We start from the raw sequence: 113,919 nt of genomic DNA, 5'->3' as shown, positions 1-113,919 counted from the left end.
GCCACCGCTCCGCGCTCCAGTCCGCCGGCGCCGTCCCCCGGACGAACTCCTCGACAAGCCCCACGAACCGCGCCGGATCGGCGTGAAAGGGAAAGTGCCCGGCCCCGCCGAAGATCTCCAGGCGGCTCCCCGGCATCGCCTGATGCGCGGTGAACGCGTGGTCGACCGGCAGCACGCTGTCCCGGTCGCCCCACACGAGCAGCGTCGGCATCCCCTCGGCCAGGTAGCAGCGATCCAGCATCGTCACCACCTGCCCCCGCCAGTCGACGACCGACCGCAGCGTGCGGATGAACGCGGTCCGCGCCCAGACGTCCGGCAACGCCTCGACCAGGCCCATCAGTTCGGGCGCGTCCTGCCCGAGCCCGGTGTCGAGGAGCCGGAGCAGCCCCACGACCGCCCGCACCGGCAGATCGGCGCCGGGCAGTTCGAGCAGGGAGAGGAGCAGCGCGGCGCCGGGCAGCGAGACCCCCCGCAGCACGGGGCTGACCTGCGGCCCCACGCCTCCCGTACTGACCAGGACGAGCCGCTCGACCCGCTCGGGAAACTGGTAGGCGAACTGCATCGCGACGCCACCGCCGAACGAGTGCCCGACGAGCGTGACCCGCTCGATGCCGAGTACGCCGAGCAGATCACGGACCCCGTTGGCGTACGCCGCCACGGAGTAGTCGGCGCGCGGCTTCTCGGACGCACCGTGACCGAGCAGGTCCGGGGCGATGACCGTGTGCGTACGGGCCAGTGGTGCGATCAGCGGCGCCCAGGTCACCGACGACGCGCCGATGCCGTGGATCAGCAGGATCGCGGGCCCCTCACCGGCGATGCGGTACGCGCGCCGGTAGCCGTGCACCGTACGGAACCGCAGCGTGCCCCCGCCCTCGTCGTCGGTGGGAAGCCGCAGGGACTGGAAGGGCAGGATCCGCGCCATGGGCCGGAGTGTAGACAGGCGGGGCGTTGGGGTGGTTTCGGATGGGTTTCGGGTGGCGTAACTCGGGCGCTAATCGGCGCCGTAGCACCCCAGGAACATGTCGACGCCGGCGACGATCAGGCGCTCCGTCAGATCGTCGCTGATGTCGGTGCCGTACGAGCCGAAGACCAGGTGCGGGAAGACGAGCAGGGAGTACAGCTGGATGACCGCGGCCTCCATGTCCGGGACGACGAGGCGGCCCTGGTCGGCCAGTTCGCGCAACGCGCCCGCGATCGCGGGGTGATGCCCCTCCGGGCCGTGGTGCTCCCATGCCGTGCCCAGTGAGGGGAAGCGGTGGATCTCCCTGGCGACCAGCTGGCGCAGCGCCTTCATCTCCTGGTCGTCGCGGACCGCGTCGACCCAGATCCGGGCGGCGTTCAGGAACGCCCCGCGCAGGTCGTCCGCCGCGGTGAGGCCGTCAAGGGCGGCCACCGATGAGGACGCGGCGAGGGGTTCGTCGAGCGCGCCCGCGATGACCGCGGTGAACAGCGCTTCCTTGTTGCCGAAGTGGTTGTAGACGGTCACCTTGGACACGCCCGCATCGGCGGCGATGGCGTCCATGCCGACGCCGAACCCGTCACGGAGGAACAGCGAGCGGGCGGCGCGGACGATGGCCTCGCGCTTGCGTTCCGCGCGCAGCCCCGAAGGCCCCTCGCCCCGACCCGTGCTTCTTCCCTCGCTTCTCACGTTCCCTCGCTTCTCATGCGTCGCACCCTATCAGCCAACTGAACTGAACAGTTGAGTTCACATGAACTAGACCGTACAGTTCAGTCGCGTCAAGCCACGCCCGGTCGACTGACGCCCGGTCAAGCCACGCCTACAGGTCAGGACTTGCCATGACGCATCCCCACCCGCCCCCGGCCGCCGCGCACCACACGGCACCGCTGCCGCCGATGGGCCGACGCCCCTGGACGGCGCTCACACTCCTCTGTCTGGCCCAGTTCATGCTGGTGCTCGACGTCACCGTCGTGAATGTCGCGCTGCCGAGCATGGCCGCCGACCTCGACCTCGGCCGGACCGCCCTGACCTGGGTCGTCACGACGTACACCCTGTGTTTCGGCGGCCTGATGCTGCTCGGCGGGCGGCTCGCCGACGTCCTCGGGGCGCGCCGCACCCTGCTCACCGGGCTCGCCCTCTTCACGGTCGCCTCGCTCGTCACCGGGCTCGCGTCGGACGCGACGACGCTCCTTGCGGGACGCACCGCGCAGGGCATCGGCGCCGCGCTGCTCTCCCCGGCCGCCCTCGCGATCGTCACCACCTCCTTCCACGGCAGCGACCGCCATCGCGCGCTCGGAGTCTGGGCGGCGATCGGCGGCGCGGGCGCGGCGTTCGGCGTCCTGCTCGGCGGGGTCCTGACCGACGGCCCGGGCTGGGAGTGGATCTTCTACGTCAACGTGCCCATAGGGGCTGCCCTGTTGCTTGCCCTGCCCGCCGTCGTCCCCGCCCGTGCACCCCGGCCCGCCCGTCTGGACGTGCCGGGTGCGCTCCTGGTCACCGCCGGTACGGGTGCGCTGATCTACGGCCTGGTCGCGGCGGGCGACACGGGCTGGTCGCATCCCCGGACACTGATTCCGGTGGCCGTCGCGGCGGCGCTCTACGGGGTGTTCGTCGCCGTCGAGCGCGTCCAGCGCACGCCGCTGATCGACCTGGCGGTGCTCCGGCGCCGGCCGGTCGTCGTGGGCTCGTATCTGATGCTGGTCGCCACCGCGCTGCTGATCTCGCTGTTCTTCCTGGGGTCCGTGTTTCTTCAGGAGGTACGCGGCCACAGCGCCCTCAGGACCGGGGTGCTGTTCCTTCCGGTCGCCGTCGCCACGGCGGTCGGCGCGCACCTGGGCGGGCAGTTCGTGGGCCGGGTGGGGGCGCGGGCCACGGCGGCGGTGGGGCTCGCGCTCGCGGCGGCCGGCACCGGCCTGCTCACCGGTGTCGGGCCTGACGGCAGCACGTGGGCGGTCGTGGCGCCGGGCATGTCCGTGGCGGCACTGGGACTCGGCTCGGTGTTCGTCGCGGCCACGACCACCGCACTGGGGTTCATCGACCCCGAGGAGGCGGGCGTCGCGTCCGGCGTGGTGAACACCTTCCACGAAGTGGGCGGCTCGGTGGGCGTCGCCGTCGTCTCCACGGTGGCCGCGTCCGGCATCGAGGGCGGGACGAGCGGCGGATTCGCGAACGCGTTCCTGGTGTGCGCCATCGTCGCCGCGGTCAGCACGGCCACCACCTTCGTGTTCGTACCGCGCGGGAAGCCGCAGATGACGGGCGGACCGCACGCCCACTGAACGACGCCGGGCACGGCCCCAGGGCCGTGCCCGGCGCAAATGCGCCACGTACGCACGATCGAGGGGTGACTATCGCCTCATGTCACCACCAGGTCACCCGGGTGACACATACGCAGGTTAAGTTGCTTGGAGACGACGCGAGTTACGCAGCAACGTGAGGACTTTGCCACTGTGACGGAAGCCGGGATACGCCGAGGGGCGCTGCCCGCGGCGCTGATCGCCGTGGTCATGGTGATCGTCCAGTTCTTCGCGCACGGGATCAACGAACCCGCGTCCGGCACGGAGTCCCGCACGGCAGCGGCCACCGCGCCCTACGCGCACTGCGGCGACGAAACAGACCCCGAAGAGACCTCCGAGCACTTCCGGGCCCGCGGCCGCCCCAACTGCCGCGACCTCACCCCCGACTCCGTCGTGCGCGCCGACACCGGGGCCATCACGTCCCCGGACGCCGCCACGCGCGCGTACCGCCCGGTCGTCTCCGCCTACGCCGAGTCAAGACCCGCGGGTCGCGAACTACCGGCGCTCCTCCAGGTCTTCCGCTGCTGATCGGCCTCACCGGCACGACGACGTCCACGCGCGTGGCCCATCCGGGCGCCACGCGCGCGTGAACCGACCGCACGCACTCGCCGGAACCGACACGTCCACGTCACACCGATGCGCCCCCCACGGCGCTCAGGAGTCATCGACATGCAGCAATCCCCTGCCTCTCCACTCGATCGCGCCCGCTCTCTCTTCCGGTCCCCGGGCGACGCGCGGCACGATTTCGCCGCCTCCGTAGTCGTCTTCCTCGTCGCACTTCCCCTGTGTGTCGGCGTGGCCGTCGCCTCCGGGGTACCCGCCGAACTCGGCCTGATCACCGGCATCGTCGGCGGCATCGTCACCGGCCTCCTTCCCGGCAGCAGCCTCCAGGTGAGCGGCCCCGCCGCCGGACTCACCGTCCTCGTCTACGAAGCCGTCCAGGAGTTCGGCATCGCGGCGCTCGGCGCCCTCGTGTTCGCCGCCGGGATCCTGCAGCTCGCCATGGGCGCGCTGCGGCTCGGCCGCTTCTTCCGGGCCATCTCCGTGGCCGTCGTCGAGGGCATGCTCGCCGGCATCGGACTCGTCCTGATCGCCGGGCAGTTGTACGCCATGGCGGACCTCGAAGCTCCCGCGAGCGGGCTCGGCAAGATCGCCGGTCTTCCCGGGCTGCTCGCCGACATCGTCGGCTCGGGGCGCGCGCTGACCGCCTTCGGGCTCGGCGCGGGCTCCGTCGCCGTCCTCGTGCTGTGGCGCAGGCTCCCCGCGAAGGTCCGCGTGGTGCCGGCCCCGCTCGCCGCCGTCGCGCTCGCCACGGGTGCCTCGCTGCTCTTCTCGCTGCCCGTGGCCACGGTCGAGGTGCAGGGGCTCGTCGAGGCGGTCCAGCTGCCGGACGCCACCGCCTTCGGCGAACTGGCCGGAGTCGGCGCCATCGGCACCGTGCTCGCCTTCGCCCTGATCGCCTCCGCGGAGAGCCTGTTCAGCGCGGCCGCGGTGGACCGGCTGCACGACGGTCCGCGTACGTCGTACGACAAGGAACTGATGGCCCAGGGCGCGGGCAACACCGTGTGCGGGCTGCTCGGCGCGCTGCCGATGACAGCCGTCATCGTCCGCAGCGCGGCCAACGTGCAGGCCGGCGCGCGGACCAAGGCGTCCCGCGTCCTGCACGGCGTGTGGCTGCTGCTCTTCGCCGCGCTGCTGCCCGCCGCGCTCGGTCTCATCCCGGTCGCCGCGCTCGCCGGTGTCCTCGTGCACGCGGGTTGCAAGCTGGTTCCCGCACGGCAGTTGGCGCAGCTGTGGCGTGAGCACCGTGGTGAGGCGGTCGTGCTGGCCGTGACGGCCGTGGCGATCGTCTCGGTGAGCATGTTCGAGGGCGTCCTCATCGGCCTCGCCCTCGCCGTCATCAAGACGGCGTGGGAGACGTCCCATGTGCACGTGGAGGTCGTCGACAAGGGCGCCGGACCGATCCGGGCGCACCTGTCCGGCAATGCCACGTTCCTGCGGCTGCCGAAGCTGCTCGACGCGCTGGAGGCGCTGCCCCAGGACCGGCCGATCGAGCTGGACCTCACGGGGCTGCGGCATCTGGATCACGCGTGCCGGACGTCGCTGGAGAACTGGGCTGCGCGGCACAGTGCGGAAGGGACCGAGCCGGTGCGGGTCGCCTCGGGCGGGTAGCCGCACCCGGCGGTCGTACCTGCGGCCTCAAACGCCGGCCGGGCTGAAACTGATCAGCCCGTCCGGCGTTTGAGGACGAACTCGGCGGAGCCGGTGATCTACCTCGCCCCATACACCGGCTGAGGCACCTCCGCCCGCGAGAGCAACTTCAGCGTCGCCTCCCCCGCCTCCGCCGGACTCCACCGCGCCCCCTTGTCCGCGCTGGGGCCCGGCCGCCACCCCTCCATCACGGTGATGCGCCCCGCCTCGGCCTCGAACACCCGCCCCGTGACACCGTCCGACGCCTCGGAGCCGAGCCAGACCACGAGCGGTGACACGTTCTCCGGGGCCATCGCGTCGAAGCCGCCGCCCTCGGGCGCGGCCATGGTCTCGGCGAAGGTCGACTCCGTCATCCGCGTCCGCGCGGCCGGCGCGATCGCGTTCACCCGTACTCCGTAGGAGCCGAATTCGGCGGCGGCCACCATCGTGAGGCCCAGTATCCCGGCCTTGGCCGCGCTGTAGTTCCCCTGGCCGACGCTGCCCAGAAGGCCCGCCCCGGAGCTGGTGTTGACCACGCACGCGTGCCGCGCACGCCCGGCCTTCGCCTCGGCGCGCCAGTACGCCGCCGCATGCTTCAGCGGCAGGAAGTGGCCCTTCAGGTGGACGCGCATGACGGCGTCCCAGTCGTCCTCCTCCAGGTTCACCAGCATCCGGTCACGCAGGAACCCCGCGTTGTTCACCAGGGCGTCAAGGCCCCCGTACATGTCGACGGCGGCCGCGACCAGGGACGCCGCCCCCTCGGACGTGGCGATGTCACCGCCGTGCGCGACGGCCTCGCCGCCCGCCGCGCGGATCTCCGCGACGACGTCGTGCGCGGGCCCGCCGGACGCCCCGGAGCCGTCTGGCCCCACGCCGAGGTCGTTCACGACGACCTTCGCACCCTCGGCGGCATACGCGCGTGCGTGCGCCCGCCCAAGGCCGCGCCCCGCGCCCGTGACGATCACGACACGGCCCTCGCAGATTCCGTTCCTGGCAGTCATGCGGGATCCCTTTCCCTTGCCGGTGGCTACTTGCTGATGGCTACTTGTTCGCGGACGCCGCGTCGAGGAACGCCGGGCGCTCACCGCCGCCGTGCAGACGCAGCGCCGCGCCGCTGATGTAGCGCGCGCCCTCGGAGGCGAGGAAGACGCACGCGTCCCCGGCGTCCGACGGGTCGGCGAGCCGTCCCAGCGGGACCGTGCGGGCGACCTCCGCGATGCCGGCCTCGTCGCCGTAGTGCAGATGGGCGCTCTCGGTCCGGGCGAGGCCGAGGACGACGGTGTTCACCCGCACCGTGGGGGCCCATTCGACGGCCATGGTGCTTGCCAGGTTCTCCAGGCCCGCCTTGGCCGCTCCGTAGGCGCCGGTGCCGGGCGAAGGCCGCGTGCCGCTCACGCTCCCGATCATCGTGATGCTGCCGCCCGCGGGACGCTGCGCCCGCATCACCTCGTACGCCGCGAGAGACGCGTACAGCGGTGCCAGCAGGTTGAGTTCGACGATCTTGGCCTGGCGGGTCGGTGACGCATCGGCGAGCAGCCCGAAGGGCGAACCGCCCGCGTTGTTCACCAGCACGTCCAACCGGCCGTGATCGGCGGCCACATCGGCGAAGAAGGTGCGCGCGGCCTCCGGGTCGCGCAGATCGAGGGGGCGGAACTCGGCCGCCGCACCACCCACTTCGACCGGGCTGTCCGGCGGCCTGCGGGCGCAGACGACGACATGCGCGCCGGCGGCGAGGAAGCTGCGCGCGATGCCGGCGCCGACGCCCCGGGTGCCGCCGGTGACGACGACCACCTGCCCCGCGCCGTGCCGCCCGACCGGTGGCACACCCTGTCGCGTGTCAGTCATCGCTGCTACCTTTCCAACTAACAAATGTTTGGTTGAAAGCGCCTGGTTGAAAGGTAGCGGATCCTCTGATGTCTGTCTCCACCTCGAGCCCGGACAAGGGCGTGGCCGTCGTCACCGTCGACTTCCCACCCGTCAACGCGCTGCCTGTGCACGGTTGGTACGACCTGGCGTCCGCCGTGCGCGAGGCGGGCCGGGATTCCGGGACGCGCTGTGTGGTCCTTGCCGCGGAGGGCCGCGGTTTCAACGCGGGCGTGGACATCAAGGAGATGCAGCGCGACAGCGGGCACAGCGCACTGATAGGTGCCAACCGCGGGTGCTACGAAGCGTTTTCCGCGGTGTACGAGTGCGAGGTACCGGTCGTCGCGGCGGTGCACGGCTTCTGCCTGGGCGGCGGCATCGGGCTCGTGGGCAACGCGGACGCGATCGTGGCGAGCGACGACGCCACCTTCGGCCTGCCCGAGCTGGACCGCGGCGCGCTCGGCGCCGCCACGCACCTCGCCCGCCTGGTGCCGCAGCACCTGATGCGCGCCCTGTACTACACCTCGCGCACGGCGACCGCCGCCGAACTGCACGCGCACGGCTCCGTGTGGCGGGTGGTCCCGCGCGCGGAACTGCGCGATGCGGCCCTGGAGTTGGCGCGGGAGATCGCCCAGAAGGACGGGACGCTGCTGCGCTTCGCCAAGGCCGCGATCAACGGCATCGACCCCGTCGACGTGCACCGGAGCTACCGCTTCGAGCAGGGCTTCACCTTCGAGGCGAACTTGAGCGGCCTGGCCGACCGCGTCCGCGACGGCTTCGGGACCAGGGACGAGACGGGCGAGACGGGCGAGACGGGCGAGACGGGCGACAGGAACCAGACGAACGAGACGGATGAGAAGGGCACGGCATGACGGACAAAACCATGACGCCCGACGAGATCGTGGGGCGGCTGCGGAGCGGGATGACGCTCGGCATCGGCGGCTGGGGTTCGCGCCGCAAGCCGATGGCGATGGTACGGGCGCTGTTGCGGTCCGAGGTCACGGACCTCACCGTCGTGGCGTACGGCGGTCCGGACATCGGCCTGCTCGCCGCGGCCGGACGGATCCGCAAGCTGGTGACGGCGTTCACGACGCTCGACTCGATCCCGCTGGAGCCGCACTTCCGGGCGGCACGCGAGCGTGGCGCCTTCGAACTCGTCGAACTGGACGAGGCGATGTTCATGCAGGGCCTGACGGCGGGCGCCCAGCGGCTGCCCTTCCTGCCGATCCGCGCGGGCCTCGGCTCGGACGTGCTGCGGGTCAACCCCCAGCTGCGTACGGTCACTTCGCCGTACGAGGACGGAGAGGAGCTGGTGGCGGTGCCCGCCCTGCGGATGGACGCGGCGCTGGTGCACATGAACCGCGCGGACCGCCTGGGCAACGCCCAGTATCTGGGCCCCGATCCGTACTTCGACGACCTGTTCTGCGAGGCGGCCGACACCGCGTATGTGTCGTGCGAGCGGATCGTCGAGTCGAGCGCGCTCACCGAGCACGCGGCGCCGCAGACGATGCTGATCTCGCGGCACGCGGTGACGGGGGTGACCGAGACGCCGAAAGGGGCGCACTTCACATCGTGCGTTCCGGACTACGGCCGGGACGAGCCCTTCCAGAAGGCGTACGCCACCGCGGCGGGCAACCCGGACGCCTGGCAGGCGTTCCAGGACCGCTTCCTCTCCGGAACCGAGCAGGACTACCAGACGGCCGTCCAGACCTGGCACAAGGAGCAGCGATGACGCAGACCGAATCGGCGACGCCCGCCGCGACCGCCGTCACCCGCGCCGAGTACTGCGTGATCGCCTGCGCCGAGGCCTGGCGGGACGCGGGCGAGGTCCTCGCATCCCCGATGGGCACGGTGCCGTCGATCGGGGCGCGCCTTGCGAAGCTGACGTTCTCGCCGGATCTGCTGCTCACGGACGGGGAGGCGCTGCTGATCGGCGACGTTCCCGCCGTGGGGGCGCCGTCCACGGTGACGGAGGGCTGGTTGCCGTACCGCAAGCACCTGACGATGGTGATGGGCGGCCGGCGTCACGTCATGATGGGCGCGAGCCAGATCGACCGATTCGGCAATCAGAACATCTCCTGCATCGGCGACTGGGACCGGCCCAAGCGCCAGCTGCTCGGGGTGCGCGGCGCGCCGGTCAACACCCTCAACAATCCGGTGAGTTACTGGATCCCGCGGCACTCGACGCGCGTCTTCGTCGAGAAGGTCGACATGATCAGCGGGGTGGGCTTCGACAGCGCGGCGGCGGCAGGACCCTCCGCGACGCGCTACCACGATCTGCGCCGGGTCGTGTCGGACCTCGGCGTCTTCGACTTCTCGACACCGGACCACGCGATGCGCATCCTCTCGCTGCACCCGGGGGTGACGGTCGATCAGGTGCGGGAGGCGACGGGCTTCGCCCTGCATGTTCCGGACGACGTCCCGTCCACGCGCGAGCCGTCGGCGGAGGAGCTGCGGCTGATCCGGGACGTGGTGGACCCGCGCGGCCTGCGGGACCGAGAGGTGCGCGCATGACGTCAGGACCGGCGACCATGGAGACGGCGCTGACCAGGCTGGTCGGCGTCCGCCACCCGATCGTGCAGACCGGCATGGGGTGGGTGGCAGGCCCCCGTCTGGTCTCCGCGACGGCGAACGCGGGCGCCCTGGGCATCCTGGCCTCCGCCACGATGACCGTCGACCAGCTGGGCTCCGCCGTCCGGGAGGTCAAGTCCCGTACGGACGAGCCGTTCGGGGTCAACCTGCGCGCCGACGCGGCCGACGCACGGGACCGCGTACGCATCATCGTCGAGGAAGGGGTACGGGTCGCGTCCTTCGCCCTGGCCCCATCGAAGGAACTGATCGCCGAGCTGAAGGACGCCGGGGTCGTCGTCATCCCGTCCATCGGCGCGCGGCGGCACGCGGAGAAGGTCGCCGCGTGGGGCGCGGACGCGGTCGTGGTGCAGGGCGGCGAGGGCGGCGGGCACACCGGGGAAGTGGCGTCCACGGTGCTGCTGCCGCAGGTCGTGGACGCGGTGGACATCCCGGTGATCGCCGCGGGCGGCTTCTACGACGGACGGGGGCTCGTCGCCGCGCTCGCGTACGGCGCGGCGGGCGTCGCGATGGGCACGCGCTTCCTGCTGACCTCGGACTCGACGGTCCCGGACGCGGTGAAGGCGCGCTACTTGGCGGCATCGGTCAAGGACGTCACGGTGACGACCCGGGTGGACGGCCTCCCCCATCGCATGCTGCGCACGGACCTGGTGGCCGCCCTCGAGAAGTCCGGCCGTCTGTCGTCCCTCACGCGGGCGGTGCGCCATGCGGCGGCGTTCCGCAAGCTGTCCGGGATGGGCTGGCGGGAGATGGCCCGGGACGGCCTGACGATGCGGCACGGCAAGGATCTGACGTGGAGCCAGATCCTGTTGGCGGCGAATACGCCGATGATGCTGAAGACAGCCATGGTGGACGGCCGCCCGGAGGCGGGCGTCATGGCCTCCGGCCAGGTGGCAGGGCTCATCGAAGACCTGCCCTCGTGCAAGGAGTTGATCGCACGCATCATGGAGGAGGCAGCGGAGGTGACAGGACACCTGGGACGTCTCAGCCCGTCCGGCGTCTGAGCACGAGCCCGGCGGAGCCGGTGATCAACGGCCGTCCGTAGCCACCGGCCCACTCACACCCCGGCCACCGCCGGACGCCTCAGCCCCTCCAGCCTCTGAAGACGAGCCCAGCGGAGCCGATGATCTACGGCCATCCGTAGCCATCGGCCCACTCACACCCCGGGCCACCGCCGGACGCCTCAGCCCGTCCAGCATCTGAAGACGAGCCCGGCGGAGCCGGTGATCTACGGCCATCCGTAGCCACCGGCCCGCTCACACCCCGGCCACCGCCGGACGCCTCAGCCCCTCCAGCCTCTGAAGACGAGCCCAGCGGAGCCGATGATCTACGGCCATCCGTAGCCACCGACCCGCTCACACCCCGGCCACCGCCGGACGCCTCAGCCCCTCCAGCCTCTGAAGACGAGCCCAGCGGAGCCGATGATCTACGGCCATCCGTAGCCACCGGCCCGCTCACACCCCGGCCACCGCCAACGACGCCCGTGCCCGGGCGACCAGACCGTCCGCGCCGCACGCGTCGGCCAGGGCAAGCCCCCGCGCCAACTCGCCGGCGGCTCCCGCCGCGATCCCGTACTCGACCCGGGCCACCGCATGTTCGTACGCGCACGGCGAAGCCTCCAGGCAGGCGACCGCTCGCGCGTACAGGTCGACCGCCCGCTGCCCGCTCTCCAGGGACGCCGCGCACCGCAGCGCCTCCCCGATCGCCGTCTCCGTGCCGAAAAGCTCCGCCTGGACCCGCGCGTCCGCGGCCAGTTCGGCGGCCCGCCGCGGATCGTCCGAGGCCAGCGCGCGGGCCAGATCGTGCGCCCAGGGCGCGACGATCGTGTTGTAGCGGCCGCGTGCGTTCGACGCCTTCGCGGCGACCTCCAGTTCGTTGACGCCTTCGGTCCGCTGCCCCACGGCGATCAGCAGACGGCCGCGTACGGAGTGGATGTCGGGCACGAAGATCGTGGACGGGTAGGGCGGCGCGATGCCGTAGCGTTCGGCGACTTCCTGTGCCTCGTCGACCTTGCCGCGCGCGAGCAGCGTGTCGATGAGCATGCACGCGGCGTCCCAGTGCATCGGCAGACCGCTGCCGACCCGGTCGGCAAGGCGCAGGCTGTCCCGCAGCGAGGCCTCCGCCTCCTTGAGGCGTCCGCGCCTGCGGTGCACCAGGCCGACCCAGGCCTTGGCGAGCGCCAGGTGGCCGCCGCTCCAGCCCGCGGTCTCATAGGCGCGGACCGCCTCCGCGAAGAGGCTCTCGGCGCGGTCGAGCCGGTCGGTGAAGATGTAGGCGCTGCCCAGCATCATCAGGAGCTCGAAGCCCCACTCGGTGTCGGTCCAGCCGAGGCCGGGTGCGAGCCGGCCGTTGACCAGGGCGCGGTCGCAGAGTTCGACGATCTCCTCCGCGTTCTCCCCACGGGTCATGGCGTCGAAGGCGCGCAGGATCAGCAGGGCGCGCTCGGAGTTGTCGCGTCCGGGCAGCGGTCCGGCGAGCGCGGCAAGGCGGCGTGAGCGGCCCGTCGCGTCCTCCTCGCCGGCGTGGATGCCCTCCCACATGTAGTGGACGCCCTGCAGCCGCATCCGGTCGGGGCCCGGTTCGAGGCGCGCGGCCTCGGCGTCGACGACGCGCAGGGCCTCCTCCAACTGGTCGTTGTGCACCAGGGCTTGGGACAGCCGGCAGACCGCGTCCACTCTCAGCGTGCGGTCGAGCCCCGGCGTGTGGAGCGCCTCGCGGAGATGACGGATGGTGGTGGCGGGCGAGGTGAGCAGGGTGGCGCAGCCCAGTTCGTAGAGCACGCGCGCGTGGTTCTCGGGCAGCGGCGGTTCCCGCAGGGCCCGCTCAAGACAGCGGCGGGCGGCGTCCGGCGCGCCGACCGCGAGATGTTCGGCCGCCGCGTGGCGCAACTGCTCGACCAGTTCGGGGTCGTCGTCCGGGTGGACTTCGAGGAGGTGCCGGGATGCGGCCGCCGCGCCACGCCCCGACAGCGTGACGGCCCAGGCGGCCTGGCCGTGCATCGCGGTGCGCGTCGCGGGCGGGATCGAGCGGTAGACGGTGCTGGCGATCAGCGGGTGGACGAACTCCATGCCCTGGTCGTCGCCGAGCAGGATGCGGGCCGTGCGCAGTCGCTCCGCGCACCGCTGGGCCGACTCGCGCGTCATCCCGGCGAGCGAGGCGGCGAGGTCGAGAGGGATCGCCGCGCCGAGGATCGCGGCCGCCCACGCGAACCGTGTGACGTCCGTGCCGAGGCCTTCGAGGCGGGCGACGAGGCCACGGCCGCGCGCCGATCGGTTCAGGGCGCGCAGTTCGTCCGCGGAGCCCTCGACCGGTTCGAGCTCGCTGTCGTGCACCTTGGCGAGCAGTTCCACGGACTCGTACGGATTGCCGCCGGTGACCGCCCAGACCTCGCGGCAGAACGGGGCGTCGGCGTGCTCGCCGAGGGTGGCGCGGGTGAGTCCGGCCGCGGCCTCGGGGGTGAGCGCCTGCAGCACCGTCGAGGGACCGGACGCCGCGCCGACCGCCGCGAGGTGGCGTGCGCTGTCGCCCCTGGCCTCGTCCGGCCGGTGGGCGACCACGACCAGGACCGGCAGTTCGGCGAGGCGCTGGGAGAACGCGGCCAGCCAGTGCAGGGTCTCCTGGTCGGCCCAGTGCGCGTCGTCGATGATCAGGACGAGCGGCCAGTGCAGTCCCGCCAGGCGTGCGACCGCCTCGACCAGGCCGTCGCACACGCCCTGCGGGTCGGCCTGGACGCCGCCCGGCTCGGCTATGCCGAGCGCGGGGCCCGCGATCTCGTACCAGTCACCGAGGTACTCCCGGGCCTCGTCGGGCGTGAGGGAGACAAGCGCCGGCTGCAGCAGTTGTCGTACGACGTTGAAGGGGACGGAGGTGACGGTCTCGCCGCCGCGTGCGGTCCAGACCGTGGCCCGTCCCTCCGCGATCCGGCGCACCTCGGTCAGCAGTGCCGTCTTGCCGATGCCCGCCTCGCCGCGGAAGACGAGCAGTCCGCCGGCCGTCATGGAGTCGGAGCACAGCTCGTCCACTGCCCGTGCGGCCGCCGCGAGTTCCGCGTCGCGCTCCCACAGCGGGGCCCAGTTGGCTCCTCCGGGCCGTCCCTGCGTCATCGCGCTACCTCCTGAGGTCGCTCAATCGACGTACAGACCTCGAGACTAGCGGGGTAGTGGGTCTCTCGGTGCGGGGTCCGGGCAGCAACCGCCGCAAGGGGTGAGAGTCGGGCCGGGGCTGGACGCCGTCAGAGCCGTTCGATGATCGTCACGTTCGCCTGGCCGCCGCCTTCGCACATGGTCTGGAGGCCGAACCGGCCGCCGGTTCGCTCCAGTTCATGCAGAAGTGTCGTCATCAGTTTGACGCCGGTCGCGCCGAGGGGGTGGCCGAGGGCTATCGCACCGCCGTTGACATTGACCTTGTCCGGGTCGGCCCCGGTCTCCTTCAACCAGGCGAGGACGACCGGCGCGAACGCTTCGTTGATCTCGACGAGGTCGATGTCGTCGATGCTCATGCCGGTCTTCTTGAGCGCGTACGCCGTGGCGGGGATCGGCGCGGACAGCATGCGGATGGGGTCCTCGCCGCGCACCGAGAGGTGGTGGATACGGGCCCTGGGCGTCAACCCGTGTTCCCGCACGGCCCGTTCGCTCGCGATGAGCATCGCGGCCGCGCCGTCCGAGACCTGCGAGGAGCAGGCGGCGGTGATGGTGCCGTCGTCAAGCACGGGCTTGAGGCCCGCCATCTTCTCCAGGGTCGTGTCACGGCGCGGGCCCTCGTCGGTGGTGACCTCTCCATGGGCGACGAGTTCGCGGTCGAAGCGGCCCTCGTCGATCGCGCGGATCGCCCGCTGGTGCGAGCGGAGCGCGAACTCCTCCATGTCACGGCGGGATATGCCCCACTTCTCGGCGATCAGCTGGGCGCCGTGGAACTGGTTGACGGGCCGGTCGCCGTAGCGGGCGCGCCATCCCTCGCTGCCCGCGTAGGGGCCTTCGGTGAGGCCGAGCGGCTCGGCGGCCTGCCGGGACGCGAAGGCGATGGGGATCATCGACATGTTCTGCGTGCCGCCGGCGACGACGAGGTCCTGAGTGCCGGACAGGACGCCCTGTGCCGCGAAGTGCACGGCCTGCTGCGAGGAGCCGCACTGCCGGTCGATCGTCACGCCGGGCACCTCTTCGGGCAGTCCGGCCGCGAGCCAGCTGGTGCGGGCGATGTCGCCCGCCTGCGGGCCGACCGTGTCCAGGCAGCCGAAGACGACGTCCTCGACGGCGGCCGGGTCGATGCCCGTGCGCTCGACGAGTGCCTTCAGGGCATGGGCTCCCAGGTCGGCGGGGTGGACGGCCGAGAGGCCTCCCTTGCGCCTGCCGACGGGGGTGCGGACCGCTTCGACGATGTAGGCCTCGGCCATGACTGCGTACTCCTCGTGCTCCTCGGTCGGTGCGGTCGTCGGTCGACGACGCGCGCTCTACGTACGTACGGAGATGCCGTCCAGGACCATCGAGAGGTACTGGCGGGCGATCTCCTCTGGGCTGTGGCCTCCGCCGGGGCGGTACCAGGACGCGGCGACCCAGACGGTGTCGCGCACGAAGCGGTAGGCGAGCCGGACGTCCAGGTCGTCGCGGAAGACGTGCTCCGCGACGCCCCGCTCAAGCGTCGTCAGCCAGGCCTTCTCGAAGCGCTGCTGCGAGTCGGCCAGGTACTGGAAGCGTTCCTGCGCGACCAGCTGCTTGGACTCCTTCTGGTAGATGGCGACGGCGGCGCGGTGCCGGTCGATCTCCCGGAAGGACTCGGTGACGAGCGCCTCGAGCGTCTCGCGGGGGCCGAGCTGCGACTGGAGCACGGTGTCGTACCCGTCCCACAGCTCGGTGAGGAAGGTGGAGAGGATCTCTTCGAGCATCGACTCCTTGGAGTCGAAGTGGTAGTAGAGGCTGCCGGCGAGCATGCCGGCGGCGTCCGCGATCTTGCGGACCGTGGTCGCGTTGTACCCCTGTTCGGCGAAGACGTCGGCGGCGATGGCGAGGAGCTCGCCTCGGCGCTCGGGCGAGGGGCTCACCGGGGCCTTCTTCTTGGTGGTGCTGCTCTGCTTCTTTGTAGTGCTGCTCTGCTTCGGTTTCGACACACGGTCATTCTCCGCCTAGGCGTGCTGGTTGCTGACCGAGACCGTCTCCCCCGTCATGTACGAGGAGTACGCACTGGCCAGGAAGACGATGACGTTGGCTATCTCCCAGGGCTCGGCATACCGCCCGAACGCCTCGCGCGCGGTGAGCTCTTCGAGCAGTTCGGGGGAGGTGACCTTCGCGAGGTGCGGGTGCATGGCGAGGCTGGGCGAGACGGCGTTGATCCGTATCCCGTGGGGAGCGGCCTCGATGGCGGCGCAGCGGGTGAGCGCCATGACGCCGGCCTTCGCCGCGGCGTAGTGCGCCTGGCCCGCCTGGGCGCGCCAGCCGAGCACCGACGCGTTGTTCACGATCACGCCGCCCCGGTCGGCGGCCCGCATCCGGCGCAGGGCGGCCCGGGTGGAGCGGAAGGTGCCGTTCAACGTCACGTCGATGACCTTGTCCCACTGTTCGTCGGTCATCTCGGTCAGCTCGGCGGTGCCCCCAAGGCCCGCGTTGTTCACGACGATGTCCAGACCGCCATGGCGCTGCTCGGCCAGGTCGTAGAGGGCCTGCACCTGGGCCTCGTCCGTGACGTCGCAGGGCACGCCGTCGACGCGGTCGGCGCCGAACTCCCCGGCGAGCGCCGCCACCGCCTCCTTCGTGCGGCGCGGATGGGCGTCGCCGATGACGATGCACGCGCCCTCCTCCAGGAAACGGCGCGCGGTGGCTCCGCCGATGCCCGCTCCTGCCGCGGCGGTGATGACGGCCGTGCGGCCCGCGAGCAGACCGTGTCCCGGCACATACTCGGGCGCGTCCATGCGCGGCCCCCTTCTTTGCTCTCGACGGTTCACTCTCGACGGCTGACTCCCTTCAAGGTAATCTACCAAACACTTGTTAGGGAAGAGTGCCGGGAAAGATCCGACCGAAGAACCGAAGAGGAACTGAAGAGGTGGGCCACTGATGGACCTCGACTTCACCGCCGGAGAAGGGGATTTCAGGCAGCGGGCACGCGCCTGGCTCGACGCGCACGTACCGGCCGAGCCACTGCCGTCGCTGGAGACGGCGGAGGGCTTCGCCGCGCACCGCGCCTGGGAGCACGAGCTCGCGGCCGACCGCTGGTCGGTGGTCTCCTGGCCCGAGGAGTACGGCGGGCAGGGCGTCGACATCGTCAAGTGGCTGATCTTCGAGGAGGAGTACTTCGCGGCGGGCGGCCCCGGCCGGGTCTCGCAGAACGGCATCAACCTCCTCGCGCCGACCCTCTTCGACTTCGGCACGGCCGAGCAGCGCGCGCGGATCCTGCCGCCGATGGCGAGCGGCGAGGTGATCTGGGCACAGGCCTGGTCGGAGCCCGAGTCCGGCTCGGACCTCGCGTCACTGCGCTCCACCGCCCGCCGCACGGACGGCGGTTGGCTGATCAGCGGGCAGAAGACCTGGTCGTCGCGGGCCGCGTTCGCCGACCGCGCGTTCGGCCTGTTCCGCAGCGATCCGTCCGGGACCGAAGAGGGCAAGCCGCACCGGGGCCTGACCTATCTGATGTTCCCGCTCGACGCGGACGGCGTGACCGTCCGCCCCATCGGCCGCCTCGACGGCAAGCCCGCGTTCGCCGAGCTCTTCCTCGACGACGTCTTCGTACCGGACGAGGATGTGATCGGTGAGCCGGGCCAGGGCTGGCGCATCGCCATGTCGACGACGGGCAACGAACGGGGTCTGACACTGCGCTCCCCCGGCCGCTTCGTCGCATCGGCCGAGCGCCTGGTGCGGGAGTGGCGCGCGCACGGCGACCCGGCGGACACGGCACTGCGCGACCGGGTGGCCGACGCCGTGATCGGCGCCCGCGCCTACCAGCTCTTCACGTGGGCCAATGCCTCGCGCTTCGCGGCGGGCGAGACGATCGGCGCCGAGTCGAGCCTGAACAAGGTCTTCTGGTCCGAGTACGACATCGCGCTGCACGAGACGGCGCTCGATCTCCTGGGCGCGGAGGGCGAGTTGACGGAGGGCGAGGCTGCCGACGGCGGCGAGTGGGCCGAGGGATACGTCTTCTCGCTCGCCGGGCCGATCTACGCGGGCACGAACGAGATCCAGCGCGACATCATCGCCGAGCGGCTACTCGGCCTGCCGAAGGGACGCCGCTGATGAGGTTCCTCCTCGACGCCGAGCAGCGCGAGTTCGCGCGCTCGCTGGACGCGATGCTGACGGCGGCCGGCACACCGGCGGCCGCCCGGGCCTGGGCCGCCGGGGACCACGCGCCGGGGCGCGCCGTGTGGGGGCGGCTCGCGGACGCGGGCGTGTTCGCGCTCGCCGCCCCCGAGGAGTACGAGGGGGTGGGCCCGCTCCCGGTGGAAGTGGCCGTGGCGTTCGTCGAGTTGGGCCGTCATGCCGTGCCCGGACCGGTGGTCGAGACGGTGGCGGCCGCCGCGCTCCTCGCCCGTCTCGCCGACCTCGGCGACGCGCAGCCCGCCAAGCGGCTGCTTCCGCCCCTGGCGTCGGGAGACGCCGTGGCGACGCTCACGCTCCCCGAGGGCGGTCCTTTCGCTCTGGACGCGGACGCGGCGACGCTGCCGCTGATCGTCACGGAGGGAGAACTGCGCCTCGCGTCCGGGCACGCGCGCGTGGGCCGCTCCTTGGACCCGGCACGCCGCCTCGCCCGCCTCCACCCCACCGGCGAACTCCTCGCATCGGGCCCCTCGGTGACCGCCGCCGCCCTCCACGCGGCGAACTGGGCCTCGCTCGCCACGGCCGCACAGGCGCTCGGCGTTGGGCTGGCGCTGCTCGACAAGACCGTCGCGTACGTCAAGCAGCGCACCCAGTTCGGCACACCGATCGGCGGCTTCCAGGCCGTCAAGCACCGCCTCGCCGACGTCCTGACGGGCCTCGAATTCGCCCGCCCGCTGCTGTACGGGGCGGCGCTGACGATGGACACCGCCGATGTGGCCGCCGCGAAGGTCGCGACGGGCGAAGCCGCGTACGCCGCCGCCCGCGCGGCACTCCAACTCCACGGAGCGATCGGCTACACGGCGGAGTACGACCTCTCCCTGTGGCTGACCAAGGCCCGTGCGCTGCGCACCGCGTGGGGCGATCCCGCCACGTGCCGAGCACGGGTGCTGGCATCGGACGGGTGAGATCCGGCCGCCGACATGGGATTACAGGTCAGGTTCGCGCACCGCTGCCCCCGTGCGCGGATCGCCGCATCCTCGGCGGACAGGGCAAGGCGCCACGCCCGGTCCGCCGAACTGGATCGTACGTACGAGTGCGCACACTGCGTCACGCTGCGATGATCAATCGCACTGGTGAAACGCACTGGTGAGGAGAGCGAGAGGGGCAGCACGTGCGCGTAATCGGGCTGATGTCGGGGACTTCGTACGACGCCATCGACGCCGCTGCGGCCGACCTGACGATCGAAGGCGACCGTCTGGTGCTCACCCCGCTGGGGCTCATCACGCGCGGCTATGACGAAGCGCTGCGGGCGGCGCTCGCCGCGGCGCTGCCGCCCGCAGCGACCACGCTGGCGGAGGTCTGCCGCCTGGACACCGGCATCGGCCGGGCGTTCGCCGCAGCCGCGGCCGAGGCGGACCGCGAACTGTGCGACGGACAGGCCGAGTTGGTCGCATCGCACGGCCAGACCGTCTACCACTGGGTCGAGGACGGCCGGGTGCACGGCACGCTGCAGATCGGGCAGCCCGCCTGGATCGCCGAGGCCACCGGGCTCCCCGTGGTCGCCGACTTCCGCCCCCGCGACATCGCCGCGGGCGGCCAGGGCGCACCCCTGGTCAGCCTCGTCGACCAGATGTGGCTGCGCGGCCGGCCGGGCGCCCCCACCGCGCTGAACCTGGGCGGCATCGCCAACATCACCGCCCCGGACGGCACCGCGTTCGACACGGGCCCCGGCAACGCCCTCATCGACGCGGCGGTGCGCGACCTCACGCGGGAGCGGCTCGGCTGCGACCTCGACGGCGAGATGGCCGCGCGCGGAACGGTCGACGAGAAGCTCCTGGCCGAGCTGCTCGCCGAGCCCTACTACGCCAGGCCCGCCCCGAAGACCACCGGCAAGGAGCTCTTCCATCTGCCCTATCTGCGGGCGGCGCTCTCCGGGTACGAGGCGCTCACCCCCGAGGACGTCGTCGCGACCCTCACCCTGCTGACCGCCCGCACGGTCGCCGACGCCGTGCGTTCGGCCGGCGCCTCCGAGGTCATCGCCTCCGGCGGCGGCACACGCAATCCGACGCTGATGACGTTCCTGCGGGCCGAGTTGGGCGAGATCCCCGTGCGCACCTCCGACGAGCTCGGACTGCCGTCCGTGGCGAAGGAGGCGTACGCCTTCGCCGTGCTTGGCTTCCTGACCGCGCACGGGCTCGCCGGGACGGTTCCGCGGAGCACGGGAGCGCGGCACGCGAGCGTACTGGGTTCGATCACTCCGGGGCGGCGCGGCCTGCACCTTCCCGAGGCGGTGTCCGTGGGGCCGGTGCGACTGGTGGTGGACGGGGCAACTCGCTGAGGGACAGGGGCACTTGTGGACACGCGCCGTCACCGCGTCCTGGCTCCCGCGCGCCCCAAACGGCAGTACTTTAGGCACATGCCGCAGACACCACCCACCGTGGCCGTGCTCACCGCGCTCCCGCTGGAGTACGCCGCCGTGCGGAGCCATCTCCCCCAGGTCGAGAAGCTCGTCCACCCGCGCTTCGGCACCCGTGCGGTACGCGGGCCGCTGCCCGGAAGCCCTTGGCACATCGCCCTGCTGGAGATCGGCGAGGGGACGCTGACCGCGGCCGCGCTCACCGAGCGTGTGGCCACGTGGCTGGAGCCGCGTGCGGTGCTCTTCGTGGGCGTGGCGGGCGGCCTGAAGGACGACATCGAGATCGGGGACGTCGTCGTCGCGACCAAGGTGTACGGCATCCACGGCGGCAAGCAGACACCCGAGGGGTTCCTCGTGCGCCCCGAGGCGTGGCGGGCGCCGCACGGCCTTGAGCAGACGGCACGGGAAGCGCTGCGGGGTCGGGCGCGCTTCAAGCCGATCGCCGTGGGGGACGTGGTCCTCGCCGACGCGTCATCGGCGATCGCCGAGCATCTGCGGACCCACTACAACGACGCCGTCGCCATCGAGATGGAGGGCAGCGGCGTCGCTCACGCGGCGCATCTCACCGGGGAGTTGGGGGCACTGATCATCCGCGGGATCAGCGACAAGGCCGATCCCGACAAATCCGCGTGTGATGCCTCGGGGAGCCAGGGGCTGGCCGCGGGCAACGCGGCGGCGGCCGCCGTCGCGGTCGTACGGGAGATGCCGGCCCCGGAGGCCCCGGGCCGCACGACCGGCGAGGCCTCGCCCCCTCGGCAGTACGGCGGTGACCACATCGACTTCAGCCACGGCACCTTTCACGGGCCCGTGACCGGGAAGACCGTGAACGGCCCGGGGGCGTGATCCCATGACCACTGCGTACAGCGGCGATCACGCCGACTTCGGGGGCGGAACCTTCAACGACAGCGTCATAGGCAAGGTCGAGGGCGGCCTGCACCAGCACAACCACCACCACGGGCCGGTTCCGATCGCCACTGCCTCGCTGCCCGCGCCGCCCGCCGGATTCACGGGCAGGGACGGCGACTTGGAGCGGCTGCTTCCGGTGCTCGACCCGGCCGGTGTGGACACGGGTCTTCCCGTCGTCATCTGCGCGGTCTCCGGCCTCGGCGGCATCGGGAAGACGTCGCTCGCCCTGTACGCGGCCCAACTGGCGGACGCCGAAGGGTGGTTCCCCGGCGGCACGCTCTTCGTCGACCTTCGCGGGTACGACGACAATCCGGTCACCGCGGACCAGGCGGTCCTCGCGCTCCTCGACGCGCTGGGCGTGCGCGGCGCCCGGCTTCCCCAGACCACGGCAGCGCAGTACGCCCTGTACCGGACGCTCCTGGCCAGGGAGCGGCAGCCGATGCTGATCCTGCTGGACAACGCGTCCGACCCCGCGCAGATCACCGCGCTGCTGCCGGGCGTCGGCGCGGGGCAGCACCGCGTCCTTGTCACCTCCCGTGACCGGCTGACGGACCTTCCCGCCCGGCTGATCGGCCTGGACACGCTCGCGCCGGACGCGGCCGCCGATCTGCTCACGCTCGCGCTGCGCCTGAGCGACGACCGGGACGACCGTCCGACCCGCGAGCCCGACGCGCTGCGTGAACTCGCCGCGGTGTGCGGGCATCATCCCCTCGCGCTGCAGATCGCCGCGTCGATGCTGCGCAAGCGGCGGTACCGCGGCATCGCTTCGCTGGTCGAGGAGATCCGGGACGCCGCCGATCCGACCGACGTGCTCGCACTGCGTCCGGTCTTCGACGTGTCATACGGACGGCTGCCGGACCCGCAGGCGCGGTTGCTTCGGCTGCTCGCGGTGGCCCCGACCGCGGACGTCGACGTCGACGCGGCCGCGGCGTTGGCGGATCTGCCGTCCGACGTGGTTCAGGCCCTGCTGGATGAACTGGCCTCCGCGCACTTCGTCACCCCTGCGCCAGGAGCGGGTTCACGCTCCTGGCGGTGCAGGTTGCATGACTTGGTGCGGGCGTACGGAGCGCGGCTTGCGACCGGCGACACAGAGTTGGCCGAGGAGGCCGAAGCTGCTCGGGGGCGCCTGCTGAGCTTCTACGCACGGCACTTGCGTGCCGCCGATGAACGCCTGAGCTGGCCGCCTCGGGACCCGGATCCAGAATTGTTCGCAAGCCGCGCCGCAGCGCTCGCCTGGCTGGACGCGGAGCGGGCAGGTCTGGTGGCCGCCGCTCAGTGGGCCGAGAGCGATCTGCATGCGGAGGCCGCCGTCGGGCTCGCCCTGAGGTTGTGGCGCTACCTGGACTGGCGGCGGTACTTCGAGGACTTGATCACGGTCAGCCGATGCGCACAGGAGGCCACCGAGGTCTCCGGCCCCCGCACCGATGAGGCCATGGCGTGGAACAGCCTCTGCTTCTCCCTCCGAGAGCTGGGGCGAGTTCAGGAAGCGATCGACGCCGGCATCCGTGCTCGTGATCTGTACCAGGCGCTCGGCGACCGCCAAGGCGAGGCTTCGGCCTGGGACAACTTGGGCAACGGCCTGCGGGTGGACGGCCGACACGATGAAGCCATCCACGCGCACACCCGCGCCCGCGAGCTGTGCCGGGCCGAGGGCGACGGCAGCGGCGAGGCCTCCGCGTGGGACCACCTGGGCATCGCGCTGTCGGACGCCGGTCGGCACAAGGAGGCAACAGCCGCCCACACCAAGGCTCTGGATCTCTACCGAGCAGCCGACGACCGTGACGGCGAAGGCAGGGCGTGGCACAACCTGGGCGTCGAGTGGTGCCAGACGGGCCGGACGGCCGAAGCCATCCAGGCCTTCGAGAAGGCTCTCGAGGTCTGTCGGGAACTCGAGGACTGGTACGGCACGGCCCAGAGCCTCAGCGAACTCGCGCGCGCCCACAGAGACGGCAGTGATCCCGCCCGGGCCCGTGCCCTCTGGCTCCAGGCCGCCGTGGCCTACGAGCGCGCCGACGCCCCGGCCAAGGCCTCCGAGTCCCGCCACAAGGCCGACCAATAACCCCCCTACAGGCCCCCTCTCATCCACCTCTAACCAACCCCTCATACCCTGACGCCCATGACCCAGGTAACCCCTCCCGGCTGGTACCCCGACCCCGGACAGTCAGCTGACGGTCCCCGCACCGAGCGTTGGTGGGACGGAAACGTATGGACGGACCAGGTACGGGCGGTGGGTGCCGCCGGGTTCGGTGGTGCGCCGCCCACGGCGCCGCCCGCCTACGCGCCCGGCGCCCCGGGCACGTACCCCAACTACCCGGCCTATCCGGGGCAGACCACCCCCCGCCGCGGCTTCCGCACGGCGATAGCCATAGGCATCGCCGTCGTCGTTCTCGCGGGCATCGGCGGCGGCGTGTACTTCCTCACCTCCGACGACGAGGGTGGCGGGGGCAGTGAAAGCGTCGCCAAGTCGCCCTCCCCGGCGGCCCCTTCGGAACCCGGCACACCCCAGGAGCCGCAGGCCCCGGAGTCGTCGGAGCCCCCGGGCGGGCCGTCCGCCGCGCCGCCCACCGAGGAGGAGGGGTACGCCACCGACATGATCAGCGGCATCAGCCTTCCCGTGCCCGACAACTGGACCGGCGCGTCCGGGGGCGGCGGCGCCTCGGTGACGACGGACCCCTATCCCTGCCCCAGGGAGCCCTCCAAGACCTGCACCCGGGGCGGCGCGTACTCCGGGCCCGCCGAGCGGTTCAAGGTCGAGGCCAAGACGGCGGAGGCAGCCGCCAAGGCCGACATCGCCGTGAACGCCAAGGAGTCGTACGGCGGAAAGACCTACGGAAAGGTCACCTCGCACAAGGAGCTGGCCTCGAAGGCCGTCACCGTCGCGGGCCAGAAGGGCTATCTCGTCCGCTGGAAGGCGGTCACCGAAAAGAGCGACGACGGGTACGTCCAGTCGCTCGCGTTCCCCTCGCCCGCCGACAAGACCACGATCGTCATCGTGCGCTTCGGCATCGACGTCAACGAGAAGTCCCCGAAGCTGACCGTGATGGACGAGATCACCAGGGGGATCAAGGCCGCGCCCGGCGGCGGAGGCGGCAGCGGCCAGGAAGTGTGACGCGCGGGGCGCCGCCCCGGGGAGTCTTGGCCGGGGCGGGCCGGAACCACGCATGGTTGCGGCCCGCCCCGGCGGGGGCCACGCCACCCCCGTCCCCACGGTGTGGCGCGGCGCAGGCAGATCGGGGCCCGTCATCCATCGGGCCCCGGTCCACGATCAGTCGGGGTCGGTGAGACCCAGGGCGGGGAGCACGCACGCCTCCACGAAGCGCGCCAGATACTCCTCGTCCGCGTACTTGCCCTCCAGGACCGGGCGGGCCCGGACCACGCCGATGAGCTGGGCCGTGATGAATCTCGTCGCCGGGTGGTCCGCGGCGATCTCACCCCGTGCCACCCCGCGGGCGACCAGCTCTTCCAGGGCCTGTGTCTCGGGCTCGACCAGCGCCTCCCGCAGCGCGTCGCGCAGGTCCTCGTCCTGCAGGATCGCGTGGCTGAGCGCCTGCACCAGCATCGAGTCGCGGCTCGACCACTCCCCCGCGGCCCGCGCCGCCTCGCGCAGATCACCCGCGAGCGTGCCGGTGTCGATGCCCGCGAAACGGACGCAGCGGTTGGCGCGAAGGGCGGCGGCCACGAACTGGGGCTTGGTCTTCCACTGGCGGTAGAGCGTGGACTTGCTGCAGCGGGTGCTCGCGGCCACGCCCTCCATGGTCACGGCGTCGTAGCCGCACTCACGGAGCTGGTCGAGGACGGCGTCGTAGAACTCCTGCTCACGCTCGGGCGTGATCTTGGAGCGGCGCGGCGAGCCCCCGGGGTCCGCTGTCGCTGTGTCTGCTGCCTGGTCCCGCGACGTCATGACTCTTCTCCTCGATGCGGCGTCTTCACCGGCCTGCGGCTTCGTCGACCCTATCGATACGCCAGTGTACCGGTACGGGGTCGTATCGGTACACTCCCGTATCGGTACACTGGCGTATCGATGTGTGGGGCGATCCCTCACTCACTACCCGCACCACCCAGTCGTCACGTAAAGGGGCCGGGGGATGGAATCCCGAACCGAGCCTGCCGAAAGGGAACCGGACATAGCCGTCCGGGAGCCGGACACATCTGCCCGACCGCCCCTCGTCCGCGAGCTCCTCCTCGTCGTAGGACTCTTTCTCGTCTACAAATTCGGCAGGCAGCTGGCCAACGGTCACACCGGTGAGGCCTTCCGCAACGCCCATCACGTCTGGGACGCCGAGCGCACCCTGCGGCTGCCCGGTGAGGGCGCCGTCCAGGACGTGCTGCTCGGCAGCGACACCCTGGTGCACATCGCGAACACCTACTACGCGACCGTGCACTTCCCGGCGACCGCGCTGTTCCTCGTCTGGCTCTATCTCCGGCGGCCCCGGCACTACGTATGGACCCGGCGGGTGCTCGCCGCGCTGACCGCGGCCGCGCTCGTGCTGCACCTCACCTTCCCGCTCGCGCCGCCCCGGATGCTGGATGCGGCGGGGCTCGTGGACACCGGGCAGGTGTACGGGCCGACGGTGTACGGCGCGGCCCCGCAGACGGACTCGATGGCCAACCAGTTCGCGGCGATGCCGTCCCTGCACTTCGGGTGGGCGCTGATGCTCGCCGTCGGTCTGATCGCCGCGACGTCGTCACGGTGGCGGTGGCTGTGGCTGCTGCATCCGCTGATCACCCTGCTCGTGGTCGTCGGGACCGCCAATCACTACTGGCTCGACGCCATCGCGGCGACCGCGCTCCTCGGGATCGCGCTCGCCGTGCTCAGGCTGCCGGTTCCCGGGCGCTCGCTGGTCGTACGACGGCACGCACCCACGCGTGAGCCGGCCGCCTCGGGGGCCGGACGGTGAACGCCACGCTCATCGCCGTCGCGCTCTCGCTCATCTCCGCCGCCGCGTACGCCACCGCCGCCGTGGCCCAGGAGCGCCTGGCCTCCCGCATCGCGGACAGCGGCAACGGCGGCCTGCGCCTGCTGGCAAGCGGCCCCTGGTGGTCGTCGGTCGGGCTCAACGCGTCCGCGGCACTCCTGCACGTGGCGGCCCTGAAGTACGGGCCGCTCACCCTGGTGCAGCCGCTCGGCGCGCTCACGCTGGTCGCGGCCGTGCCGCTGGGCGCGCGGCTCGCGGGGCGGCGGGTCACCCGCCTGGAGTGGCGCGGCACGGGGCTCACGCTCATCGGGCTCGGCGCGCTGCTCCTGACCGCGTCCGGGCCCGCCCCCGACGACACCCTGAAGATGCCGGAGGCGCTGGCCGTCGCGGGCGTGACGATGGCGGTCATCGGCGTGCTCTCCCGTCCTGGTACGCGACCGGGGCTGCGGCACGCGACCGCTTCCGGTTTCGCGTCGGGCGTCGCATCAGCGCTCACCCAGACCGTGACGGTCGCCGCGACGGACCGCTCGGGGCCACTGTTCAGCCCGCAGGTGATCGTCGTGGCGCTGCTCGTCGCCGCGTTCGCCGTGGGCGGCCTCTTCCTCTCCCAGACCGCCTACCGCGGGGGCCTCGGCGCACCGCTCGCCGTCGTCACCCTGGCCAACCCACTGGCCGCCGCAGCCATCGGCCTCACCCTCCTCGGCGAACGCCTCCAGGGCGGCGTGGCGGGACTGTTCCTGGCGGCGGGGGGTGCGGCGCTGGCGGCGTACGGAGTGGTCGTACTCACCCGCTCACCACGGGACGAGGCGCCTTCAGAGGACTTCCTGCCATCGATCCCGAGCCAGGCCGTAGCCCCGTAAGGGGCGCGGGGAACTGCGCGACAAGCCACGAAGCCCCCGCAGACACAACACAAGAAACGGCGTCGGCGTCCTGGATCCAGGACGCCGACGCCGTTTCCGAGAGGAACAACCTCACCCAAAGCCCCGCGAGTCCTGCTTCAGAGCAGTGTCAACAGTGAGGGCCGTCGCAACGACGAGGCTGAGCAGCGGCTCGGGCAGCTGGTAGTGGATCTGCAGGACGTAGTTGTCCGCAGTCGTGAACATCGTCTTGGCGAGGCCTTCCCAGGTCTTGGTGATCCGGGCGACCTCGTTGTCGGCGTGGTCGACGATCGAGAAGTTCCAGGCGCGCCAGTTCTCGGCCTTGATCGCGCCGGCCTGCTGACCGTTGACCATGATCGCGAAGTTGATCTTCCCGATCATGTTCTGCTGGACGATCTCGCCGATCGGCTGGCCGTCCGGGCGCTCGACGATGACCCGCGACTTCATGAACTTGCGGGGGCGGGTCAGCTGGAGCACCGGCTGGCCGTAGGCGTCGCGGATCTCGAGCTTGTGCGTCATGAACTGGTCGACGCTCGCGACGAAGCGCGCGACCTTCTTCAGCGTGCTCTGCCCGACCTGGACGACCGAGCCGAGCGCGTTGCCCGACTGGTCCATCACGCTGTACTCGTTCGTCAGCTCGATGAGCTTGGCCTTCTGGTTCACCACGAGGACCGGCTCGGTGAAGAGCGTGCCGCCGCCCTGCGCGCTGGGCGCGACCCCCGCCTGCTGCTGGACCTGGCGCTGCACCTTGGCCGGGTCGGCCTGCGGGGCCGCCTGCTGGGGGTGACCGTACTGGCCCTGCTGAGGGGCCTGCTGCTGGCCGAACTGCCCTTGCGGCTGGCCGTACTGCGCCTGCTGCTGGGCCATCTGCGGCTGAACCGGCTGGGCCTGCTGCGGGACCTGCTGGGCCTGCGGCTGGCCCGCCGCCTGCTGGTCCGGGTTGGTGTGCTGGGTCCACTGGGAACCGTCCCACCAGCGCAGCAGCTGGGGTGCGCCCTGGGGGTCCGGATACCAGCCTGCAGGAGTGTTCGAATGCGTTGTCACCGGGGCACAGTACCCCGATGGACGGGGCGGTCCGCCAGCCCTTCGCAGGGGCTGTGACGTCGGACTCACCGCCCCGCCGCACGGGGACCAGGCTTACGTCAGGCCGAGACGATCGCGGGGTCGCTGACGCCCGCCTCACCGTTCTCGACATGTCCCGCGAGGCGCCGCAGGAACGTGGCGTCCGCGTCGGACTTCACCGTCACGTCGTACCAGCGCTTGCTCGCCCGCAGGTCGACGGTGTGCTCGACGGTGCCGCCCGCCTTCACCTTGAACGTCTCGGCCGCGCCGCCGTAGGCGTTGGTGAGCGTCAGGTTCACATCGGCGCCGCCCGCGTTCTTCAGGGTCAGCTTGAGGTTGCCGCTCGCCTTGTCGTGACGGGCGGTCACCTCCGGGCCCGCCGTCTTGCCGGGGCCCTTGAAGACCCGCAGGAAACCGTTCGGGCCGAACACCGACAGGTCGTACGCGCCCTTCGAGTACGCGGTGTTCCAGGTGTCGGAGATCTTCTTGCCGGCCTCCGTCGTGTACGTCCAGGGGCCGTCCGTGCGGTTCTGCGACCGGACGTGGAAGCACGCGCCCGCAGCGTCACCGCCGCTGAAGGTCAGCGTGAACTTGCCGTCCGCGGGCGCGCCCGCGCCGTCCACCAGCGGGGCGTACGGCAGTGGGCGTGCGGGCCGGGAGCCGGACTCCTGCTTGGGCAGCTCACCCTTCGCAGGCGCCTTGGGCACGTAGTCGGGGTGCCGCTCGTGGTCCGGCGGCTCGTAGGCGCCGGTGTCGGGCAGCTTCGCCGGGTCGGTGTCCTTGCCGGCGAAGTCGAAGGCGGAGGTGAGGTCACCGCAGATCGCGCGCCGCCACGGCGAGATGTTGGGCTCCTGAACGCCGAACCGCTTCTCCATGAACTGGAGGATCGAGGTGTGGTCGAGCACCTGTGAGTTCACGAAGCCGCCGGTGCTCCACGGCGAGACGACGATCATCGGCACGCGCTGGCCGAGACCGTAGTGCCCGGCCGCGTAGGAGGCGTTGCCCGGGAAGTAGTCGAGCGCCGTGTCGACGGTGGACAGGCCCTGCGAGGCGGACGACGGGACGTACGGCGGGACGATGTGGTCGAAGTAGCCGTCGTTCTCGTCGTACGTGATGAACAGGGCGGTCTTGGCCCACACCTCGGGGTTGGAGGTGAGCGCGTCGAGGACCTGCGCGATGTACCAGGCGCCGTAGTTGACGGGCCAGTTGGGGTGCTCGGTGAAGGCTTCGGGGGCGGCTATCCAGGAGATCTTCGGAAGCTTGTCGGCCTTCACGTCGGCCTTGAGGATGTCGAAGTAGCCGTCGCCCGCCTTGACGTTCGTGCCGGTGCGGGCCTTGTCGTAGAGCGGGTCGCCGGGCTTGGCGTTGCGGTACTTGTTGAAGTAGAGCAGCGAGTTGTCGCCGTAGTTGCCGCGGTAGGCGTCGTCGATCCAGCCCCACTTGCCGGCCGCGTCCAGACCGTCGCCGATGTCCTGGTAGACCTTCCAGGAGACCCCGGCCTGCTCGAGGCGCTCGGCGTACGTCGTCCAGTCGTAGCCCAGTTCCTGGTTGCCGAGGACCGGGCCGCCGCCCTTGCCGTCGTTGCCGACGTGGCCGGAGAGCATGTAGTAGCGGTTGGGGTCGGTGGCCCCGATGAACGAACAGTGGTAGTCGTCGCAGACGGTGAAGGCGTCGGCGAGCGCGTAGTGGAACGGGATGTCGTCGCGGGTCAGATACGCCATCGAGCGCTCGGACTTGGCGGCGATCCAGTTGTCGTACTTGCCGTTGCCGAAGGCGCTGTGGCCGCCGGCCCAGTCGTGGTCGAGTCCGGCGATGAACTGCATGCCGAGGTCCTCGGCGTCCGGGTGGAAGGGCAGTGTCTCCTTGCCGCCGCCGGACTGGTTCCACACCGGTTTGCCGCTGGGCAGCGTCACCGGGCGCGGGTCGCCGAAGCCGCGTACGCCCTTCATGGTGCCGAAGTAGTGGTCGAAGGATCGGTTCTCCTGCATCAGCACGACGATGTGCTCGACGTCCTCGATGGAGCCGGAGCGGCGCTGGGCGGGCAGCGCGGCGGCGCGGGCGATGCTCTGCGAGAGAGTCGCGAAGGCCGCTGTGCCGCCGGCGAATTGCATGAAGCGGCGCCGATTGATTTCAGGCATGGGTGTGTTCGACCTCGTGTGTGGTGTGGGGGACGCGGGCGGGTGAAGTGTGTCAAGGGGAGCAAGTGCGGGGGAAGGGCCTGTGACCTGTATGTGAAGAGAAATCCAACCTCTGGTGCGCGGGACACAAATGCGGTCCCGTGGCCGGTGATCGCACCGCCCCTGTCCCAGCACTAGGTGCCAGGGGCAACCATGCGCGAGGATGTCACGGGTCGGCGGGACACAGCGACCGAGGAGAGTCATGACCGTGCGCGTCCATGGCATCTGCGCCCCCGGATTCGAGGGCGTACGCGAGGAGTTCGAGCGCAATTTCGCCGAGCGCGGCGAGCTGGGGGCGGCCGTCGCCGCGACGGTCGACGGGGAGTTCGTCGTCGACCTGTGGGGCGGCGACGCGAGGAAACCGGACAAGGCGGGCACGCACGCGTGGCGGCGCGATTCGCTGGTGAACGTGTACTCCACGACCAAGGGGATGACCGCGCTGTGCGCGCATCTTCTGGTCGACCGGGGCGAGCTCGACCTGGACGCGCCGGTCGCCCGCTACTGGCCGGAGTTCGCACAAGAGGGCAAGGCGGACATCCCGGTGCGCTGGCTGCTCAGCCACCGCTCGGGGGTGGTCGCGCCGCGCGAGCCGATGGCGCCGGACGACCTCTACGACTGGGAGAAGGTGTGCGGTGCCCTTGCCGCGACGCCTCCGTGGTGGAAGCCGGGCACGGCGCAGGGGTACCACGCCGTGAGCTTCGGCTACCTGGTGGGCGAGATGGTGCGCCGGATCACCGGGGTCTCGCTCGGCACGTTCTTGCGCAGTGAGGTGACGGAGCGGCTCGGCGCCGATGTCTTCGTCGGCACCCCGGTGAGCGAGCACGGCCGGTGCGCGGACATGGCGAGGCCGGTCGCCGCGTCCGGCACCCAGAGCGGCTTCAAGACCCCGCCCGAGCCGCCGGTGCGCTCGCTCGACGACCACCCGCTGGCCGCCGTCACCCTGTCCCTGCAGTATCTCCCGGTCGCCAACGTGAACGGCGCGGCCTATCGCAGCGCGGAGATCCCCGCGGCCAACGGTCACGCCTCCGCGCGGGGTCTCGCGACGGTGTACGCGGCACTGGGCGCCGGCGACCTCGTCGGCTCGGCAACGCTGGAGCAACTGCGCACCCGCCAAGGGGAGCCCGACGAAGGGGACCTGGTCCTCGCGGCGGGCACGGCCTGGGGCGAGAGGTGGGAGTGGGGCCTCGGCTACATGCTGAACATGTACGGCCAGGCGGGGCCCAACCCGCGAGCCTTCGGCCACGGGGGCATGGGCGGCTCCTACGCGTTCGCCGATCCGGAGAACGGGGTGGCGTACGCGTACGTGATGAACCGGATGGGGTCGGGGACGTCCGGGGACGATTTGAGGAGCGTGCATCTGGTGGGGGCGCTGTACCGCGGGCTGGGCGTTCCGCGGGAAGTGCGGTGATGAACCTGCGGGACGGTGGGGGCTGGTCGCTCCCCCAAGTTCTCGGCTCGCTCGAACAGGGGGACCCCCTCCGCGGCGGAGCCGCACATGTCACAGCCCCGCGCCCCTTACGGGGCGCGGTACCGCACCGGACTTCATCGGGGCCGCTCATCCGCGAGGCGGCTAATCTCTCCCGATGGAGCAGCACAGCCCCCGTCATCGCCCCACCGGGCAGTACGCCGCCGCGGACGCCCGCCGGGCGGGCATCATCGACGCCGCGCTCGTTCTCTTCGCGGAGTCCGGCTATCTGAACTCCTCCCTGGCGAAGATCGCCGCCGAGGCCGACACGTCCGCCACCGTCATCGCCCATCACTTCGGCTCGAAGCAGCGCCTCCTGATGGCGGTCCTCGAAGCCCGCGAGGAGCGCACCGTGCGGACCTTCGGGCGGCTGCACCCGGACTCTGGCGGCGACGACGTCCGGGCGCTCTTCCGTGAGGTGCTCGCCCTCGCGGAGTACAACCTCACCCAGCCCGGCCTCATCCAGCTCTACACCCGGCTCTCCGCGGAGGCCGGCGATCCCGCGCACCCGGCGCACGCGTACTTCCAGGAGCGGTACGAACGCGTCGTCGGCTCGCTCGCTTCCGTGCTCCAACGTGCCGTGGACAAGGGCCAGTTGAGGACCGGCATCGACCCCGATGGCGTCGCCCGCGAGATTCTCGCCGTGTCGGACGGGCTCCAGGTGCAGTGGGCGATCGCCGAAGGTCGCGTCGAGTTCGTGGAGCTGTACCGCGCGCACCTGGACCGGCTCACCCGTGCCCTCACCGTGGACGGCGCGGGTCTTGACGATCGGACGGGCGCGGGTAGGGACCCGGCCTGAAGCGCTCGTAGCGCGCGGCCGTCGTCGGATCGGAGTGCCGAGCCTCCGCGTTGAGCGCGGCCGGTGACGTGTCGCCCCAGCGGCCGGTCGTGACGCGGCGTTCCGTCGTGTGGACGGCGGCTAGCTGCTCGGCGGGGCTGAACGTGCAGTGGCCCGCGTTGTCGACGTACGCCTGACGCAGGAGAGGCGCGCGGCCCGCCGCGGTGACCGTGTCGCGGTAGGCGCTCTCGGCGCGGACCGGGATGAGGGCGTCGCCCGTGGTGTGGATGTTCAGCTGGGGCTTGGTGAGACGGCCGGTGAAGGCGACGTTGCGCATCATGTAGCGGACGGCGGGCGGGTCGGCCTTGATGCGGGGCGCGGCGGCCAGCGCGTTCAGGTCGGCGCGCAGGGAGCGGCCCGCGGACTTGTAGAGGGCCTTGACCTCCTTGAACTGGGAGGAGCGCGCGAGCATCGCCGTGTAGTCGACGCCCGTGTTCCAGGACATGCTGCCGCCCGCGCGCCGTTCGGCCTCCTGGCGCCAGGAGAAGGCGGGCGACTGGATCAGGCCGGTCAACGCGGCGTACTGGTTGGCCTGTTGGGCGGCGTGGTCGCCGGGGGCCGGGCGCGGCTGCTTCGGGTCGTTCCAGCCGGGCACGGCGTGCAGGGCCGCGGCGAGGGCGATGCGGGCGCGGCCCGAAGGAGTCGACTGGGCCCGGGTGAGGGCCCCGCCGAGGCGGTCCGCCGAGTCCTTCGCCTCCAACTGCCCGGTGAATCCGGTCAGTTGGATGCCGGAGTCCGGGGCAAGCAGGGTGCGCAGGGCGAAGACGGGGTCGAGGGTGGAGTTCCAGTTGGCGACGCCGCCCTGGACGAGGCCGCACATCGAGAGGGAGCCGTCGATGCGGTCCGCGTGGCGTTCGGCGATCGTGGTGGTGACGAGGCCGCCGTACGACTCGCCCCAGGCGAGGGTGCGGCGGGCCGTGCCGACCTTGGCGGTGAAGGTGTCCAGGGCGGCGAGTTGGTCGGGCACGGCCTGCTCGACGGCCCAGCCGGTGGTGGCGTAGGAGGAGCCGACGAGCGCGTAGCCCTCGCCGAGGAGTTCCTTCTTGACCTGGTCGTCCGGGGCGTTCGATGCCGGGTTCGGGGATCCTGCGGGCCGGTAGCCGTGGCTGAACAGGAGGACGGTGCCGTTCCACTGCTCGGGGGTGTCGATGACGTACGCGGCACCGGAGGGCAGGGTGCCTTCGATGTGGCCGACCGGACTGCCTGGCACAGCAGTTGACGGTGAGGCGGCGGCGACGAGGACGAGGGCGGCGAGGCCCGTCGCGGTCCTCGTCAGCGGGACCAGCGGGAGTACGGGCATCAGGAGGGGACGCCTTCCTTGGGTCGGACCTGGGCGGGTTCTTCCGTGGCGAGCGTGGTGCCGCTCGTTTCCCGGATCCGCCAGACGGCGAGCGCCGTGATGGCGGCACCGGCGGTGAGCAGGAGGGCGACGGGGGCGCTTGTGTCGTACGAGGCGAGCAGGCCGCTCGCGATGAGCGGGGAGAAGCCGGCGCCGAGGAGCGTCGCGGTCTGGTAGCCGAGGGACGCGCCGGTGTAGCGCACGCGGGTGCCGAACATCTCGGTGAGCAGGGCGCCGAGCGGTCCGTACATCGTGGACTGGGCGATGCCGTGGCCGATGACGCACGCCAGGATCAGCAGCCCTGGCCGGCCGGAGTCGGCGAGGGCGAAGACGGGGAAGGCCGTGGCCGCCGAGAGCAGCGCGCCGGTGAGCACCACGGGGCGTCGGCCGACCCGGTCGGAGAGGATGCTGGCCAGCGGCATCACGACCAGGGCGGTGCAGGACGCCACGGTGACTCCGGTGAGGACCTGCGAGCGCGAGTATCCGGAGTCAACGGCGTACGAGATCATGAAGCTGGTCATCAGGGACTGGGCGGTGAACGGGCCGATGCCGACGCACGCCGCGAGCAGCACGGAGCGCGGCTTGCGCAGCACGTCGAGCAGCGGCATCCGCGCCGTCGTCTTCTCGCGCCGGGCGGCGGTGAACAGCGGGCTCTCCTCCACCTTCAGGCGGATGTAGAGCCCGGCGCCCAGGAGGACGAGGCTGAGCAGGAACGGCACGCGCCAGCCCCACGCCCGGAACTGGTCGTCGGGCAGCGTGCCGACCAGGGTGACGACGGCCGTCGAGAGCACGGTGCCGAGCGGCGCGCCCAGCTGAGTGAAGCTGGTCCACAGGCCGCGCGGCCGCTCCCCCGCGTGCTCGGCGACCATCAGCGTGGCGCCGCCCCATTCGCCGCCGATCGCGATGCCCTGCACGACGCGCAGCAGGACGAGAAGGACGGGCGCCCACACGCCGATGGTGTCGTACGTCGGCAGACAGCCGATGAGGAAGCTGCCCGCGCCCATCAGGACCATGGTCAGGAGCATCATCGACTTGCGTCCGAGCCGGTCGCCGAAGTGGCCGAAGACGATGCCGCCGAGCGGCCGTGCGACATATCCGGCGGCGAAGGTGCCGAACGCCGCGATGGTGCCGACGGACGAGTCGGCCTCGGGGAAGAACAGGTCGCCGAAGACGAGGGCGGCGACGGTTCCGTACACCAGGAAGTCGTAGAACTCCACCGCCGTGCCGAGCAGGCCGGAGAGTGCGACTCTGCGCAACTGGCTTGTGCCGTGCGCTGGTTGGGCGTCAGGCATGGTGGGCCCCTCGTGGTCAGACGTAGAAGCGGGACAGGCTGCGCAGGACGCAGGCGGGCTTGGCGGCGCCCTCGATCTCGACGGTGCCGTCCACGGCGATCTGCACGCCGCCGCTCACCTCGTCGACGGAGGCCAGGCGGGCGACCAGGCGGATGCGCGATCCGGCGGGCACGGGAGCGGGGAAACGCACCTTGTCCAGGCCGTAGTTGACCTTCGTGGTGACGCCCTGGACGTCGAGGAGCTCGGTGAAGAAGGGGATGAAGAGGGAGAGCGTGAGGTAGCCGTGGGCGATCGGGGCGCCGAAGGGGCCCTGCGCCGCGCGCTCGGGGTCGGTGTGGATCCACTGGTGGTCGTCGGTGGCGTCGGCGAAGGTGTTGATCCGCTCCTGGGTGATCTCGATCCAGGAGCTGGCACCGAGGTCGCTTCCGGCGAGCTTCTTGAGCTCGTCGAGGCCGTTGACGGTGGTCGTGGTGGGGGTACTGCTGCTCATATGGCCTTCTCCTGTGGCGAGTTGGTGGGAGTGGCGGGTGTGCTGCCGTAGCGGCGGCGCAGCTCGGGCTTGAGGAGCTTCCCGGAGGCGGTGCGCGGCAGTTCGGCTGCGACGACCAGGGATTTCGGGATCTTGTACTTGGCGAGCCGACCGGTGAGCGAGGCGAGCAGCGTGTCCGGATCGGGTGCGGCGCCCTCGCGTGCGACGACCACGGCGCGCGGCACCTCGCCCCACTTCGGGTCGGGCACGCCGATGACGGCGCACTCCACGACATCGGGGTGGGCGAGCAGGGCGCTCTCGACCTCGGCCGGGTAGATGTTCTCGCCGCCGGAGATGATCATGTCTTTGAGGCGGTCGGCGATGGTGACGTAGCCGTCGGGGTCGCGGCGCGCTGCGTCGCCGGTGCGCAGCCAGCCGTCGGCGAAGGCCGCCGCGCTCTCCTGCGGCAGTCCCCAGTAGCCAGGCATGACATGGGGTCCGCGCACCAGGACCTCGCCCGCTTCACCGGCGTCGGTCTCCGTGAGGTCGGGGCGGACCACGCGTACGTCGGTGAAGAAGTGCGGTACGCCGGCCGAGCCCGCCTTGCTGACGGCGTGCTCGGCGTCCAGATAGAGCACTCCGGGGGAAGCCTCGGTCATGCCGTAGCCCTGCTGGAAGGCGAGTCCGCGCTCGGCGTACGCGGCGATGAGCGGGGCCGGGACGGGGGCTCCGCCGCACATCAGGACACGCAGCGAGGTGAGATCGGCGGTGTGCCAGCGCGGGCGGCGCGCCATCTGCTCGTACATCGTCGGTACGCCGAACATCGCGGTGACGCCGTGCCGTTCGACGAGGCCGAGTGTCGCGTCCGCGTCGAAGGACTCCACGAGGACGCAGGTGCCGCCCTTGAGGAGGACCGGCAGGGTCAGCATGTTGAGTCCTGCCGTGTGGAACAGCGGGGCGGTGACGAGCGCGGTGGTGCCGGAGGTGAGATCGGCGTCGACGAGGACGTTGACGGCGTTCCAGGTGAGGTTGGCGTGGGTGAGCATGGCGCCCTTGGGGCGGCCCGTCGTCCCCGAGGTGTACATGATGATGCTGACGTCGTCGCCGGACACCGGCTCGTCGAGTGGTTCGGCGCCCGCCGTGGCCGTGGAGAGCAACTCCTCGTAAACAGGGCCTACTTCGACGTACGTACGGATCGTCGGTACGAGGTCGCGCAGCTCGACGGCGGCCTCGGTGAACGCCGGGGCGTGGACGAGGGTTCCCGCGCCCGAGTCGGTGAGCTGGTGGGCGAGTTCGGTGACGGCGAGGCGGGTGTTGAGCGGCACGAAGACCGCGCCGAGCACGCCCGCCGCGAAGAGCGTCTCCAGGAAGGCGGGGTGGTTGGCGCCGAGGTAGGCGATCCGGTCGCCGCGCCGCACCCCGGACTCCCGCAGGGCGCGGGCGAGTTGAGTGGTGCGGGTGTGGAGCTCGGCGTACGAGGTGGTGGTGTCCTCGTACCGGAAGGCGGTGCGGTGCGGGGTCTTGCGGGCCCTGCGGGCGGGCCAGGAGCCGATTCCCTCGTTGCGCATGGGTGATGACCCCTTTCGGTGTTCGGTGTCGGTCGGCGTCCGGTCGTCCGGTCAGCCGAGGCCGAGGAGGCGGGCCGCGTTCCCCTTGAGGATCTTGGGGCGGACCTCGTCCTTGATCTGCAGCTTCTCGAAGTCGGCCAGCCAGCGGTCGGGCGTGAGGACCGGGTGGTCGGAGCCGAAGAGGACCTTGTCCTTGAGCAGCGTGTTGGCGTACTGGACGAGCTGCGGCGGGAAGTACTTCGGGGACCAGCCGGAGAGGTCGATGTGCACGCCCGGCTTGTGCGTGGCCACGGCCAGGGCCTCGTCCTGCCAGGGGAAGGACGGATGGGCGAGGATGATCTTCAGCTGGGGGAAGTCGGCGGCTACGTCGTCCACGCACATCGGGTTCGAGTACTTCAGGCGGATGCCGCCGCCCCCGGGGACGCCCGCGCCGATGCCGGTCTGGCCTGTGTGGAAGAGGGCGATGGCGCCGGTCTCCTCGATCACCTCGTACAACTCATAGGCGAGCGCACGGTCGTTGGGGAAAAACCCCTGGATGCTCGGGTGGAACTTGAAGCCCCGCACGCCGTACTCCTCGACGAGCCGCCGCGCCCGGCGCACGCCTGCCCGGCCGCGGAACGGGTCGATGGAGGCGAACGGGATGAGGACGTCGGGGTGTTCGGCGGCGGCCTCGGCGATCTCCTCGTTGGGAACGGGTGCCGTGCCGGTGGCCGACTCGGCGTCGACCGTGAAGACGACGGCGGCCATCCGCCGTTCGCGGTAGTACGCGGCGATCTCGGGCAGGGTGGGCTTCCGGTCGCCCTCGACCTTGAAGTACGAGGCGGACGCGGTGTCGAGTTCGGCGGAGAGGGAGGCCGCGCCCTTGGCGGAGACCTCGGCGTGGGTGTGGACGTCGATGGCGACGAGGTCTGCGACGTCCATGGCGGCGGCGGTCACGCGACCGGCGCCTTCGATGCCTTCGCCGCCTCCGGTGTCTTCGGCGCGGGGATGCCGACGGACTGCGGGGCGCTGCCCACGGAGGTGTGCCAGGCGGCGGCGATCGTCTCCGGGCTCCAACCCCCGTCCACGTACGCCGTGTTGACCTCCTGCGGGTGTGACCACAGGGTGAGGCGGTCGCCGCCGATGCCGACGCACTGCCCCGTGACGTCGCGGGCCGCGTCCGATGCGAGGAAGGGGACGAGGGCGGCGCAGTCCTCGGGGGTGCCGAAGCCCTCGCCCTTGCGCAGGAAGCCGGGCAGCGGCTCGCCCCGCTCCCGCAGCGCCTCAATGTAGGGCGCGAAGGCGGGGATGGTCTCGGTCATGGCGGTGGCGGCGACCGGCACGATCGCGTTGACGGTGATGCGGGCCTTGGCCAGCTCCATCGACCAGGTACGGGCCATCGCGGCGATGCCCGCCTTGGCGGCGGCGTAGTTGGTCTGCCCGAAGTTGCCGCGCTGGCCGGCGGGCGAGCCCACCAGGATCAGACTGCCGCCCTCGCCCTGCTCCCGCATACGGACGGCAGCGGCGCGAGCGCAGGTGAACGTACCCCGGAGATGGGTGCTGACGACGGCATCGAAATCCTCGTCGGTCATCTTCCACAGCACGCGGTCGCGCAGGATGCCCGCGTTGGTGACGAGCACGTCGAGCCGGCCGAACTCGTCGACGGCGCGGGCCACCAGGCGGTCTGCGGCCTCGGAGGTGCCGACGGCGACGGGCTCGGCGACGGCGCGTGCGCCCGCATCCCGCAGGGACTTGGCGGCCCGCTCGGCGGCTTCGGGATCGATGTCGTTGACGACGACGGCGGCGCCGGCCGCGGCGAGGGTGGTGGCGTACGCGAGTCCGAGGCCCTGCCCGGAGCCGGTGACGACGGCGACCTTGCTGCTGAGATCGAGGGCATCGGGAGCGGAGGAGTCCAGCACGAAGAGTTTCCCTTCAACAGGCAACGGTGAACGGCGAGTTCACCGGCACGCCCCCGGCGACACGACGGCCGGGGCGATCTGAGAAAGGAAGCTAAGACAAATCATTGTTGCCGTCAATGATTGCGGTCGTAATCGAGAATGCGGCATGCTGGACCCATGACCGCTCCCAGGACCCCCGACGCCACCACGTCCGCCCGGCCCGTCGACGCGGACGAGCCATGGATGCGCGAGCTGCACGCCGACACCGGCTACCTCCTCTACCGGCTCGGTCTGCGCTCGGGACAGATGTTCAACTCCGCACTCCAGGAGTCGGGCCTCCGGCTGCGCCACTACGCACTGCTGCGCTACCTGGCCACCGTCGAGGGCGCCCTGCAGCGGGAGTTGAGCACGGCGCTCGGCTATGACCCGAGCGCCATCGTCGGCCTGGTCGACGACCTCCAGGGGCTCAGTCTCGTCGAACGCCGCCCGGCCCCCGGCGACCGCCGCAGCCGCATCGTCGTGCTCACCGACAAGGGCCGCGCCTACCTGCGCGACAGCGACGCGACAAGCCGGGTGACCGACGAGCTGACCGCGCCGCTGTCGCGGGAGGAACGGGCGACCCTGCACGCGCTGCTGCTGCGGGTCGCCCGGCCCCAGTGAGCTGAGCCCGTCAGGTCAGTTCGTTGCACGCCACGGTGTCGTGGACCCACCGGTGGGAGCTGAACTGGTTGTTGGCCGTCTGCCCGTTGGACAGCTTGTTGTCGCGGAGGTCGTCGGCGAACTTCTCGCCCCGCTTCAGGCAGGCCTCGCCGCCCGATTGGTTCGCGCCGTCGTAGAAGACGACCGTGTCATACCTCCCGGTGCCCTTGTTGAGCACCGATGTCGCCTTGTTGTTGCTCCTGTTGGAGTACTTGTCGTCGTCACCCTTGGACTTGCCCACGTAACCCTTGCAGTCGGTGCGGTCGTACGCGTAGACGTACCCCCTGTTGGCCTGCGGCCAGACCTTGTTGCAGTGCGTCACCTTGGTGTCCACGTCACCCGAGGGGGCGGCGGTCTTGGCGAGCGCCGAGGGCGCGAAGGCCCCGAGGCTCAGGAATCCGGCCGTGACGACGGCCGCGATGGACTTGCGCATGGTTGTACCTCTCCTTGTTGAATTGCCGGATACGGCTGGGTCAGCCGCGGTCTGCGAGCACCGTGTCGGCCGTGGTCAGCGCCCGGTGCTGGAGTCGCAGATAGGTGTCGACGTCGGCCCGGTACCGCGTACCGATGGCCTTGTCGCGATATTTCCGCTCCAACTCGCGGGCGGTGCGCCCGAGTTCGCTGGAGCGTGCGCACTGCGCCTCGGCCACGGCGAGCCGTACCTCCGCGGCGTGTGCGCGATCCGGAGACAGTCGTTCGTTGAGCTCCGGAAGCCGGTCACGGATCTTTTCGGGAGTGGCGTAGTCGTGCCCTGCGCCGCGCATGCAGCGCGACCACTTGTGCACCGCGTCCCTGAACCGTCGGTCCCGTTTGAGGTCATCGGCGTAGAGGCCGGTGAGGTTCTCGGCGACCTTGCTGACGCGGAACCACCGCGGCAGACCGCCGTACAGGATGTCCTGCCCCTGCGCGAGGCAGCCGTCGAGCGAAGTGCCGACGCGACCCCCGGTCGGCACCCGCGCGCTGACGCTGCGGCTGTCCTCGTCGCCGAAGAAGGCCCGGTCCCATCGCTGCTGTTCACGCTCGGAAAGTCCCCGCTGGTAGGCGGAGTTGGGGTCCTTCTTCCGTTCCTGCTGCGTCCGCCGGTGGAGCGCGCCGCCGTAGCCGTACTTGCGCGCCCAGCGGGTGTCGTCGAGGACGAGGCGGACGTTCTTCCGCTCGTCCGGCGTGCGCAGGCGGTCGGGCCAGTACGTCAGGTCCTGGCGCTTCATGCAGCGCTGGATGAGCAGTTCCTCGGCCCGGTCGAGCTTGGCCTCCTGGGTGGCGGTGAGCCGTTCGAGGCGGCCGGCGGGCGCGCTGCCGTGTTGTGATCCCTGTGATCCTTGTGGTCCGCCGCAGGCGGCGAGTACGACCAGGGCGGCGGGCACCGCCCCGAGCCGCGCGACTGTTCTGCGCATCAGGTCTTCCCCCGTACTTCGTGACCTCTTACGAGCCAGAAAGTTACGGAAGCCGGGCGATGCGCCCCAGGGGTTTCGACCGAGCCCGAAACAGCCGAGCCCGCCAGGACCTGGCTAGAGCCTGTTGCCGCTACCGCTCCCCCGCCAGGCCCGGCCCGTGAGCGCGAACAGCACCACCGGAATCACGACCGCCGTCGTCAACGCGGCAAGCACCGGCCCGCGTTGGCCGGGCGTGAGGTGGTGCAGCAGCTGAATGTGGATGACCAGGTGCGCCGCAGCGAAGACGAGGTACACCGCGAGGGCGGTGCGGACCATGGTCTGCCGCATGGTGACGGCGCCGACGCCGAGGAGCACCGAGATGGCCAGGTTCATGGCGCCGAAGTCCATCATCAGATGGGCGTTGTACGACATCCGCATGCCCACCCAGGGGATGTCGAAGAACGAGCGGGGGAAGAACAACGCCCAGCATCCGACGATGAACTGTGCCGCGCCCAGGAAGACAAGACCGGCGCGGAGCGTTCCGCGGCTGCCGCCGAGTCTGTCGTCGGCGCCCGTCACCAGGATCGGGTTCGTCACGGGTGGCAACCTCCGAAGGGAGTGCGGGCCCGGCGATGCCGGGTCCCGCATGGCTGTCAGGTTCACCCGCTCAGACCGGACAGCACTCCCGAATGTGACAGCCGGTCCTCAAGCGCCGGCTTGCCGAGGGGCGGGACTGAGGGCTCGGCCGCGCTCCCGGGTGCTCCAGCCGATCACCGCGGCGAGGCAGAGGACCGCCGGTATCAGCAGCAGCGCGCCCCTGCTTCCCTCCGCGACCGCGATGTGCGCGAACACGGCCGCCCCGATCGCGCCGCCCGCCATGTCGACGCTGCTGAGCCAGGACATCGTCTCCGCGGCCTGCCCCTCGGGCGCGAGGTCGCCGCCGACCGTGCGCAGGGCCGCGAAGGCGGAGCCGATCGCCAGGCCCGCGAGCGGGCAGATCAGCAGGACGGCCAGTGGGGAGAACCGGGTGGCCAGCGCCAGGGCACCGGAACCCGCGGCGAACACGCCGAGCAGTGCGGAGATCACACGCCCCCGGGACAGCAGGTTCGGTACGGCTCCCAGGGCGAAGCTGCCCAGGATGCTCCCGATGGACAGGACCGCCAGGTACAGGCCGGTGAAACCCGCCGCGTGGTGCTCCTGCGCGTAGATGGGCAGCACCACGTCCACGGCGGTGACCGCCGCGACGAAGAGGCCGTTCGCGGCCAGCAGACGTCGAAGGGGCGCGGACACCAGCGGCCCGAGCCGGCGCCTGGGTCCAGCCGAACTCGGTTGCTCGTACGGGGAGTTGAGCAGCAGGCCGACCGCAACGGCCGTCATGAGCGCGATGACGGCGAAGGCCGCGACGGGCGAGACCGACAGACTCAGCCAACTGGCGAGCACCGGACCGCCGATCAGCGCGGCACCCATCATGGACGAGTCGAGGGACATCGCCGTGGCCGTCGTCCGGGTGCCCGTGGAGCAGCGCCAGGCCGAGCGCATCATGACGGCCACGGGAGGGGCACTCGCCCCCATGGCTCCGGCGAGCGCGACGACGGTGGCGACGGATCCGCGGCCGCGCACCGCCAGGAGCAGCAGGACGGTGGCCGTCAGGTATCCGGCGAGACAGGTGAGCAGGACAGGGCGGGGTGAATGGCGGTCGACCAGCCGTCCGCGAAGGGGCGCGGTCAGGCCCTGACCGATCGCCGAGCCACTGACCGCGAGACCTGCGGTCGTGTACGAGTAGTCGCGGCCGATCAGAAGCAGCAGGCTCAGGCCGGCCATGGCGGGCGGGATCTTCGACACCATGCCGACGGTGGCGAGCCGCCAGAAGCCGGGAACCCGTATCAGTTCCCGGTAGCCGGCGTTCAGCCGTCGCGGCCCGGCCTCGGTCAGCTCCGTGGGTGCCATCAAGGCAACCGGACACGCAGCGCCTGCACGATCCAGGCGAGCGGCGGCGCCAGACTCTCCGGGGCGGGCCATCCGTTGATCACGGCGAGCAGTTGCAGATAGCGGTCCCTGCGGGGGTCGCCCATGCTCTCCAGGCGAGCCGCCAACCGCCGCTGGAGGGCGGGGTCGTCGGGCAGCCCGACGATGTGGGCATAGTGCGCCGTGAGCGCCGACACGATCGGATCGGCCTCGGGGGATGCCGGGTCGATGCCGACCGTCAGAGCCGGGGTGACCTGCGCACGGACGGCATCAGCGAGGATGCGGGGCAGGCCCGTGGCGTCGTCGAGGGCCCGGTCGGTCGCCAGGTCGCGGGCCATTCCCCGCATGGTGGAGCGGAAATCCGTGTCCTGGAACAGTTCGGCGAGCTCCACCCACGCCTCGACCTGTTCGGCTTCGGGGCTCTCGGGCAGCTCGGGGGTCATCGAGCGGACGACCGCCGCGAAGGCGGGGTGGTCACGCAGTCCGTCGAAGACAGACCCGAGGAAGTCGTCGACCAGGCGTCGACGTTCGGCCTCGGAGAGCTTGGCCAACTGGTGCATGAGGTCCAACTCCTCTGGGGTGGAGCCCCTCTTGGCCACCGCTGTGAGCACCGCACGCCGCAGACGCAGCACGCGGATCTGCACGTCGAGGGCGTCGGCGTGCGCCGCGGCGACCTCGGGCAGCGAGACCTCCCGGTCCACGACCTTCCTGATCGAGGCGAGATCGACGCCCAGTTCACGCAGGGTGCGTACGAGGCCGAGGCGGGCGACGGCGTCGGTGCCGTACAGGCGGTAGCCGGACGGGCTGCGGCCGGCGGGCGGCACGATCCCCTCGTCGGAGTAGAACCTGACCGTCTTGACCGTCAGACCGGTCCGCCGGGCCAGATCACCGATCGAGTAGAGCGTGTCGCCGTCCATGTCCCCCACCTTGATGTCTCCCCCCACTGGAGACTCAAGCACTCCCCGCCACCTGCGGATGGGCAAGGCCCGCGCGGTGCGCCGCCGGGCAGTGTTCCAACTCGGCGCTATTCCTTGGTCTGACAGACGCGTTCAGTGACCAACCCGGTGATGCTGTGATGAAATGCCCCCGTCGCCATCACGATGAGTAGCGCGAGATCTACTTCTGGTGACACGGGGGTGGGCTGTGACAGAGCGACTGCTGGTGGACCTGGGAGCGGACGGCCGGGCGCAGGTGTCGTCGTGGCCCGCTGCGGAGCAGTACCCCCGCCCTGCCGGAGATCCCACGGAATGCGTGTGGCCGCTGGACGAGCAGGAAATGGCGGACCTTCGCTGGTATCTGGAGCAGTACCTTCGGATGCCGTTCGGCGTGTATGAGCAGCGCGGGCCGCAGGTTGCGGCGAAGTTGCCGGAGTGGGGCGCCCGGATCTTCGCTGCGCTCTTCGCCACGGAGGAAGCGAAGGCGGCGTACGTGGCGGCCCGGGCGAGGAGCGGGCCCGTCGAGATCGTGCTGCGGTCGGGGTCTGCCGAACGGCTGGGCCTGCCATGGGAGTTGATGACTGATCCGGGGCGCACGGTCCCGATCGGGCTCGATCAGGTGGCGATCTCCCGGAGCTTGCAGACCGGCGACATGCAGCAGGTGTTCACCGTCCCCGGTTCGCGGCTGCGCGTGTTGATGGTGATCTCCCGTCCGGCCGGCGAGGCGGACGTCGGGTATCAGATGATCGCCCGGCCACTGCTGCGCCGCCTGGAGGCGGTACGCGGGAGTGTGGACCTGGTGGTGCTGCGGCCCCCGACCCTGGAGCGACTGGGGCAAGTCCTGGCGCAGGCGCGGGAAGCCGGTGAGCCGTTCCAGGTCGTGCACTTCGACGGCCACGGAGTCTTCGGCCAGGCGACGGTGGCCGGCGCCTGGGGTCCGCTGATGTTCCAACACCCAGGCCCCCAGGGCATGCTGGTGTTCGAGAAGCCGAGCGGGGGCAGCGACCTGGTGCCCGCGGGGCGGGTGGCACAGGTGCTGGCCGGGGCGCAGGTGCCGGTGGTCGTCCTCAACGCCTGCCAGTCGGCCGAAGTCGGCTCGCAGGTCGAGGCGGCGGTGGCGACCCGGTTGCTGCAGGAGGGTGTGGCCTCGGTGGTGGCGATGGCGTACAGCGTGTACGCGGTGGCCGCGTCGGAGTTCATGGCCGCCTTCTACGAGCGACTGTTCGCCGGCGACCGCATGGCCGAGGCGGTCTCGGCGGGGCGGCGTCGACTCGCTCTGCGCGATGAGCGGCCCTCGCTGAAGGGGAAGCTGGCGCTTTCGGACTGGATGGTCCCGGTCCTGTACACCCGCAGCGAGGTGCGGTTCCCCGGCTTGCGTACCGAGCGCGAGGCAGGGGATTCACTGGACGGCATCCTCGACCAGCTGCGCGAAGAGCCCGAGACCGGGCAGAGGGCACGTCAGGGCCAGGAGCTGGTGGCAGAAGGCGAGTTCGTCGGCCGCGACAAGCTGCTCTACAAGCTGGAGGTCGCCGCCCGGTTGCAGCGTGTCGTGATCCTGCACGGTCCCGGTGGAACGGGGAAGACGGAACTGGCCAAAGAGTTCGGCCGGTGGTATCGCGACACGGGCGCGCTCGGCCGGCCGGAGTGGGTGATCTGGCACTCCTTCGAGCCTGGTGTGGCCTCATTCGGGCTCGAAGGTGTCATCAACACCGTCGGGCGTTGTGTCTTCGGGGATCAGGTCGACTCCCCGTTTCTCCGTCAGGATGCCGCACAACGCCAAGCCACAGTGGAGAAGTTACTCAAGAGCCGTCGGCTGCTGCTGGTGTGGGACAACTTCGAATCAGTGCACGAAATGCCCGATCCGGGGCAAGCCACGCCACCCCTCTCCAAGCAGGAACAGGAATCCATGCAGGAATTCCTCACCCTCGTGGCCCGTGACGGCAAGAGCACCATCATCATCACCAGCCGCTCCGCAGAGCCCTGGCTGGGCACGGGCTTCCGCCGTGTCCGAGTCGGAGGCCTGGAGATCGAGGAAGCCGCCCAGTACGCAGAAGACCTTCTCGCCCCGTATCCGGACACCCGCAAGAGCCGGGAATCGCGGGCGTTCGGCGAGGTCATGCAATGGCTGGACGGCCATCCACTCAGCATGCGGCTCGTGCTGCCCCATCTGGACACCACCGCTGCGCGCGATCTCCTGGAAGGCCTTCAGGGCGTCAAGGCATTGCCGGGGGAAGACGATGGAGGGCGCACCACGTCGTTACCGGCCAGCATCGCGTACTCCTTCGATCACCTGCCCGGCGACGACCAGCGGGCGATGAACGTACTCAGCCTGCTGCACGGCGTCGCCGATGCCGACGTGCTGCGGGCTTTCTCCGCGGTGCCGGAGCTTCCCGAGCAGTTTCGCGACCGCACCGCAGACGAATGGGAGCAACTGCTGGAGCGGGCAGCCGCTGTGGGCCTGCTCGTACCGCTGAGGTCGAGGATGTATCGGATACATCCAGCGCTGCCTGCCTGCCTGGCCGCCCGATGGAAATCCGAAGCCGGCGCCGCCTACGGGGACCAGCGAACTGCCGCTGTTCTTGGGCTCCTCAGCGCCCATTCATCCTTCAGCACCTGGCTCAGCGATCAACTGGGCAGCGGAGATGCCCAGTTGGCCATGGCACTCCTCACGCTGCATCACAGGATGCTGGGAAACATGCTCGGATACTCCCTCGACCACCATCTTTGGGAGCACGCGCACGCTCTGGTCCAGGCGTTGGATGAACACTGGAAGATGCGGGGGCTGGATGAGGAGGCACGTGGATGGCTCGACCGCGTGAGGCTTGCCGTAGAGGCACCGGACGGCACCCCGCCTGACCTGAGCACAGTCGCAGGTACTCTCTGGGGGTTTGCGGTTGGCTCCCAAGCCAACCGAGCACTTCGGGCTGGACAACTCGACGATGCCGAAAGCGCATATCGTGCAATTCTCCGAGCCCTGGAAGACGGTCACGGGTCCCCTGCACAGCGCAGAGAAATTGCTGCCACCTACCACCAGCTGGGCGCCGTTGCCCAGGACCGCGGGCGACTGGAGGAGGCAGAGGAGTGGTACCGCAAATCCCTCACCATTGAGGAGGAACTCCGCAACCGCCCCGGCATGGCCACCAGCTACCACCAGCTAGGCCGGGTCGCCCAGGACCGCGGGCGACTGGAGGAGGCCGAGGAGTGGTACCGCAAATCCCTCACCATCAAGGAGGAACTCCACAACCGCCCCGCTATGGCCTCCACCTACCATCAACTGGGCAGCGTCGCCCAGGACCGCGGGCAACTGGACGAGGCAGAGGAGTGGTACCGCAAATCCCTCACCATCAAGGAGGAACTCCACAACCGCCCCGGCAAGGCCACCAGCTACCACCAGCTAGGCCGGGTCGCCCAGGACCGCGGACGACTGGACGAGGCAGAGGAGTGGTACCGCAAATCCCTCACCATCAAGGAGGAACTCCACAACCGCCCCGCCATGGCCTCCACCTACCACCAACTGGGCGTAGTCACCCAGGACCGCGGACAGCTGGACGAGGCCGAGGAGTGGTACCGCAAATCCCTCACCATCAAGGAGGAACTCCACAACCGCCCCGGCATGGCCGCCAGCTACCACCAACTGGGCCTGGTCGCCCAGGACCGCGGACGACTAGACGAGGCAGAGGAGTGGTACCGCAAATCCCTCACCATTGAGGAGGAACTCCACAACCGCCCCGGCATGGCCGCCAGTTATGGGCAGTTAGGCCACCTTGCCGAAGCTCGGGGGCAGCATTCTGCAGCCTTGGAATGGACTGTCCAGTGCGTGGCGCTGTTCGAGGAGTTCCCGCACCCTGCGACCGGCCCCGGACCACATCACCTCAGTCGTTTGTCCCAGGAGTTAGGTATCGAGGCCCTGGAGCGAGCCTGGCAGAGCATTACAGGTAAGCCCCTGCCCCTTCAAGTGCGTCAATACATCCTCGCTTCTCCGCCCTCTGCCGACTGATACGTCTAAGGAAGGTTGCTCGCTCACATGGCCGTCCCGATTGAGTTCATCGCCCGCGCCTCCGCTCAACGCCTTACCACTTCCGCCCGGCCCGCCCTCGCCGACGACGTCGAAGTCGCCCTTCACACGCGCGGAGCCACCAGGCACCCCGACCAGTACGCGGACCTCGATTCGCTGGGTGCCCTGATCGTGAGCGTTGCCACGCTGGCGTGGACCGTCTACAGCGATCTGCGGAGCAGGGTTTCCGTACCCCAGCGCGAGGTCATCGTCCGGCATGTCCGGGACCGGCTTGCCGGGGACGACGTGCTGCCGTCATCACTCGGCACTGCCGAACGCGACCAGATCATCGTCATCGCTGTCGACGAGACATTCAACGCAGCAGCGCAGCACGACGATCCGGGCCAGCCGCAGTAGTTGCCTTCCAGCCCTTTCGCACTCCCGAACCGGCCGCAAGCGACCGACCTCATCCAGCGCGATCTGCGCCCCACCTCACCCTGACCCGACGGCCACTTCGGCCCAGACGGTCTTCGCCGGGCCTCGGCCCGCACCTCCCGAACCGCCCGAACCCCGCTCCACACCCCACCTCTCCGCGAGGGCCGCAACCAGAAGCAGCCCCCGCCCGCCCTCACCATCAGCGGTCACGTCGGCCACCACAGGCAGCCGTTCGCCGCGTTGGTCCGTCACCTCTACGCGTACGGTCCGATCCCCCGCCTCGAAGAGGCGGATCCGGAAGTCCCGCCCCGGCACCCGCCCGTGCCGCACAGCGTTGGCGGCGAGTTCGGCGGCGATGAGCGTCACGGTCTCGTTGGCCTCGGACGCGTACGGGTAGCCCCACGCGTCCAGCCTGTGCGCCACGAGGTGTCGGGCGAGGCGGGCGCCTCGGGGTGTAGAGCTCAGGCGCTGCGTGAACATACGTACGGTGACCGGGACTTGGGGGGTGGCATTCGTCGGCATGACTCAACGGTGGCGTTCCCCACCCCCGTTCTCCACGCACACCACTCGTACGCTGCGTCAGCGTACGAGCACAAAGGGTGGACAGTACCGGTGACCGACCGTGACCATGGGTGGCTTGGCGGGGTTGACCTCACACCCACCGGGGGTACCGGACATGACCGACTGCAACAACTCAAGTGAACCCGAACCGAACGACAGCCTCCAGACATTCGGCGCGGTCCTTCAAGGCTTTCGCGAACACGCGGGCCTCACCCAGCAGGAGTTGGCCCCACTCGTCGGCTACTCGGCGCACTTCGTGGCCTCCGTGGAGCAGGGCAGACGACTACCTCCGGAGGATTTCGTGGAGCGCGCCGAGGTGGCACTGAACGCACACGGAATCCTGCGCAAGGCGGCCAGGAAGGTGGGGCGGCAGCCAGGTCTCGCTGCCTGGTTCCGCAAGTGGGCGGGGCTCGAAGAGCTGGCGATCAGCCTGTACACGTACGAATGCCGGGTCGTCCCAGGCCTGTTGCAGACGGCGGCCTACGCGCGGACGCTCTTCGACAACCGCGTGCCCCTGCTCACGGACGACCAGATCGAGACCCAACTGACCGCCCGCCAGGAGCGACAGCGCATGCTGCGCGAGCGACAGAACACCGCCTTCTGCTTCATCCTCGACGAGCACGTGCTGCTGCGCCGCACGGGAGGCACGGAGGTCGCCGATGAACTCACCGCCCACCTACTGGACTTGACCGCCCTGCGGAACGTCGAGATTCAGGTCATGCCGCTGTCGCGAGGCGTGCATGCCGGGATGAACGGCCCCATGCGGCTCCTTGAGGTCCCGGAGAATCAGTGGTTCGGCTACATCGAGGGACAGGAGACCGGCCAGCTCATCTCCGAGCCGAAAACGATCAGTGTGCTCCAGATGCGGTATGCGAAACTGCGCTCGCAGGCCCTCACCCCCGAGGACTCCGTGAGCCTGCTGAAGCAACCGCGAGGAGCGCTATGAGCACCTACGAACTGGCCTGGTTCAAGAGCAGCTACAGCGGAGACTCCGGCGACGACTGCGTCGAAGTCGCCCTCGATTGGCACAAGTCGAGCTACAGCAGCGGATCCAGCGGCGACTGCGTCGAGGTCGCCGCCTGCCCCGCCACCATCCACGTACGCGACTCCAAGAACACGCAGGGCCCCCAGCTGGCCCTCTCCCCCACCTCCTGGGCCCAGTTCGTGGGGTTCGCCGCGCGCGGCTGAGAGCACAGCTGGGAGTACATACGCCACTGCCCGGCTCCCGCAGAGCGGGCCGGGCAGTGGATCGGAGCGTCGCGTCAGGCCTTCAACTCGCCGCCCCCGTCAGCCTGATGTCCCGCGACGACGACCCCACGTACACCGCGCGGCGGCCCTCGGGACGCACCCACCGGCCACCTTCCGTGTCCCAGTACGACAGTTGGCGCTCGTCCACTCGCAGCGTGACCCGGCGCGACTGCCCCGGCCGTAGCTCCACGCGGTCGAAGGCCGCCAGCGTCTTCACCGCCATCTCGACGTCCGTGCCGCGCGGCGCGCCCACGTACACCTGCGGCACCTCCGCGCCCTTGCGGCGGCCCCGGTTGGTCACCGTGAACGACACCTCGTAGCCCGCGCCCTCGCGGCGCACGGAGAGGCGGCTGTAGCCGAACTCCGTGTAGGACAGGCCGTGCCCGAAGGGGAACAGGGGCTCGATGGCCGCCTTGTCGAAGCCTCGGTAGCCGGTGAAGATGCCTTCGCTGTACGTGACCACTCCGTCGACGCCGTAGTAGCGCTCGGGGTGTGCGGGGTCCAGGGTGGGGTGGTCCGTGTCCTTCTTCGGCCAGGTCACCGTGGCCTTGCCGCCCGGGTTCGCGCGGCCGGTGAGCAGGTCGGCGGTGGACCAGCCGCCCTCCTGGCCGACGTACCCGGTGTGCAGGATCGTGCCGACCTGGCGGCGCCACGGCATCGTCGCGGGGCAGCCGGTCGTGAGGACGACGACCGTACGCGGGTTGGCCTTGGCGACCGCCGTGATCAGCTCGTCCTGGTGGGCGGGGAGCGTGAGGGTGCTGAAGTCGCCGCCACCGCCCACCGAGCCGCCCGAGCCGTTGAACGCGAAGACGACCGGGGTGTGCACGCGCCGGGCTAGGCGAGCCGCCGCGGTGATGGACGCGGTGCGCTGCTCAGGCGTCACCCAGGCGAACCGCACCTGGACCCGGCCGCGTTCGGCGATGGTCGCCGCCCAGCCGGTCGCCTTGACCACGACCTTGTACGACCTGCCGCAGGTGAGCTCCACGGGCTCGGCCTGGCCGTTGTCGAGACCGTCCGTGGTCGGGACGATCGAGGACCACTTGCGCGCGAAGCTGTCACGGGCGCCCGCCGCGGTCGTCAGTTCCTTGCCGTCCAGGCTCAGCGAGACCGCCGCGCCCCAGCCCTGGATCTTGAGCGCGTACTCGCCCGTTGTGGGCGGCACGAAGGTGCCGGTCCACTCGGCCGTCGTGCCGACCGGAAGCGCTTCGGAGCCGACAAAGTCGACCCTCTTGTCCGTGCCGCCACCGCCCTTGCGGGCCAGGCCCTCGGGGAACGCGGATGCGGGGACAGCCGTGCCCGTGAGGTCGACCCCGACCTCGTACGCGATCTTCCGCCCTGTCGTGCGGCGCAGTGCGGCGAGCGGGCTGACCAGGCGCTCCTCGAAGCCGTACGCACGCTCGCCCGAGACCGATGTCGCGACCTGGCCCGCGGTCGGGCCGATGAGCGCGAGGTCGCGCAAGGCGGTGGGCGACAGCGGGAGTCCGCCGTCGTTGGCCAGCAACACCGCGCCTTGGACCGCGACTTCGCGGGCCACGCGTGCGCCGGCCTCGACGTCGATCCGCTTTCGGGCGGGGACCCGGCTGCCGTCGAGCATGCCGAAGGCGTCGTACCGGCCCAGGATGCGGGAGACCGCGGTGTCCAGGGCGGCCTCGGGGATGGAGCCGTCCTTGATCGCCTTCTTCAGGGGCTCTCCGTAGAACGAGCCGTCCCACATCTGCATGTCCTGGCCGGCTTCGAGCGCGGCCGTGGAGTGGGTGGCGCCCCAGTCGGATGTGACGAAGCCCTTGAAGCCGAGTTCGCCGCGGAGGATGTCGGTGAGGGTGGTGCTCTGTTCGGAATTCCACTTGCCGTTGAGGTGGTTGTACGCCGACATCACGGAGGAGACGCCGGCGCGGACGACGGCCTCGAACGCGGGCAGGTACAGCTCGTGCAGGGTGCGGTCGTCGACGATGAAGTCGTACGAATTCTCCGGCTTCTCGCGGTCGAACTCGTGCAGGCGCTGGTTGTTGGCGAGGAAGTGCTTGGCCTGGGCGAGCATGCCCTGCGCCTGCACGCCCTCGACCTGGGCGGCGCCGATCAGGCCGTTGAGGTACGGGTCCTCGCCTGATTGGTCCTTGTTGCGGCTGAAGAAGGGCGTTCGGGAGAGCTCGATCTGCGGGGCCAGCAGGACGTCCATCTCCAGGGTGCGGCCCTCGCGGCCCATCACCGCCCCGTACTCGCGGGCGAGTTCGAGGTTGAAGGAGGAGCCGAGTGTCGAGACGGGCGGGAGGCCGGTCGCGGACTTGGTGACGTTCACGCCCGCCGGGCCGTCGGACAGGCGCAGCTCCGGTATGCCGAGGCGCTCGATGCCCGGCAGGTAGCCCGCCTGCCCGACTCTGCGGGGGTCGGTGGCGCCGTGGACCAGGCTGATCTTCTCGTCAAGGGTCAGGCGGGCGACGATCCCCCGGACGCGGCGCATGGCGGCGGCCGCGCCCGGGGAGCCTGCGCCTTCTGCGGTCGCGGATGCGGGCCCAGATGCGGTCCCGGATGCGGGCACGGCCGCGGCGGCCGACCCTGCGGCGGCCACGAAGGCGAACGTGGCGGCGGTGCCACCCAATTGCTTCAGAAGTTCACGGCGGGTCCTTGCAGGCATGGCGAAATGGCCTCCTGAACGCGGCTCATGGCACGCCGAACTGGCCGGCGGCGCCAAGACCTGAACGCGCCATCCGCTCCAGTGCGGGTCTGTGGGGCCAGAGTCTTGATTGGTTGAACGGTGAAGGTCAAGGGTCGGGGAAGCAAAACTTGGTGAGGTGTTCAGCTTTTGACCGGTCGGCTCCGCGGAGGCCCTGCCCGCCCCTCATTGCGACCTCATGAACGCTCCCCCGCACCGGGAATAGCGGGGCGATCATGGCGGTCGTCCAAGGTGGGCACTCACACGGCCTGCGTCGATTCAGACCTCAGACCTCAGAGCTCAGAGCGAGGGAGCACATGTCCAAGGCGTACGTATTCACCCGGCACGGCGGTCCTGAAGTGGAGGCCTTCGTCGAGCAGGCGCCCCCGGAGCCCGGCCCCGGTCAACTCCTCGTCGCGGTACGGGCGGCCGGGGTCAACCCCGTCGACTGGAAGCTGCGGGCGGGCAAGCGTCGGCCGGGCTCGCCGCCCGCCGCGTTCCCCGAGGTCCTGGGCAGCGAGGTCGCCGGTGTGGTCGAGCGGGTGGGCGAAGGCGTCGAGGGATTCGCCGTCGGTGACGCGGTGTTCGGCAACCCGGTCACGGGCGGGTACACCGAGCACACGCTCCTCCCCGTGTCGATCGCCACGCACAAGCCGGAGGGCCTGACGTTCACGGAGGCCGCCGCGCTGCCGGTCGCGGCGGCGACGGCGTACGACGGTGTGCGTCAGCTCGGCCTGCCCGCCGGGGCGACGCTCCTGATCACCGGGGTCGGCGGCGGGGTCGGGGTGGCCGCGGCGCAGTTGGCGCGGCACTTCGGCATCCGGGTCGTCGGCACGGCGAGCGCGGGCAAGAAGGATTTCGTCGAGTCCCTGGGCGCGATCCACGTGACGCCGGGTCCCGATCTGGCGGAACGGGTGCGGGCCGCGGCACCGGGCGGGCAGGTGGACGCGGTCTTCGACCTGGTCGGCGGCGCGGACGTGGTGGCCGTCGCACCACTCCTGACCGACCGCGCGAAGCTGATCACGGCGGCGGCCAAGGAGACGATCGCAGAACTGGGCGGGGCGCCGGTCGCACGGGCCCGGACCAGCGAGGTCCTTGACGCGGTTGCGCGGCTCGCCGTCGACGGCGTACTGCGGACCGAGGTGTCGGCGACGTACCCGCTCGACCGCGCCGACGAGGCGCTGCGGGCCGTGGAGAGCGGCCACGCCCGCGGGAAGATCGTGATCGAGGTGAGCGCGTGACCACCGTCCGGCCCGGCCTCGCGAGCCCCGAACGCCCGCCGGAAGCGGTCGCCCACCCGTTGGACAACCCGGCCTACGGAGCGCTCGCCGGACCGCACGCCCGTTTCGCCGAGCGCCGCGGCCGGGTCCTGCGGTACCAGCTCGACGTGTCTCCGTGGCTGGCCCTGCCCGACGATCCCGGCCCCGACGACTGGGCCGACCTGGCGCGCCTCGCCGGACCGGGCGCCGAGGTGCCGCTGCCCGGTGTCCGGGCGCCGCTGCCGGAAGGGTGGGAGGTCACGTTCGACATGGAGGGCGTCCAGCTGGTCGACGAGTCGGTGGCCCCCGCGCCGGATCCGGAAGCGGTCCGCCTCGGCCCCGCCGACGTACCGGAGATGCTGGACCTGGTGGAACGCACCCAGCCGGGCCCGTTCCTGCCCCGAACCGTGGAACTCGGCACCTACCTGGGCATACGCCGGGGCGGCGCCCTCATCGCCATGGCCGGGGAGCGGCTGCATCCGCCGGGCTGGACGGAGATCAGCGCGGTGTGCACCGACCCGGCCCACCGCGGCGAGGGCCTGGCCTCCCGCCTCGTCCTCGCGGTGGCCGCCGGCATCCGGGCTCGCGACGAGATCCCGTTCCTCCACACGTCGGCGCGCAATACCGACGCCATCCGGTTGTACGAGTCGCTGGGCTTCCGGCTGCGGCGCAGGACGCGGTTTGTGGCGGCGCGGGTTCCGGGGGCCGGGCTCTGACGCTGTGCAATCGGTGGCCACGCGCCGCTGGGCCTCGGCGACCTGCTCCCGCAGGAGTGTGATCGCGTCCGCGAGGTCCAACTCGTCATCCCCCACGAAAAGGAGAAGACGCCGACAGCCGCCCGTTGATAACTTCCGGATCATGGAACCCATCGGCGAGAAAGAGATCCGCGCGTCCTTCGTCAACTGCTCCAAGGGCGAGGCCCGCCGGCTCACACTCCCCGCCGGCTTCACCGAGACGCCCTGGTCAGACCTTGACTTCCTCGGCTGGCGCGACCCCAAGGCCCCGGACCGGGGCTATGTCGTGACGGAGCGGGACGGGGCGTACGTGGGCATCGCGCTGCGGGCGTCGACCGGCGCGCGCAAGAGCATGCTCAAGTCCAGCATCTGCTCGGTCTGCGTGACCCCGCAGTCCGGCTCGGGCATCACCCTGCTGGTCGCTCCGCTGTCCGGTCCCGCGGGCCGGCAGGGCAACTCGGTCGGCATCTACATCTGCGCGGACCTGGCCTGCTCGCTCTACGTACGCGGCAAGAAGACGACGGCATTGGCCCGCCGCTTCGAGGAAAGCCTCACCCTCGAGGAGCAGAACGCCCGCACGGTGGCGAATCTGCACGGCTTCCTGGACAAGGTCCTCGAGAGTTCCCCGACGGCGGCCTGATCAACTCGCCCCTGTAGGCGGCCTGATCAGGCCTTCCCGGGCTCGACCAGCTGCAGCTCCAGGGTGGCCGACGGCTGAGCGAACCCGGGCCCGCCGGCCTCGGCCCAGGCGATTATCTCGTCGAGCGATTCGTCGTCGACGGCGAAGCCGACCCATGCGGCTCGGCCGCCTTTGCGGCGTCCTGCCGCGGACGGCTGTACGACGATGATGTTCGCCTGTCCGCAGGGCCCGAGGCACTCACTCGTCCGTACGGCGAACCGGCCCGCCGACTCTGCGGCGGCGGCCCGCAGCCGCGCCAGTTGCCATTCGTGGTCGATGCCGGGGTTCTTGCGGGCGTTTCCGCAGCAGCAGCCTCGGCAGACGACGAGCGTGCAGGGCCTTGCGGCGGCGGATCCGATGGCGATGACGGGGCTCATCCGGTGATCATCTCAGAGCGTGTCCGCGCGCTTGCGCTCGACCGAATGCGCCCCCGCCGCGATGAGTTCCCGCCGGGTCGCGAGTCTGTATCTGGTGAACAGTCTTTAGCTGGTGACCGTCACAGACGCCATCTGGTGATGGTCGCAGACGCCGCCCGGCACGAGACACCACGGAGGACACACCATGACCACCGCACCGGACGACCCGACCACCGCGCTGACCGGCCGGCCGCCCATCGTCGACCTGGACACCTGGCAGACCGAACGCGACAAGCTTCTGGTCCGCGAGAAGGCCCACACCCACGAGGGCGACGCGATCGCCGCGGCCCGCCGCCGGCTGCCGATGGTGGAGTTCGACGGGACGGTCGAGGTCGTCGGACCCGACGGCCCGGTCCCGTTCCTGGAACTGTTCCAGGGGCGCGACGAGCTCGTGGTCTACAAGCACATGTGGCACGACGGAGAGCCGCACCAGGGGCAGTGCGCGGGCTGCACCACAACGGCCTGGCACGCGAAGGACGCCGTCTATCTCAACGCCCGCGGCGTCTCGTTCGCCATCGTGACCACCGGCCGTTGGGACGAGGTGGCCCCGTACGTCGAGTTCATGGGCTACACCCAGCCCTGGTACTCGGTGCGCGGCGTAGAGGAGCCGGTCGGCGGTGAAATGGGCTACCTCACCTGCTATCTGCGCGACGGCGACCGCGTGTTCCTCACCTACTCCACGACGGGCCGCGGCAACGAGCCGGTCAACGGCTCCTTCGGCCTGCTCGACATGACGCCCTACGGCCGCGGCGAGGCCTGGGAGGACAAGCCCGAAGGCTGGCCCGAGGGGCACGAGTCGTGCTGGTTCTGGAGCGCGGACGCGGACGGGAACGCCACCTGGGGCCCGACCGGCCGCCCCGTACCGCAGTGGACCCGCCCCGGCGCGACCCCGGTGGAACCCGGCGGCCGGCACGGCGATCAGGACTGAAACGCGCGTCCGTGTCACAGGGCGTCGGGCTACCTCGTCTCAGGGGGTGTAGCCACTGACGATCACGGATGGAGCACACCATGGACGCGCGACTGAACTGCCTCGCAAGCCCGACCGCCGGCAAGGCCCTCAAGTACTTCATGTCGGCGGGCAAGGCGCTCAAGGAGTCGTCGCTGCCGGCCGCGACGCAGGAGTTGGTGGCGCTGCGCGTGAGCCAGATCAACGGCTGCGCCGCCTGCATCGACATGCACACCAAGGAGGCCGCCGCGGCCGGGGAGACCGCGGTGCGGCTGAACCTGCTGGTGGCGTGGCGGGAGGCCACCGTCTTCACCGAGGCCGAGCGGGCCGCGCTGGAGCTCGCGGAGCAGGGGACCCGCGTCGCGGACGCGGGCACCGGGGTCAGCGACGAGGTGTGGGCGCGGGCCGCCAAGCACTACGACGAGGAGCAGCTCACCGCCCTGGTGATCCTGGTGTCCTTCATGAACACGGTGAACCGGCTCAACATCATCACCCAGTACCCGGCCGGGGACTACAAGGTCGGTCAGTTGCACTGAGCCGAGAAAGACACACCAGAAAGACACACAGAAAGACGCCCGCGCCGAACGGGCCCGCCGCAAAGGAGAGTCGACGTGAGCAAGGTCGAGGAGTTCGAGGAGCTGCGCCCGCTGCTGTTCTCGATCGCGTACCGGATTCTGGGCAGCGTGGGCGAGGCCGAGGACGCGGTGCAGGAGACCTGGCTGCGCTTCGACGGCTCGGCGACCCGGCCCACGTCGACCAAGGCGTTCCTGTCCGCCGCGGTGACGCGGATCTCGATCGACGTACTGCGCTCCGCACGGGTGAGGCGGGAGGAGTACGTCGGTCCTTGGTTCCCGGAGCCGCTGCTCACCGACCCCTATCAGGACCCGGCACGCTCGGCGGAGCTGGCCGACTCGGTGTCGATGGCGGCGCTGCTGCTTCTGGAGCGGCTCAGCCCGCTGGAGCGCTCGGTGTTCGTGCTGCGGGAGGTGTTCGGCTTCGGCTTCGACGAGGTCGCCGCGGCGGTGGGGCGGTCGGAGGCGGCGTGCCGGCAGCTCCTCGTACGGGCGCGGCGGCACATGCGGGACGGACGGCCTCGGTTCGCAGCGGATCGCCAGGAGCGGCAGGAGCTGGCGACGCGGTTCCTCGACGCCCTCCGGGAAGGCGATGTGGTCGGCCTGCAGGGTCTGCTCGCCGCCGACGTGTCGATGGTCGGGGACGGCGGCGGCAAGGCCCCGCAGCTGGCCAGGGCCGTCATGGGCGCCGAGAACGTGGCCCGGCTGCTCGCCTCCGTCTACCCCCTGCTGACCCGGATCGACGTGACGTTCGAGCCGCACGAGGTCAACGGCCAGCCCGGGGCGGTCTTCCGCGACCGGGACGGCAAGGTGCTCCACACCTTGGCCCTCGATGTGCTCGACGGCCAGATCCAGACCATCCGCTCGGTGATCAACCCCGACAAGCTCAGCCACCTCGGGCCGGTCGCCGACGCCTGGGCCATCGACCGCGAGGTGCGGGAGGCACGCCGGCGGACGAAGTGACCTGCCTGCTGTGCCCCGGCCCTGCCCTGCCGCCCTGCTTCATCGGAGCCCCGCAGCCAGGGCTGTGCCCACCCGTTCCGCCCTGCGGAACGCCTGCCCACAGCCGGGGCGGCCAGAAGCGCAGAGGGCCCCAGGCCGACTACGCCCCGTTCAGATAAGCCAGCCCCGGATGCACCCCCCGGTACCCCTCCACCAACCGCCGCGCCACCGCCACCGAATCCACCAGCGGATGCAGCGCGAACGCCTTCACCGCGGTGGCGCGTGAGCCGCTGGACGCCGCCGCGAGGACCTCCCGCTCGACCGCCTTGACCGCGCACACCAGACCCGTCGCGTGCAAGGGCAGCGGATCCACCGCCATGGGGTGGGCGCCGTTCGCGTCCACGGAGCACGGCACCTCGATCACCGCGTCACCGTCCAGCGCCGAAAGCGTCGTGCGATTACGGACGTTGAGGATCAGCGTGGCCCGCTCGTCACGCGCGATGGCCCGCATCAGAGCAAGGGCGACCTTCTCGTATCCCCCGCTCTCGAGATCTTCCTCCGCCCGCTCTCCCACCCCCGCGGCCTCCCGGTTCTCCGCCATGTACGTGGCCTCGCGCTCCGCCCGCGTCGCGTCCCAGGCCTTCCAGGCCGAGGACGAGGAGGAGGAAGCAGAAACCTCTCCCCGTCCCAACTCGTCGTAGAACCGCGCCTGTTGGTCCCGCAGAAACGCCCCCCGCGTCTGCTCCGCCTCCTGGTACGCCCGCACCGCCTCGCGGTTGAAGTAGTAGTAGTGCAAGTACTCGTTCGGCACGGCCCCCAATGACCGCAGCCACTCCGCCCCGAAGAGCCGCCCTTCCTCGAACGAGCCGAGCAGCGCGTCGTCGCCGAGCAGCCGCGGCAATTCGTCCCGCCCGTCGATCCGCAGGCCGCGCAGCCAGCCGAGGTGGTTGAGGCCCACGTAGTCGATGAACGCCGAGTCCGGGTCACCGCCGAGGATGCGCGCCACCCGCCGCCCCAGGCCCACCGGAGAGTCGCAGATGCCGATGACGCGATCGCCGAGCTCCCGGGACATCGCCTCGGTGACGAGCCCCGCCGGGTTGGTGAAGTTGATCACCCAGGCGTCGGGGGCGAGTTCACGCACCCGCCGGGCGATGTCGACGGCGACCGGCACGGTGCGGAGCCCGTACGCGATGCCGCCCGCGCCCACCGTCTCCTGCCCGAGGACCCCCTCGGCCAGCGCGACCCGCTCGTCGGCCGCACGCCCTTCGAGGCCCCCCACCCGGATCGCGGAGAACACGAAGTCCGCGCCGCGCAAGGCCTCGTCGAGATCGGTCGTGGCCGTGACGGCGGGCGCGTCCGGTACCCCCACGGCCTGGTCGGCAAGCACGCGGGTGACCGCCCCGAGCCGCGCCGCGTCCAGGTCGTGCAGCACGACTTCGGTGACCCGGCCCTCGGCGTGATCGCCGAGCAGCGCCCCGTACACGAGCGGGACGCGGAATCCGCCACCACCGAGAATGACCAGCCTCACGTCTCAACCACCTTCTGTCGCACCATCTGACGGCCACCTCACGCACATCTGTCGACGTGTCAGAACCCACCGGTCGACAGAGGTCACGTTACGTACGATTGCCCGGCAGCGATCGACCCCCCACGGAGGCAGCGCACCCAATGACACGTTTGAAGGCACCCGAAGCACGCAAGACATCCGCGGCCCTGCTCACCGCGCTCACCCTGACCACGGCGATGGCCACCGGCGGCACCGCATCCGCCGACACCGCACCCCGCTCCCCCGGCGGCTGGCAGGAGTCGGGCAGCTCGACCGTCAACTCCCTCACCGGCAGCCAGGGCCTGGCAAGCCGCGCCGACGGCAGCCTCCTCTACCGGGGCCTCGGCTCGATACCGCTCGATCTGCGGACCAAGGGCTGGTCCCACGTGGGCGACCCGGACATCGCCGACGGCCACACCGTGGACGCCTATCAGGGCGGCGACGACGCGAAGTCGAAGATGTTCGCCGTCACGACGCCCGACGGCAAGCGCCACCTCTACGAGCACCAGCTCGACGCGGGCGAGAAACTGAACAACTCCTTCGCCGCCGTCTCACCGGACAAGCAGTGGCTGGTGTCCGGCGAATGGGGCGACCAGCCGCGGCTCCAGGTCTTCCCCGCCCCGCTCCTCAACTCCTCGACCCCGCCCACCGGCGGAGCACTCCCCCGGGCCGGACAGATCACGCTCGACAAGCCGGTGCGCGACATCCAGGGCTGCGACTTCGTGTCGGACACCCGTCTGGTGTGCGCTTCGAACGACGCGTCCAAGGAGCTGTTCCCCGAGGACCGCCCGATCCTCCAGGTGGACCTGGCGCACGCGCTCGACGGGAAGCCCGTCACGGGCAAGGTGACCAGCCTGTTCGCCGCGCCACAACGGAGCATCTGCCGCGGCACGTTCGAGACGGAAGGCGTGGACTACGACTCCGCGCGCCGCACTCTGCGCGTCGAAGTGGTGCCGCCGGTGCCCTGCCTGGTGGTGACCTCCGTGTACGCGTACCGGCCGACGACGGGGTGACAGCAAGGGGTCGGCCAGGCGTCCTTTGAGGTCGGTTCAGGCCTCCTTCGGGTACCAGCGCAGCTCCACGGTGTTGCCGTCCGGGTCCTGCACGTACAGGGAGATCGCGGTGCCCCGGGCGCCGAAGCGCTTGCCTGGACCGTCCACCACCGTGAACACGCCGGATTCGATGACCTCTTGCCACTCGAGCGGTTCGACCACCAGGCAGATGTGGTCGACGTTGCTGCCCACCGGCTCTCCGGCGGGCGCCGTGACGAGGTCGATGATGGTGGTGGGGCTCACCCGCACCGAAGGGAAGGGGACCTTGTCGGCCCGCCATTCGTCCACCCGTACCGGTTCCAGTCCCAGCGGGCCGGTGTAGAAGGCGAGTGAGCGCTCGATGTCGGCGACGTTCAGGACGAGGTGGTCGAAGGCGATCACGCGCATGGGGTGTCTCCGCGGGGTCGGGGCGCCGGGGGCGCCGAGGCGTTGATGTCGGTGACTTCAGCATCGCCCGCCATGAACCCATCGGTCCAACACATGCTTGTCATCTGATCCATCGTGTTTCACGATGGATCAGATGGAGCTCCAGCAGATGCGCTACGTCCTCGCGGTGGCGGAGACCGCGAACTTCACCCGTGCCGCCGAGCGGTGCCATGTCGTCCAGTCCGCGCTGAGCCATCAAGTGTCCCGGCTCGAGAAGGAATTGGGTGCCCGGCTGTTTGAGCGGACCAGCCGCAGGGTCCGGCTGACCGCCGCGGGGGAGGCGTTCCTGCCGGCCGCCCGCCAGGCGCTCGAAGCGGCCGAGCGGGCTCGGGCCGAGGTGGCGGCGGCCACCGGCGAGATACGGGGCACGCTGGTCATCGGCTCGATCCCCACCGTGACGGCCGTCGATCTCGCGGCGGTGCTGCGGGACTACCGCCTGCGCTACCCCCAGGTGCGGATCAGCCTGCGGACCGGCGCCAGCGAGCGGCTCGTCGAGCAGGTGCGCGACGGCGGGCTCGACGCGGCGTTCCTCGGCGTGCAGCCCGGGTTCCGGACACAGGGCGTCCACGACCTGGAACTCGCCCATGGGCAGCACGTCGCCGTGGTTGCCCCTGACCACCCGCTGGCCGCGGAGCGCGAGGTGGACCTGAGCCGCATCGTCGACGAGGTGTTCGTGGACTTCGCCGCGGGCAGCGCCGCCCGTGCCCAGTCGGACGAGGCGTTCGCGGCGGCCGGGCTGCGCCGCGAGGTCGCCTTCGAGGTGTCCGGCGTCGAACTGCTGGCCAGGATGGTCCGCCACGGCCTCGGCATCGCCCTGCTGCCCGCCGCGTTCGCCGCCGAACTGCCGGGCATGCGCGGTGTCCCGGTCACCAACGGTCCGGTGCGGGTGGAGCGCCTCGTCTGGAGCCGTTTCACCCCGTCTCCCGCGGCGGCCGCCTTCCTCGCCCTGCTGGGCGTCGGCACACCGCTGGCCGCGTGACCGCCCTCAGCCGCCGACCGTGGCGATGGAGCGGCCCGCCCATTCCGGGGCCGGTTCCGCGAGGCCGGTGAGGCGTTCGCGGATCTCGTCCGGGAAGGGCGTGGTGCGGCCCGCGTTCTGGTCGACGTGGAGGGCGAGCAGCTCCGTCGTCGCCACGGGGGTGGCGTCCGGGGCGGGTTCGGCCGCCCCTTCCCCGGTGGACTCGACGACGTACATCTCGTGCGTGAAGCGCGCCTTCTTCGCGTCCGCGCCCAACATGCGGGTACGGACGACGAGTTGAGAGCCCTCCGCGACGTCGCTCAGATAGCGGATGTGCGCCTCGACCGTGTAGAGGGAGCAGCCGGTGGACTCGCGGTAGCCCGCGTGCAGGCCCGTCTCGATCATCATGGCGTCGGTGGCATAGCCGAAGACGAGGACGTAGAAGGCCTCGCTCATGTGGCCGTTGTAGTCGATCCACTCGGGCCGGACGGTACGGCGCAGAAGCGGCAACTGGGCGGTGGTGTCGGTCACTTGGCTTCCTTCCGCTGCTGCGGCAGACGGCCCGTCGCCCGCAGTACGTCGATGACTCCCTGGTCGCGTTCGGCGACCAGGTCGGCGATGGTCCTGCCGTCCGCCGCGTCGTCGCAGCCCGCGACCACGGCGTCGTACAGCTTCTTGTCGAGCTCGGGTGCTTCGAGGCGCGTCCACGGCGACTTCAGGGACGGACCGAAGTGGTCGAGCATGTGGGCCATGCCGCCCTCGCCGCCCGCGAGCGCGAAGGTGAGCATCGGGCCCATGAACGCCCAGCGCAGGCCCGGCCCTTCGGTGATCGAGTCGTCGATCTCCTGGACGGTGGCCTCTCCGTTGGCGACCATGTGCAGGGCCTCGCGCCACAGGGCCTCCTGGAGGCGGTTGGCGATGAAGCCGGGGACTTCGTCCTTCATGGTGATGACGGACTTCCCCGCGACCTCGTAGAAGCGGGATGCCCAGGTCACGGCCTCGGCGTCGGTGCGCTCCCCGCCGACGACCTCGACGAGCGGGATCAGGTACGGCGGGTTGAAGGGATGCCCGACGACCAGGCGGCCGGGAGTGGCCGCTTCGGTCTGCATGTCGGTCATCGGGTAGCCGGAGGTGGAGGAGGCTATGACGACTCCGGCGGGCGCGGCGGCGTCCAGCTTGGCGAGCAGGTCGCGCTTGAGCTCCAGCTTCTCGGGGGCGCTCTCCTGCACGAACTGGGCGTCGGCGACGGCCTCTTCGAGGGTGGCGGTCACGGTGAGCCGGTCCTGCGAGGCGCCTTCGGCGAGGCCGAGCTGGGTCAGTGCGGGCCAGGCGGCGTCGACGAGGCGGCGCAGCCGCTGCTCGGCGTCGGGGGCCGGGTCCCAGGCGGTGACGTCATAGCCACGGGCCAGGAAGTGCGCGACCCATCCGCCGCCGATGACACCGGCGCCTACGCAGGCGACGCGGCGTACTTCTTCGGGGGTGGTCGTGGTGGTCATGAGGGGGGTCCTTTCTTGCTGCGCGGGGCGCGGGGAGGCGCCCCGAAGGGGCGCGGGGAACGGCGCGACCAGCCACAGCGACACCGCAGACGAATGGCCGCACAATCCAGCGAAGCGCTACCGCTTGAGGCCCAGCTTCTGGCGGGCCTCATCGGGAGTCGCGACACGCGAGCCGAGGTTCTCGGTGATCTGCACGGCACGCTCAACAAGCTGGGCGTTCGTCACCTTGTTCCCCTTGCCGAGGTACAGGTTGTCCTCGAGGCCGACGCGGACCTGACCGCCGAGCAGGATGGACTGGGCGACCCACGGCATCTGCATCCGGCCGAGCGCGAAGCTGGCCCACTGGGCGCCTTCGGGCAGCATGTTGACCATGGACTGGAGGACGCCCGGGTCGGCGGGGGCGCCCCACGGGATGCCCATGCAGAGCTGGAAGACGGTGGGGTTGTCGAGCAGTCCCTCGGCGATGAGCTGCTTGGCGAACCACAGCTGACCGGTGTCGAAGATCTCCAACTCGGGCCGCACACCCAGCTCTTGGATGCGCTTGGCGCCCTGGCGGAGCATGTCGGGGGTGGAGATGTAGAGGTTGTCGCCGAAGTTGAGGGAGCCGCAGTCGAGGGTGCAGATGTCGGGGAGCAGGTCCTCGACGTGCGGGAGGCGGTCGAGGCCGCCGACGAGATCGGTGCCGGGCAGCTCGCCGAGCTCCTTCAGCGGCTGGACCGGGTCGATGACCAGGTCGCCGCCCATGCCCGCCGTCAGATTGATGACGACGTCGGTGCCGGTCTCCTTGATCCGCTCGACGACCTCGCGGTACAGGCGGGGGTCGCGCGATGGATCACCGGTCTCGGGGTCGCGGACGTGGATGTGCACGACGGCGGCGCCCGCGTCGGCGGCCTCGACCGCCGACTTGGCTATCTGCTCGGGCGTGACGGGGACGTGCGGACTCTTACGGACGGTGTCGCCGGCGCCGGTGAGGGCGGCGGTGATGATGACGTCTTGGTTCACGGGCATGGTGAACTCTCCCTGGAGTAGGGGCCTTTGGTGTTGGTTGATGCGTACGTTGGTGAAGCGGCGCGCGGTCAGTTCCGCGGGCGGGGCACGGTGAGCGTCGACTCGACGTACCCGAGAAGCGCCTCGTGCATGTCGTCGGGGGACGTGCCGTCGTCGCCGGGAGTCGAGGCGAGGACTTGTGTCGCCAGGCCGTCGATCAGGGCGGTGAGTCTGAGCGCCGCCGAGTGCGGGTCGGCGAGGCGGAACACGCCCTGGTCGACGCCGCGCCGGATGACATCGGCGACGGTGGCGCGCCACTGCCGGTAGTAGTCGGCGTGCAGCCGGCCGACGGCGGTCGAGCGGGCGGCCTCGGCCCACAGGTCGAGCCAGACGCTCCACTGCCAGCGCTGCTGCGGGGTGCGGGGGATCTGCAGTTCGATCAGCTGGCGCAGTTCGTCGGCGGCGTCGGCGGCGTCCGCGACGCGGGCCGCTCGGCGGGCGGTGTCCTCGTCCATGCACCAGCGGACGGCGGCTTCGAGGAGGTCGTCGCGGCCGGGGAAGTGGTAGTGGATGGCGGCAGTGCTGGTGGCGCAGGCCTCGGCGATGTCGGCCACGCGGACGGCGTGGAATCCCCGCTCGGCGACGAGCCGCACCGTCTCCCGGACGATCTGGAGGGGGCGGCCGCCTTCCGGGACGGCGGTGCGTTCGCGCTTCGCGGGGGGCGTGGTCGTCTGGGTGCCCAGGAGCCAGCCCGCGTCGACGCCGCCGGTGTCCGCGATGCGGGCGAGTTCGGCGGCGGTGAAGCGGCGGGTGCCGCCGAGGGAGCGGGAGAGCTTGGAGGGGTCCATCACGATGCGGCGGGCGAATTCGCGCTGGGTCGTGCCGGCGTCGGCGATGACTTTGCGGACGCGGTCCGCCACCTCGGGGTCTTGCTGCATGCCGGGCACGGTACCTTCGCGTTGCGCTGACCGCAATCTCGGTGGGCCTGCGGTCGGATATACCCTGCGATTGCGCCTCTGACTGACGTATCAGTCACTGCAACGTCACGCCTCTGCCCCGAGCCCGACGCCCCGTCCATCGGCACCCGGCAGCTGGCGTTGTGCCCACCCTTCCCCAAGCTCTCGGCTTCGCTCGAGCAGGGGAGACCCCACTCGCCGTGCGGAACGCCTGCCCACAACGGGGGCAGCGGGGACGGACGGAGCCGCCCACCCACCCCTCCCGCGCTGCGGGATTCGCCCCGTGCTGCGGGGTAATCGGGTGGGTGGGCGGGAAAGATCCGCCGCGGAGCGGCGGGGCAGGGAAGCCCCCACCGGCCCGCGGCGGACCACAGAGCCAGAGCTAGACCCTCTCCCGCACCCCCTCCACGAACTCACCCAGGAACGGATCCGCAATCTTCACCGGCCCGTGCTGATGATGCTCCGCCGGGTCCACCTGGATCGAGGAGGCCCGCCCGGCGGCCTCCTCCATCGCGGCGAGCGACTTCGCCGCGGCGTCCGCGTCGCCCGACTGCTCCGCGGTCAGCGCCGCGAGCCCATGCCTCAGGGCGGCGCCCCACAGCTCCGTGGCGTCCAGCCACTGCTTCGCATCGTGGAGGAACAGCGGGTCCGGCAGACCGTCCCGCAGCACCGCGGGGACCCGCTCGATCTCCCGAGCCGTGGGGCGCAGTTCCCGTACCGCCCCGGAGGGGTCACTCTCGTACCGCTTCCAGAAGGCGTCCAGCTTCGGCCCGAGCACCGGCGACTGCGGCTGCCAGTTCGACTCACCGAACGTCGGCGCCGCATGGTTGAGATCCACGAACGTCTGCACCGCGTCGGCGATCCGCTCATCGCCCCCGGCGAGATACAGCGCAGCCTGCCGCGCCGACCGCGCCCGCTCGTATCCCCGGTCGTTCCAGGAGAAGTCGTTCATCGTGAAGACGGCGAGCTTGCTCGCCGCCTCCTGGTTCATCGGGTTGGAGACGATGCCGCTCAGATGCCCCGAAAGACCCGCCTCCCGCTTGTCGTAAGGAGCAAGGAGCAGCCGCCCCGCCGTGCGCGCGAAGTCATTGACGGGGTAGTTGTCCCAGACGAACACCTTCCGCCCGAACAGCTCGGCGGCCTTCTCCGCCTGCGCGTTGGTGATCTCCGGCGGGACGACGTCCGTCCCGGTCCACATCACCTCCACCGCGCCATCCAGCTCGGCCCGCATCGTCTGCTTGTACGCGGTGTCCGTCAGGTCGCCGTACTCGGTGGGCACCATCTGCAGCGGATTGGCGCCCTCCTTCTGCGCGATGAAGTCCCGCTGGATGGTGTTGAGGAGACCCACCTGCGCCTTGGCCGCGGAGCCACGGCCCGGCTCACCGAACTTCGCCTTGTCGCCCTCGCAGTTCCACTTGGTGTAGCTGATGTCGTCCAGCGGGACCGAGAAGGACCGCACGCCCAGGTCGTACAGCGCCTGGAGCTTCGCGGTCAGCGCCTTGACGTCCGCCGGGTCCGAGTAGCAGATGGACCCGCCGGGCGACACCGCGAAGGTGAAGCGGACGTGGTTGGCGGTCGCGCGGTCGACGAGCTTGCCCAGCTCGGCGAGTTTGTCCGCCGGGTAGGGCTCGCGCCACTTCTCGCGGTGGTAGGGGTCGTCCTTGGGCGCGTACACATAGGTGTTGGCCTTGGTGTCGCCCAGGAAGTCCATCTGGTCGAGGCGTTCGGCCTCGGTCCAGGGCGGGCCGTAGAACCCTTCGATGCTGCCGCGCAGCGCCATGGAGGGGAAGTCGGAGACCTCGGCTCCCGCGATGCGGCCGCGCGCTATGAGCTGGCCCAGGGTCTGGGCGGCGTAGAACTGCCCGGTCGCGTCCGTGCCGCCGAGCGCGACGGTGCGGTGCCCGGCCCGCAGCGCGTAGCCCTCGTCCTGCTCAGGCACCTTGGTCGCGCCGAGCGCCTTCGCGATGTCGGGACGGGTGGCCGGGCCGAGCAGCACCGTCAGCGGGGCGCCGCCCGACGTCTTCGCCCGTACGTCGATGTCGCGCACTCCGTGGGCGCGCAGGATCTCGGTGACGCGTTCCTTGGCCGCCGGGTCGGTGCCTTCCCCGACGACGAGTTCGGCTTCGCGGGCGAGCGGGACGTCGTCGCCCGCGCGGGCCATGTGCTGCGGGGTCGGCGAAACGACGGGGAGCCGGCCGGACACGGCTTCCTCCTCAGCGACTTGGGTGGACGGCGGCGCGGCGGCCGCCGACGGGGCGAGGGGAACGGCGAGGACGGCGAGCGCGAGCAGCGCCGTCCGCGGTCTGAGAGAGCGTGTGGTGCGGGGCATAAGGCCTCCGAACTTCGGGATGGGGGTGCGGGTGGGGTCAGGGGGGCGCGCCGGGGGGGGCGCCCCGTAGGGGCGCGGGGCTGTGACATATGCGGCTCCGCCGCGCGGGCGCGACCAGCCCCCACCGGCCCGCAGTGAAGCGCTCAGTCGCGCGTATGCGCTCGGTACAAGTCCAGTTCGCCGTCGAGTTCGAGTGCGAGCACGGTGCAGAGGGGGTCGAGCTGGTCGTCGCTCACATGGACGTACTCCCAGCCGGGTACGTCGCCGAGGCCGCCGACCCGCTCGTGGCGCGCCTCGACTCCCTTGCCCAGTACGCGTGCGGACGTCACCACGTTGCGTACGCCGCGCAGGACCACGTACTCGTTGGGCCGGTCGAAGAGGAACAGATACAGGGTGCGGCGGTCGGCCGAGAGCGTCGAGGGACCATAGAAGTGGCCGTGCGGAAGGCCCCGCACCGTGCCGTAGACGGCGTCGGTGTGCCGGGACGTCCACTCCCCCAGCGCTTCGAGGCGCTCGGTCTGCTCGGAGAGGAGCGTGCCGTCCTCTTTCGGGCCGACGTCGAGGAGGAGGTTGCCGCCGCCCCCGATGGCCTCCACGAAGATGCGGACCAGCTGTCGGGGTGACTTGTGGTGGTCGTCCTGCGGCTGGTAGCCCCAGGAGTCGTTGACGGTGAGGCACAACTCCCATGGCTGGGACGGCGGTTCGATGGGCACGCCCTGCTCGGGCGTCGCGTAGTCGCCGTGCCCGGTGAGGCGGCCGTTGACGACCGTGTGCGGGGACAGCGCGCGGATCTCCTCGGCGAGTTCCGCCATCCGCCACTGTTCGGGGCTGCGTTCCCACTCCCCGTCGAACCAGAGCAGGTCGGGCTCGAACCGTTCGAGCAGTTCCCGTACCTGTGCGCGGTGGAAGGCGAGGAAGTCCGCCCACCGCGGCTCGGACTCCTCGCCGACGGCGGGCATCGAGTAACGGTTGCCGCGCTCGGCGGGGTCCTGGCCATCGGGGCGCACGGTGGCGTAGTCGGGGTGTGACCAGTCCAAGTGCGAGTAGTACAGGCCGACTTTGATGCCGCGGGCGCGCAGGGCATCGACGTATGGAGAGATCAGGTCGCGGCCCGCCGGGGTGCGTTTGACGACGGAGAGGTCGTTGGCGGCCGTGTCCCAGAGGGCGACGCCGTCGTGGTGCTTGGCGGTGAGGACGGCGTATCGGGCGCCGGCGCGGACGAACAGGTCCGCCCAGGAGTCGGGGTCGTACGCGGAGGCGGTGAAGCCCTCGAGCTGCGCCATGTACTGGTCGTAGGGCACCTGGTCGTGGAAGAAGGACCAGGACTCGGCGACTCCGTCCACGCTGTAGATGCCCCAGTGGAGGAAGATGCCGAGCTTGGCGTCCGTGAACCACGGCTGTATCACTGGTACTTCTCCTCGTCGTAGCTCCAGCAGTGCACCCACTGCCCGTCGTCGAAGTGGGTGCGCGGCGGGAAGGCGGTGGCGCACACCGGCTTCGCGATCGGGCAGCGGGGGTGGAAGCGGCAGCCGGTGGGCGGGTCGACCAGGCTGGGCGGTTCGCCGAGGGTCTCCTCGTCGTCGAGGACCTCCGGCTCGTCGAGCAGTCCGCCCCGGTCGGGGTCGGGCGCGGACTCCAACAGGAGCCGTGTGTAGGGGTGTCGGGGGTTCTCCACGAGCGCGTCACCCGGCCCCGATTCGACGAGCTGGCCCGCGTAGAGGACCTTGATCTCGTCGGCGAAGTAGCGGGCGCTCGCGATGTCGTGGGTGATGTAGAGGATCGCGAGGCCCTCGTCGTCGCGGAGCTTGCCGAGGAGGTTGAGGATGTCGAGGCGGATGGAGACGTCGAGCATCGACACCGGTTCGTCGCCGAGCAGCACCTTGGGGCGTGCGGCGAGCGCGCGGGCGATGGCGACGCGCTGGCGCTGGCCGCCGGACAGCTCGTGCGGGAACTTGTCGATGAACTGGTCGGCCGGGGTGAGGTTGACCCGCTCCAGGAGGTCGACGACCGCCCTTTCCGTCTCCGCCCGGCCCCGCACGTGGCCGTGCAGGCGCAGCGGCCGGCCGAGGATGTAGCGCAGCCGGTGGACAGGGCTCAGCGAGGAGAAGGGGTCCTGGAAGACCATCTGCACCTGGCGGTAGTACGCCCGTTTGCCCTTGGCCGAGCGGGCCGCCGCGACGGGGGCTCCGTCGAGACGGATCTCGCCCTCGGTGGGCGGGTAGCCGAGCGCGAGCAGCCTGGCGAGCGTCGACTTGCCGCTGCCGCTCTCGCCGACGAGCGCGGTGATGCGGCCCTGGTGCAGGGCGAGGGTGGTGGGTTCGACGGCGCGTACGACCTTGCCGTGCTGTCCGGGGCCGTGCAGCGGGAAGCGCTTGGTGACCTCGCGGGCCTCAAGTACCGGTTCACCCAGGGACATTGGTGCTCCTCGACTCGTGCTGCTGCTCCTGAAGCCCGGCGTGGAGATGGCAGGCCACCTCGCCGCCCGCCATGGCGAGCAGCGCGGGTACTTGTTCGTCACAGGGGTCGAACCGCTTCGGGCAGCGCGGATGGAAGGGGCAGCCCGTCGGCGGGTGCCGCAGGCCCGGCGGGGAGCCGGGGATGCCGGTGATCTCGCGGCGCGGTCCGTGCAGCGGCGGGAAGGCGCCGCGCAGTGCGGCCGTGTAGGGGTGTCGAGGGTCGGCGTACAGCTGTCGGGCGGGTCCTGTCTCGACGACCCGGCCCGCGTACATGACGGCGATCCGGTCGGCGATCTCGATGAGCAGCGAGAGGTCATGCGTGATGAAGATGACGGAGAACCCCAACTCGCGCTTCAGTCGCGCCACTTGGCGCAGGATCTGGCGCTGCATGACCACGTCCACGGCGGTCGTCGGCTCGTCCATCACCACGAGGTCCGGTTCGCAGGCGAGGGCGAGCGCGATGGTGGCGCGCTGCCGCATGCCGCCGGAGAGTTCGTGGGGGTAGGCGCGCACCCGGTCCGCCGGGATGCCGACCATGCCGAGCAGTTCCCCCGCACGCCGCCAGGCGTCGTCCCGCGACAGGCCGCGGTGCAGCCGCAGTACGTCGGCGAACTGTGCGCCGAGCCGGTGCACCGGGTTGAGCGCGTTCATGGCGCTCTGGAAGACGATCGCGACGCGCTCCCAGCGCAGGGCGCGCAGCTCACGTTCGGTGAGCTTGAGCAGGTCGACCGGCGGCCCTTCGCCGTGGAGGTGGACCGTGCCCGCCGTGGTGACGGCCGGCGGCCGCTCGAGCCGGGTGAGGGCCGTGACCAGCGTCGACTTGCCGCAGCCGCTCTCTCCTACGATCCCCAGGGTCTCCCCGCGGTACAGGGTGAGGTCGACGTCGCGTACGGCGTGGACGGGTTCGGCCCGGTCGAAGTAGTCGACGCGCAGCCCGCGCGCCCGCAGCAGCACCTCGGTGGTATCGCTCATCGTGCCTCCTCGGTGGTGCGCAGGGCCGCGGCCGCCGCCCGGCGGCGCACGGCCCGGCCCGGCTTGCGAAGGCGGGGGTTGGCGATCTCGTCGATGCCGAAGTTGATGAGGCCCGCCGCGACGCCGATGACGGCGATGCACGCGCCGGGCGGGATGAACCACCACCAGGCGCCGCGCGCCAGGGCCGATGCATTCTGCGCCCAGTAGAGCATCGAGCCCCAGCTGGTGAGGTTGATGTTGCCGAGGCCGATGAAGGAGAGCCCGGCGTCGGCGAACATCGAGAGGACCACGGCGGACAGGAAGCTCGCCGAGATCAGCGGCGCCATGCTGGGGATCAGCTCGCGGGTGATGATCCACCAGCGGCTCTCGCCGGTCATCTCGGCGGCCGTGACGAAGTCCCTTCGCCGCAACGAGAGCGTCTGCGCGCGTTTGCCGCGGGCACCCCACGGCCAGGACGTCAGGCCGATGATGAGGGCCACCGTCAGCCAGCCGCCGCGCCCCTTGACGTAACTCGCGACGATGATCAGCAGGGGCAGGCTGGGAATGACGAGGGCGATGTTCGTGCCGGCCGTGAGCAGCGCGTCCGCGGTGCCACCCAGATAGCCGCCCGCGACGCCGACCAGCACCGACAGGGTGGTCGAGATGACGGCGGCGACCAGTCCCACCAGGAGCGAGACGCGGCTGCCGACGACGAGCTGGGCCAGGACGTCCTCGCCGGTGGCCGTCGTCCCCAACAGATGGGATCCGGAGGGTGGTTGCATGCCGTCGGCCGTGTGGATGGCGGTGGCGGAGAGCCCGAAGACGTCCTCCACGAGGAAGGGCCCGGCCAGCGCGAACAGCGCGAAGAACACGAGGATCGCGATCCCGGCCCGCACCTTGCGGTTCTCCGGAAGCCACACTTTGCGGTTCTCCGGCAGCCGCCCCTTGAAGCTGCTGAGGCTGAGGTTCATGCGCGGCCCTCCCTGGCCCGGGGGTCGATCAGGCCGTACACGGAGTCGGCGAGGAAGTTCGCGGCGAGGACCGACAGCGAGACCATCAGGAACAGCGCCTGCATCAGCGGGTAGTCGACGCTGGCGACGGACTGGTAGAGCAGATAGCCGACGCCGGGATACGCGAAGACGGCCTCCACCAGGAGCTGTCCGCCGACCACGTTGCCGATGTTGATGGCGAACCCGGCGACGCTCGGCAGGATCGCGTTGCGGGCCGCGTACCGGAACATCACGCGGCTCTTGCCGAGTCCCTTGGCGCGGGCGAGGAGAACGTAGTCCTCGGAGACCGTCGTGATCATCATGTTCCGCATGCCGATGTACCAGGTGGCCGACCAGCCGAGCGCGATGGTGAGCGCGGGCAGCGCGGCATGGCTGATGACGCTGCCGATGAACTCGGCCGTGAAGCCCGGCGTCAGGTCACCGTCGTACGCGCCGCCCGTCGGCAGCCAGGCCAGCTGGAAGCCGAAGACGAGGACGAAGAGCAGCGCGATCCAGAAGGTGGGAAGGGCGTTGAGGAACATCGCGCCCGGCGTCGCCACCGAGTCGACGCGTGAGCCCGCGCGGCCGCCCGCCATGATGCCGCCCGCCGTGCCGATGACGAAGGACAGGACGGCGGTGATGCCGACGAGCCCGATCGTCCACGGCAGGCCCGCGCTGATGACGTCCCACACCGGCGTCGGGAAGAACGCCACCGAGAGCCCGAAGTCGAGGTGCGCGACCTGCCCGAGGTAGGTGAGGTACTGGCTCCACAGCGGTTCGCCCGGATCGCCGAACAGCCGGTAGATGCTGGCGATCTGCTCGCCGGAGAGCGCCGAGCGGCCCTGCATCTGCGCGATGAGCGCGGACGCCGGGTCGCCCGGCATCAGCCTGGGCAGCAGGAAGTTGAGCGTGATGGCGATCCACGCGGCGGCCAGATAGAAGCCGAGGCGCTGCACGAAGTAGCGGCCCGCGCCGAGCCTGAGCCGGCGCGCCGGCCGTTCCTTCGGGCTTTCGGCTGCCGCGACGACAGCCACCGTTTCGGAGGGGGCCGTCATGCGCCTAGCCCGCCTTCGCGGGGCGGAGGGACAGGATCGTCCGCACCATGTCGGTGGGGCCCGCCCAGGGCGCGGGGATGGCGTAGGGGTTCTTCTCGTCGGGCCAGCCGGTCCAGTTCTTGCTGTTGTACTGGGCGGAGGCTCCGTTGGTGATGAGCGGGGCGGCGGGCACCTCGTCGATCATCAGCTTCTCCAGCTTCGCGGAGAGCTTCTTGATGGTCGCGTCGTCGCCCGCGCGCTCCATCTCCTTGAGGATGCCGTCGGCCTTCGCGCTCTTGTAGTGGCCGTAGTTGGTCCAGATGCCGACGTTGTCGCTGTGCAGCATGTCCCGGTAGAAGTTGTACGGCGTGTTGTAGAAGACGGCGCCGCCGACCAGGACGTCGAACTTGGCCTGCTGACGGGCCGTGTCGAGCTGGGCGCTCGGCATGGGCTGGACCTCGACCTTGACGCCGGCCTTCTTCAGCTGCTGGGCGAGGACCTTGTCCCGCTGGATGGAGTCGGCGAACTCGGTCACTTCGAGGATCGTGAAGCCGAGCTGCTTGCCGTCCTTGCCGACGAGCTTCCCGTCCTTCATCTCGTATCCGGCCTTGGCGAACTCCTTCTGTGCTGCAGCCAGTTCGGGCTTGGGCTGATCGGCATCCTGATACTGGCCGTCGATCCATTTGCCCTGCGTCCGGGTGTCGAGTCCGGTGAGGTTGAGCGGCTTGAGCATGCCCGGGTTGCCGAGGTCGGCGAGCTCGGAGCGGTCGACGGCGAGGGAGAGGCCCTTGCGGACGTGGACGTTCTTGAACGGCGCCTTCTTGTGGTTGAAGAACATGTAGGTGCCGCCGTAGGTGGGATACCAGGCGTGGTGGTTCTTCGGGTCCTTGTCGACGTAGCTCTTCTTCACGTCGGGCACGGCGCCGCCGCTCCACTCGACCTCGCCGCTGAGCAGCTTGCCTATCTCGGACGACGAGGAGACGACCGGCGCCTTGAGGGTCTTCACCGGCACCTTCTGCTTCCAGTAGTCGTCCCTGGCCTCGAAGGTGAGCTGCTGGGCCGCGTACCGCTTGAGCTTGTACGGGCCGCTGGCCACCGGGTCGGGGTTGGTGAAGGTCTTGCCGTCCTTGCCCTTCCAGATCTTGGCGGGGACGGGGCGGATGGAGCCGATGTTGCGCAGGCGGGCGTAGCCGGGGGTGTCGAAGGTGATGACCACGGTGTGGTCGTCGGTCGCGGTCGCCTTCTCGTACTCGAACCGCCAGTCCACCGGCAGGTCCTGCTTGGTGACGTACTCCAAGGCGAAGATGACGTCCTTGGCGGTCAGCTTGGTGCCGTCGCTCCAGTTGGCGCGCTTGTCCAGATCGATGGTGATCTTCTTGCCGCCGTCGGACCAGGCGTACTTGGTGGCGAGCCAGGGGACGAACTTGCCGCCCTGGAGGTTGTTGAAGGAGAACAGCGGCTCGTACTGGAAGCCGAAGGTGCCCTGGCTCGCCTTCACCGAGAACGGGCTGAAGTTGCGGGCGATGGTGTTGCCGGAGAAGCCCATGTTCACGGTCAGCGAGTCCGTGCCCCTGCCGCCGGAGGCGGTGGGGGTCGCCGAACAGCCTGCGGTGACGGAGAGCGCGAGAGCGGCCGCGCCCGTGACGCCCAGTCTGGTCCACTTCATGGCGGGTTGATACCTCCGGGTTGGCAACGTTGTCTTGACGCGGGGACGGTGCGTGGGGGGTGCTCAGGGGGCGGCGCGCGCTGCGGTGCTGCCGCGCGCCTCCAGGTGCGGGAGCTGGTCCTGGACGCGGACGGCGGGGCCGCCGTCGAGGAGGGCGATCAGCTGCTCGGCCGCGTGCCCGCCGTAGACGGCGGTGTCGCGGACCAGGGCGGTGAGCGCGGGGTGGGTCGAGCGGGTGAGGACGGAGTCGTCCCAGGCGACGATCGCGAGGTCTGCGGGTACGGAGATGCCGTGCTCGGCGGCGACACCGAGTCCGGCGACGGCCAGCACGTCGTTGTCGTACACGATCGCGGTGGGCCGCCGCTCCCCCGCGAGGACCCGGCGGGTGGCCTCGGCCCCCTGGGCGTCGGAGTAGTCGGTGGTGAGCGAGTGCACGTCGCTCAGGCCGCGCCGGTCGGCCTCGGCCCGCAGGGAGCGGATGCGCCGCCGGGTGTGGGTGAGTTCGGGGAGCCCGGCGATGTGCGCGATGCGGCGGTGGCCGAGCAGGTACAGGTGGTCGACGATGGAGGCCATGGCGAGGGCGTCGTCGGCCCAGAGGTTGGAGATGCCGGGGTAGTCGGTGTGCGGCTCCGGCAGGGTGCCCACGACGACCGCGGGCAGCCTCAGTTCGTCGAGGAGCGGGAGCCGGGGGTCCGTGCCGCGCGGGTCGACGACGAGCATGCCGTCGACCCGGCGCTCGGCCCACCAGCGGCGGTAGACCGCGCACTCCGCGTCGATGTCCTCGACGACCTGGAAGAGCAGCCCGAGCCTGCGGCGCGCGAGCACCTCCTGGATGCCGGAGACGAGCTGGAGGAAGAACGACTCGACGCCCAGCGTCCGGGCCGGTCTGGCCAGGACGAGCCCGACCGTGCCCGAGCCCTCCCCGGAGAGGGCCCGCGCGGCGGCGCTCGGCCGCCAGCCGAGCTCTTCGGCGACCCTGCGGACGCGGTCGCGGGTGGACTCGGAGACTCCGGGCCGCCCGTTGAGCGCGAAGGAGACGGCGCTCTCCGAGACACCGGCCCGCACGGCGATGTCCTTGATGGTGGGGCGCCGTGCCGGAGTGCGACGCATGCGTGACCTCCCCTCGCGTTGACTGACCGTTGATGGACCGTTGATGGACCGTTGATGAAACGCTGATGGAACGACGCCTGGCTAAAGCGCTTGAGGGCGAGCAGGCTAAAGCGCTAAAGATGCCCGCGACAAGGGGGTGTGAGAATACAAATTCCGGTGCCGTTACGGGTATTGACGAGGCCGTGTTTCTGCTTCACTCTCACCCGGATGAGCCCAGAACCAGGCCATCAGCCCTTCATGCACGGCTACGACGCCGAGGCGCTGAAGAACTGGAGCCCGCGGTCCGACCGTTGGGCCCGCCACTTCCGCTCACGCGTTCCGCTCGCGCCCCGCATCGCACCCTTCCCCGCCACCCAGGCGCGGCCCGAACTCCCCACCGGCGCCCAGGTGATGAACCTGTGCAACGACTACGACGGGGCGTTCTTCACCGCCCGGAAGTACGACGACTCCTTCGCCCGGCGGCTGCTCCGCTTCTGGCAGTACACGGACTTCTACGGCTCCTGGCACGGTCTGCCCGTCGACGGATCGCCGGTGGCCGAACCGGTCCACGGCCTGATCAACCCGCCCAATCCCGCCTACACGGACGCGGCGCACCGCAATGGCGTCAGGAGCCTCGGCTGCTGGTTCTGGCCGCGGCCGGGCGAGTTCGCCGCGTATCTCGAACGGCGCCCCGACGGCTCGTACCCGGTGGCGGACAAAATGATCGAGATGGCCGCGTACTTCGGGTTCGACGGCTATTTCATCAATCACGAGGCCGAGACCCCGCCGGACGAGGCGAAGCGGCTGCGCGAGCTGCTCGGTTATCTGCGGTCTCGCGCTCCGGAGGGCTTCCACATCCAGTGGTACGACACGATCCGGCCCGACGGCGGGCTCGACTACCTGAACCACCTGAACGAGGAGAACGCCCCCTGGCTGGAGGCGGGCGCCGACAGCTTCTTCGCCAACTACTGGATGACCGAGGCCGGCGTCGGGACCTCCCGGGCCACGGCGCTGCGGCTCGGCCGCGATCCGTACGAGGCGGTGTTCCACGGCACGGAGAACGAGCAGTTCGGCTTCGATCCGGAGTACGACCCGCGCCTCGTCTTCCCCGAAGGCCGTCCGGCCAGGACCAGTTGGGCCCTGTTCGGCTCGCACTTCGTGTGGGAGCTGCATCCCGGGCACGAGGACCCGGACGCGCAGGACGCCGTCTTCGAGCGGGAGCGCCGCTACTGGTCGGGCCCGTCCTGCGACCCCACGCGGACCGGCCGCGTCCTGACCCACGAGCCCGGCGTCCCGGAGCCGGACAACCACCTCAAGTGGGACGGCGTGGCGCACTACGTCACCGAGCGATCGGTGATCGGCGCGTTCCCCTTCGTCACCCGCTTCAACACCGGCCACGGCCGCGGCTTCTTCCTGGCGGGGCGCCGGGCGAGCGACGCGGAATGGTACAACGCGTCGGTCCAAGACGTCCTGCCCACCTGGCAGTTCTGGTCGGAGGGCGGGGACGCGCCGCCGGACTACGACTACACAAAGGCGTACGACGGCGGCTGCTCGCTGCGCCTGCCGGGCGGCGCGACGGTCCGCCTCTACAAGACGGAGCTCGCGGTGCGCACGGGCGGGGAGAGGGTCTCGGTCACGTACGCGGGGGCCGGGGGCGCCCTGGAGGTGGGGCTGCTCTTCGCCGACGACACGGAGCACTTCGTGTGGCTGCGGGCGCGGGCGACCCCCGGCACCGGAACCGGATGGCACACGTCCACCCACCCCCTCACGGAGTTCCGCGACCGCACGATCGCGGCGCTGGCCGTGCGCACGGCATCCGAGGTTCACCTCGGCGAACTCGCCCTGCGGGAGAACAAGTTCACCGCACTGCCCTCACGCCCCAAGGCCTTCCAGGTCGACACCGCGTACGTAGCCGAAGAGGGCGCCGACACAGCCGAGGTCTTCCTCTCCTGGCGCATCGCGGACCCCGGAGAGGTCTGGTACTACGACCTGCGCCGGGAGGACGAGTGGCTCGGGCGGATCTACGACGAGGTGTACTACGTGAAGTCGCTGCGGCGGCAGGGGAACGAGGCGGCCACGGAGCTGACGCTCACCCCGGTCGCCCCGGACGGAACACCGGGCGAGCTCGCCACCTGCTCCATGAAGTGGGTTTGAGTTCCACGGATCACGCGATGGTGTGACGCCCCGGCGGCCGTCGCATCGGCCGGCGCCGTACGGGTAGTGCTGAGTGGCCCATACGCCGCCGCGCGAGGAGAAAACGACCGAATGTCGCAGCCCTTCGACCTGCCCCGCTTCTACATGGTTCATCCCGCCCGCCTCAACCCGCATGTGGAAGAGGCGAAGGCGCACTCCAAGAAGTGGGCACGCGACATGGGAATGCTGGAGGGCTCGGGTGTCTGGGAGGAGAGCGATCTGGACGCCCACGACTATCCGCTGCTGTGTTCCTACACCCACCCCGACTGCGACGGCCCCGCGCTGTCGCTGGTCACCGACTGGTACGTGTGGGTGTTCTTCTTCGACGACCACTTCCTCGAACTCTTCAAACGCACCCAGGACCGCGAGGGCGGCAAGGCCCATCTCGACCGGCTGCCGGCCTTCATGCCCATGGATCTGTCCACGCCCGTGCCGGAGCCGACCAATCCGGTCGAGGCGGGGCTCGCGGACCTGTGGGCGCGGACGGTGCCGCACATGTCGCAGGGCTGGAGGGAACGGTTCGCCGAGAGCACGAAGAACCTCCTGAACGAGTCCCTGTGGGAGCTCTCGAACATCAACGAGGGGCGGATCGCGAACCCCGTCGAGTACATCGAGATGCGCCGCAAGGTGGGCGGCGCGCCCTGGTCGGCGGGGCTCATCGAGTACGCGACGGGAGCCGAAGTGCCGCCGGCCGTCGCGCAGTCCAGGCCGCTGCGGGTCCTCAAGGAGACGTTCTCCGACGCCGTCCACCTGCGCAACGACCTGTTCTCGTACCAGCGGGAGATCGAGGACGAGGGCGAACTCTCCAATGGCGTCCTGGTGCTTGAGAAGTTCCTGGACTGCACGACGCAGGAGGCCGCGGAGGCGGTGAACGATCTCCTGACCTCGCGGATGCAGCAGTTCGAGAGCACGGCGCTCACCGAACTGGCCCCGCTGTTCGCCTCCACCGGGCTCCCCGCGCAGGAGTGCGCGGACGTCCTCGCGTACGCCAAGGGCCTGCAGGACTGGCAGTCCGGAGGGCACGAGTGGCACATGGTCTCCAGCCGCTACATGAACGAGAAGGCCGCCGCCGCGGCCTCGCCGCTCGCAGGACCCTCGGGCCTGGGCACGTCGGCCGCCGGGATCAAGGCGCTCCTGTCGGCCACGGGCGCGGAACGGCTGCGCGGCCACACGCACATCCCCTTCCAACGGGTCGGCCCTTCCCTCCTCCCCGACTTCAACCTCCCCTACAAGACAACGCTCTCGCCCCACCTCCAGGCGGCACGCCCGCGCTGCGTGGAGTGGTCGTCGCGGATGGGGATGCTGGAACCCCAGCCGGGAGTGCCGAGTTCGGACATCTGGGACGCGCACAAGCTGTATGGCTACGACTTCCCGCTCTGCGCGGCGGGCATCCACCCGGACGCGGACCCGGCAGCCCTGGATCTGAGTTCGCAGTGGCTGACCTGGGGCACGTACGGGGACGACTACTTCACGGTGGTCTTCGGCAGGCCCCGCGACCTGGCGGGCGCGAAGCTCTGCAGCGACCGCCTCTCCCTCTTCATGCCGCTGGACTTCGCGGACATGCCGGCGCCGACGAACGCGCTGGAGCGCGGCCTGGTGGACCTGTGGCAACGCACGGCCGACCCGATGGACGTGGAGGCACGCCGCACGCTCCGCACATCCATCGAGGTCATGACGGAAAGCTGGCTCTGGGAGCTGGACAACCAGGCGATGAATCGTATCCCCGACCCCGTGGACTACATCGAGATGCGCCGACTCACCTTCGGCTGCCCCCTGACGATGAGCCTGTGCCGCCTGGGCAACGGCCCGCAGGTCCCGCAGGAGATCTACCGCACCGGCCCGATGCAGAACCTGGAGAACTCGGCCGGCGACTACTCCGCCCTGATGAACGACGTCTTCTCGTACCAGAAGGAGATCGAGTACGAGGGCGAGATGCACAACGGCGTCCTCGTCGTCCAGAACTTCTTCGACTGCGACTATCCGACGGCGCTCGGCATCATCGACGACTTGATGAAGTCACGCCTGAGCCAGTTCCAGCACACGGTGACCCACGAACTCCCGGTCCTCTACGACGACTTCGACCTCCCCCAGGAAACTCGGAACATCCTGGACGGCTACGCACGTGAACTGGAGAACTGGATGGCGGGCATCTACACCTGGCACCGCGACTGCCGCCGCTACCGCGAGGAATACCTCTCCCACGGCCCCCTCAAGACCCCCACGGGCTTCGGCATGGCAGCCGTACGCCCCGACTGGCTCCGCGACTTCGGCCGCGCCGTCGACCGCCAGATGGAGGCGGCGGCCGAAGGCGCACGGGACTGAGGAGTCCCGCATCGCTCACGCCCCGTATCCCTCACGCCCCGTATCCCTCACGCGCCGTCGTCCGGCTCCGGCAGGATCTGGCGGAGTCTCGGGGCGGGGTGGCGGTCGCGGCGCCATTCGCGTGGGTAGCCGACCGAGACCTCCTGGAAGCGGACGCCGTCGTGCCACGTGGTGCGGGGGATGTGGAGGTGGCCGTAGACCACGGCCGCCGCCTCGTACTTCACGTGCCAGTCCGCGGTCAGTTCGGTGCCGCACCACAGGGCGAACTCCGGGTAGTGCAGGATCCGCGTGGGGTCGCGTACCAGGGGCCAGTGGTTGATCAGGACCGTGGGGAGGCCGGGGGTCCGCTGGGACAGGCGTTCCTCGGTGTACGCCACGCGGGCGCGGCACCAGTCGTCGAGGCCCTGGTAGGGGTCGGGGTGCAGCAGCACCTCGTCGGTGCAGACGACGCCCGCCGCGTGGGCGGCCTCCAAGGCCTTCTCTTTGGTGTGGGTGCCTTCGGGGCGGAAGGTGTAGTCGTAGAGGAGGAAGAGGGGGGCCACCGTGGCCGGGCCGCCGGCGCCGTGCCACACGGGGTAAGGGTCCTCGGGGGTCGCGGCGCCCAACTCGCGGCAGAGTTCGACGATATGGCGGTAGCGGGCCTCGCCGCGCAGCTTGACCGGGTCGCTGGGGTGCGTCCACAGCTCGTGGTTCCCCGGCGTCCACACCACTTTGGCGAACCGGTCGGTGAGGGTGCGCAGCGCCCATTCGACGTCGGCGAGGCGCTCGGCGGTGTCCCCGGCGACGATCAGCCAGTCCTCGTCGGTCTGCGGGCGCAGCGATTCGAGGAACTTCCGGTTGTCGTCGTACGCCACGTGCAGATCACTGATGGCGTACAACTTTGGTGTGTTCTCCGGTACTTGATTCACTACGCGAGGCTAACCGCAGCGCCGCCGCCGCGTGCGCGATCGACCCCCGTCAGTGATGGGAGTCACCGCCGCCCTGTTGGATCTCCAGGTACTCCTCGGGGGTCGCCTTGGGCACCTGCGCCGAAGGCCCGTACATGGCCCGCCCCAGGCGGGCCCGCAGCCGCTCGCCCCGGGTGACCTTGCGGGCCACGCCGTTCGCGTCCACCAGCGGCCCGATCTCGTACGGCTTGGGCTGCTCGTGCGCCGTGAGCGTGTACAACTCACCTTGGCTGAGGGGCACATGGACCTCTACGTACTCACCGTGCGGCAGCCGTTTGATCGTGCCGCTCTCCCGCCCGTGCAGCGCCTTCTCGCGGTCGCGGAGCTGCAGGCCCATGCACCATCGGTGGGTCACGAGGAAGGCGATGACCGGGCCGGCGAAGACGCCGATCCGCACGAACCACGTGATCGCGTTGATGGAGAGATGGAAGTGCGTGGCCCACAGGTCGTTGCCGCCGCCGATCATCAGGATGCCGAACAGCGTCAGCCAGGCCACACCGAGACCGGTGCGCACGGGTGCGTTGCGCGGCCGGTCCGCGATGTGGTGCTCGCGTTTGTCGCCGGTGATCCAGGCCTCGATGAACGGATAGACCGCGATCGCCACCATGATCAGCGGGAAGAGCGAGAACGGGATGAAGACGCCGAGTTGGAGCGTGTGCCCCCAGGCGTTGATCTCCCAGCTGGGCATCACCCGGATCAGCCCCTCGGAGAAGCCCAGATACCAGTCGGGCTGGGCTCCCGTGGAGACCAGATCGGGACGGTAGGGCCCCATCGCCCACACGGGGTTGATGGTGGCGACCGCGCCCATGACCGCGAGGACGCCGAAGACGAGGAAGAAGAAGCCGCCGGCCTTGGCGATGTAGATGGGCAGGAACGGTGCCCCGATGACGTTCTTCTCGGTCCTGCCGGGCCCGGCGAACTGCGTGTGCTTGTGGTAGAAGACCAGGATCAGATGGGCGACGACGAGCCCCAGCATGATCCCCGGCAGCAGCAGCACATGCACGCTGAAGAGCCGCGGAATGATGTCGTCGCCGGGGAACTCTCCGCCGAAGAGGAAGAAGGAGAGATACGTCCCGATGACCGGGACGGACAGGATGGCGCCCTGCGCGAAGCGGATGCCGGTGCCGGAGAGCAGGTCGTCCGGGAGCGAGTAGCCGGTGAGTCCTGTGATGATCCCGAGGAACAACAGCGTCCAGCCGAACAGCCAGTTGAGCTCGCGCGGCTTGCGGAACGCCCCGGTGAAGAACACCCGCATCATGTGCACGAGCATCGCGGCGACGAAGACGACCGCGGCCCAGTGGTGGATCTGCCGGATGAGCAGACCGCCGCGCACCTCCATGCTGATGTCGACCGTGGACTCGTACGCCCGGGTCATCTGGATGCCCTTGAGCGGTGTGTAGACACCGTCGTAGACGACCTCGGCGCCGCTCGGCTCGAAGAAGAGGGTCAGATAGATCCCGGTGAGGATCAGGATCAGAAAGCTGTAGAGACAGATCTCGCCGAACATGAAGGACCAGTGGTCCGGGAACACCTTGCGCATCTGCGTCTTGGCCAGGGAGTTGATGCCGAGACGGCCGTCCGCCCAGTCGGCGACCCGCTCACCCTTCCCCGCAGGTGCCGGTCGTCCGCTGCTCCGGGTGTGCTCGACACGTCCGCTCATGCGACCCCCCTCAAGGCGGCTCCCAGGGTAGATCGTGAAGGTCGCCACGCCAACAGGCCCTGCATGAACGCCAGTTGATGATCAACGGGCGTGCAGGTCAGGTGGTGTGCCGGGGCGGCATCCTGGGCCGAAAAAGGCGATTGCCCGCGCGTCGTCCCGTATGAGACATTCACCCGGCCCCACTCCCCCTCTCCTCAAGGAGCCGGTGATGACGCTCGGCACAGTGCCCGGCCTGGTGCTCGGCGACTCCTCCCGCACTTCGACGCGGGAGCCGCGGCTCCGCTGAGCCTGCCGCCCGGCCCTTCCCCGGGCCCTCTCCACCACTCCCGCTCCTCGTCGAAGTGCTGTTCGTGCCCCGCACGTTCACCCTCTGAGGAGTATGTATCTGTGTCCGAGATCCACTGGATCCGCTGGATCGACGGCGATGGCAATGGCGACGGCGACGGCGAGCACACCGTCCGCTGGCGCTCCGAGACCGGGATGCCGCGGCCCGTCCGTGTCGTCCCGGCCGACGACCGGCTCAGCGCCGCCACCGCTCACCGTCTGGCCTGCGAAGGCACCGCGCTGCTGTGGCAGGGCGACTTCCAGCAGGCGCGCCAGTTGCTGCGCGCCATGGGCCGCCGCATCGACCGCAAAGCCCCTGCCCCTGCCCCTGCCCCGGCCGCCTCGCCGACGGCGGCCTTCCACCTCCACCGCCGGGCCGCGGGACACCGTGCCCGCGTCCTCGCCAAGCTCCTGGTGCCGCTGGGCGAGGACCACACGCTCGGCCTGCGCAGAGCGCCCGACGTCCGCGCCGCCTGCGATGAGGCGTACGGCCCGCCCCGGGGCGGCGGCCCGTGGGCGGTCCCGCTGCGGGAACTGCTCGGCGTCATCGGCGCACATCAATGGCGTACGAAGGGTGTGGACATCCCCGCGATCGGCGCCAGGATCCACCCGCACTACGGCGTGTTCTCACCGGTCAGGGGCGAGTACGTCGACCTGGTCGCGCGGGCGCCGCTGCCGGCCGCGGCCCACGGGGCGACGGCCTTCGACCTCGGCACCGGCACCGGTGTCCTGGCGGCGGTCCTGGCCCACAGGGGCGTGCGGCACGTGGTGGCCACGGACAGCAATCCGCGGGCCGTGGTATGCGCCGCCGACAACATGAACCGCCTGGGCCTGTCCTCCCGAGTGGAGATCGCCACCGGCGGCGGGCTCTACCCGCCGGGCCGCGCCGCCCTGATCGTGTGCAACCCGCCCTGGCTCCCCGCCAAGCCCAACTCGGCACTGGAGCAAGGCATCTACGACCCCGCAGGCACCATGCTGCACGGCTTCCTCTCAGGCCTGGCCGATCATCTGCTGCCCGGCGGCGAAGGCTGGCTGATCATGTCGGACCTCGCCGAACACCTCGGCCTGCGCTCCCCAGGCGATCACCGCGGCGGGCCTGCACATCCAGGACCGCCTGACCACAAGACCCCGCCACCGCAGGTCGACCGACCCGGCGGACCCTTTGCACAAGGCCCGCGCGGCGGAGGTCACGTCGCTGTGGCGGCTGCGGGCCGTCCGGTAGGTGCGCCCGGCTCACCGGTAGGTGCGCCCGGCTCCCGCTCCACCTCCCGCACCAGCTCGATCGCCCGCCCCAACGTCGCAAGCCGCGCCTCCAGGCTCTCGCCCGCCGGGTAGAAGCGGACCGTGTCCACGCCCGCGTCGCGCCAGACGCGCAGGCGGGCGCGGACCATGGGCTCGGTGCCGATGAGGGTGGTGGCGAGGACCATCTCGTCGGTGATCAGGGCGGCCGCGCCGTCGCGGTCGCCGGACTGCCAGCGGGTGCGGACCTCGGCGGCTGTCTCGGCCCAACCCTGCCTGCTGTAGGCGTTGTTGTAGTAGTTGGTGGTGGCGGAGCCCATGCCGCCGAGGCTGAAGGCGAGTTCCTTCTTGCGGCCCGCGACCATCGTGCGCAGCGCGTCCTCGTCGTCGGCGAAGGCGACTTCGGCGCCCTGGCAGACGTTCAGGTCGGCGCGGGTGCGCCCGGCGACTGCCAGGCCCGCGTCCAGGTGGTCGAAGTACGCCTCCTTCGCGCCCTCCGGCACAAAGCTGGTGCCGAGCCAGCCGTCCGCGATCTCGCCGGTCAGGCGGAGCATCTTGGGCGAGAGGGTGGCCAGGTAGATGGGCAGGTCGTGTTCGGCGCGCATCGCCAGGCGCATGGGCCTGGCGTCGCCGCCGGGCAGCGGGAGGGTGAACTCCCGTCCCGTGTACGAGATTTTCTCGCCCGTGGCCGCCTGCCGGACGATCTCCACCGTCTCCCGCATCCGAGTCAGCGGGCGGGCGAACGGCACTCCGTGCAGGCCCTCGATCACCTGGGGTCCGGAGGGGCCGAGCCCGAGGATGAAGCGGCCCTCCGAGATGTTCGAGAGGGTGATCGCCGCGCGGGCGATGGCCGCCGGGGTCCGGGTCGCGAGCTGGATGATCCCGGAGCCGAGCGTCATCCGTTCCGTGCGGGCAGCCAAGTAGCCGAGCGGGGACGGCGCTTCGGCGCCCCAGGCCTCCGCGACCCAGCAGATGTCCATCCCGAGCTTCTCGGCCTCGGTGACGAAGTCGGCCGTCTCCCGCCAGTTCGCCCCGGACGCCTCGATCGTCGTCGACGTACGCATTAGGCGCCCTGCCCTTCCGAGGGAGCCGGGGCGCCCTCGGCCAGCTCCTTGATCGCGTCCAGGGTGGCCGCCATGTTCCGCTCGAACTCCCTCATCCGCACGAAGACGATCTTCTGTTCCTTCTCCGGCATCCGGTCGATCGCGAAGGAGAGCCCCGAACGTCCGGGGCCCAGCTGCATCCACTGGGTGAGATCGGTGCCGCCGTCGTCCCGCGCCCGCAGACTGAACCGCCATACGGCGCTGGGGTGTTCGGGGTCCTCGACCGCCCAGGCGAAGACCCGCGGCGCCTCGCACTCCACGACGTACGACGTCGTCTCCCACGCACCGAACGACGCGTGCTCGCTGCGGCCGAGGAACCGGGCGCCGGTCGCGGGCGATGTCGCCCCGTCCAGCCACTCGACCGACCGCAGCTCCGCGCTCAGCGTGGGCATCAGGCCGATGTCGGCCACCAGTTCCCACACGCGTTCCGGTGACGCCGCGATCTCCCTGCGCGCCTCGGCCGTCGGCGTGTCCGCGTAACGCGCGCCTGTCCACTCCATCGTGGGTCGCCTCTCTGTCGTCGCTGAAGTCGTCTCTGAAGTCGTCTCTGACCACGAGAGTTGCGTAGATAGACTCACTCGTCAAGGGGATGCGGGGACGGGCGTGGGGAGGGAGGTCAGCGGCTGAAGCGCGCCTGAACGTCCGGCCGTTCGGCCAGTCGTACCGGGTAGCCGGGGCCCATGCGCGCCGTGGTGTCCGCGGCCGTCATCGGCTCCTTGCAGTGCGCGCAGACCACCTCGGCGGCGGCCTCGTGCCCGCAGCGGTCGTGGCGGAAGACGACCGGCGGCCCCTCGTCGCCGCTCAGCCAGCGGTTGCCCCAGCTGTTCATCGCCGCCAGGACCCCGAAGAAGTCGCGGCCCTTCTCGGTGAGGAGGTAGTCGTAGCGCACCGGCTCGCTCTGGTAGGCGCGCTTTTCCATCAGGCCCTCGTCGACCAGGCGGCGCAGCCGGTCGGTGAGCGTGTTGCGCGCGATGCCGAGCTCCTGCTGGAAGGCGTCGAAGCGTTTGATGCCGTAGAACGCCTCGCGCAGCACCAGCGGGGTCCACCAGTCGCCCAGCAGGTCCATGGTGCGGGCGATGGAGCAGGGCCAGTCGGCAAAGGAGGTCCGCCTCATGCCGCAAGGATACGAGGGGGATGCAAGAAGGACGCCGGGGCCCTGGTGGGTCTCAGGACAAGACCCAGCAGCCCGCGGCCGGTGCCGCGGCGCCACGTGACGTACGACGCAAACTCGGCCTCCCCGTTGTGGAGGGGGCCGGGAGGCTGATCAAGTGGCGGGAGTCATCGCGTCGTTCTGCGCCCCGTGCCCGTGCGCAGTGCTCGTGCCCAACGCCCAGTGCCCAGTGCCCAGTGCCCAGTGCCCAGTGCCCACCGGAGGCTCCGTTGCTCTTCACATCCGTGGACGATGTCGCCGAGCGGCTCGCCGAGACGGGGTATCTGGCGTCGACCGCCGTCGCCACGACCGTCTTCCTCGCCGACCGCCTGGGCAAGCCCCTCCTCGTGGAAGGTCCGGCGGGCGTCGGCAAGACCGAGCTGGCCAAGGCGGTCGCGGAGGTCGCGGACGCGACGCTCGTGCGGCTCCAGTGCTACGAGGGCGTGGACGAGTCCCGCGCCCTGTACGAGTGGAACCACGCCAAGCAGCTCCTGCGCATCACCGCGGGCCGCGACGAGTCGTGGGACGAGACGCGTACGGACATCTTCAGCGAGGAGTTCCTGCTGCCGCGCCCGCTGCTCACCGCCATCCGCGGCAGCGACCCCAAGGTCCTCCTGATCGACGAGACCGACAAGGCGGACGTCGAGGTGGAGGGGCTGCTCCTCGAAGTGCTCAGCGACTTCCAGGTCACCGTCCCCGAACTCGGCACGATCACCGCGACGCGGCGCCCGTTCACCGTCCTCACCTCGAACGCGAGCCGCGAGCTGTCCGAGGCGCTGCGCCGCCGCTGCCTCTTCCTGCACATCGGCTTCCCCGAGGAGGAGTTGGAGCGCCGCATCGTACGGCTGAAGGTGCCGGGGCTCGACGAGACGCTCGCCCGGTCCGTGGTGCGGGTGGTCGGCGCGCTGCGCGCGATGGACCTGCGCAAGGTGCCGTCGGTCGCGGAGACCATCGACTGGGCCCGCACGCTGCTCGCCCTGGGCGCCGACTCCCTGGACGAGGACGTCGTACGCGACAGTCTCGGCGTCGTGCTCAAGCACCAGGACGACGTGCTGAAGGCGGCGGCCAAGCTGGACCTGGACGCCGTGTGAACGCGCCCTCCCCGACCGGCGTCCCCGAGCGTCTGACGGCCCTCGTCCAGGCGCTGCGTTCGCACGGCATCCGGATCGGTACGGGCGAGACGGTGGACGCCGGGCAGGCGATCGAGGCCCTCGGTCTGAGCGACCGGGAGCGGGTGCGCGAGGGTCTGGCGGCGGCGCTGCTGCACAGCGAGGGGCAGCGCCCGGTCTTCGATCCGGTCTTCGACCTGTACTTTCCGCGCAGGGTCGGCGCTCCCGATGCGCTGGACGGCGCCGGGCGGGAGTTCGACAGGGACGAGCTGCGCGACCGCCTCACCGCCGCACTCGCCGCCAACGACCGGGCGCTCCTTGCCCAGTTGGCGGCGGAGGCAGTGGACGGCATGGGCGGGTACGGCACGCGTCCGGGGGCGGATGGGTCCGGTGGATCCGGTGGCTCGGACGGGTCCGGTGACTCCGGCGGCTCCGGCGGCTCCGGCGGTTCGGACGGCTGGTCATCGCACCAGACGCTGCAGCGTCTGCGCCCGGAGACGCTCCTGGCGCGCGTTCTGGCCGCCATCCGCGCGGGCTCCGCCGACTCCGGGTTCACCGACCGCATCGAAGCGGACGAGATCCGCCGCCGCATCGAGGACTTCCGCACCCTCGTGGGCGGCGAGGCCCGCCGCAGGGTGGCCGAGCGGCGTGGCGCGGACCAGATCGCGCGGCGGGCGATCGCCCCGACCGCCGACCGCGTCGACTTCCTGATCGCGGGCCGCGCCCAGCTCGACGAACTCCGCAGGGCGGTGCAGCCGCTGGCCCGCAAGCTCGCCACCCGGCTCGCCGCACGCCGCCGCCGTGCGGCCCGCGGCCGGATCGACCTGCGCCGCACGCTGCGCGGCTCGCTGTCCACGGGCGGCGTCCCGATGCGCCCCGTGTTGCGCCGCCGTCGCCCGGTCCGTCCCGAACTGGTGCTCCTGTGCGACGTGTCGGGCTCCGTGGCGGGCTTCGCCAACTTCACGATGCTCCTGGTGCAGGCGCTGCACGACCAGTTCAGCAAGGTGCGGGTGTTCGCCTTCGTCAACCGCGTCGACGAGGTGACCGACCTCATCGCGCGCGGCTCGGCCGACCCCGAGGGCCTCAGCGGCCGCATCATGTCCGCGGCCGCCGTGACGCGCTATCACGGGGGCAGCGACTACGGCACCTCACTCGGCGAGTTCGCCGAGTGCCATACGCGGGTGATCACCCCGCGCAGCACGGTCTTCATCCTCGGCGACGCCCGCACGAACATGAGCGACCCGAATGTCCACGCCCTGCGCGACATCGCATCGCGCGCCCGGCGGGTCTACTGGCTCAACCCCGAACGCCGCGCCCTGTGGCAGACCGGCGACTCGGTGGCCGGCACCTACGCCGAGCTCGTCGAGATGTACGAGTGCCGCAACGCGCGGCAGCTCAGCGCGCTGATCGGGCGTCTCCTTCCGGTGTGAGCGGCCGGTGGCCGCCAAGGTCCGGCTCCGCCCAGGCGTGGGCGACGGCTCTCGGACCGAGCGACCTTAAGCTGTCCAGGGCGGGGGCGAAGGACTGGGCAAGGAGGATGCGTGGCAGGCAGTGCGGGCCAGGTCAAGGAGCTGATCCAGGAGCGGATCGGCGAGGTGCGCGAAGAGCTCGTCGGGCTCAGCCGGCGGATCCACGGCCATCCGGAGATCGCCTTCGAGGAACGGCGGGCCGCCGGGTGGTGTGCCGATGTGCTGCGCGACCACGGCTTCGCGGTGACCGCTCCCGCGTACGGGCTCGAGACCGCCTTCGAGGCGACCGTGGGGTCGGGTCCGGTGACCGTCGCGCTGGCCTGTGAGTACGACGCGCTGCCGGGGATGGGGCATGCCTGCGGGCACAATCTCATCGCGGCGGCGGGCGTCGGAGCCGCGCTCGGGCTCGCTCCGTTCGCGGATCAACTGGGGCTCACCGTCCGCGTGTTGGGGACCCCTGCCGAGGAGAGCGGGGCCGGCAAGGCGCTGCTGATCGACGCCGGTGCCTTCGACGGGGTCGACGCGGCGATGATGATCCACCCCTGCCCGTTCGAGGTGGCCGACTTCCGTTCGTACGCGATGGGGGCGCTCTCGGCGACGTACACGGGGAAGTCCGCGCACGCCACGCTCAACCCGCAGGACGGGCGGAACGCGGCGGACGCGCTGACCGTGGCGCAGGTGGCGCTCGGGCTGCTCAGGCAGCAGCTGCCGGGCGAGTGGAAGGTGCACGGGATCACCACCGAGGCGGGGACCGCGCTCAACGCCATTCCCGAGCGGGCGAGCGCCGCGTACGCGCTGCGGACGCCGTCCGTCGAGGAGTTGCGGGAGCTGCGCGAGCGAGTGGCCGACTGCTTCCGTGCGGGGGCGCTCGCCGCCGGGTGCGCGCTGGATCTGGAGCAGCCCGCGCCCGACTATCTCGACTTCCGGTCCGATGCGGCGCTCACCGAGTTGTGGGCGGCCAACGCCCGGGAGCTCGGGCGGCCCGAGCCGCAGCAGCGCGGCCCGTTCGCCTCCACCGACATGGGCAACGTGTCGCACGTCGTGCCGTCGATCCACCCGGTGCTCGACATCAGCGGGGGCGGCTGCGCCCCGCACCAGCCGGAGTTCGCCGCGGCGGCCGCGACGCCGGCCGCCGAGCAGGCCATGATCGACGGGGCGGTGGGGCTGGCGTGGACGGCGTCGGACTTCGCGGCCGCGCGGACGTCATGACGGTCGCACGGCTAGCGTGACGGTCGCGCGGGTCGTCACGGTCACGCCGGTCGTGACAGTCGCGGGTGTCGTGAACAGCCGCGGGTGTCGTGACAGTCGCGGGTGTCGTGACAGTCGCGGGCGTCGCGATCTGAACCGTCAGCCGGTCGTCGTGACCATCGCGCCGATCGAAGCTGTCGCGGCCGGCGCGATCCGATCGATCAGCCGGTCGTCGTGACCTTCGTGTCCGCCTTCGTGGCCGCCGCCCCCATGTCCGCCTTCGTGTCCGCCCCTGCGTCCGCCTTCGCAGGCATCGTCGGCACCACCACCGGTGAGCCGTCTCCCGGCGCCTGAAGGATGTCCGCCTCGATGCCGTACAGCTCCTTGACCAGGGCGGCGGTCACCACCTCGCGGGCGGGGCCGTTCGCCACGACCTTGCCCGCGTTCATCGCGATCACGGTGTCGGCGTACCGCGCGGCGCTCGCCAGGTCGTGCAGGACCATGACGACGGTGCGGCCCGCGGCGGCCACCTCCCGTACCAGGGAGAGAACTTCGACCGCGTGGCCGAGGTCGAGCGCGCTGGTCGGCTCGTCGAGCAGCACGATCGGTGTCTCCTGCGCGAGGACCATCGCGAGCCAGCAGCGCTGGCGCTGGCCGCCGGAGAGGTGGTCGAGGCGGCGCGCGGCGAGGTCGGTGGTGCCGGTGGCGTCGAGCGCGTCCCGTACGGCCGTCTCGTCCTCGCGCGACCACTGGCGGAAGAGGCCCTGGTGGGGGTGGCGGCCGTACCGGACGAGCCCGGCGACGGTGACCGCCTCCGGTGCCTGCGGGGACTGGGCGAGCAGCGCGATGCGGTGGGCCGCGCGGCGCTGGGTGAGCTGCCACACGTCCTCGTCCCCGGCGCGCACCGTGCCCGAACTCGGCTTGTGGAGCCGGGAGATGGAGCGCAGCAGGGTCGACTTGCCGCAGCCGTTGGGGCCGACGATCGCGGCGACCTGTCCGCTGGGGATGGTCAGGTCGACGCCGTCCACGGCGGTGTGCCCTGGATAGCCGGAGGTGAGCGCCTCGACGGTCAGTTGCACGGGGGTCAGGCCTTTCCGCTCTGCTGCTGGGAGTTCTTGCCGAAGAGGACCCACAGGAGGAAGGGTCCGCCGAGCACGCTGGTGACGACGCCGACCGGGATCTCCACGGGCGCGATGACCCGGCCGAGCGCGTCGGCGCCGCCCACGAGGGCCGCGCCGACCAGGGCCGAGCCGATGACGGGTACGCGGGTGGGGCCGCTGAGCCGGGTTGCGACGACTGGTGCGGCGAGTGCGACGAAGGCGATCGGGCCACCGATGCCGACGGCCGCGCCGGACAGGGCGACGGCGAGCGCGAGGGTCGCGGCGCGCACCCGGCGGACGTTGACGCCGAGGGTGGCCGCCATGTCGTCGTCGAAGCGGAGGAGTTGGAGGCGGCTTCCGGCGACCAGGGCCAGTGGGACCAGGACGAGGAGAACGAACGCCAGGGGCGTACCGACGCTCCAGTCGCGGCCGTTGAGCGAGCCGACCGTCCAGAGGAAGACGCCGCCCGCGGTGTTGTCGTTCTCACGGGACATCACGAGGTCGGTGACGGCGCCGATGACGGTGGAGACGCCGATGCCCACGACGAGGATCCGGTAGCCGCCGCTGCCCGCGCCGCCCGCGCAGGCGACGACGACCATGGCCGCGGCGGCGGCGCCGAGCGGGCCGAGCCACCAGTCGCCGATCATCCCGGTGGACGAGCCGACGACGGAGGCGACGACGGCCGCGGTGGCGCCCTCGTTGACGCCGATGATGTCCGGTGTGGCGAGCCGGTTGCCGGCCAGGGTCTGGGTGAGGCATCCGGCGATGCCGAGCGCCGCGCCGACCATGAGGCCCACGGCGATGCGCGGAAGCCGGAAGTCCTGGACGAGCATGACGGTGGCGGAGTCGCCGGTTCCGAGTAGCCCGGAGAGGCTGTCGGAGAAGCTCATCCCGGTCGAACTGGCGAAGGCGGCGAGGGAGACGACCACCGCGATGAGCAGCGTGAGGCCGACGGCGGCCAGGGCGCTGCGGTAGGGGAAGAGCCAGGAGAAGGTCCCGACGCGGACCGCCGTGGAGTCGGGCGGGGTCACGTCGGCGGGGTGCTGCGCACGGCCGTGAACGGAATCCGGCGGGCCGCCGGCGTCGGCACCGGGTACGGCATCAGGTGCGGAGCCCTGCGAACCGCCCGACGTCGAGTCCGACGCCGAGCCGACCGCACCGTACGACGCACGCCCTCGCGTGGCGTCCACAGCACACTCCTCCGGGAAACCCGACGCAGAACCCGACACCCCACCCGACGCCGAGCCCGACGCCCGATTCGACGCACGCCCTCGCGTGGCTTCCACAGCACACTCCTCCGGGAAACCCGGCGCGGAACCCGACACCCCACCCGACGCCGAGCCCGACGCCCGATTCGACCCGCGCCCTCGCGTGGCTTCCACAGCACACTCCTCCGGGAAACCCGGCGCGGAACCCGACACCCCACCCGACGCCGAGCCCGACGCCCGGCTCGACCCGCGCCCTCGCGTAGCGTCCGCAGCACGGTCCGGCGCGGAGGCCCCCGGCGCGGAATCCGACGCCCCGCCACCCCCCGCGCCCGCCGCACCCTCAGGCATCCGCTCGGCACTCACGCGCCCACCCCCGCCGTCGACATCCGCTGCGACCGCGCGATCCAGATCAGCAACGGGCCGCCGATGAAGGCGAGTAGGACGCTCACCGGGGTCTCCCAGGGGCGGATGACGACGCGGGCCAGGAGGTCGGCGACGATCATGACGTTGGCCGCGACGAGCGCGGACAGCACCAACTGGCCCGCGATCCGCGGTCCGGTGACGGCCCGTGCGGCGTACGGGGCGAGCAGGCCGAGGAAGGCGATCGGTCCCGCGAGGGCGACCGCCGATCCGGCGAGCAGCGTGACCGCCGCCGCGACGATCAGGCGGATGCGGCCGGGGTGGTGGCCGAGCGACCGCGCGCTGTCGTCACCGAGCGCGAGGGCGGACAGCGGCCGTACGCAGCAGAAGGCGATGACGAGACCGGCCGCGATAATGGGGATCAGCGGGTAGGTCTCGGACGTCTTGATGCCGGCGAGCGAACCGATGGTCCAGTAGCGGTAGGTGTCGAAGGTCGACTGCGTGCCGAGCAGGACGTACGACGTCATGCCGTGGAACGTCGCGCCGAGCGCCGACCCGGCCAGGACGAGGCGAAGGGGCGAGCCCGCGGCCCGTCCCGACGCGGCGAGCAGCAGGACCACCGCGCTCGCAGCCATGCCGCCGACCAGGGCCCACACCAACACCCCGTACGCGGACGTCACTTCGAAGTATGTGAGACCGATCACCACGCCGAGCGCCGCCCCCGAGTTGACCCCGAGGAGTCCCGTCTCGGCGAGCGGATTGCGGGTGACGGCCTGCAGGAGGCAGCCCGCCGCGCCGAGCGCGATGCCGACCAGGAGGCCGGCGAGCGTACGCGGAAGGCGTACGTCCATGACCGCGAGCCGGATCTGGGCGTCGGCCCGCGCGGAGGGATCCCCCATGAGGAAGTCCCAGGCACGGCCCATCGGCGTCGACCCGGACCCGACCAGGAGAGAAAGCAGGCCGAGCAGCAGGAGCAGAACGAGCAGCGCGGCGGCCGCCCACAGCGTGGGGCGATGCATCTTGGCCAAGTCCGGTATGGGAGGTCTGGATCCGGACGTTGGGACCTGCCCCCCTTGCGCAACCAACATGAACTTAGCCTAACCTAACCTTGACCTAGCGCCCCGAGTCGGGGTGCGGGCGAACTCCCTGTTCCGTCAGGGCCAGTTCGCCATGCCCTGACACGGCAGAGATATCCCTTACGTCCGGATTGACCCCCCGGGCGACTGAAGCATGGAGATCACGGACATGTCCTCGAACCACATCCCGCGCACCCGGCTGACCGCGGTAGCAGCCCTGGCCATCGCCTCCGCGCTCACGCTCTCCGCCTGCGGTTCGGACTCGTCCGACGACTCCGGCTCCGGCTCCGGCGACAAGGCGAAGAACGCCGCGAAGGACGTCACGGTGACCGACGCCACCGGTGCGGAGGTGAAGGTTCCGGCCAATCCGGAGAAGGTCATCGCGCTCAGCGAGATGGACCTGGACTCCTCCCTCGCCCTGAAGGTCAAGCCGGTCGGCCTGTCCGCGGGCCGCGGCCAGAAGGGCGCCCCCGAGTACCTGGCCGACCAGGCCAAGGGCATCCCGGTCGTGGGCGCCGTCACCGGACCCGACATCGAGAAGGTCCTGCAGGCCAAGCCGGACGTCATCCTCGCGGGACAGCTCGCCGACCAGCAGGTGCTCAAGCAGCTCAAGGCGATCGCGCCGACGGTCGTGACCATCGACAAGACCAAGGACTGGAAGAAGTCCCTGGAGCTCACCGGCAAGGTGCTCGGCAAGTCCAACGAGGCCACCGCGTTCCTCAAGGACTACGACACCAAGGCCGCCGCCCTGAAGAAGAAGCTCGGCGACAAGGCGGGCTCCAGCGTCTCCGTCGCCCGCTACTCCGCCAAGGGCACCGCCGTCATGCAGCAGGGCGTGTTCATCTCCGACGTCCTGAAGGACCTGGACTTCAAGCGTCCCGGCATCCAGAACGACAAGGGCCAGGGCCACTCGACGCCGCTCAGCGACGAGGACCTGAAGCAGATCGACGCCGACTGGCTGTTCATCGGCACGCTCGCCGCCAAGGGCCCGGACGCCGACCTCTTCAAGGAGCTGAAGGGCAAGGCCGCGTACAAGGAGCTCGACGCGGTCAAGAAGGGCCACGTCACCGAGATCGACGGCTCGAAGTGGACCAGCCTCGGTGGCGCGCAGGCCGCCGTCTCGGTCCTCGGTGACATAGAGAAGGCGATGGCCAAGTGACCTCCGGCATAGCGGAGTCGGAGCTTTCCGGCCGGGTCGCCCTTGTCACCGGCGCGAACCGGGGCATCGGCAAGGCCGTGGCCCGCGCGCTCGCCGAACGCGGCGCGCGGGTCGTGGCCGCCGACCGGTCGCCCGACGTCAAGCTGCAGGAATCGGGCTCGGGCATCACCGGCCTCGTCCTCGATGTCACCGACGCGGCCGCCGTGGACGCGGCCGTCGACGAAGTCGAGCACACGGCAGGGCCGTTGGACATCCTCGTCAATGTGGCGGGCGTCCTGCGGCCCGCCCCGGTCGTCGAACTCTCCGACGCCGACTGGGCCGAGACCTTCGCGGTCAACACGAACGGCGTCTTCCACACGGCGCGCGCCGCGGCCCGCCGGATGACCGCACGGGGCAAGGGCTCCATCGTGACGGTGGGCTCGAACGCGGCCGGGGTGCCCCGCACCCAGATGGCCGCGTACGCCGCGTCGAAGGCGGCGGCCACCATGTTCACCAAATGCCTCGGCCTCGAAGTCGCCCGCGACGGCGTGCGCTGCAACGTCGTGTCGCCCGGCTCCACCGACACCGACATGCAGCGGCAGCTGTGGACGGACGACCACGCCGAGGCCGCCGAGCGTGTCATCAACGGCGACTCCGCCTCCTACCGGGTCGGCATTCCGCTCGGCCGGATCGCGGACCCCGCCGACATCGCCGACGCCGTCGCCTTCCTGGTCTCCGACCGGGCCCGGCACATCACTTTGCACGACCTGTACGTGGACGGCGGCGCCACCCTGCGCGCCTGAACGCCGCGCCGCCCTCCCTTACTTGACGAGACTTTCACGAGACTGACGAGACTTGACGAGGAGTCACCCGTGACACCCGCCCATGACGCGGTAGCGCTCGCCGCCCCCCACACCCCCGGGGCCGTCGGCGCGGCCACCGCACTGCTCGACGCCTACCAGCCGGGCGACACCCGGTTCTTCGCGTCGCCCACCCGTACCCTCCTCGCCCACGGCTCGGCCGCCGAAGTCCCGCACGACGAGCGGCCGTTGACCGAGCGGGTCGCCGCAACGCTGCAGGCGCAGCGGCGCGCGGGCAATCAGGCCCCGGTCGTGGTGGGCTCCATCCCCTTCGACCCCGCCGCGCCCGCCGTGCTCAGCGTGCCCGAAGCGGTCCGCTGGGCGCCCGCCCTGCGCACCGATCCGCTCGTCGCCCTGCCCACCCCGCCGCCCGCCACGGCCGGCGGCTGGCAGGTGCGCGAGGTCCCTTCGGGCGAGGAGTACGCCGCCTCGGTGGAGGCCGCCGTACGGCGCATGAAGAGCGGCGAGTTCGACAAGGTCGTGCTCGCCCGCACCCTGCAGCTCGACACCGAGGGCCCGCTCGACCTGCCCGCGATGCTGCAGCGCCTGGCCCGCCGCGACCCGCACGGATACTCCTTCGCCGTGCCGAGCGGCCCCGGCCGCACCCTCCTCGGCGCGAGCCCCGAGCTCCTCGTCTCCCGGCACGGCGACCGGCTGACCGCCAACCCCCTCGCGGGTTCGACGCCGCGCTCGGCCGATCTCGCCGAGGACGTGCGCCGGGCGGCCGCCCTGCTCGAATCGGCGAAGGACCTGCACGAGCACGCGGTCGTCGTGGACGCCGTGCACAAGGCCCTCGCCCCGTTCTGCACCGACCTCGACGTCCCCGAGCGGCCCACGCTGGTCCGCACGGCGACGATGTGGCACCTGTCGACGACCGTCACCGGTGAGCTCGCCGACCCGGCCACCTCCGCCCTGGACCTCGCGTGCGCCCTGCACCCGACCCCGGCCGTCTGCGGCACCCCGACCGGCCACGCCCGTGGCGTGATCGGCGAGTTGGAGCCTTTCGACCGCGGTCACTACACCGGCATGGTCGGATGGAGCGACGCGCAGGGCGACGGCGAGTGGGTCGTCACGATCCGCTGCGCGGAGGCCGATGAGCGGGAGAACGGCAGCGGCCGGCTGCGGCTCTTCGCGGGCGCGGGCGTCGTCGCCGACTCCTCGCCCGAGGCCGAACGGGCCGAGACGGGCGCCAAGTTCCGTACGTTCCTGGACGCGGTGGGGGTCGACCGATGACGACACCGATGACGACGGCATACAGCGGCGTGGACGCGCCGCGCATCCCCGACGAGTTCGCCGAGCGGTACCGCGCCGCCGGCTACTGGCGCGGCGAGACGTTCGGCGGCATGCTCCGCGAGCGCGCCGAAGCGCACCCGGACCGGGTCGCGATCACCGACGGGGACCGCAACTGGACGTACGGCGAACTCGACGTGCGCGCCGACCGGTTGGCCGCCGGATTCGCCGCCCGCGGCATCACCAAGGGCGACCGGGTCGTCGTCCAGCTCCCGAACGTCGCCGAGTTCTTCGAGGTGGTCTTCGCGCTCTTCCGGATCGGCGCCCTGCCGGTCTTCGCGCTGCCCGCGCACCGCGAGACGGAGATCCACTACTTCTGCGAGTTCACCGAGGCCGTCGCCTACGTCATCCCCGACCGGGTCGGCGGCTTCGACCACCGCGACCTCGCGGCGAAGGTCCGCGCCGAAGTGCCCACGCTGCGCGACGTGTTCGTGGTGGGCGAGCCCGGCGAGCACACGGCGCTCGCCGACGTGCCGTGCGAGCCGGTCGAGATCGAAGGACCCGCGCCGTCCGACCTCGCGTTCCTCCAGCTGTCCGGCGGCAGCACCGGCGTACCCAAGCTGATCCCCCGCACCCACGACGACTACATGTACTCGCTGTGGGGCTCCAACGAGCTCTGCGGGGTGACCGAGGAGTCCGTCTACCTCGTGGCGCTGCCCGCGGCGCACAACTTCCCGCTCTCGTCGCCGGGTTCGCTGGGTCTGCTGTACGCGGGCGGCCGCGTCGTGATGTGCCCGCTGCCCGACCCGGACACCGCGTTCCCGATCATCGAGCGGGAGAAGGTGACCATCACCGGTCTCGTCCCGCCGCTCGCCCTGGTGTGGACCGACGCGGGACGCACCACTCCGTACGACATCTCCAGCCTCGACGTGCTGCTCGTGGGCGGCGCGAAGTTCAGCGAGGCGGCGGCCCGCCGGGTCGCCCCCGCGCTCGGCTGCACCCTGCAGCAGGTCTTCGGGATGGCCGAGGGCCTGGTCAACTACACGCGCCTGGACGACCCGGCCGAGACGATCGTCACCACGCAGGGGCGGCCGATCTCCCCCGCCGACGAGATCCGCATCGTGGACGACGCCGACCAGGACGTGCCCGACGGCGAGTCCGGCCATCTGCTGACCCGCGGCCCCTACACCATCCGTGGCTATTGGCGCGCCCCCGAGCACAACGCACGCTCGTTCACCGCCGACGGCTTCTACCGCACGGGCGACATCGTCAGCCGCACGCCCACCGGCCACCTGGTGGTCGAGGGCCGGGCGAAGGACCAGATCAACCGGGGCGGCGAGAAGATCGCCCCGGAGGAGGTCGAGAACATCATCCTCGGCCACCCGCACGTCCACGACGTGTCGGTCGTCGCCGTCCCCGACGAGTACCTGGGCGAGCGGACCCTCGCCTATGTCATCCCGCGCGAGGACGCCGAACCGCTCAAGCCGGTCACCATCAAGAAGTTCGTGCGCGAGCGGGGGCTCGCCGCGTACAAGGTGCCCGACCGGGTGGAGTTCGTGACCGCCTTCCCGCAGACCGGCATCGGCAAGGTCAGCAAGAAGGACCAGCGGACGAGCGCCGCGACCCCGGACAGCTGAGCAGCACCCGTTCCTCCCGCATTCCTGAGCTTCACCGAAAGGCCACCGACCATGGCGCTCCCTGCCGTCACGCCGTACCCGATGCCCGCACCCGAAGAACTGCCCGACAACCGCGTCGCGTGGAACGTCGACCCGCGGCGGGCGGTGCTGCTCGTCCACGACCTGCAGAACCACTTCCTGACCGCGTACACCCCCGACACCTCGCCGACCACCGAACTCCTCGCCAACGTGGGCGAGTTGGCGAAGGCGGCGCGCGCGGCCGGCATGCCGGTCCTGTACTCGGCCCAGCCGGGCGGCCAGTCCCCCGAAGAGCGCGGTCTCCAGCAGGACTTCTGGGGCCCTGGCCTGCCGGACGACGAGCACGCGAAGGCGATCGCGGGTCCGGTCGCGCCGGAGCCCGGCGACACGGTGATCACGAAGTGGAAGTACAGCGCGTACGTCCGTACCGACCTCGAGGAGCGGATGCGCGATGCGGGCCGGGACCAGATCGTGATCGTCGGCGTGTACGCGCACATCGGCGTCCTGATGACGGCGTGCGACGCGTGGATGCGTGACGTGCAGGCGTTCGTCGTGGCCGACGCCGTCGCCGACTTCTCCCGCGAGGACCACGACATGGCGCTGCGCTACGCGGCGGGCCGCTGCGCGGTCGTCACCACCACCGACGCGGTTCTGAAGGGGATCTGACATGGCGCTCAGCGTGGAAATCATCCGGGCGGACGTCGCGGACGTGCTCGGCGAGGACCCGGCCGACATTCCCGTCGACGAGAACCTGGTCGACTACGGCCTCGACTCCGTACGCATCATGGCGCTCATCGAGCGCTGGCGCCGGGAGCACGAGATCACCGCCACCTTCGTCGACCTGGCCGAGCAGCCCGCCATCGAGGCCTGGGCGCCGATTCTGGGAGCCTCCGCATGAGGCTCACCGCTGCCCAGTCGGGCATGTGGTTCGCCCAGGCCCTCGACCCCGGGAGCCCGGCCCAGAACACCGCCGAGTGCCTGGAGATCCACGGGCCGATCGACCCGTCCGTGTTCGCGGACGCGCTGCGGCAGGTCGTCTCCGAGGCCGACGCCCTGCGCGTACGGATCATCGAAGGGGCCGAAGGGCCGAGCCAGTTGGAGGTCACCGACCCCACGCTGCCGCTGAAGGTGCGCGATCTGCGCGCCGCCGCGGACCCGGACGCCGAGGCGCGGGCGTGGATGCGCGAGGACCTCGCCACGCCGTTCGACCTGGCGGCGGGGCCGCTGTTCGCGCACGCGCTGTTCCGCGTGGGCGACGAGCGGTGGCTGTGGTACCAGCGGGTGCACCACATCGTGATGGACGGCTTCGGCTACTCGCTCCTCGCCCGCCGCACCGCCGACGTCTACACCGCGCTCGCCGCGGGCGAGACCCCGGCCGACAGTCCCTTCGGGCGGCTCGCCGACCTGGTCGACGAGGACACCGCCTACCGCGCTTCCGAGACGTACGACAAGGACCGCAGGCACTGGGGCGAGGCCTTCTGCGACCGCCCCGACGCGCCGAACCTGGCCGGGCGCACCGCCCTGCCCTCCCGCACCTTCCACCGCCGCACCGCCCACCTCTCCCCCGAAGCGACGTCGCGGCTGCGGGAGTCGGCGACCTCGATGCGGGCGACCTGGCCGGAGGTGCTCGTCGCCGCGCAGGCGCTGTACGTCTCGCGGGCCACCGGCTCCGCCGAGGTGGTGCTCGGTCTGCCGATGATGGGCCGGATGGGTTCGGTGGCGCTCCGCGTGCCCGGCATGGTGATGAACGTGCTGCCGCTGCGGCTCACCGTCACCCCGCAGGCGACGTTCGCCGAGCTGACCCGGCAGGTGGTGCTCGGCATCCGCGCCGCCCGCCGCCACCAGCGCTACCGCTACGAGGACATCCGCCGCGACCTGGGCCTCCTGGGCGACGGCCGCTCGCTGGTCGGGCCCCTGGTCAACGTGATGCCGTTCGACTACGGCCTGACCTTCGCGGGTGCCCGCACCGACGCCCACAACCTGTCGGCGGGGCCGGTCGACGACCTCACGGTCAACATCTACGACCGCGCGGACGGCAGCGGCCTGCGCATCGACTACGACGGCAATCCGGCCCTGTACGAGCCGGACGAACTCGGCGTGCACCAGGCGCGGTTCATGGAGCTCCTGGAGCGCCTCTCGCAGGCCGAGCCGCATGCCGCGCTCGCCGAGCACACCATCGCGCGCCGCTCCGAACTCGCCCTTGTCATCGAGGAGTTCAACGCCACCGCGCACCCGGTGCCGCCCACCACGCTGATCGGCCCGATCGAGGCCCAGACGGTCCGCACCCCGGACGCCACGGCCCTCGTCTTCGGCGACAAGGAGCTGACGTACGCCGAGCTGAACGCCCGCGCGAACCGGCTCGCCCACCATCTGATCGAGATCGGCGTACGGCCGGGCGCCCTCGCCGCGGTGGCGGTGCCCCGCTCCCTCGACCTGGTGGTCACGCTCCTCGCCGTGCTCAAGGCGGGCGGCGCCTATCTCCCGCTGGACCCGGACTATCCGGCGGACCGCCTCGCGTACATGCTGGGCGACGCCGATCCGGCCTGCGTGATCGCGGACCGCGCGGACCGGGTGCCCGCGTCGGGCATCCCGCTCGTCGCCCTCGACCGCCTGGACACGACGCCGTACGGGAGCTACGACCCGCCGCGCGCGCTCACCCCGCACCACCCGGCGTACGTCATCTACACCTCCGGTTCGACGGGCCGCCCCAAGGGCGTCGTCGTGCCGCACTCGGCGATCGACAACCGGCTGCGCTGGATGCAGCACGAGTACGAACTCGCCCCCGGTGACCGGGTGTTGCAGAAGACGCCGTCCGGATTCGACGTGTCGGTGTGGGAGTTCTTCTGGGCGCTGCGGGTCGGCGCGACGCTGGTCGTCGCCGACCCGGGCGGTCACAAGGATCCGGCGTATCTGGCCCGCGTCATCCGCGAACAGGCCGTCACCGTCTGCCACTTCGTGCCGTCGATGCTCCAGGTGTTCCTGGCCGAGCCCGCCGCGGCGGACTGCTCGGGCCTGCGGCACGTCTTCTGCAGCGGCGAGGCGCTGCCGCGCGAGACGGTCCGCGACTTCGGGCGCGTCCTGGACGGCGTACCGCTGCACAATCTGTACGGTCCGACCGAGGCGGCCGTCGATGTGACGTACCACCCGTGCGCGACCGCCGCGACGGGCCCCGTCCCGATCGGCAAGCCCGTCTGGAACACCCGTCTGTACGTCCTGGACGCGGCGCTCCAGCCGTGCCCGCCCGGCGTGCAGGGCGAGTTGTTCCTCGCCGGCACCCAGCTGGCGATCGAGTACCTGGGACGCCCCGAGCTGACCGCGTCCCGTTTCGTCGCCGACCCCTACGGCCCGTCCGGCACCCGGATGTACCGCACGGGCGACCTGGCGCGCTGGACGGAACACGGCGAGATCGAGTACCTGGGCCGCACCGACCACCAGGTGAAGCTGCGCGGCCTGCGCATCGAACTGGGCGAGATCGAGGCCGAGTTGGCCGGCGATCCGGCGGTGAGCGCGGCCAGCGTCCTGGTCCGCGAGGACCGTCCGGGCGACCAGCGGCTCGTCGGGTACGTCACGGCCGACGGGGCGGGGGCCCCGGACCCCGAGGCGCTGCGCACCCGTCTCGCCCGGACGCTGCCGGACTACATGGTTCCGGGCGCGATCGTGGTCCTGGACGACTTCCCGCTCAGCCCGAACGGCAAGCTGGACCGGCGCGCGCTGCCCGCCCCTTCCTTCGAGGGGTCGGCCGACGGCGGCCGGGTGCCCAGCGGCCACCGCGAGGAGACCCTCACCCGGCTCTTCGCCGAGATCCTCGGCGTGCCCCAACTGGGCGTGGACGACGCGTTCTTCGACCTCGGCGGCACCTCGCTGCTCGCGGCCCGGCTCGTCGCCAGGGTCCGTGACACGCTGGGCGCGGAGCTCACCATCGGCACGCTCTTCCAGGCGCAGACCCCGGCGGCGCTCGCCGCCCACCTGGACGCGGACCGTGGCGAGGCCGATCACGCCCTGGACGTGCTGCTCCCGCTGCGCGCGGGCGGCGACCGCACCCCGCTGTTCGCGTTCCACCCCGCGGGCGGCATCAGCTGGTGCTACTCGGGTCTCCTCTCGCGGCTCGACCCGGGGCAGCCGGTGTACGGGCTGCAGGCGCACGGTCTGCACGGCGAGGGGCAACTCCCGTCCTCGATGGAGGACATGGCGGCCGAGTACGTGGACGCCCTGCGCGGCGCACAGCCGCACGGCCCCTACCGGCTGCTCGGCTGGTCGGTCGGCGGCGTCCTCGCGCACACCGTCGCCGTACTCCTCCAAGAGGCGGGCGAGCAGGTCGAGTTGCTCGCACTGCTCGACGCCTACCCGTCGGACCAGTGGCGCGACTCGGCGATCCCGGCCGAGGCGGACGCCCTGACGGCGCTGCTGCGGATGGCCGGTTACGACCGGACAGGCGAGCTGACCCGCGAAGACGTCCTGGCGACGCTGCACCGCGAGGGCAGCGCCCTGGCCGGTCTTCCCGACCGGACTCTCACCGCGGTGATCGACATCGTGGTCAACAACGCGCGGCTGATGCGTGAGCACGACCACCGGGCCTTCGACGGCGACGCGCTGTTCTTCACGGCGTCCGCGCCGCGCGCCGAGGACTGGCTGACGCGCGAAGCCTGGGCGCCGTACGTCAGTGGTGAGATCGACAACCACGATGTGGACTGTCTGCACCCGGAGTTGACCCAGCCGCGGCGTCTCGACGAGATCTGCGCCGTCCTCGCCACCCGACTCAAGGAGCTGGACCACGCATGACGATCACAGCAGGACCCTTCGATCCGACCGGCGCGGACGACGCCGCGGAGCCGACGCATCTGGTCCTGGAGAACGCGCGCGGCGAGCACTCCCTGTGGCCGGCGTTCCGCGCGGCTCCCGAGGGATGGCGGACGGTGTACGGCCCTGAGCCGTACGGCCGTTGCGTGGCCCATCTCCAGGCTCCGCCCGCGTGACGGATCTCCACCTCGTACGCCCGGCCCCGCTCTGCGACATCGACGTCTCGGTACTCGATGCCGATGAGCGGCGCCGGGCGGCGGCGTTGCGGCGTCCCGCGGACCGTGCGGTGTACGTGGCGGCGCACACCGCGCTGCGGCGCAGGCTCGGCGCGTATCTGTCCGTCGAACCGGCGGCGGTGGAGCTCGTGCGTCTGCCGTGCCCCGGATGCGGCGGGCCGCACGGCCGTCCCGCCGTGGCCGGGGGCGCGGGCCCGCACTTCTCGCTGTCGCACACGGGCGGCCTCGCCCTGCTCGCCTTCGCGGACCGTCCGGTCGGCGTCGACATCGAGCGGCTGCCCGCGGCGAGCGTGGTGGACGACGTGGCGGCGGCCCTGCACCCCTGGGAGCGGGCCCAACTGGCCGCGCTCCCGGCCCCCGAGCGGCCGCTCGCCTTCGCCCGCTGCTGGACCCGCAAGGAGGCGTGCCTGAAGGGGACGGGCGCGGGTCTCGCCGGTGACGGGATGACGGCACTGCTGGTGGGCACCGGGTCCGTACCCACGCCGGTGCCGGGCTGGCAGGTGACGGACGTGACCGTCCCCGAGGGCTACGCGGCGGCGGTCGCGGTCGCCGCCTGAGCGCCCAGCAGGCCTACGAGCCCGTCCGCCAGCTCGGTGCGCCAGCAGAGATAGTCGTGCCCGCCGTTGTACTCGCGGTACACGGCGTCGTCGTACCCCTTCTCCCGCAAGGTGTCGCGCAGCCTGCGCAGGGCGGGGAGTGCCACCCATTCCTGCTCACCGGCCGAGAGCCAGAACCGGACGGGCAGCTTCTCGCTCGCGGCGATGCGGCCGGTCAGCCACTCGGAGCTATCGAGGTCGGGGCCGTCGGGCCACCAGAAGGACCCGGACTGCGCAAGGACCCGGCCGAAGCGTCCCGGCGCCGCGAAGGCCGCATAGGCGGCGGTGAGGCCGCCGAGGCTCTGGCCCGCGACGACGGTGCGGGCCGGGTCGTCGGTCAGCGGAAGGCGCCCCGCCGCCCAGGGCAGCAGTTCGCGCTCCAGGAACCCCACGAAGCGTTCGTTGCAGGCGAGTTCGGCCCAGCGCAGGTCCGAGTCCAGGGAATCGGGAAGCAGGGCGACCAGCGGCGGGATGCGGCCGTCCGCGATGAGGTTGTCCAGGAGCGCGGCGACATCGAGGCCCGGCTGCCACATCTCGCCGTCCATCAGGACGAGGACGGGCAGGTCGTCCCCGCCGCCCGGCGGCTCGTACACATGGACGGGACGCTCGTTGCCGAGCAGCTCGCTGCGGACGGTGTGGGTGGTGACGGTACCGCGCGCGACGCCATCGCGCCGCTGCCAGTCCTCGCCGCGCGGGGCCCCCGGCAGCTCGACGTACGACACCGGATCGCCGCCCCAACGCCGGGCCAGGGTCCGGGAGTTCAGCGGGTCGCCCTGCTGGCGGCCGCGCAGCCAGGCCCAGTACTCGCCTTGCCCTTGCGGCCCTTCGCCCTCGTCCACGCAGAGGGTGTAGGTGGCCCGCCAGTCGGCGCGCATCCGGATCGACCAGTGCCAGATGTCGGTGCCCGGTACGCGCTCCATCAGATTGCGCGCGAGGTCACGCGGATCAACGATCTTGTTCGGGAGTACGAGGACTGCACGTGCCGCCTCGCTCCCCCGCCACAGGAAGGTGACCACCCGGTGGTCGGCATCGCCCTGCGGATCGGGCTCGACGATCGGCGCCCCGCCCGCCGCCCGTACGGCTCCCCAGAAGTCGCCCCGCTCCACGGCCCGGTCCACCCAGGCACTGGACGCGCGCTCTACGGGCCGCGGCCGGGCGATGCGGGGCGGCCGGCGGGTGGTCCCGTCGGGGGGAGCGGTCAGCGGCATGGGGAGGCCTCCAGGAGTCGATAAGGGTGACCTTACTTGAGAGGCGCCGCCGCAGGTCGGCCAGGCCCCGGCGCCCGCGGCCGCACGCCGGGAGAGCCCGCGGCCCACACGCCGGGAGAGCCGCCCGGCCGCTGTACATTGCCGCTTATGTCGATACCGAACCCGCCGCAGCCGGGCCCGTACCAGCCGAACCCGAACCCCAATCCGTACCAGCAGCCTCCGGGCGCGGTACCCCCTCAGCCCTACGGCCAGCAGCCCGGCCCGTACGCCCAGCAGCCGGGCCCTTACGGCCAGCCCCCGGCTCCCGTGGGCGGCCCGCCGGCGCCTCCGGCCGGTCCACGCAGACCGACGCCGGGGTGGGCCTGGGGGCTCGGCGGCGTGGTCGTGGCGTCGGCCCTGTGGGCGGGGGCGCTCTTCGCCACCGGCAACCTCGGCTCGGGCGACGGCGGCGACGCGGACTTCGCCGGTCACCAGTACACGAAGAACCTCTGCGACGCCACGAAGCTCGAGGCGTTCCAGAAGGAGTACACGCTCGACACGGACTCCACCGCGACCACGCACTACGGCTCCCGGCAGAAGGGGCTCGACCAGAGCTACTGCAGCCACAAGCTGAAGGACCCGGCGGCGGCCGCCGACTCGTACGCGAGCACCTACGTCTACTCCACCGCCCGGTGGCACAAGACGACCGACCCGGCGGGCGAGTTCGCCTCGGAGTGGAAGGCGTTCGAGGACCAGTCGCAGAAGACGTACGGCTACACGACGAAGGCCGTGAGCGGCATCGGCGACGAGGCGTATCTGGTGACCGAGAAGAGCGGCACGGACAAGGACTCCCTCACCAGCATGACGCTCGCCGTGCGCGCGGGCTGGTTCACGATCCAGATGCACTGGAGCTCTTACGGAGCCCCGGACGACAAGGCCGCCCAGCCAAAGGAGGCCGAGGTCCGGAAGATGCTGGAGACCGACACCCGTACGGCGATGGAGAGCCTCAAGAAGTAAGCCCCTCAAGGGCGCGGCCAGGGGTGCCCTTCGAGCCGCTCGATGTCGCCGTTGAAGCGCTGGAGGTAGTCGGCGAAGGTGGCCACGTCCTCCGGCGCCCAGTCGCTGAACACCTTCTCCAAGCCTCCGGTGTAATCGGCGCGGTCGGCGTCGAGTTGATGCTCGCCCTCGGCGGAGATGCGGAACTTGCGGGCCAGGCCGCCGTCGGGGTCGGGGATGCGTTCGACGAGTCCGGCGCGCAGCATGGCCGCGGTCTGCCGGTTCAGGGTGGACGCGTCGAGCCCGAAGGCCTCGCTGAGCTGGCCGATGGACATCGGCCCGTCCATCTGGATGCGGCTGAGCAGGACGTACGCACTGCGGTCCAGGCGCCCGCCGGTGGCGCGCGTCCGGGGGTTGTACAGGTGCGAGTGCCGCCCGAGCAGCATGGTCTCGAACTCGACCCGGCCAACGGGCTTCTCCATGTGAGGCATCCTCCGACTCCCGGCGCTTTACAGGGCAGGGCTGCCCGCACCGGCCCTGCCGCACATGATGCATCGTACTCGGCGCATGCATGATGCATGTCATATGTATAGTGCACATCACCGTGCGGGCCGAGGGCGTCGCATCCTGCGGGGCCGAAGGCGTCGTGCAGAGTCGAGGGAGAAGCCAGTGGTCAGATCCGAGCCCGATGAGTCCGCTGTGCGTCCGGGGCGCATCGTCGGCGTACTCGCCCTCGCGGGCATCGTCGCCGCGGTCATGCAGACGCTGGTGGTGCCGCTGATCGGCGATCTGCCGAGCATGCTCGACACGTCCGCGTCGAACGCGTCCTGGGTGGTCACGGCCACGCTGCTCTCCGCGGCGGTGGCGACTCCGGTGGCCGGGCGGCTCGGTGACATGTACGGCAAGCGCCGCATGCTGCTCGTCTCCGTGCTGCCGCTCGTCGCGGGCTCGGTGGTCTGCGCACTGTCCTCCTCCGTCGTGCCGATGATCGTCGGGCGCGGACTGCAGGGCCTGGGCATGGGCGTGGTGCCGCTGGGCGTCAGCCTGCTGCGCGATGTGCTGCCGCCCGAGCGCCTGGGTTCCTCCATCGCCCTGATGAGCGCGTCCATGGGCGTGGGCGGCGCGCTCGGCCTGCCGTTCTCGGCGGCCGTCGCCGAGAACGCGAGCTGGCGCGTGCTGTTCTGGGTCGCCGCTGCGCTGAGTCTTCTGGTCGGCGCCCTTGCCTGGCTGTTCGTGCCCGCGGGGCGGGTGCGGGCCGCTGCCGGCCGCTTTGATCTCCTGGGCGCGATCGGCCTCGGCAGCGGCCTGATCTGTCTGCTGCTCGCCGTGTCCAAGGGCTCCGACTGGGGCTGGGCGAGCGGGACGACGCTCGGTCTCTTCGCCGCGGCCGTCGTCGTGTTGCTCACCTGGGGTTGGTGGGAGCTGCGCAGCGCCGAGCCGCTGGTCGACCTGCGCGTCACCGCACGCCCGCAGGTCCTGATGACCAACGCGGCCTCGGTGCTTGTCGGTTTCGCGATGTACGCCCAGTCGCTCGTCGTGCCGCAGCTGCTTCAACTGCCCGAGGCCACCGGCCACGGCCTGGGTCAGTCGATGATGGCCATGGGTCTGTGGATGGCCCCGGCGGGCCTGATGATGATGGCCCTCGCCCCGCTCGGCGCCAAGCTCTCTGCGGCCCGCGGCCCCAAGGTCACGCTGTCCGTCGGCAGCCTGGTCATCGCCGTCGGCTACGCCTCTTCGCTGCTCCTGCTCGGCTCGACCTGGGGCCTGCTCGCCGTGACCATCGTCTGCAACGCGGGCGTCGGCCTGGCCTACGGGGCGATGCCGGCCCTGATCATGGGGGCCGTGCCGCAGGAGGAGACCGCTTCGGCCAACAGCTTCAACACGCTGATGCGTTCGATCGGCAGCTCCGTCTCGGCCGCCGTGATCGGTGTGGTCCTCGCACAGCTGACGACGGACTTCGGTGGCCACCTGCTGCCGTCGGAGGGCGGCTTCCGCGCCGCCATGCTGATGGGCTGCGGTGTGGCCCTCGCGGCGGCCGCCGTCGCCTCACTCATTCCCGTACGGCCGATGAATCCCGCGCCCGAGCCGGAAGTTGACGCCGAAGCGGACGCGGTGGCGTCTCACTCTCCGGGCGCGGACCATGGGTGAGCTAACCTGCCCGCATGCGCGGACAGTTCACCGGCTGGCCGGAGCAGGCCATGGACGTGTTGTGGCAGCTCCAGGGCGAGCCGACCCACGCGACCCGCGAGCGCTGCCGCGCGGACCGTGAACGTCTGGTCCGGCAGCCGATGATCGCCCTGCTCAACGAGGTCGCGGACACCGACCCCCGATACGAGGACTTCTCCGTCTGGCACTACCGCACCGACTCCTGGTGGTGGCAGCACCAGAGCGCGGTGATCCGGCTCGGCCGCAAGATCGAGATCAATCTCCGGTTCTCCCTGGACGGCCTGCGGATCCAGGGCGCCTGGTGGTACCCCGATCCCCGCCAGGTGGACATGTTCCGCAAAGCCGTGGCCTCCGAGGGGAGCGGCCGCGAACTGTCCGCCATCGTCGAGGACGTACGGAAGAAGGGCTACGACATCTCCGGGGACGTGATGAAACGCCCCCCGCGCGGCTATCCGACGGACCACTCCCGTACGAACCTGCTGCGCCACCGTTCGCTGATCGCCGCCCGCCCCCTCGGCTGCGAGGAGTGGCTGCACACCCCCGAGGCCGTCGACCGGGTCCTCTCGGCCGCCGCCGACCTGGACGCCCTGCTGATGTGGCTGGTCCGCCACGTGAAGCACGCCGCCTGACATCACGAGAGCGCCGCGCGGCACGGGAGGCCCCCCTTGAGATAGAGCGGGCCCACCGGGAGCACCGGCCGTGACGGGAGACCGGCCAGGTCGACGCCGTGCGGGGACAACTCCCGTACTCGCTCGGGGAGTCGGGGATCGCGATAGTCGATGACGGATGGCGTCGGGCGGCCCGAAATCGTCTATGTACGCTGCCTGCATGCGCCGCATGGTGACACCGTGAACGGCTGTCGCGCCGGGGTCGCCGGGTCACTTTGTCACCACGCGAGAACGGGAGTCGGAGCGGTGGACCAGGAATCGGCACGGAACGACGAGCATCTCTCCTCCACAGACGAATCCATGGACGGCTCCGTATACGACTGGTTCGCCGGGCAGGCGGAGCAGCGGCCCGACTCGCCGGCCGTCGTCCAGGGCGACGTACGGATCAGCTATGGCGAACTGCACTCCAGAGTCGGCCAGTTGTCCGGGGAACTCCTGGAGCGTGGCGTCGGTCCGGAGCAGGCGGTGGGGCTCCTTGCCGGTCGTTCGCCCGGCCTCGTCGTCGGTCTCCTCGCCGTCCTGCGGGCGGGCGGCGCCTATGTGCCGCTGGGCACCGATCTCCCGCCGGAGCGGCTGGCGTTCATGGTGCATGACACGTCGATGAAACTCGCCGTCACCGATACCGAGCACCGCCACCGCCTTGCGGGGACATCCGTGCGGACCGTGAATCTGCGCGCAGGTGCCGCGCGCGCGACGAGCAGCCCCGTACAGCCGGAGGCCCCGGATCCCGCGCGCCTCGCCTACGTCCTGTACACCTCCGGCTCCACCGGACACCCCAAGGGCGTGGCGGTGGAACACTCCGGCCTGTCGAACTATGTCGGCTGGACGGTGTCCGAGTTCTCCGGCGGACGGCCTGCCGACGCCTATCTGCACACGCCGCTCAGCTTCGACTTCTCCCTGACGAGCCTCTTCCTGCCGCTCGTCACCGGCGGCACGCTCCACCTCGCCCCGCAGCACCAGGAACCCGAGGATCTCGCGACGGCCGTCCAGAACCCGGACTTGGACCTGGTGCGCCTGACCCCCTCGCACATCGAGATGCTCACGGCCCGGCTCGGTGACCGGCGGGGGCTGCGCGGGCCGCGGCAGTTCGTCGTCGGCGGCGAGATCCTGCGCGCCCGCCATCTCACGGCCCTGCGACGGCTGTTCCCGGACTCGGTGGTCTACAACCACTACGGTCCGACGGAGACCGTGGTGGGCCGCTGCTTCCTCCGCCTCGACGAGACCGCCGGGTTCCGCATCGAGGAGTACGCGCCGGACGACCCGCTGCCGATCGGCCACCCCATTCCGCGCACGCGCCTGACCGTGGACGACACCGATGAGGAGCAAGCAGCCCAAGGCGTGGGCGAGTTGGTCATCAGCGGGGCGGGTGTCGCCCGCGGCTATCTCAACCTCCCCGATGCCACGGACCGCGCGTTCAGTGCGCTGCCCGACGGCGAGGGGCGCGTCTACCGCACGGGAGATCTCGTACGCCTCGATCCGAGTGGCCGGCCGGTCGTCGTGGGCCGGGCCGACGGGCAGGTGAAGATCCGCGGCCACCGCGTGGAACTCGCCGAGATCGAGGCGCTGTTGTGCGCGATGGAGGGCATAGGCGCGGCAGCGGTGGTGAAGGCGCGCGAGCCGCGGAGCGTGCTCGCCGCGTTCGTCGTCCCGGACGGGAGCGGCTCGCCGGACCTCGACCCGGAACGGCTGCGGGCCCGGCTCGAAGCCTCCGTCCCGCCGTACATGGTCCCCCAGCACTTCTCGACCCTCGACGAACTCCCGCTCACCCGCCACGGCAAGCTCGACCGCCGACTCCTTCAGGACCTGTTCGAGAAGGAGACCCGGGCGACGCATTCCCGTCGCGCGGAAGCCGAACCCGGCAGCGGCGGACCCGGCGACATCCTGCGCAAGGTGTGCGCCCTGTGCGAGCGGGTTCTCGGCGTACGCGGTGTCCGCGCCGGTGACAACTTCGTCGACCTGGGCGGGGATTCGATCACGGCGATGAAGCTCGCCACCGCCTGCCGGCGCGAGGGAATCGCCGTACGCAGCATCCGCTTCCTCACGGCGGACAGCCTCGCGGACGTGTTCGGCGGGAGTGGGGTCAGCGACGCGCGCTGAGCAGGAACATCTGGCCTGCGCCCGCCGGATCGTGTGCCGCGCGTTCCCGGTCGAGCTCCGCGAGGCGGGCCAGGTGGTCGGCGTTCGTCCCTGCCGCGCCGGCCCCCGTCACCAACCAGTCGGGGGCCGTGCAGAACGGCGTGGTGCGCACCTCGCCGAAGCCCGCCGCCGCGCACTCCGCGCGCAGCGGCTCCCGCTCGGTCAACTGCCCGCGCAGCTGGGCCATTTCCGCCGGGGAGTAGAAGGAAAGGAACGTCTGGAAGCGGCACGCGGGATCCCATGCGCTCACCACCAGGAGCCCGCCGGGCCGCAGCGTGCGGAACGACTCGGCGAGGAAGCGTGCGCGCTGGTCCGCCGACAGGTGGTTGACCGTGCCCATCATGCAGGTGACGAGGTCGAAGGAGCCGTCGCGGAAGGGCATCGCCGTGCCGTCCGCGACGGCGAACCGGCCCGCCGCCCACCGCTCGTCCACGCAGACGCGGACACCCGCGTCGCTGAGGTCGATCCCGTACGACCGCACCCCGAACCGGTTCAGGACCTGGGGGTAGCGCAAGGTGCCGCTGCCCACGTCGAGCGAGGTGCGCACGGCGGAGACATCTCCGACGGCGGTGAGCAGCTGGACGAGTTCAAGCCGCTTCTTGACGCTGTCGTGCAGGCCGGTGTGGTCGAACTGGACGTAGAACAAGGCGTCGTACGCCGCGATGCGGGAGTCGGAGTTCCCGAGCAGACCGCGCGCCTCCAGGTCTCTGACGAGCGTCTCGGAGCTGTGCGGTCGCACCGTGTCCCGGGCGGTCGAGCCGGCGCGTGTCCGGCTGTCCTCATGGTGCTTCCAGGCGTCCTCGTACGTGGCGTCCCAGGCGAGCAGCGTCTCGAAGCGCTCGGCGGCTTCGGCGTGCCTGCCCTCCCCCTGCAGAGCCCGTGCGCTGTCGTAGAGCAGGCGCTTGTCGTCCTCGCCGGGACCGCTCAGCGCTGCCTGCTGGAAGGCGATGGCGGCGGCCGATTCCGCCCCGAGCCGCTCGAAGCACTCACCGGCCAAGTACAGGGCCCGCGCCCGCAGTTGGGGGTCCCCGGCAGCCGCCTGGAGCAGGCCGATCGCCGCGCGGTACTCCCCTGTCGCGGCCAGCTCCCGGCCCGCGTCGAATGCGGCCCGTGCGTCATCGGTGAGTGCAAG

The 113,919-nt window shown here is 71.0% G+C and carries 98 protein-coding genes and 1 pseudogene (2 of these 99 only partly in view); 49 read left to right on the top strand and 50 right to left on the bottom strand.

Translation table 11 applies throughout. From position 1 onward, the window contains the following. Positions 1-922 carry the 5' portion of an alpha/beta fold hydrolase gene (locus tag OG453_RS33510; protein WP_266872311.1) on the bottom strand. It extends 95 nt beyond the left edge of the window, so 922 of the gene's 1,017 nt are visible here — the first part of the coding sequence; its start codon is at positions 920-922; its stop codon lies beyond the left edge, outside the window. 69 nt (positions 923-991) lie between these two features. Further along, positions 992-1,648, bottom strand: a complete 657-nt coding sequence (locus tag OG453_RS33505; RefSeq protein WP_266872310.1) for a TetR/AcrR family transcriptional regulator — start codon at positions 1,646-1,648, stop codon at positions 992-994. Between the two features lie 149 nt (positions 1,649-1,797). Between OG453_RS33505 and OG453_RS33500 the strand changes: the two genes are divergently transcribed. The 3 genes from OG453_RS33500 (at position 1,798) to OG453_RS33490 (ending at position 5,424) form a co-directional block, all read left to right on the top strand. Continuing rightward, positions 1,798-3,234 (top strand): DHA2 family efflux MFS transporter permease subunit, encoded by a 1,437-nt coding sequence (locus OG453_RS33500; RefSeq protein WP_266872309.1) that lies wholly within the window; start codon positions 1,798-1,800, stop codon positions 3,232-3,234. 171 nt (positions 3,235-3,405) lie between these two features. Continuing rightward, positions 3,406-3,780 (top strand): hypothetical protein, encoded by a 375-nt coding sequence (locus OG453_RS33495; RefSeq protein ID WP_266872308.1) that lies wholly within the window; start codon positions 3,406-3,408, stop codon positions 3,778-3,780. Positions 3,781-3,921: 141 nt separating this feature from the next. After that, entirely contained in the window at positions 3,922-5,424 is a 1,503-nt protein-coding gene (locus OG453_RS33490; RefSeq protein WP_266872307.1) for a SulP family inorganic anion transporter, read from the top strand. 98 nt (positions 5,425-5,522) lie between these two features. On the opposite strand, the gene OG453_RS33485 is transcribed toward OG453_RS33490, so the two are convergent. Both OG453_RS33485 and OG453_RS33480 read right to left on the bottom strand, forming a co-directional pair. Beyond that, positions 5,523-6,443, bottom strand: a complete 921-nt coding sequence (locus OG453_RS33485; protein ID WP_266872306.1) for an SDR family oxidoreductase — start codon at positions 6,441-6,443, stop codon at positions 5,523-5,525. Between the two features lie 40 nt (positions 6,444-6,483). Continuing rightward, on the bottom strand, positions 6,484-7,287 hold the full coding sequence (locus OG453_RS33480; RefSeq protein ID WP_266872305.1) for an SDR family oxidoreductase: 804 nt from the start codon (positions 7,285-7,287) through the stop codon (positions 6,484-6,486). A gap of 68 nt (positions 7,288-7,355) precedes the next feature. On the opposite strand from OG453_RS33480, the gene OG453_RS33475 reads away from it, so the two are divergent. The 4 genes from OG453_RS33475 to OG453_RS33460 are packed head-to-tail and all read left to right on the top strand — an operon-like array spanning position 7,356 to position 10,898. After that, on the top strand, positions 7,356-8,177 hold the full coding sequence (locus tag OG453_RS33475) for an enoyl-CoA hydratase family protein (protein ID WP_266872304.1): 822 nt from the start codon (positions 7,356-7,358) through the stop codon (positions 8,175-8,177). Next, a complete protein-coding gene (locus OG453_RS33470; RefSeq protein ID WP_266872303.1) occupies positions 8,174-9,037 on the top strand; it encodes a CoA transferase subunit A in 864 nt (287 codons plus the stop codon). The genes OG453_RS33475 and OG453_RS33470 overlap by 4 nt, the downstream gene beginning before the upstream one ends. Continuing rightward, on the top strand, positions 9,034-9,819 hold the full coding sequence (locus OG453_RS33465; RefSeq protein ID WP_266872302.1) for a CoA-transferase subunit beta: 786 nt from the start codon (positions 9,034-9,036) through the stop codon (positions 9,817-9,819). The genes OG453_RS33470 and OG453_RS33465 overlap by 4 nt, the downstream gene beginning before the upstream one ends. 17 nt (positions 9,820-9,836) lie before the next feature. Continuing rightward, positions 9,837-10,898 (top strand): nitronate monooxygenase family protein, encoded by a 1,062-nt coding sequence (locus tag OG453_RS33460; RefSeq protein ID WP_266873222.1) that lies wholly within the window; start codon positions 9,837-9,839, stop codon positions 10,896-10,898. 450 nt (positions 10,899-11,348) lie between these two features. Here the strand turns inward: OG453_RS33460 and OG453_RS33455 are convergent, their stop codons facing one another. From OG453_RS33455 to OG453_RS33440, 4 genes are all read right to left on the bottom strand, one after another. Beyond that, the gene (locus OG453_RS33455; protein ID WP_266872301.1) at positions 11,349-13,997 is read right to left on the bottom strand and encodes an AAA family ATPase; all 2,649 of its coding nucleotides are present in this window, start codon (positions 13,995-13,997) and stop codon (positions 11,349-11,351) included. Positions 13,998-14,125: 128 nt separating this feature from the next. After that, complete coding sequence (locus OG453_RS33450; protein WP_266872300.1) at positions 14,126-15,283, bottom strand: acetyl-CoA C-acetyltransferase; 1,158 nt, start codon at positions 15,281-15,283, stop codon at positions 14,126-14,128. Between the two features lie 57 nt (positions 15,284-15,340). Then, positions 15,341-15,994, bottom strand: coding sequence for a TetR/AcrR family transcriptional regulator (locus OG453_RS33445; RefSeq protein WP_323178688.1), 654 nt, complete (start codon positions 15,992-15,994; stop codon positions 15,341-15,343). A 15-nt stretch (positions 15,995-16,009) separates the two neighbouring features. Then, the gene (locus tag OG453_RS33440) at positions 16,010-16,792 is read right to left on the bottom strand and encodes an SDR family oxidoreductase (RefSeq protein ID WP_266872299.1); all 783 of its coding nucleotides are present in this window, start codon (positions 16,790-16,792) and stop codon (positions 16,010-16,012) included. A gap of 142 nt (positions 16,793-16,934) precedes the next feature. On the opposite strand from OG453_RS33440, the gene OG453_RS33435 reads away from it, so the two are divergent. From OG453_RS33435 to OG453_RS33410, 6 genes are all read left to right on the top strand, one after another. After that, positions 16,935-18,107 carry an acyl-CoA dehydrogenase family protein gene (locus OG453_RS33435; protein WP_266872298.1) on the top strand — a complete coding sequence of 391 codons (1,173 nt, stop codon included), beginning with the start codon at positions 16,935-16,937 and terminating at the stop codon, positions 18,105-18,107. Further along, positions 18,107-19,093 (top strand): acyl-CoA dehydrogenase family protein, encoded by a 987-nt coding sequence (locus OG453_RS33430; protein WP_266872297.1) that lies wholly within the window; start codon positions 18,107-18,109, stop codon positions 19,091-19,093. Before OG453_RS33435 ends, OG453_RS33430 begins: the two co-directional genes overlap by 1 nt. 206 nt (positions 19,094-19,299) lie before the next feature. After that, entirely contained in the window at positions 19,300-20,466 is a 1,167-nt protein-coding gene (locus tag OG453_RS33425; RefSeq protein WP_266872296.1) for an anhydro-N-acetylmuramic acid kinase, read from the top strand. 78 nt (positions 20,467-20,544) lie between these two features. Then, positions 20,545-21,387, top strand: coding sequence for a 5'-methylthioadenosine/S-adenosylhomocysteine nucleosidase (locus OG453_RS33420; RefSeq protein WP_266872295.1), 843 nt, complete (start codon positions 20,545-20,547; stop codon positions 21,385-21,387). A gap of 4 nt (positions 21,388-21,391) precedes the next feature. Beyond that, entirely contained in the window at positions 21,392-23,509 is a 2,118-nt protein-coding gene (locus OG453_RS33415) for a tetratricopeptide repeat protein (protein ID WP_266872294.1), read from the top strand. Between the two features lie 57 nt (positions 23,510-23,566). Further along, a complete protein-coding gene (locus OG453_RS33410; RefSeq protein WP_266872293.1) occupies positions 23,567-24,559 on the top strand; it encodes a DUF2510 domain-containing protein in 993 nt (330 codons plus the stop codon). Positions 24,560-24,715: 156 nt separating this feature from the next. On the opposite strand, the gene OG453_RS33405 is transcribed toward OG453_RS33410, so the two are convergent. Continuing rightward, positions 24,716-25,351 (bottom strand): TetR/AcrR family transcriptional regulator, encoded by a 636-nt coding sequence (locus tag OG453_RS33405; protein ID WP_266872292.1) that lies wholly within the window; start codon positions 25,349-25,351, stop codon positions 24,716-24,718. 184 nt (positions 25,352-25,535) lie between these two features. Here OG453_RS33405 and OG453_RS33400 point away from each other — a divergent pair, with 184 nt between their 5' ends. Both OG453_RS33400 and OG453_RS33395 read left to right on the top strand, forming a co-directional pair. Next, a complete protein-coding gene (locus OG453_RS33400) occupies positions 25,536-26,348 on the top strand; it encodes a phosphatase PAP2 family protein (RefSeq protein WP_266872291.1) in 813 nt (270 codons plus the stop codon). Beyond that, a complete protein-coding gene (locus OG453_RS33395) occupies positions 26,345-27,226 on the top strand; it encodes a DMT family transporter (protein WP_266872290.1) in 882 nt (293 codons plus the stop codon). Before OG453_RS33400 ends, OG453_RS33395 begins: the two co-directional genes overlap by 4 nt. 111 nt (positions 27,227-27,337) lie before the next feature. Here OG453_RS33395 and OG453_RS33390 read toward each other — a convergent pair whose 3' ends face one another. Both OG453_RS33390 and OG453_RS33385 read right to left on the bottom strand, forming a co-directional pair. Then, positions 27,338-28,288 carry a phospholipid scramblase-related protein gene (locus tag OG453_RS33390; protein ID WP_266872289.1) on the bottom strand — a complete coding sequence of 317 codons (951 nt, stop codon included), beginning with the start codon at positions 28,286-28,288 and terminating at the stop codon, positions 27,338-27,340. A gap of 98 nt (positions 28,289-28,386) precedes the next feature. Next, positions 28,387-30,444: a phosphocholine-specific phospholipase C gene (locus OG453_RS33385; RefSeq protein WP_266872288.1), complete on the bottom strand. Its 2,058-nt coding sequence runs from the start codon at positions 30,442-30,444 to the stop codon at positions 28,387-28,389. A 241-nt stretch (positions 30,445-30,685) separates the two neighbouring features. Here OG453_RS33385 and OG453_RS33380 point away from each other — a divergent pair, with 241 nt between their 5' ends. Beyond that, positions 30,686-31,891 carry a serine hydrolase domain-containing protein gene (locus OG453_RS33380; protein WP_266872287.1) on the top strand — a complete coding sequence of 402 codons (1,206 nt, stop codon included), beginning with the start codon at positions 30,686-30,688 and terminating at the stop codon, positions 31,889-31,891. Positions 31,892-32,066: 175 nt separating this feature from the next. Beyond that, positions 32,067-32,747 carry a TetR/AcrR family transcriptional regulator gene (locus OG453_RS33375; protein ID WP_266872286.1) on the top strand — a complete coding sequence of 227 codons (681 nt, stop codon included), beginning with the start codon at positions 32,067-32,069 and terminating at the stop codon, positions 32,745-32,747. Here OG453_RS33375 and OG453_RS33370 read toward each other — a convergent pair. Genes OG453_RS33370 through OG453_RS33345 form a run of 6 tightly spaced genes read right to left on the bottom strand, consistent with a single transcriptional unit; the run spans position 32,689 to position 39,349 of the window. Beyond that, entirely contained in the window at positions 32,689-34,086 is a 1,398-nt protein-coding gene (locus OG453_RS33370; protein WP_266872285.1) for a S9 family peptidase, read from the bottom strand. The genes OG453_RS33375 and OG453_RS33370 overlap by 59 nt on opposite strands. Then, positions 34,086-35,417 carry an MFS transporter gene (locus tag OG453_RS33365; protein WP_266872284.1) on the bottom strand — a complete coding sequence of 444 codons (1,332 nt, stop codon included), beginning with the start codon at positions 35,415-35,417 and terminating at the stop codon, positions 34,086-34,088. The genes OG453_RS33370 and OG453_RS33365 overlap by 1 nt, the downstream gene beginning before the upstream one ends. A 16-nt stretch (positions 35,418-35,433) precedes the next feature. Next, positions 35,434-35,907: a MaoC family dehydratase gene (locus OG453_RS33360; RefSeq protein ID WP_266872283.1), complete on the bottom strand. Its 474-nt coding sequence runs from the start codon at positions 35,905-35,907 to the stop codon at positions 35,434-35,436. Beyond that, on the bottom strand, positions 35,904-37,454 hold the full coding sequence (gene menE / locus OG453_RS33355; RefSeq protein WP_266872282.1) for an o-succinylbenzoate--CoA ligase: 1,551 nt from the start codon (positions 37,452-37,454) through the stop codon (positions 35,904-35,906). Before menE ends, OG453_RS33360 begins: the two co-directional genes overlap by 4 nt. A gap of 51 nt (positions 37,455-37,505) precedes the next feature. Continuing rightward, the gene (locus OG453_RS33350; RefSeq protein WP_266873220.1) at positions 37,506-38,375 is read right to left on the bottom strand and encodes an amidohydrolase family protein; all 870 of its coding nucleotides are present in this window, start codon (positions 38,373-38,375) and stop codon (positions 37,506-37,508) included. A gap of 11 nt (positions 38,376-38,386) precedes the next feature. Beyond that, positions 38,387-39,349: an SDR family NAD(P)-dependent oxidoreductase gene (locus OG453_RS33345; RefSeq protein ID WP_266873219.1), complete on the bottom strand. Its 963-nt coding sequence runs from the start codon at positions 39,347-39,349 to the stop codon at positions 38,387-38,389. Between the two features lie 159 nt (positions 39,350-39,508). Here OG453_RS33345 and OG453_RS33340 point away from each other — a divergent pair, with 159 nt between their 5' ends. Beyond that, positions 39,509-39,991, top strand: a complete 483-nt coding sequence (locus OG453_RS33340) for a MarR family winged helix-turn-helix transcriptional regulator (RefSeq protein ID WP_266872281.1) — start codon at positions 39,509-39,511, stop codon at positions 39,989-39,991. A 10-nt stretch (positions 39,992-40,001) separates the two neighbouring features. Here the strand turns inward: OG453_RS33340 and OG453_RS33335 are convergent, their stop codons facing one another. The 5 genes from OG453_RS33335 to OG453_RS33315 form a co-directional block, all read right to left on the bottom strand. Continuing rightward, positions 40,002-40,463, bottom strand: coding sequence for a hypothetical protein (locus OG453_RS33335; protein ID WP_266872280.1), 462 nt, complete (start codon positions 40,461-40,463; stop codon positions 40,002-40,004). A 40-nt stretch (positions 40,464-40,503) separates the two neighbouring features. Further along, a complete protein-coding gene (locus OG453_RS33330) occupies positions 40,504-41,424 on the bottom strand; it encodes a hypothetical protein (protein WP_266872279.1) in 921 nt (306 codons plus the stop codon). A gap of 114 nt (positions 41,425-41,538) precedes the next feature. After that, positions 41,539-42,000 carry a hypothetical protein gene (locus tag OG453_RS33325; RefSeq protein WP_266872278.1) on the bottom strand — a complete coding sequence of 154 codons (462 nt, stop codon included), beginning with the start codon at positions 41,998-42,000 and terminating at the stop codon, positions 41,539-41,541. 108 nt (positions 42,001-42,108) lie between these two features. Further along, the gene (locus tag OG453_RS33320) at positions 42,109-43,350 is read right to left on the bottom strand and encodes an MFS transporter (RefSeq protein WP_266872277.1); all 1,242 of its coding nucleotides are present in this window, start codon (positions 43,348-43,350) and stop codon (positions 42,109-42,111) included. Then, the gene (locus tag OG453_RS33315; RefSeq protein WP_266872276.1) at positions 43,350-44,285 is read right to left on the bottom strand and encodes a MerR family transcriptional regulator; all 936 of its coding nucleotides are present in this window, start codon (positions 44,283-44,285) and stop codon (positions 43,350-43,352) included. Before OG453_RS33315 ends, OG453_RS33320 begins: the two co-directional genes overlap by 1 nt. A gap of 226 nt (positions 44,286-44,511) precedes the next feature. Here OG453_RS33315 and OG453_RS33310 point away from each other — a divergent pair, with 226 nt between their 5' ends. Both OG453_RS33310 and OG453_RS33305 read left to right on the top strand, forming a co-directional pair. Next, the gene (locus OG453_RS33310; protein WP_266872275.1) at positions 44,512-48,300 is read left to right on the top strand and encodes a tetratricopeptide repeat protein; all 3,789 of its coding nucleotides are present in this window, start codon (positions 44,512-44,514) and stop codon (positions 48,298-48,300) included. 27 nt (positions 48,301-48,327) lie between these two features. Next, positions 48,328-48,714, top strand: a complete 387-nt coding sequence (locus tag OG453_RS33305; RefSeq protein WP_266872274.1) for a hypothetical protein — start codon at positions 48,328-48,330, stop codon at positions 48,712-48,714. A gap of 75 nt (positions 48,715-48,789) precedes the next feature. On the opposite strand, the gene OG453_RS33300 is transcribed toward OG453_RS33305, so the two are convergent. After that, positions 48,790-49,254 carry an ATP-binding protein gene (locus tag OG453_RS33300; RefSeq protein WP_266872273.1) on the bottom strand — a complete coding sequence of 155 codons (465 nt, stop codon included), beginning with the start codon at positions 49,252-49,254 and terminating at the stop codon, positions 48,790-48,792. 154 nt (positions 49,255-49,408) lie between these two features. On the opposite strand from OG453_RS33300, the gene OG453_RS33295 reads away from it, so the two are divergent. Together OG453_RS33295 and OG453_RS33290 are read left to right on the top strand one after the other, a co-directional pair. Beyond that, complete coding sequence (locus OG453_RS33295) at positions 49,409-50,239, top strand: helix-turn-helix transcriptional regulator (protein WP_266872272.1); 831 nt, start codon at positions 49,409-49,411, stop codon at positions 50,237-50,239. Next, positions 50,236-50,481, top strand: a complete 246-nt coding sequence (locus tag OG453_RS33290; RefSeq protein ID WP_266872271.1) for a DUF397 domain-containing protein — start codon at positions 50,236-50,238, stop codon at positions 50,479-50,481. Before OG453_RS33295 ends, OG453_RS33290 begins: the two co-directional genes overlap by 4 nt. An 82-nt stretch (positions 50,482-50,563) precedes the next feature. Here the strand turns inward: OG453_RS33290 and OG453_RS33285 are convergent, their stop codons facing one another. Continuing rightward, positions 50,564-53,173, bottom strand: coding sequence for a beta-glucosidase (locus tag OG453_RS33285; RefSeq protein WP_266872270.1), 2,610 nt, complete (start codon positions 53,171-53,173; stop codon positions 50,564-50,566). Between the two features lie 335 nt (positions 53,174-53,508). Between OG453_RS33285 and OG453_RS33280 the strand changes: the two genes are divergently transcribed. The 3 genes from OG453_RS33280 to OG453_RS33270 all read left to right on the top strand — a co-directional run bounded on the left by OG453_RS33280 (position 53,509) and on the right by OG453_RS33270 (position 55,824). Then, on the top strand, positions 53,509-54,432 hold the full coding sequence (locus OG453_RS33280; protein WP_266872269.1) for an NADP-dependent oxidoreductase: 924 nt from the start codon (positions 53,509-53,511) through the stop codon (positions 54,430-54,432). Further along, a complete protein-coding gene (locus OG453_RS33275; RefSeq protein ID WP_266872268.1) occupies positions 54,429-55,166 on the top strand; it encodes a GNAT family N-acetyltransferase in 738 nt (245 codons plus the stop codon). Before OG453_RS33280 ends, OG453_RS33275 begins: the two co-directional genes overlap by 4 nt. A 142-nt stretch (positions 55,167-55,308) precedes the next feature. Next, on the top strand, positions 55,309-55,824 hold the full coding sequence (locus OG453_RS33270) for an FBP domain-containing protein (protein ID WP_266872267.1): 516 nt from the start codon (positions 55,309-55,311) through the stop codon (positions 55,822-55,824). A 26-nt stretch (positions 55,825-55,850) separates the two neighbouring features. Here the strand turns inward: OG453_RS33270 and OG453_RS33265 are convergent, their stop codons facing one another. Next, complete coding sequence (locus tag OG453_RS33265) at positions 55,851-56,240, bottom strand: (2Fe-2S) ferredoxin domain-containing protein (protein ID WP_266872266.1); 390 nt, start codon at positions 56,238-56,240, stop codon at positions 55,851-55,853. A gap of 184 nt (positions 56,241-56,424) precedes the next feature. Here OG453_RS33265 and OG453_RS33260 point away from each other — a divergent pair, with 184 nt between their 5' ends. From OG453_RS33260 to OG453_RS33250, 3 genes are all read left to right on the top strand, one after another. Further along, complete coding sequence (locus tag OG453_RS33260; RefSeq protein ID WP_266872265.1) at positions 56,425-57,207, top strand: DUF899 domain-containing protein; 783 nt, start codon at positions 56,425-56,427, stop codon at positions 57,205-57,207. An 80-nt stretch (positions 57,208-57,287) separates the two neighbouring features. After that, positions 57,288-57,761, top strand: coding sequence for a carboxymuconolactone decarboxylase family protein (locus OG453_RS33255; protein ID WP_266872264.1), 474 nt, complete (start codon positions 57,288-57,290; stop codon positions 57,759-57,761). A gap of 75 nt (positions 57,762-57,836) precedes the next feature. Then, a complete protein-coding gene (locus OG453_RS33250; protein WP_266872263.1) occupies positions 57,837-58,760 on the top strand; it encodes an RNA polymerase sigma-70 factor in 924 nt (307 codons plus the stop codon). 139 nt (positions 58,761-58,899) lie between these two features. Here the strand turns inward: OG453_RS33250 and OG453_RS33245 are convergent, their stop codons facing one another. Continuing rightward, complete coding sequence (locus tag OG453_RS33245) at positions 58,900-60,267, bottom strand: 6-phospho-beta-glucosidase (protein WP_266872262.1); 1,368 nt, start codon at positions 60,265-60,267, stop codon at positions 58,900-58,902. A 215-nt stretch (positions 60,268-60,482) separates the two neighbouring features. On the opposite strand from OG453_RS33245, the gene OG453_RS33240 reads away from it, so the two are divergent. Further along, positions 60,483-61,298, top strand: coding sequence for a hypothetical protein (locus tag OG453_RS33240; protein WP_266873218.1), 816 nt, complete (start codon positions 60,483-60,485; stop codon positions 61,296-61,298). Between the two features lie 36 nt (positions 61,299-61,334). On the opposite strand, the gene OG453_RS33235 is transcribed toward OG453_RS33240, so the two are convergent. Then, positions 61,335-61,724, bottom strand: coding sequence for a VOC family protein (locus OG453_RS33235; protein ID WP_266872261.1), 390 nt, complete (start codon positions 61,722-61,724; stop codon positions 61,335-61,337). Positions 61,725-61,857: 133 nt separating this feature from the next. Between OG453_RS33235 and OG453_RS33230 the strand changes: the two genes are divergently transcribed. Then, positions 61,858-62,742 (top strand): LysR family transcriptional regulator, encoded by an 885-nt coding sequence (locus OG453_RS33230; protein ID WP_266873217.1) that lies wholly within the window; start codon positions 61,858-61,860, stop codon positions 62,740-62,742. 6 nt (positions 62,743-62,748) lie between these two features. On the opposite strand, the gene OG453_RS33225 is transcribed toward OG453_RS33230, so the two are convergent. The 12 genes from OG453_RS33225 to OG453_RS33170 form a co-directional block, all read right to left on the bottom strand. Continuing rightward, positions 62,749-63,252, bottom strand: a complete 504-nt coding sequence (locus OG453_RS33225) for a thioesterase family protein (protein ID WP_266872260.1) — start codon at positions 63,250-63,252, stop codon at positions 62,749-62,751. Next, on the bottom strand, positions 63,249-64,217 hold the full coding sequence (locus tag OG453_RS33220) for a 3-hydroxyacyl-CoA dehydrogenase NAD-binding domain-containing protein (protein WP_266872259.1): 969 nt from the start codon (positions 64,215-64,217) through the stop codon (positions 63,249-63,251). Before OG453_RS33220 ends, OG453_RS33225 begins: the two co-directional genes overlap by 4 nt. 117 nt (positions 64,218-64,334) lie before the next feature. After that, a complete protein-coding gene (locus OG453_RS33215; RefSeq protein WP_266872258.1) occupies positions 64,335-65,225 on the bottom strand; it encodes a 3-keto-5-aminohexanoate cleavage protein in 891 nt (296 codons plus the stop codon). A gap of 68 nt (positions 65,226-65,293) precedes the next feature. Beyond that, positions 65,294-66,142 carry a TetR/AcrR family transcriptional regulator gene (locus OG453_RS33210; protein ID WP_266872257.1) on the bottom strand — a complete coding sequence of 283 codons (849 nt, stop codon included), beginning with the start codon at positions 66,140-66,142 and terminating at the stop codon, positions 65,294-65,296. A gap of 400 nt (positions 66,143-66,542) precedes the next feature. Further along, positions 66,543-68,489 (bottom strand): beta-N-acetylglucosaminidase domain-containing protein, encoded by a 1,947-nt coding sequence (locus tag OG453_RS33205; RefSeq protein WP_266872256.1) that lies wholly within the window; start codon positions 68,487-68,489, stop codon positions 66,543-66,545. Positions 68,490-68,632: 143 nt separating this feature from the next. Continuing rightward, positions 68,633-69,892: an alpha-L-fucosidase gene (locus OG453_RS33200; protein ID WP_266873216.1), complete on the bottom strand. Its 1,260-nt coding sequence runs from the start codon at positions 69,890-69,892 to the stop codon at positions 68,633-68,635. Next, complete coding sequence (locus OG453_RS33195; RefSeq protein ID WP_266872255.1) at positions 69,892-70,905, bottom strand: ABC transporter ATP-binding protein; 1,014 nt, start codon at positions 70,903-70,905, stop codon at positions 69,892-69,894. Before OG453_RS33195 ends, OG453_RS33200 begins: the two co-directional genes overlap by 1 nt. Next, positions 70,892-71,917, bottom strand: a complete 1,026-nt coding sequence (locus tag OG453_RS33190; RefSeq protein WP_266872254.1) for an ABC transporter ATP-binding protein — start codon at positions 71,915-71,917, stop codon at positions 70,892-70,894. The genes OG453_RS33195 and OG453_RS33190 overlap by 14 nt, the downstream gene beginning before the upstream one ends. Beyond that, positions 71,914-72,867, bottom strand: a complete 954-nt coding sequence (locus OG453_RS33185; protein ID WP_266872253.1) for an ABC transporter permease — start codon at positions 72,865-72,867, stop codon at positions 71,914-71,916. Before OG453_RS33185 ends, OG453_RS33190 begins: the two co-directional genes overlap by 4 nt. Next, complete coding sequence (locus tag OG453_RS33180; protein WP_266872252.1) at positions 72,864-73,940, bottom strand: ABC transporter permease; 1,077 nt, start codon at positions 73,938-73,940, stop codon at positions 72,864-72,866. Before OG453_RS33180 ends, OG453_RS33185 begins: the two co-directional genes overlap by 4 nt. A gap of 4 nt (positions 73,941-73,944) precedes the next feature. Next, on the bottom strand, positions 73,945-75,585 hold the full coding sequence (locus OG453_RS33175; RefSeq protein WP_266872251.1) for an ABC transporter substrate-binding protein: 1,641 nt from the start codon (positions 75,583-75,585) through the stop codon (positions 73,945-73,947). 63 nt (positions 75,586-75,648) lie between these two features. Next, positions 75,649-76,695 (bottom strand): LacI family DNA-binding transcriptional regulator, encoded by a 1,047-nt coding sequence (locus tag OG453_RS33170; protein ID WP_266872249.1) that lies wholly within the window; start codon positions 76,693-76,695, stop codon positions 75,649-75,651. 207 nt (positions 76,696-76,902) lie between these two features. On the opposite strand from OG453_RS33170, the gene OG453_RS33165 reads away from it, so the two are divergent. Together OG453_RS33165 and OG453_RS33160 are read left to right on the top strand one after the other, a co-directional pair. Then, positions 76,903-78,828 (top strand): hypothetical protein, encoded by a 1,926-nt coding sequence (locus tag OG453_RS33165; RefSeq protein ID WP_266872248.1) that lies wholly within the window; start codon positions 76,903-76,905, stop codon positions 78,826-78,828. A gap of 111 nt (positions 78,829-78,939) precedes the next feature. Then, positions 78,940-81,189, top strand: a complete 2,250-nt coding sequence (locus tag OG453_RS33160; RefSeq protein ID WP_266872247.1) for a terpene synthase family protein — start codon at positions 78,940-78,942, stop codon at positions 81,187-81,189. A gap of 47 nt (positions 81,190-81,236) precedes the next feature. On the opposite strand, the gene OG453_RS33155 is transcribed toward OG453_RS33160, so the two are convergent. Beyond that, on the bottom strand, positions 81,237-82,097 hold the full coding sequence (locus OG453_RS33155) for a metallophosphoesterase (protein ID WP_266872246.1): 861 nt from the start codon (positions 82,095-82,097) through the stop codon (positions 81,237-81,239). Between the two features lie 49 nt (positions 82,098-82,146). Further along, complete coding sequence (locus tag OG453_RS33150; protein ID WP_266872245.1) at positions 82,147-83,796, bottom strand: cytochrome bc complex cytochrome b subunit; 1,650 nt, start codon at positions 83,794-83,796, stop codon at positions 82,147-82,149. A gap of 414 nt (positions 83,797-84,210) precedes the next feature. Here OG453_RS33150 and OG453_RS33145 point away from each other — a divergent pair. Beyond that, a pseudogene (locus tag OG453_RS33145) lies at positions 84,211-85,342 on the top strand (methyltransferase). Here OG453_RS33145 and OG453_RS33140 read toward each other — a convergent pair. From OG453_RS33140 to OG453_RS33130, 3 genes are all read right to left on the bottom strand, one after another. After that, positions 85,308-86,423, bottom strand: coding sequence for an LLM class flavin-dependent oxidoreductase (locus tag OG453_RS33140; protein ID WP_266872244.1), 1,116 nt, complete (start codon positions 86,421-86,423; stop codon positions 85,308-85,310). The pseudogene OG453_RS33145 and the gene OG453_RS33140 sit on opposite strands and share 35 nt — an antisense overlap. Next, positions 86,423-86,962, bottom strand: a complete 540-nt coding sequence (locus tag OG453_RS33135) for an SRPBCC family protein (RefSeq protein ID WP_266872243.1) — start codon at positions 86,960-86,962, stop codon at positions 86,423-86,425. Before OG453_RS33135 ends, OG453_RS33140 begins: the two co-directional genes overlap by 1 nt. Positions 86,963-87,078: 116 nt before the next feature. Next, positions 87,079-87,576, bottom strand: a complete 498-nt coding sequence (locus tag OG453_RS33130) for a helix-turn-helix domain-containing protein (RefSeq protein WP_266872242.1) — start codon at positions 87,574-87,576, stop codon at positions 87,079-87,081. 266 nt (positions 87,577-87,842) lie between these two features. Here OG453_RS33130 and OG453_RS33125 point away from each other — a divergent pair, with 266 nt between their 5' ends. The 3 genes from OG453_RS33125 to OG453_RS33115 all read left to right on the top strand — a co-directional run bounded on the left by OG453_RS33125 (position 87,843) and on the right by OG453_RS33115 (position 91,399). Beyond that, entirely contained in the window at positions 87,843-88,703 is an 861-nt protein-coding gene (locus tag OG453_RS33125; RefSeq protein WP_266872241.1) for a MoxR family ATPase, read from the top strand. After that, a complete protein-coding gene (locus OG453_RS33120) occupies positions 88,700-90,151 on the top strand; it encodes a VWA domain-containing protein (RefSeq protein ID WP_266872240.1) in 1,452 nt (483 codons plus the stop codon). Before OG453_RS33125 ends, OG453_RS33120 begins: the two co-directional genes overlap by 4 nt. A 111-nt stretch (positions 90,152-90,262) precedes the next feature. After that, positions 90,263-91,399, top strand: coding sequence for an amidohydrolase (locus tag OG453_RS33115; RefSeq protein ID WP_266872239.1), 1,137 nt, complete (start codon positions 90,263-90,265; stop codon positions 91,397-91,399). Between the two features lie 200 nt (positions 91,400-91,599). On the opposite strand, the gene OG453_RS33110 is transcribed toward OG453_RS33115, so the two are convergent. The 3 genes from OG453_RS33110 to OG453_RS33100 all read right to left on the bottom strand — a co-directional run bounded on the left by OG453_RS33110 (position 91,600) and on the right by OG453_RS33100 (position 95,065). After that, positions 91,600-92,457: an ABC transporter ATP-binding protein gene (locus OG453_RS33110; protein ID WP_266872238.1), complete on the bottom strand. Its 858-nt coding sequence runs from the start codon at positions 92,455-92,457 to the stop codon at positions 91,600-91,602. A gap of 5 nt (positions 92,458-92,462) precedes the next feature. Continuing rightward, a complete protein-coding gene (locus tag OG453_RS33105) occupies positions 92,463-93,509 on the bottom strand; it encodes an iron chelate uptake ABC transporter family permease subunit (protein ID WP_266873215.1) in 1,047 nt (348 codons plus the stop codon). Between the two features lie 536 nt (positions 93,510-94,045). Continuing rightward, on the bottom strand, positions 94,046-95,065 hold the full coding sequence (locus tag OG453_RS33100; protein ID WP_266873214.1) for an iron ABC transporter permease: 1,020 nt from the start codon (positions 95,063-95,065) through the stop codon (positions 94,046-94,048). Positions 95,066-95,291: 226 nt separating this feature from the next. Here OG453_RS33100 and OG453_RS33095 point away from each other — a divergent pair, with 226 nt between their 5' ends. The 9 genes from OG453_RS33095 (at position 95,292) to OG453_RS33055 (ending at position 105,595) form a co-directional block, all read left to right on the top strand. Beyond that, positions 95,292-96,281, top strand: coding sequence for an iron-siderophore ABC transporter substrate-binding protein (locus tag OG453_RS33095; protein ID WP_266872237.1), 990 nt, complete (start codon positions 95,292-95,294; stop codon positions 96,279-96,281). Beyond that, the gene (locus OG453_RS33090) at positions 96,278-97,063 is read left to right on the top strand and encodes a 2,3-dihydro-2,3-dihydroxybenzoate dehydrogenase (protein WP_266872236.1); all 786 of its coding nucleotides are present in this window, start codon (positions 96,278-96,280) and stop codon (positions 97,061-97,063) included. The genes OG453_RS33095 and OG453_RS33090 overlap by 4 nt, the downstream gene beginning before the upstream one ends. A 69-nt stretch (positions 97,064-97,132) precedes the next feature. Then, positions 97,133-98,353: an isochorismate synthase DhbC gene (gene dhbC, locus OG453_RS33085; protein ID WP_266872235.1), complete on the top strand. Its 1,221-nt coding sequence runs from the start codon at positions 97,133-97,135 to the stop codon at positions 98,351-98,353. Then, complete coding sequence (locus tag OG453_RS33080) at positions 98,350-99,987, top strand: (2,3-dihydroxybenzoyl)adenylate synthase (protein ID WP_266872234.1); 1,638 nt, start codon at positions 98,350-98,352, stop codon at positions 99,985-99,987. The genes dhbC and OG453_RS33080 overlap by 4 nt, the downstream gene beginning before the upstream one ends. Before the next feature lie 51 nt (positions 99,988-100,038). Continuing rightward, positions 100,039-100,671: an isochorismatase family protein gene (locus OG453_RS33075; RefSeq protein WP_266872233.1), complete on the top strand. Its 633-nt coding sequence runs from the start codon at positions 100,039-100,041 to the stop codon at positions 100,669-100,671. A gap of 1 nt (position 100,672) precedes the next feature. Beyond that, on the top strand, positions 100,673-100,903 hold the full coding sequence (locus OG453_RS33070) for a phosphopantetheine-binding protein (RefSeq protein WP_266872232.1): 231 nt from the start codon (positions 100,673-100,675) through the stop codon (positions 100,901-100,903). Then, on the top strand, positions 100,900-104,784 hold the full coding sequence (locus OG453_RS33065) for an amino acid adenylation domain-containing protein (RefSeq protein WP_266872231.1): 3,885 nt from the start codon (positions 100,900-100,902) through the stop codon (positions 104,782-104,784). Before OG453_RS33070 ends, OG453_RS33065 begins: the two co-directional genes overlap by 4 nt. After that, positions 104,781-104,978, top strand: coding sequence for an MbtH family NRPS accessory protein (locus OG453_RS33060; protein WP_266872230.1), 198 nt, complete (start codon positions 104,781-104,783; stop codon positions 104,976-104,978). Before OG453_RS33065 ends, OG453_RS33060 begins: the two co-directional genes overlap by 4 nt. Then, complete coding sequence (locus OG453_RS33055; protein ID WP_266872229.1) at positions 104,975-105,595, top strand: 4'-phosphopantetheinyl transferase superfamily protein; 621 nt, start codon at positions 104,975-104,977, stop codon at positions 105,593-105,595. The genes OG453_RS33060 and OG453_RS33055 overlap by 4 nt, the downstream gene beginning before the upstream one ends. On the opposite strand, the gene fes is transcribed toward OG453_RS33055, so the two are convergent. Next, positions 105,565-106,842 (bottom strand): enterochelin esterase, encoded by a 1,278-nt coding sequence (gene fes, locus OG453_RS33050; protein ID WP_266872228.1) that lies wholly within the window; start codon positions 106,840-106,842, stop codon positions 105,565-105,567. The genes OG453_RS33055 and fes overlap by 31 nt on opposite strands. Before the next feature lie 147 nt (positions 106,843-106,989). Here fes and OG453_RS33045 point away from each other — a divergent pair, with 147 nt between their 5' ends. Further along, the gene (locus OG453_RS33045) at positions 106,990-107,838 is read left to right on the top strand and encodes a hypothetical protein (RefSeq protein ID WP_266872227.1); all 849 of its coding nucleotides are present in this window, start codon (positions 106,990-106,992) and stop codon (positions 107,836-107,838) included. Between the two features lie 5 nt (positions 107,839-107,843). On the opposite strand, the gene OG453_RS33040 is transcribed toward OG453_RS33045, so the two are convergent. Beyond that, complete coding sequence (locus tag OG453_RS33040) at positions 107,844-108,299, bottom strand: MarR family winged helix-turn-helix transcriptional regulator (protein ID WP_266872226.1); 456 nt, start codon at positions 108,297-108,299, stop codon at positions 107,844-107,846. A gap of 187 nt (positions 108,300-108,486) precedes the next feature. On the opposite strand from OG453_RS33040, the gene OG453_RS33035 reads away from it, so the two are divergent. From OG453_RS33035 to OG453_RS33025, 3 genes are all read left to right on the top strand, one after another. Beyond that, complete coding sequence (locus tag OG453_RS33035) at positions 108,487-109,965, top strand: MFS transporter (protein WP_266872225.1); 1,479 nt, start codon at positions 108,487-108,489, stop codon at positions 109,963-109,965. A gap of 14 nt (positions 109,966-109,979) precedes the next feature. Then, positions 109,980-110,612, top strand: a complete 633-nt coding sequence (locus OG453_RS33030; RefSeq protein WP_266872224.1) for a DUF2461 family protein — start codon at positions 109,980-109,982, stop codon at positions 110,610-110,612. Between the two features lie 285 nt (positions 110,613-110,897). Further along, a complete protein-coding gene (locus OG453_RS33025) occupies positions 110,898-112,748 on the top strand; it encodes a non-ribosomal peptide synthetase (protein WP_266872223.1) in 1,851 nt (616 codons plus the stop codon). On the opposite strand, the gene OG453_RS33020 is transcribed toward OG453_RS33025, so the two are convergent. Beyond that, a protein-coding gene (locus OG453_RS33020; RefSeq protein ID WP_266872222.1) for a class I SAM-dependent methyltransferase crosses the window boundary here: on the bottom strand, positions 112,732-113,919 show its 3' portion. It continues 60 nt past the right edge of the window; only the last 1,188 of its 1,248 coding nucleotides appear in the window; the start codon falls outside the window, past its right edge — the gene reads right to left on this strand; it ends in the stop codon at positions 112,732-112,734. The two genes, OG453_RS33025 and OG453_RS33020, sit on opposite strands and share 17 nt — an antisense overlap.

It is taken from the genome of Streptomyces sp. NBC_01381 (assembly GCF_026340305.1).
Classification (GTDB): Bacteria; Actinomycetota; Actinomycetes; order Streptomycetales; family Streptomycetaceae; genus Streptomyces.
This window is presented reverse-complemented; position numbering and strand designations above follow the sequence as displayed.

Excerpts from the sequence above, each read along its gene's own strand:
- OG453_RS33500 (WP_266872309.1), top strand. The coding sequence starts at position 1,798 with ATGACGCATCCCCACCCGCCCCCGGCCGCCGCGCACCACACGGCACCG.
- OG453_RS33490 (WP_266872307.1), top strand. The coding sequence starts at position 3,922 with ATGCAGCAATCCCCTGCCTCTCCACTCGATCGCGCCCGCTCTCTCTTC.
- OG453_RS33485 (WP_266872306.1), bottom strand. The coding sequence starts at position 6,443 with ATGACTGCCAGGAACGGAATCTGCGAGGGCCGTGTCGTGATCGTCACG.
- OG453_RS33480 (WP_266872305.1), bottom strand. The coding sequence starts at position 7,287 with ATGACTGACACGCGACAGGGTGTGCCACCGGTCGGGCGGCACGGCGCG.
- OG453_RS33475 (WP_266872304.1), top strand. The coding sequence starts at position 7,356 with ATGTCTGTCTCCACCTCGAGCCCGGACAAGGGCGTGGCCGTCGTCACC.
- OG453_RS33470 (WP_266872303.1), top strand. The coding sequence starts at position 8,174 with ATGACGGACAAAACCATGACGCCCGACGAGATCGTGGGGCGGCTGCGG.
- OG453_RS33465 (WP_266872302.1), top strand. The coding sequence starts at position 9,034 with ATGACGCAGACCGAATCGGCGACGCCCGCCGCGACCGCCGTCACCCGC.
- OG453_RS33460 (WP_266873222.1), top strand. The coding sequence starts at position 9,837 with ATGGAGACGGCGCTGACCAGGCTGGTCGGCGTCCGCCACCCGATCGTG.
- OG453_RS33455 (WP_266872301.1), bottom strand. The coding sequence starts at position 13,997 with ATGACGCAGGGACGGCCCGGAGGAGCCAACTGGGCCCCGCTGTGGGAG.
- OG453_RS33450 (WP_266872300.1), bottom strand. The coding sequence starts at position 15,283 with ATGGCCGAGGCCTACATCGTCGAAGCGGTCCGCACCCCCGTCGGCAGG.
- OG453_RS33440 (WP_266872299.1), bottom strand. The coding sequence starts at position 16,792 with ATGGACGCGCCCGAGTATGTGCCGGGACACGGTCTGCTCGCGGGCCGC.
- OG453_RS33435 (WP_266872298.1), top strand. The coding sequence starts at position 16,935 with ATGGACCTCGACTTCACCGCCGGAGAAGGGGATTTCAGGCAGCGGGCA.
- OG453_RS33430 (WP_266872297.1), top strand. The coding sequence starts at position 18,107 with ATGAGGTTCCTCCTCGACGCCGAGCAGCGCGAGTTCGCGCGCTCGCTG.
- OG453_RS33420 (WP_266872295.1), top strand. The coding sequence starts at position 20,545 with ATGCCGCAGACACCACCCACCGTGGCCGTGCTCACCGCGCTCCCGCTG.
- OG453_RS33415 (WP_266872294.1), top strand. The coding sequence starts at position 21,392 with ATGACCACTGCGTACAGCGGCGATCACGCCGACTTCGGGGGCGGAACC.
- OG453_RS33410 (WP_266872293.1), top strand. The coding sequence starts at position 23,567 with ATGACCCAGGTAACCCCTCCCGGCTGGTACCCCGACCCCGGACAGTCA.
- OG453_RS33405 (WP_266872292.1), bottom strand. The coding sequence starts at position 25,351 with ATGACGTCGCGGGACCAGGCAGCAGACACAGCGACAGCGGACCCCGGG.
- OG453_RS33400 (WP_266872291.1), top strand. The coding sequence starts at position 25,536 with ATGGAATCCCGAACCGAGCCTGCCGAAAGGGAACCGGACATAGCCGTC.
- OG453_RS33385 (WP_266872288.1), bottom strand. The coding sequence starts at position 30,444 with ATGCCTGAAATCAATCGGCGCCGCTTCATGCAATTCGCCGGCGGCACA.
- OG453_RS33380 (WP_266872287.1), top strand. The coding sequence starts at position 30,686 with ATGACCGTGCGCGTCCATGGCATCTGCGCCCCCGGATTCGAGGGCGTA.
- OG453_RS33375 (WP_266872286.1), top strand. The coding sequence starts at position 32,067 with ATGGAGCAGCACAGCCCCCGTCATCGCCCCACCGGGCAGTACGCCGCC.
- OG453_RS33370 (WP_266872285.1), bottom strand. The coding sequence starts at position 34,086 with ATGCCCGTACTCCCGCTGGTCCCGCTGACGAGGACCGCGACGGGCCTC.
- OG453_RS33365 (WP_266872284.1), bottom strand. The coding sequence starts at position 35,417 with ATGCCTGACGCCCAACCAGCGCACGGCACAAGCCAGTTGCGCAGAGTC.
- OG453_RS33360 (WP_266872283.1), bottom strand. The coding sequence starts at position 35,907 with ATGAGCAGCAGTACCCCCACCACGACCACCGTCAACGGCCTCGACGAG.
- menE (WP_266872282.1), bottom strand. The coding sequence starts at position 37,454 with ATGCGCAACGAGGGAATCGGCTCCTGGCCCGCCCGCAGGGCCCGCAAG.
- OG453_RS33350 (WP_266873220.1), bottom strand. The coding sequence starts at position 38,375 with ATGGACGTCGCAGACCTCGTCGCCATCGACGTCCACACCCACGCCGAG.
- OG453_RS33340 (WP_266872281.1), top strand. The coding sequence starts at position 39,509 with ATGACCGCTCCCAGGACCCCCGACGCCACCACGTCCGCCCGGCCCGTC.
- OG453_RS33335 (WP_266872280.1), bottom strand. The coding sequence starts at position 40,463 with ATGCGCAAGTCCATCGCGGCCGTCGTCACGGCCGGATTCCTGAGCCTC.
- OG453_RS33330 (WP_266872279.1), bottom strand. The coding sequence starts at position 41,424 with ATGCGCAGAACAGTCGCGCGGCTCGGGGCGGTGCCCGCCGCCCTGGTC.
- OG453_RS33320 (WP_266872277.1), bottom strand. The coding sequence starts at position 43,350 with ATGGCACCCACGGAGCTGACCGAGGCCGGGCCGCGACGGCTGAACGCC.
- OG453_RS33315 (WP_266872276.1), bottom strand. The coding sequence starts at position 44,285 with ATGGACGGCGACACGCTCTACTCGATCGGTGATCTGGCCCGGCGGACC.
- OG453_RS33305 (WP_266872274.1), top strand. The coding sequence starts at position 48,328 with ATGGCCGTCCCGATTGAGTTCATCGCCCGCGCCTCCGCTCAACGCCTT.
- OG453_RS33300 (WP_266872273.1), bottom strand. The coding sequence starts at position 49,254 with ATGCCGACGAATGCCACCCCCCAAGTCCCGGTCACCGTACGTATGTTC.
- OG453_RS33295 (WP_266872272.1), top strand. The coding sequence starts at position 49,409 with ATGACCGACTGCAACAACTCAAGTGAACCCGAACCGAACGACAGCCTC.
- OG453_RS33290 (WP_266872271.1), top strand. The coding sequence starts at position 50,236 with ATGAGCACCTACGAACTGGCCTGGTTCAAGAGCAGCTACAGCGGAGAC.
- OG453_RS33285 (WP_266872270.1), bottom strand. The coding sequence starts at position 53,173 with ATGCCTGCAAGGACCCGCCGTGAACTTCTGAAGCAATTGGGTGGCACC.
- OG453_RS33280 (WP_266872269.1), top strand. The coding sequence starts at position 53,509 with ATGTCCAAGGCGTACGTATTCACCCGGCACGGCGGTCCTGAAGTGGAG.
- OG453_RS33270 (WP_266872267.1), top strand. The coding sequence starts at position 55,309 with ATGGAACCCATCGGCGAGAAAGAGATCCGCGCGTCCTTCGTCAACTGC.
- OG453_RS33265 (WP_266872266.1), bottom strand. The coding sequence starts at position 56,240 with ATGAGCCCCGTCATCGCCATCGGATCCGCCGCCGCAAGGCCCTGCACG.
- OG453_RS33260 (WP_266872265.1), top strand. The coding sequence starts at position 56,425 with ATGACCACCGCACCGGACGACCCGACCACCGCGCTGACCGGCCGGCCG.
- OG453_RS33255 (WP_266872264.1), top strand. The coding sequence starts at position 57,288 with ATGGACGCGCGACTGAACTGCCTCGCAAGCCCGACCGCCGGCAAGGCC.
- OG453_RS33240 (WP_266873218.1), top strand. The coding sequence starts at position 60,483 with ATGGCCACCGGCGGCACCGCATCCGCCGACACCGCACCCCGCTCCCCC.
- OG453_RS33235 (WP_266872261.1), bottom strand. The coding sequence starts at position 61,724 with ATGCGCGTGATCGCCTTCGACCACCTCGTCCTGAACGTCGCCGACATC.
- OG453_RS33230 (WP_266873217.1), top strand. The coding sequence starts at position 61,858 with ATGGAGCTCCAGCAGATGCGCTACGTCCTCGCGGTGGCGGAGACCGCG.
- OG453_RS33220 (WP_266872259.1), bottom strand. The coding sequence starts at position 64,217 with ATGACCACCACGACCACCCCCGAAGAAGTACGCCGCGTCGCCTGCGTA.
- OG453_RS33215 (WP_266872258.1), bottom strand. The coding sequence starts at position 65,225 with ATGCCCGTGAACCAAGACGTCATCATCACCGCCGCCCTCACCGGCGCC.
- OG453_RS33210 (WP_266872257.1), bottom strand. The coding sequence starts at position 66,142 with ATGCAGCAAGACCCCGAGGTGGCGGACCGCGTCCGCAAAGTCATCGCC.
- OG453_RS33205 (WP_266872256.1), bottom strand. The coding sequence starts at position 68,489 with ATGCCCCGCACCACACGCTCTCTCAGACCGCGGACGGCGCTGCTCGCG.
- OG453_RS33195 (WP_266872255.1), bottom strand. The coding sequence starts at position 70,905 with ATGTCCCTGGGTGAACCGGTACTTGAGGCCCGCGAGGTCACCAAGCGC.
- OG453_RS33190 (WP_266872254.1), bottom strand. The coding sequence starts at position 71,917 with ATGAGCGATACCACCGAGGTGCTGCTGCGGGCGCGCGGGCTGCGCGTC.
- OG453_RS33185 (WP_266872253.1), bottom strand. The coding sequence starts at position 72,867 with ATGAACCTCAGCCTCAGCAGCTTCAAGGGGCGGCTGCCGGAGAACCGC.
- OG453_RS33180 (WP_266872252.1), bottom strand. The coding sequence starts at position 73,940 with ATGACGGCCCCCTCCGAAACGGTGGCTGTCGTCGCGGCAGCCGAAAGC.
- OG453_RS33175 (WP_266872251.1), bottom strand. The coding sequence starts at position 75,585 with ATGAAGTGGACCAGACTGGGCGTCACGGGCGCGGCCGCTCTCGCGCTC.
- OG453_RS33170 (WP_266872249.1), bottom strand. The coding sequence starts at position 76,695 with ATGCGTCGCACTCCGGCACGGCGCCCCACCATCAAGGACATCGCCGTG.
- OG453_RS33165 (WP_266872248.1), top strand. The coding sequence starts at position 76,903 with ATGAGCCCAGAACCAGGCCATCAGCCCTTCATGCACGGCTACGACGCC.
- OG453_RS33160 (WP_266872247.1), top strand. The coding sequence starts at position 78,940 with ATGTCGCAGCCCTTCGACCTGCCCCGCTTCTACATGGTTCATCCCGCC.
- OG453_RS33150 (WP_266872245.1), bottom strand. The coding sequence starts at position 83,796 with ATGAGCGGACGTGTCGAGCACACCCGGAGCAGCGGACGACCGGCACCT.
- OG453_RS33140 (WP_266872244.1), bottom strand. The coding sequence starts at position 86,423 with ATGCGTACGTCGACGACGATCGAGGCGTCCGGGGCGAACTGGCGGGAG.
- OG453_RS33135 (WP_266872243.1), bottom strand. The coding sequence starts at position 86,962 with ATGGAGTGGACAGGCGCGCGTTACGCGGACACGCCGACGGCCGAGGCG.
- OG453_RS33130 (WP_266872242.1), bottom strand. The coding sequence starts at position 87,576 with ATGAGGCGGACCTCCTTTGCCGACTGGCCCTGCTCCATCGCCCGCACC.
- OG453_RS33100 (WP_266873214.1), bottom strand. The coding sequence starts at position 95,065 with ATGCATCGCCCCACGCTGTGGGCGGCCGCCGCGCTGCTCGTTCTGCTC.
- OG453_RS33095 (WP_266872237.1), top strand. The coding sequence starts at position 95,292 with ATGTCCTCGAACCACATCCCGCGCACCCGGCTGACCGCGGTAGCAGCC.
- OG453_RS33080 (WP_266872234.1), top strand. The coding sequence starts at position 98,350 with ATGACGACACCGATGACGACGGCATACAGCGGCGTGGACGCGCCGCGC.
- OG453_RS33075 (WP_266872233.1), top strand. The coding sequence starts at position 100,039 with ATGGCGCTCCCTGCCGTCACGCCGTACCCGATGCCCGCACCCGAAGAA.
- OG453_RS33070 (WP_266872232.1), top strand. The coding sequence starts at position 100,673 with ATGGCGCTCAGCGTGGAAATCATCCGGGCGGACGTCGCGGACGTGCTC.
- OG453_RS33065 (WP_266872231.1), top strand. The coding sequence starts at position 100,900 with ATGAGGCTCACCGCTGCCCAGTCGGGCATGTGGTTCGCCCAGGCCCTC.
- OG453_RS33060 (WP_266872230.1), top strand. The coding sequence starts at position 104,781 with ATGACGATCACAGCAGGACCCTTCGATCCGACCGGCGCGGACGACGCC.
- fes (WP_266872228.1), bottom strand. The coding sequence starts at position 106,842 with ATGCCGCTGACCGCTCCCCCCGACGGGACCACCCGCCGGCCGCCCCGC.
- OG453_RS33045 (WP_266872227.1), top strand. The coding sequence starts at position 106,990 with ATGTCGATACCGAACCCGCCGCAGCCGGGCCCGTACCAGCCGAACCCG.
- OG453_RS33040 (WP_266872226.1), bottom strand. The coding sequence starts at position 108,299 with ATGGAGAAGCCCGTTGGCCGGGTCGAGTTCGAGACCATGCTGCTCGGG.
- OG453_RS33030 (WP_266872224.1), top strand. The coding sequence starts at position 109,980 with ATGCGCGGACAGTTCACCGGCTGGCCGGAGCAGGCCATGGACGTGTTG.